87 protein-coding genes, 1 pseudogene and 1 riboswitch (1 of these 89 running past the window's edge) are annotated in these 115,343 nt (G+C 67.7%); of the genes and pseudogenes, 25 read left to right on the top strand and 63 right to left on the bottom strand.

Features of this window, described 5'->3' with window-relative positions; genetic code table 11:
- The 3 genes in view from VPH47_RS00440 to VPH47_RS00430 are tightly spaced (at most 37 nt apart) and all read right to left on the bottom strand, a layout consistent with a single transcriptional unit that may run on beyond the window.
- Positions 1-203: the 5' portion of a hypothetical protein gene (locus VPH47_RS00440; protein ID WP_368849873.1), read on the bottom strand. It extends 13 nt beyond the left edge of the window; the window shows 203 of its 216 coding nt (coding positions 1-203); it begins with the start codon at positions 201-203; the stop codon falls past the left edge of the window.
- Positions 200-853, bottom strand: coding sequence for an RNA polymerase sigma factor (locus VPH47_RS00435; RefSeq protein WP_368849872.1), 654 nt, complete (start codon positions 851-853; stop codon positions 200-202). The genes VPH47_RS00440 and VPH47_RS00435 overlap by 4 nt, the downstream gene beginning before the upstream one ends.
- Positions 854-890: 37 nt before the next feature.
- Positions 891-1,220: a hypothetical protein gene (locus VPH47_RS00430; protein ID WP_053451142.1), complete on the bottom strand. Its 330-nt coding sequence runs from the start codon at positions 1,218-1,220 to the stop codon at positions 891-893.
- Between the two features lie 167 nt (positions 1,221-1,387).
- On the opposite strand from VPH47_RS00430, the gene VPH47_RS00425 reads away from it, so the two are divergent.
- The 7 genes from VPH47_RS00425 to VPH47_RS00395 all read left to right on the top strand — a co-directional run bounded on the left by VPH47_RS00425 (position 1,388) and on the right by VPH47_RS00395 (position 9,783).
- Positions 1,388-3,757: a S9 family peptidase gene (locus VPH47_RS00425; RefSeq protein WP_125893347.1), complete on the top strand. Its 2,370-nt coding sequence runs from the start codon at positions 1,388-1,390 to the stop codon at positions 3,755-3,757.
- Complete coding sequence (locus tag VPH47_RS00420; RefSeq protein ID WP_368849871.1) at positions 3,754-4,173, top strand: NUDIX domain-containing protein; 420 nt, start codon at positions 3,754-3,756, stop codon at positions 4,171-4,173. The genes VPH47_RS00425 and VPH47_RS00420 overlap by 4 nt, the downstream gene beginning before the upstream one ends.
- A 30-nt stretch (positions 4,174-4,203) precedes the next feature.
- Complete coding sequence (locus tag VPH47_RS00415; protein WP_153854825.1) at positions 4,204-4,761, top strand: hypothetical protein; 558 nt, start codon at positions 4,204-4,206, stop codon at positions 4,759-4,761.
- A 35-nt stretch (positions 4,762-4,796) separates the two neighbouring features.
- Entirely contained in the window at positions 4,797-5,918 is a 1,122-nt protein-coding gene (locus VPH47_RS00410; protein WP_368849870.1) for a hypothetical protein, read from the top strand.
- 37 nt (positions 5,919-5,955) lie between these two features.
- On the top strand, positions 5,956-7,572 hold the full coding sequence (locus tag VPH47_RS00405) for a hypothetical protein (RefSeq protein ID WP_368849869.1): 1,617 nt from the start codon (positions 5,956-5,958) through the stop codon (positions 7,570-7,572).
- 54 nt (positions 7,573-7,626) lie between these two features.
- On the top strand, positions 7,627-8,523 hold the full coding sequence (hemF, locus tag VPH47_RS00400; protein ID WP_049446973.1) for an oxygen-dependent coproporphyrinogen oxidase: 897 nt from the start codon (positions 7,627-7,629) through the stop codon (positions 8,521-8,523).
- A gap of 96 nt (positions 8,524-8,619) precedes the next feature.
- Complete coding sequence (locus VPH47_RS00395; RefSeq protein WP_110714137.1) at positions 8,620-9,783, top strand: hypothetical protein; 1,164 nt, start codon at positions 8,620-8,622, stop codon at positions 9,781-9,783.
- A 73-nt stretch (positions 9,784-9,856) separates the two neighbouring features.
- Here VPH47_RS00395 and VPH47_RS00390 read toward each other — a convergent pair whose 3' ends face one another.
- Together VPH47_RS00390 and polA are read right to left on the bottom strand one after the other, a co-directional pair.
- Positions 9,857-10,336, bottom strand: coding sequence for a DUF421 domain-containing protein (locus VPH47_RS00390; RefSeq protein WP_110714138.1), 480 nt, complete (start codon positions 10,334-10,336; stop codon positions 9,857-9,859).
- Positions 10,337-10,704: 368 nt separating this feature from the next.
- Positions 10,705-13,479: a DNA polymerase I gene (polA, locus tag VPH47_RS00385; RefSeq protein WP_368849868.1), complete on the bottom strand. Its 2,775-nt coding sequence runs from the start codon at positions 13,477-13,479 to the stop codon at positions 10,705-10,707.
- Positions 13,480-13,578: 99 nt separating this feature from the next.
- On the opposite strand from polA, the gene VPH47_RS00380 reads away from it, so the two are divergent.
- Positions 13,579-13,863 carry a DUF2782 domain-containing protein gene (locus tag VPH47_RS00380; RefSeq protein WP_110714140.1) on the top strand — a complete coding sequence of 95 codons (285 nt, stop codon included), beginning with the start codon at positions 13,579-13,581 and terminating at the stop codon, positions 13,861-13,863.
- 77 nt (positions 13,864-13,940) lie between these two features.
- Here VPH47_RS00380 and tssA read toward each other — a convergent pair whose 3' ends face one another.
- From tssA to tssB, 25 genes are all read right to left on the bottom strand, one after another.
- Entirely contained in the window at positions 13,941-14,975 is a 1,035-nt protein-coding gene (gene tssA, locus VPH47_RS00375) for a type VI secretion system protein TssA (protein WP_368849867.1), read from the bottom strand.
- 37 nt (positions 14,976-15,012) lie between these two features.
- Complete coding sequence (locus VPH47_RS00370) at positions 15,013-22,551, bottom strand: filamentous hemagglutinin N-terminal domain-containing protein (RefSeq protein WP_368849866.1); 7,539 nt, start codon at positions 22,549-22,551, stop codon at positions 15,013-15,015.
- 9 nt (positions 22,552-22,560) lie between these two features.
- A complete protein-coding gene (locus tag VPH47_RS00365) occupies positions 22,561-24,165 on the bottom strand; it encodes a ShlB/FhaC/HecB family hemolysin secretion/activation protein (RefSeq protein WP_228756495.1) in 1,605 nt (534 codons plus the stop codon).
- Positions 24,166-24,347: 182 nt separating this feature from the next.
- A complete protein-coding gene (locus tag VPH47_RS00360) occupies positions 24,348-24,632 on the bottom strand; it encodes a hypothetical protein (RefSeq protein ID WP_153856961.1) in 285 nt (94 codons plus the stop codon).
- Positions 24,629-28,186 carry a protein kinase gene (locus VPH47_RS00355; RefSeq protein ID WP_368849865.1) on the bottom strand — a complete coding sequence of 1,186 codons (3,558 nt, stop codon included), beginning with the start codon at positions 28,184-28,186 and terminating at the stop codon, positions 24,629-24,631. The genes VPH47_RS00360 and VPH47_RS00355 overlap by 4 nt, the downstream gene beginning before the upstream one ends.
- Positions 28,187-28,191: 5 nt before the next feature.
- Positions 28,192-28,905 (bottom strand): PP2C family serine/threonine-protein phosphatase, encoded by a 714-nt coding sequence (locus VPH47_RS00350; protein ID WP_110714143.1) that lies wholly within the window; start codon positions 28,903-28,905, stop codon positions 28,192-28,194.
- Between the two features lie 5 nt (positions 28,906-28,910).
- Entirely contained in the window at positions 28,911-29,510 is a 600-nt protein-coding gene (gene tagF / locus VPH47_RS00345; RefSeq protein ID WP_368849864.1) for a type VI secretion system-associated protein TagF, read from the bottom strand.
- Positions 29,500-32,985 carry a type VI secretion system membrane subunit TssM gene (tssM, locus tag VPH47_RS00340; RefSeq protein ID WP_368849863.1) on the bottom strand — a complete coding sequence of 1,162 codons (3,486 nt, stop codon included), beginning with the start codon at positions 32,983-32,985 and terminating at the stop codon, positions 29,500-29,502. The genes tagF and tssM overlap by 11 nt, the downstream gene beginning before the upstream one ends.
- A 3-nt stretch (positions 32,986-32,988) precedes the next feature.
- On the bottom strand, positions 32,989-34,212 hold the full coding sequence (icmH, locus tag VPH47_RS00335) for a type IVB secretion system protein IcmH/DotU (protein ID WP_239496589.1): 1,224 nt from the start codon (positions 34,210-34,212) through the stop codon (positions 32,989-32,991).
- 33 nt (positions 34,213-34,245) lie between these two features.
- Positions 34,246-35,583, bottom strand: coding sequence for a type VI secretion system baseplate subunit TssK (tssK, locus tag VPH47_RS00330; protein WP_368849862.1), 1,338 nt, complete (start codon positions 35,581-35,583; stop codon positions 34,246-34,248).
- A gap of 127 nt (positions 35,584-35,710) precedes the next feature.
- A complete protein-coding gene (gene tagH, locus VPH47_RS00325) occupies positions 35,711-36,991 on the bottom strand; it encodes a type VI secretion system-associated FHA domain protein TagH (protein WP_368851556.1) in 1,281 nt (426 codons plus the stop codon).
- A gap of 64 nt (positions 36,992-37,055) precedes the next feature.
- Positions 37,056-37,598, bottom strand: coding sequence for a hypothetical protein (locus VPH47_RS00320; RefSeq protein ID WP_126928161.1), 543 nt, complete (start codon positions 37,596-37,598; stop codon positions 37,056-37,058).
- Positions 37,595-39,619 (bottom strand): type VI secretion system Vgr family protein, encoded by a 2,025-nt coding sequence (locus VPH47_RS00315; RefSeq protein ID WP_368849861.1) that lies wholly within the window; start codon positions 39,617-39,619, stop codon positions 37,595-37,597. Before VPH47_RS00315 ends, VPH47_RS00320 begins: the two co-directional genes overlap by 4 nt.
- Before the next feature lie 102 nt (positions 39,620-39,721).
- Complete coding sequence (locus VPH47_RS00310; RefSeq protein ID WP_368849860.1) at positions 39,722-42,601, bottom strand: protein kinase; 2,880 nt, start codon at positions 42,599-42,601, stop codon at positions 39,722-39,724.
- The gene (locus VPH47_RS00305) at positions 42,595-43,158 is read right to left on the bottom strand and encodes an ECF-type sigma factor (protein WP_110714151.1); all 564 of its coding nucleotides are present in this window, start codon (positions 43,156-43,158) and stop codon (positions 42,595-42,597) included. The genes VPH47_RS00310 and VPH47_RS00305 overlap by 7 nt, the downstream gene beginning before the upstream one ends.
- Positions 43,159-43,603: 445 nt before the next feature.
- Positions 43,604-43,891: a PAAR domain-containing protein gene (locus tag VPH47_RS00300; RefSeq protein WP_197591620.1), complete on the bottom strand. Its 288-nt coding sequence runs from the start codon at positions 43,889-43,891 to the stop codon at positions 43,604-43,606.
- A gap of 38 nt (positions 43,892-43,929) precedes the next feature.
- The gene (locus tag VPH47_RS00295; RefSeq protein WP_368849859.1) at positions 43,930-44,415 is read right to left on the bottom strand and encodes a hypothetical protein; all 486 of its coding nucleotides are present in this window, start codon (positions 44,413-44,415) and stop codon (positions 43,930-43,932) included.
- Positions 44,416-44,472: 57 nt separating this feature from the next.
- Positions 44,473-47,211 carry a type VI secretion system ATPase TssH gene (tssH, locus tag VPH47_RS00290; protein ID WP_368849858.1) on the bottom strand — a complete coding sequence of 913 codons (2,739 nt, stop codon included), beginning with the start codon at positions 47,209-47,211 and terminating at the stop codon, positions 44,473-44,475.
- A complete protein-coding gene (gene tssG / locus VPH47_RS00285; protein ID WP_110714157.1) occupies positions 47,208-48,275 on the bottom strand; it encodes a type VI secretion system baseplate subunit TssG in 1,068 nt (355 codons plus the stop codon). Before tssG ends, tssH begins: the two co-directional genes overlap by 4 nt.
- Positions 48,239-50,110 carry a type VI secretion system baseplate subunit TssF gene (gene tssF / locus VPH47_RS00280; RefSeq protein WP_180854147.1) on the bottom strand — a complete coding sequence of 624 codons (1,872 nt, stop codon included), beginning with the start codon at positions 50,108-50,110 and terminating at the stop codon, positions 48,239-48,241. The genes tssG and tssF overlap by 37 nt, the downstream gene beginning before the upstream one ends.
- Entirely contained in the window at positions 50,110-50,613 is a 504-nt protein-coding gene (tssE, locus tag VPH47_RS00275) for a type VI secretion system baseplate subunit TssE (RefSeq protein WP_153856971.1), read from the bottom strand. The genes tssF and tssE overlap by 1 nt, the downstream gene beginning before the upstream one ends.
- Before the next feature lie 9 nt (positions 50,614-50,622).
- Positions 50,623-51,432, bottom strand: coding sequence for a type VI secretion system accessory protein TagJ (locus tag VPH47_RS00270; protein WP_368849857.1), 810 nt, complete (start codon positions 51,430-51,432; stop codon positions 50,623-50,625).
- A gap of 3 nt (positions 51,433-51,435) precedes the next feature.
- Complete coding sequence (locus VPH47_RS00265; RefSeq protein WP_110714161.1) at positions 51,436-51,936, bottom strand: type VI secretion system tube protein Hcp; 501 nt, start codon at positions 51,934-51,936, stop codon at positions 51,436-51,438.
- 77 nt (positions 51,937-52,013) lie between these two features.
- Positions 52,014-53,510, bottom strand: coding sequence for a type VI secretion system contractile sheath large subunit (gene tssC / locus VPH47_RS00260; RefSeq protein WP_110714162.1), 1,497 nt, complete (start codon positions 53,508-53,510; stop codon positions 52,014-52,016).
- Positions 53,511-53,514: 4 nt separating this feature from the next.
- Positions 53,515-54,021, bottom strand: a complete 507-nt coding sequence (tssB, locus tag VPH47_RS00255) for a type VI secretion system contractile sheath small subunit (protein WP_110714163.1) — start codon at positions 54,019-54,021, stop codon at positions 53,515-53,517.
- Between the two features lie 328 nt (positions 54,022-54,349).
- Here tssB and VPH47_RS00250 point away from each other — a divergent pair.
- Positions 54,350-54,646, top strand: a pseudogene (locus VPH47_RS00250) (helix-turn-helix domain-containing protein); the annotation flags it as partial.
- A 152-nt stretch (positions 54,647-54,798) separates the two neighbouring features.
- On the opposite strand, the gene VPH47_RS00245 reads toward VPH47_RS00250, so the two are convergent.
- On the bottom strand, positions 54,799-55,245 hold the full coding sequence (locus VPH47_RS00245) for a universal stress protein (protein ID WP_005411629.1): 447 nt from the start codon (positions 55,243-55,245) through the stop codon (positions 54,799-54,801).
- A 183-nt stretch (positions 55,246-55,428) separates the two neighbouring features.
- On the opposite strand from VPH47_RS00245, the gene VPH47_RS00240 reads away from it, so the two are divergent.
- Positions 55,429-55,575 carry a hypothetical protein gene (locus VPH47_RS00240; protein WP_368849856.1) on the top strand — a complete coding sequence of 49 codons (147 nt, stop codon included), beginning with the start codon at positions 55,429-55,431 and terminating at the stop codon, positions 55,573-55,575.
- A gap of 79 nt (positions 55,576-55,654) precedes the next feature.
- Here VPH47_RS00240 and VPH47_RS00235 read toward each other — a convergent pair whose 3' ends face one another.
- The 9 genes from VPH47_RS00235 to VPH47_RS00195 all read right to left on the bottom strand — a co-directional run bounded on the left by VPH47_RS00235 (position 55,655) and on the right by VPH47_RS00195 (position 64,308).
- Complete coding sequence (locus VPH47_RS00235; RefSeq protein ID WP_368849855.1) at positions 55,655-56,209, bottom strand: hypothetical protein; 555 nt, start codon at positions 56,207-56,209, stop codon at positions 55,655-55,657.
- Between the two features lie 177 nt (positions 56,210-56,386).
- Positions 56,387-56,713 carry a low molecular weight protein tyrosine phosphatase family protein gene (locus VPH47_RS00230; protein WP_110714166.1) on the bottom strand — a complete coding sequence of 109 codons (327 nt, stop codon included), beginning with the start codon at positions 56,711-56,713 and terminating at the stop codon, positions 56,387-56,389.
- Positions 56,714-56,836: 123 nt separating this feature from the next.
- On the bottom strand, positions 56,837-59,029 hold the full coding sequence (gene uvrD / locus VPH47_RS00225; RefSeq protein ID WP_368849854.1) for a DNA helicase II: 2,193 nt from the start codon (positions 59,027-59,029) through the stop codon (positions 56,837-56,839).
- Positions 59,030-59,038: 9 nt separating this feature from the next.
- Positions 59,039-60,460, bottom strand: a complete 1,422-nt coding sequence (locus VPH47_RS00220; RefSeq protein ID WP_368849853.1) for an FAD/NAD(P)-binding protein — start codon at positions 60,458-60,460, stop codon at positions 59,039-59,041.
- Between the two features lie 45 nt (positions 60,461-60,505).
- A complete protein-coding gene (gene cls / locus VPH47_RS00215; RefSeq protein WP_368851555.1) occupies positions 60,506-61,924 on the bottom strand; it encodes a cardiolipin synthase in 1,419 nt (472 codons plus the stop codon).
- 261 nt (positions 61,925-62,185) lie between these two features.
- Entirely contained in the window at positions 62,186-62,353 is a 168-nt protein-coding gene (gene rpmG, locus VPH47_RS00210; protein ID WP_169411268.1) for a 50S ribosomal protein L33, read from the bottom strand.
- Positions 62,354-62,363: 10 nt separating this feature from the next.
- Entirely contained in the window at positions 62,364-62,600 is a 237-nt protein-coding gene (gene rpmB / locus VPH47_RS00205; RefSeq protein WP_005411638.1) for a 50S ribosomal protein L28, read from the bottom strand.
- 249 nt (positions 62,601-62,849) lie between these two features.
- Entirely contained in the window at positions 62,850-63,359 is a 510-nt protein-coding gene (gene dnaQ, locus VPH47_RS00200) for a DNA polymerase III subunit epsilon (protein ID WP_049446952.1), read from the bottom strand.
- 55 nt (positions 63,360-63,414) lie between these two features.
- Positions 63,415-64,308: a LysR substrate-binding domain-containing protein gene (locus VPH47_RS00195; RefSeq protein ID WP_368849852.1), complete on the bottom strand. Its 894-nt coding sequence runs from the start codon at positions 64,306-64,308 to the stop codon at positions 63,415-63,417.
- A gap of 108 nt (positions 64,309-64,416) precedes the next feature.
- Between VPH47_RS00195 and VPH47_RS00190 the strand changes: the two genes are divergently transcribed.
- The 5 genes from VPH47_RS00190 (at position 64,417) to VPH47_RS00170 (ending at position 71,112) form a co-directional block, all read left to right on the top strand.
- The gene (locus VPH47_RS00190) at positions 64,417-64,815 is read left to right on the top strand and encodes a RidA family protein (RefSeq protein WP_075675834.1); all 399 of its coding nucleotides are present in this window, start codon (positions 64,417-64,419) and stop codon (positions 64,813-64,815) included.
- Between the two features lie 232 nt (positions 64,816-65,047).
- Entirely contained in the window at positions 65,048-65,380 is a 333-nt protein-coding gene (locus VPH47_RS00185; RefSeq protein WP_153856977.1) for a hypothetical protein, read from the top strand.
- 56 nt (positions 65,381-65,436) lie between these two features.
- The gene (locus VPH47_RS00180; RefSeq protein ID WP_197611857.1) at positions 65,437-66,690 is read left to right on the top strand and encodes a TolC family protein; all 1,254 of its coding nucleotides are present in this window, start codon (positions 65,437-65,439) and stop codon (positions 66,688-66,690) included.
- Positions 66,687-67,892: an efflux RND transporter periplasmic adaptor subunit gene (locus VPH47_RS00175; RefSeq protein ID WP_014038965.1), complete on the top strand. Its 1,206-nt coding sequence runs from the start codon at positions 66,687-66,689 to the stop codon at positions 67,890-67,892. Before VPH47_RS00180 ends, VPH47_RS00175 begins: the two co-directional genes overlap by 4 nt.
- Before the next feature lie 10 nt (positions 67,893-67,902).
- Complete coding sequence (locus tag VPH47_RS00170; RefSeq protein WP_368849851.1) at positions 67,903-71,112, top strand: efflux RND transporter permease subunit; 3,210 nt, start codon at positions 67,903-67,905, stop codon at positions 71,110-71,112.
- 92 nt (positions 71,113-71,204) lie between these two features.
- Here VPH47_RS00170 and VPH47_RS00165 read toward each other — a convergent pair whose 3' ends face one another.
- The 9 genes from VPH47_RS00165 to VPH47_RS00125 form a co-directional block, all read right to left on the bottom strand.
- Positions 71,205-72,977, bottom strand: coding sequence for a DUF885 family protein (locus tag VPH47_RS00165; protein ID WP_368849850.1), 1,773 nt, complete (start codon positions 72,975-72,977; stop codon positions 71,205-71,207).
- A 166-nt stretch (positions 72,978-73,143) separates the two neighbouring features.
- Positions 73,144-73,491 (bottom strand): lipid-A-disaccharide synthase N-terminal domain-containing protein, encoded by a 348-nt coding sequence (locus VPH47_RS00160; protein ID WP_043399630.1) that lies wholly within the window; start codon positions 73,489-73,491, stop codon positions 73,144-73,146.
- Complete coding sequence (locus VPH47_RS00155; RefSeq protein ID WP_110714176.1) at positions 73,491-74,213, bottom strand: glycosyltransferase family 2 protein; 723 nt, start codon at positions 74,211-74,213, stop codon at positions 73,491-73,493. The genes VPH47_RS00160 and VPH47_RS00155 overlap by 1 nt, the downstream gene beginning before the upstream one ends.
- A gap of 89 nt (positions 74,214-74,302) precedes the next feature.
- Positions 74,303-75,268, bottom strand: coding sequence for an NAD-dependent epimerase/dehydratase family protein (locus VPH47_RS00150; RefSeq protein ID WP_368849849.1), 966 nt, complete (start codon positions 75,266-75,268; stop codon positions 74,303-74,305).
- A gap of 51 nt (positions 75,269-75,319) precedes the next feature.
- Positions 75,320-76,051, bottom strand: coding sequence for a suppressor of fused domain protein (locus tag VPH47_RS00145; protein ID WP_368849848.1), 732 nt, complete (start codon positions 76,049-76,051; stop codon positions 75,320-75,322).
- Positions 76,052-76,177: 126 nt separating this feature from the next.
- Positions 76,178-77,101 carry a ParB/RepB/Spo0J family partition protein gene (locus VPH47_RS00140; RefSeq protein ID WP_014038972.1) on the bottom strand — a complete coding sequence of 308 codons (924 nt, stop codon included), beginning with the start codon at positions 77,099-77,101 and terminating at the stop codon, positions 76,178-76,180.
- The gene (locus VPH47_RS00135; RefSeq protein ID WP_005411653.1) at positions 77,101-77,898 is read right to left on the bottom strand and encodes a ParA family protein; all 798 of its coding nucleotides are present in this window, start codon (positions 77,896-77,898) and stop codon (positions 77,101-77,103) included. Before VPH47_RS00135 ends, VPH47_RS00140 begins: the two co-directional genes overlap by 1 nt.
- Before the next feature lie 112 nt (positions 77,899-78,010).
- Positions 78,011-78,649 carry a 16S rRNA (guanine(527)-N(7))-methyltransferase RsmG gene (rsmG, locus tag VPH47_RS00130; protein ID WP_350259699.1) on the bottom strand — a complete coding sequence of 213 codons (639 nt, stop codon included), beginning with the start codon at positions 78,647-78,649 and terminating at the stop codon, positions 78,011-78,013.
- A gap of 39 nt (positions 78,650-78,688) precedes the next feature.
- Positions 78,689-79,288 carry a 4'-phosphopantetheinyl transferase superfamily protein gene (locus VPH47_RS00125; protein WP_368851554.1) on the bottom strand — a complete coding sequence of 200 codons (600 nt, stop codon included), beginning with the start codon at positions 79,286-79,288 and terminating at the stop codon, positions 78,689-78,691.
- Positions 79,289-79,372: 84 nt separating this feature from the next.
- On the opposite strand from VPH47_RS00125, the gene VPH47_RS00120 reads away from it, so the two are divergent.
- Positions 79,373-79,624 carry a GlsB/YeaQ/YmgE family stress response membrane protein gene (locus VPH47_RS00120; RefSeq protein ID WP_005411656.1) on the top strand — a complete coding sequence of 84 codons (252 nt, stop codon included), beginning with the start codon at positions 79,373-79,375 and terminating at the stop codon, positions 79,622-79,624.
- A 72-nt stretch (positions 79,625-79,696) separates the two neighbouring features.
- On the opposite strand, the gene xth is transcribed toward VPH47_RS00120, so the two are convergent.
- The 4 genes from xth to VPH47_RS00100 all read right to left on the bottom strand — a co-directional run bounded on the left by xth (position 79,697) and on the right by VPH47_RS00100 (position 85,425).
- Positions 79,697-80,464, bottom strand: a complete 768-nt coding sequence (xth, locus tag VPH47_RS00115) for an exodeoxyribonuclease III (protein ID WP_368849847.1) — start codon at positions 80,462-80,464, stop codon at positions 79,697-79,699.
- Between the two features lie 192 nt (positions 80,465-80,656).
- Positions 80,657-82,066, bottom strand: coding sequence for a coniferyl aldehyde dehydrogenase (locus tag VPH47_RS00110; RefSeq protein WP_368849846.1), 1,410 nt, complete (start codon positions 82,064-82,066; stop codon positions 80,657-80,659).
- Between the two features lie 155 nt (positions 82,067-82,221).
- Positions 82,222-83,886 carry an MFS transporter gene (locus tag VPH47_RS00105; protein ID WP_049399160.1) on the bottom strand — a complete coding sequence of 555 codons (1,665 nt, stop codon included), beginning with the start codon at positions 83,884-83,886 and terminating at the stop codon, positions 82,222-82,224.
- A gap of 111 nt (positions 83,887-83,997) precedes the next feature.
- The gene (locus tag VPH47_RS00100) at positions 83,998-85,425 is read right to left on the bottom strand and encodes a DcaP family trimeric outer membrane transporter (RefSeq protein WP_368849845.1); all 1,428 of its coding nucleotides are present in this window, start codon (positions 85,423-85,425) and stop codon (positions 83,998-84,000) included.
- Between the two features lie 245 nt (positions 85,426-85,670).
- Here VPH47_RS00100 and acs point away from each other — a divergent pair, with 245 nt between their 5' ends.
- The 3 genes from acs to VPH47_RS00085 all read left to right on the top strand — a co-directional run bounded on the left by acs (position 85,671) and on the right by VPH47_RS00085 (position 89,347).
- Positions 85,671-87,614, top strand: coding sequence for an acetate--CoA ligase (acs, locus tag VPH47_RS00095; protein WP_368849844.1), 1,944 nt, complete (start codon positions 85,671-85,673; stop codon positions 87,612-87,614).
- 80 nt (positions 87,615-87,694) lie between these two features.
- Entirely contained in the window at positions 87,695-88,360 is a 666-nt protein-coding gene (locus VPH47_RS00090) for a response regulator transcription factor (protein WP_005411662.1), read from the top strand.
- Between the two features lie 233 nt (positions 88,361-88,593).
- A riboswitch (yybP-ykoY riboswitch) is annotated at positions 88,594-88,683 on the top strand.
- A gap of 88 nt (positions 88,684-88,771) precedes the next feature.
- Positions 88,772-89,347, top strand: coding sequence for a manganese efflux pump MntP family protein (locus VPH47_RS00085; RefSeq protein ID WP_010482394.1), 576 nt, complete (start codon positions 88,772-88,774; stop codon positions 89,345-89,347).
- 89 nt (positions 89,348-89,436) lie between these two features.
- On the opposite strand, the gene VPH47_RS00080 is transcribed toward VPH47_RS00085, so the two are convergent.
- From VPH47_RS00080 to glyQ, 6 genes are all read right to left on the bottom strand, one after another.
- The gene (locus VPH47_RS00080) at positions 89,437-92,895 is read right to left on the bottom strand and encodes a NahK/ErcS family hybrid sensor histidine kinase/response regulator (RefSeq protein WP_368849843.1); all 3,459 of its coding nucleotides are present in this window, start codon (positions 92,893-92,895) and stop codon (positions 89,437-89,439) included.
- 135 nt (positions 92,896-93,030) lie between these two features.
- Positions 93,031-95,178, bottom strand: a complete 2,148-nt coding sequence (locus VPH47_RS00075) for a S46 family peptidase (RefSeq protein ID WP_368849842.1) — start codon at positions 95,176-95,178, stop codon at positions 93,031-93,033.
- A gap of 170 nt (positions 95,179-95,348) precedes the next feature.
- The gene (locus VPH47_RS00070; RefSeq protein ID WP_368849841.1) at positions 95,349-99,212 is read right to left on the bottom strand and encodes a translocation/assembly module TamB domain-containing protein; all 3,864 of its coding nucleotides are present in this window, start codon (positions 99,210-99,212) and stop codon (positions 95,349-95,351) included.
- A complete protein-coding gene (locus VPH47_RS00065) occupies positions 99,209-101,005 on the bottom strand; it encodes an autotransporter assembly complex family protein (protein WP_110714188.1) in 1,797 nt (598 codons plus the stop codon). Before VPH47_RS00065 ends, VPH47_RS00070 begins: the two co-directional genes overlap by 4 nt.
- 256 nt (positions 101,006-101,261) lie before the next feature.
- Complete coding sequence (glyS, locus tag VPH47_RS00060; RefSeq protein WP_368849840.1) at positions 101,262-103,337, bottom strand: glycine--tRNA ligase subunit beta; 2,076 nt, start codon at positions 103,335-103,337, stop codon at positions 101,262-101,264.
- A 71-nt stretch (positions 103,338-103,408) separates the two neighbouring features.
- A complete protein-coding gene (gene glyQ, locus VPH47_RS00055) occupies positions 103,409-104,320 on the bottom strand; it encodes a glycine--tRNA ligase subunit alpha (RefSeq protein ID WP_006403404.1) in 912 nt (303 codons plus the stop codon).
- An 84-nt stretch (positions 104,321-104,404) separates the two neighbouring features.
- Between glyQ and VPH47_RS00050 the strand changes: the two genes are divergently transcribed.
- The 3 genes from VPH47_RS00050 to VPH47_RS00040 are packed head-to-tail and all read left to right on the top strand — an operon-like array spanning position 104,405 to position 107,920.
- A complete protein-coding gene (locus tag VPH47_RS00050; protein ID WP_368849839.1) occupies positions 104,405-106,240 on the top strand; it encodes a GspE/PulE family protein in 1,836 nt (611 codons plus the stop codon).
- Complete coding sequence (locus VPH47_RS00045) at positions 106,212-106,958, top strand: glutamine amidotransferase (RefSeq protein ID WP_094002232.1); 747 nt, start codon at positions 106,212-106,214, stop codon at positions 106,956-106,958. Before VPH47_RS00050 ends, VPH47_RS00045 begins: the two co-directional genes overlap by 29 nt.
- Positions 106,959-107,008: 50 nt before the next feature.
- Positions 107,009-107,920 carry a BPSS1780 family membrane protein gene (locus tag VPH47_RS00040; RefSeq protein WP_110714191.1) on the top strand — a complete coding sequence of 304 codons (912 nt, stop codon included), beginning with the start codon at positions 107,009-107,011 and terminating at the stop codon, positions 107,918-107,920.
- 86 nt (positions 107,921-108,006) lie between these two features.
- On the opposite strand, the gene tatC is transcribed toward VPH47_RS00040, so the two are convergent.
- The 4 genes from tatC to VPH47_RS00020 form a co-directional block, all read right to left on the bottom strand.
- Positions 108,007-108,756 carry a twin-arginine translocase subunit TatC gene (tatC, locus tag VPH47_RS00035; protein WP_110714192.1) on the bottom strand — a complete coding sequence of 250 codons (750 nt, stop codon included), beginning with the start codon at positions 108,754-108,756 and terminating at the stop codon, positions 108,007-108,009.
- Positions 108,753-109,211: a Sec-independent protein translocase protein TatB gene (gene tatB, locus VPH47_RS00030; RefSeq protein ID WP_368849838.1), complete on the bottom strand. Its 459-nt coding sequence runs from the start codon at positions 109,209-109,211 to the stop codon at positions 108,753-108,755. Before tatB ends, tatC begins: the two co-directional genes overlap by 4 nt.
- 15 nt (positions 109,212-109,226) lie before the next feature.
- Positions 109,227-109,454 (bottom strand): Sec-independent protein translocase subunit TatA, encoded by a 228-nt coding sequence (gene tatA / locus VPH47_RS00025; protein ID WP_164162418.1) that lies wholly within the window; start codon positions 109,452-109,454, stop codon positions 109,227-109,229.
- Positions 109,455-109,529: 75 nt separating this feature from the next.
- Positions 109,530-110,423 (bottom strand): YSC84-related protein, encoded by an 894-nt coding sequence (locus VPH47_RS00020; protein WP_164162419.1) that lies wholly within the window; start codon positions 110,421-110,423, stop codon positions 109,530-109,532.
- A 165-nt stretch (positions 110,424-110,588) separates the two neighbouring features.
- Between VPH47_RS00020 and hemH the strand changes: the two genes are divergently transcribed.
- The 3 genes from hemH to VPH47_RS00005 all read left to right on the top strand — a co-directional run bounded on the left by hemH (position 110,589) and on the right by VPH47_RS00005 (position 114,798).
- Complete coding sequence (gene hemH, locus VPH47_RS00015; protein WP_164162420.1) at positions 110,589-111,551, top strand: ferrochelatase; 963 nt, start codon at positions 110,589-110,591, stop codon at positions 111,549-111,551.
- The gene (locus VPH47_RS00010) at positions 111,548-112,402 is read left to right on the top strand and encodes an alpha/beta fold hydrolase (protein ID WP_368849837.1); all 855 of its coding nucleotides are present in this window, start codon (positions 111,548-111,550) and stop codon (positions 112,400-112,402) included. Before hemH ends, VPH47_RS00010 begins: the two co-directional genes overlap by 4 nt.
- A gap of 290 nt (positions 112,403-112,692) precedes the next feature.
- Positions 112,693-114,798, top strand: a complete 2,106-nt coding sequence (locus tag VPH47_RS00005; RefSeq protein ID WP_368849836.1) for a methyl-accepting chemotaxis protein — start codon at positions 112,693-112,695, stop codon at positions 114,796-114,798.
- Positions 114,799-115,343 lie beyond the last annotated feature (545 nt).

The raw sequence follows: 115,343 nt of genomic DNA, 5'->3' as shown, positions 1-115,343 counted from the left end.
TACCAGACAGCTGCCGCCACCAACGCACCCAACAACACCACCTGCACCACCACATAGCCCACACCACCGTCGCGCGACTCAGCGGCAATGCGCTTCTGCAGCGCCTCGCTCACATCCGGTGTTTCTTCCTGCTGCGTCTGCTCACGCAACGCCTGCGCCAGCGCGCGCTTTTCCGCATCGCGAGGGTCGGTCGATGGGCTCACAGCAGCTCTCCGGCGGTGGCATGCCGCGTCAGTTCCTGCTTCAGGACCTGGCGCGCGCGGTGCAGGTGGCTCTTGATGGTACCGCGTGCCAGCCCCGTTACCTGTTCGATCTCGGCCAGATCGAAATCCTCCAGGTAATGCAGGCCGACGATCAGGCGCTGCGGTGCACTCAACCGTTCCAGCGCTGCGCCGAGCTGGCGCCCTGCCTGCAGTGTCTCGCTCAGTTCAGCCGGCCCCGGACCTTCATCGCCGACGCCCAGTTCCTCGGGTACTTCCACCGCCACCATCCATTGCGCCTCCAGCCGTCGCCGGCGCAGGTGCTGCAGCGCGGTGGTGTAAGCCACCCGCGAAACCCAGGTGCGCAGCGAGGATTCAAAGCGAAAGCGGTGCAGCTGGCGGAACACGGCCAGGAAGGTCTCCTGCAGCAGGTCGGCCACCTGATCGCGGTCGCCCACCATGCGCCCGATCACATGTGCGCAGGTGCGCTGGTGGGTCTCGACCAGCTGCGAAAACGCCGCCTGCGAGCCGTCGATGATGGCCCGCACCAGGGCCCGGTCCGCATCCAGCGGTGCGGCGGGTGCCGCCGTCGCCGCTGCTTCGTGGCGACGACGGCCCCGCAGTGCCGACAGTGCTTCGCCGAGCAGGCTCATCTGCGGGGCGCCCCCTGTGCCCGTGGCATGGGCCGGCTCAGCCCTTGCGTGCGGCAGGACGGGTGAAGTGCCAGGCCAGCAGCTGGCCGAGGCCGGCGCTGCCGACCAGCGCGGCGGCGGCACCGAAGGTCAGGTCACGCGCACCGATGACTTCCAGCAGGGCCATGGCCAACGCCAGGCAGACCAGGCTGATGCCCCAGCGCAGCGCACCCTGGCGGCGGCGTTCTTCTTCCAGCACGGCCAGCGAGCGGATCACTTCCTCCGGCACGTGCGGGGCCACCAGCTTGCTGCGCGCGCGGGCATCGGCAATGGCGTGGATCGCGTAGGCGATGCAGATGAAGAGGGTGATCGGGATCAGTTCCTGCATGGTCGGGCTCCTGTTCGGTGGATGATGCGGGTTCAGGAGAATGGATGCGCGAGGCCGGCTACCGGTTGCACCACTTTGCCAATCCCGCTGCCATGACCTGTGGCCCCTGCCCCGGGCCCTTGCGGCTGCTACGCTTGGCCGGTTTCCTCTTCTGGTGCCGTCCGCCCATGTCCCGAGTGCTGCCCCTGTCCCTCCTGCTGTCGGCCGTGCTGGCCGCACCGGCTGCGCATGCCGCGCCGACGCCGATCACCATCGAACAGGCCATGGCCGACCCGGACTGGATTGGTCCGCCGGTCGAGAAGGCCTGGTGGTCGTGGAACAGCCAGCAGGTGGAATACCAGCTCAAGCGCAACGGCAGCCCGGTGCGCGATACCTTCCGCCAGCCGGTGGCCGGTGGCGTGGCCGCACAGGTGGCCGATGACCAGCGTGGCACCCTGGACGTGGCCGAGCCGGTCTACGACCGCAGCCGCAGCCGCAGCGCCTTCGTCCGCAATGGCGACGTGTTCGTACGCGACCTGCGCAGTGGCGCGCTGACCCAGCTGACCCGCAGCAACGAGCGCGCGGGCAACGTGAACTTCGCTGCCGACAATGGCGTGATCTGGCGCGTTGGCCAGAACTGGTTCCACTGGACCGCCGCCAGCGGTGTGCAGCAGGTGGCCAGCCTGAAGGCCGAGAAGGATCCGCGTACGCCACCGAAGGCCGACGTGCTGCGCGACCAGCAGCTGCGTACGCTGGAAACCCTGCGCCGCGACCGCGACCAGCGCGAAGCACTGAAAGACCAGGACCAGCGCTGGCGCCAGGCCGATCCGACCCGCGCACCGGGCCCGGTGTACTTGGGCACCGACGTGGAGATCGCCGACAGCGTGCTGTCGCCGGACCTGACCCACCTGATCGTGGTGACCAAGCCGAAGGACTTCGATGACGGCCGCGGCGGCAAGATGCCGCTGTACGTGACCGAGTCGGGCTACGAGGAAACCGAAGACACCCGCACCCGCGTCGGCCGTAACGGCTTCGAGCCGCACACCCTGTGGTACGTGGACGTGCGCACCGGCAAGGCCGAGAAGGTTTCGCTGGCCGGCCTGCCTGGCATCAGCACCGATCCGCTGGCCGAGCTGCGCCGCAAGGCCGGCAAGGACGCGCTGAAGGGCGAGCGCAGCCTGCAGGTGATGAGCGACTTCATGGGCGGTGGCATCCGCTGGAGCCCCGATGGCCAGCAGGCCGCGGTGATGCTGCGTGCCAACGACAACAAGGACCGCTGGATCATCAGCGTCAACGCTGCCGATGGCCGCGTGCAGAACCGCCATCGCTTGACCGACAACGGCTGGATCAACTGGGGCTTCAATGATTTCGGCTGGATGGCCGATGGCCGCACGCTGTGGCTGCTGTCGGAGGAATCGGGCTTCTCGCACCTGTACACCCAGGCCGGCACCGCCAAGCCGCAGGCGCTGACCAGCGGCAAGTGGGAAACCTCGGCGCCGGTGCCGTCGGCCGATGGCAAGGGCTTCTACTTCCTGTGCAACCAGCAGGCCCCGCATGACTACGAAGTCTGCGCGGTCGACACCGGCAGCCGCCAGGTGCGCGAGCTGACCAGCCTCAACGGCGTGGAAGACTTCTCGCTGTCGCCGGACGGCCAGCAGCTGCTGGTGCGCTACTCCGGCGCCTACCTGCCGCCGCAGCTGGCCGTGCTGCCGAGCACCGGCGGCCAGGCCCGCGTGCTGACCGACACCCGCACCGCCGACTACAAGGCGCGCCAGTGGATCCAGCCGAAGCTGGTGGCAGTGCCGTCCAAGCATGGCGCCGGCGTGGTCTGGGCCAAGTACTACGAACCGGAAAACAAGGAACCGGGGAAGAAGTACCCGATCGTGATGTTCGTGCACGGCGCTGGCTACCTGCAGAACGTGCACCAGCGCTACCCGGCCTACTTCCGCGAGCAGATGTTCCACAACCTGCTGGTGCAGAAGGGCTACATCGTGCTGGACATGGATTACCGCGGCAGCGAGGGCTACGGCCGCGACTGGCGTACGGCGATCTACCGCAACATGGGCCACCCGGAACTGGAAGACTACAAGGACGGCCTGGACTGGCTGGTCGATACCCAGCAGGGTGACCGCGATCATGCCGGCATCTACGGCGGTTCCTACGGCGGCTTCATGACCTTCATGGCGCTGTTCCGCTCGCCGGGTACGTTCAAGGCCGGCGCCGCGCTGCGCCCGGTGGTCGACTGGCACCAGTACAACCATGGCTACACCAGCAACATCCTCAACACCCCGGACATCGATCCGGAGGCGTACCGCGTGTCCTCGCCGATCGAGTACGCGCAGAACCTGCAGGACAACCTGCTGATCGCCCACGGCATGATGGATGACAACGTGTTCTTCCAGGACTCGGTGAACCTCACCCAGCGCCTGATCGAACTGCACAAGGACAACTGGTCGATCGCACCGTACCCGCTGGAGCGCCATGGCTACGTCCGCGCCGATTCCTGGCTGGACCAGTACAAGCGCATCCTCAAGCTGTTCGAGCAGAACCTGAAGTGAGCAACGCCGCGGCCACGATCCACATCGTGGCCGCGGTCATCCTGGATGACCGCGGCCGGGCGCTGGTGGTGCGCAAGCACGGCGCCACCCGCTTCATCCAGCCCGGCGGCAAGCCCGAACCCGGCGAAGCGCCACTGCAGGCGCTGGCCCGCGAGCTGGACGAGGAACTCGGCGTGCAGCTGTGCACCGATGCCTCCATCACGCTGGGCACGTTCCAGGACTGGGCGGTGAACGAACCCGGCCACCGCGTGCAGGCACAGGCGTGGTGGGTGCGGGTGGACGGCACGCCACAGGCACGCGCGGAGATCGCCGAACTGGCCTGGGTGCCGCTGCAGCCACCGCACGGCCTGCCCTTGGCACCGCTGAGCGAACACCATATCCTGCCGGCCGTCGCCACCCGGGTGACGGCCCGCTGATCGCGCGGGCACCGATTGCAAGGACACCGGATGTCAGTGCCGCTCCCGCCGCCCTCGTTGCAGCCTTCGCCCTACCACGCGTGGATTCGGCCACTGGTGCAAGCCTCCTTCTGGCTGTCCGCGCTGCTGGCCGGCTATTTCGCGCTGCAGGGTCTGCTGGTGTGGCCGCTGCACGACGCTCCACTCTGGCAGCTGCTGGCGGGTGAAGCACAGCATCGGCAGATGCACAGCCTGACCTGGCTGCTGGCGCACCCGGTGGGTGCCTCGATGATCACCGCACTGCTCTGCCTGGTCTCGGCCGTGGCCAGCTGGGGGCTGCTGCGCGAGCGCCGCTGGGGCCTGTGGTGCTTCGTGGTGATGCTGCTGGTGAGCGCACTGGCCAATTTCGCGATCACCTGGTGGTTGGACGTGTTCATGCGCGACATGATCGTGCTGCTTGCCGACGAGCCGGAGATGCAGCAATCGCTGCAGCCGCGTCGCTGGATGATGACCTTCACCCTGCTGGGCACTTCGGTGCTGTTCCTGGGCCTGCAGGGCTGGCTGGCCTGGCGCCTGTTGCGGCCCGACATCCGCTCGCGCTTCCACTGAGCCCCTTCCCCTTCTCGCACGACAAGGACCGTCGCATGCGCTTGCTGACTCTTTTCCCTGCCCTGTTGCTGTTCGCCGCGCTGCCTGCCAGTGCCGATGCCCTGCGCTGCGGCGAGTACCGCAGCGTCGATGACGGCATGGCCCTGGTGTTCACCACCCCCAGCAGCGGTTACCGCGACAATGGCATCGGTGAGCCGGAACCGCTGTGGGTCGATCGCAGTGCGGCACAGACGCGCCTGGTCATGCTCGACGATGGCGTGGCGGAGCCGATCCGGATCAGCGCCGATGGGCGGCGCATCGAGGACGACGTGCTCGTGGTCTATACCCTGCGCCAGCCCAGGGCCTGCGCTGTCGAGCCCAGCGCTGTGGCCGGCAGCTGCCGCGCTGCTGGCAGTTACTGCATGGTGCAGCTGCCAACGGCCTCACCCGGCCAGGCCCGGCGCGCCTGCGACGAGGGTGTGGGCGCCGGTTGCTCGGCGCTGCTGCAGCAGAGACTCGAAAGCAACACCGCGGCAGCGACCGATGGCGCCGGCAGTGCGCACTTCGAGCGCCCGCCAGCCTGCCGCGAGCACGCCCCCACCCACGATCCTCAGGTCTGCGAAGTGCTGACCGACGATGATCTGGCTGCCGCCATGCGACGGGTTGATCAGCGCCTGGAACAGGCCGAGAAGGCACCGAAGGGACCGCCGTTGCCCCTGGCGGCGCTGCAACAGCTGCAGCAGCTGTGCCTGCAACACCGTGGTGGCCGCTTCTGCATCGAAGTAGCCGCGCAACAGTTGGACGCGCTGCAACCTGCGTTGGCGGTGCAGGCCCTGCAGGTGGTCTGCGATGCTGGACGCGTCAGTGCCTGCGAACGTACCGCACCGCTGCGTGAACTCGGCGCCGACCTGCACCTGGTGGCGCTCCAACATGTGCCGTGTGGCCGCTACCAGGCCGACGGTGGCCAGTTCGACAGTTTCGACTTCGGCGATGGCACGCAGGCCCGCCTGCACGAAGGCGCCGTCCAGCTGCAACAGAACGGCGAAACGTTCGTACTGCGCCAGCTCGGCAACGGCGACCTGCTCGGCATGGACAACCAGACGGCCTACCAGCGTTACCAGCCCGTGCCAGGCACGGCACAATGCATGCCCCCGCGCGAGGGCCGTGGTTCGCCGTAGCGCCTGGAGTTTCCCGTTCGATCGTCAAGGAGACGACATGCATTCACCCGCACCGCGCCGCCGCTGGCTGGCCTGGGCGTTGCTGCTGGCCGCGCCGATGGCCTCCGCACAGTCACTGCAATGCGGCCTGTTCAAGGCCGATGAAGGCAGCAGCACGCTGCGCATCAGCTCACCCAACCGTGGCGAGCAGAAGCACTTCGGCAGTGCGCCGTCTCCGGTCGTGTTCCAGCAGATCGACGGGAAGCTGCAACTGGTGAATCTGGAGTACGGCCTGCCCAGTGCGCTGCAGGTTCGCGATCGTGGCCGCACGGTCGAGGTGGATGGCACGGTCTACCTCCTGCAGACCCCCGCACAGTGCGCCGCAGCGGCCATACCGGCTGAAGGCAGCTGCCTGGCCGATGCGGCGGCGTGCCTGGACAACCGTCGCGAAGCGACCCCGGCCGCCCTGGAAGCGGGGTGTCGCGAGGGCGTGCCCGGCATGTGCCTGCAACTGGCTGATCGTTGGCACGAGGAGGCTAAACCCACGGTCGAGGCCGATCCCGCCCTGGCAAAGGCAGCGCTCGACGCGGCCCTGTCGGGCATCAAACTCCCCGCCGCCTGTGACGATGGCGGCTTCGAACAGGGAACCCCGGCGTGTGCGGCCGCACTCGAGGCCGACCCCGCAGTGCAGGAGCAGCTGGTCAAGGCCGCGATGACGGCCGCCATGACCGAAGCCATGGTGACGATGGCTGGCCCGGACTCACCGGTGATCATGCCTGTACAGCGACGCCAGCAACTGCTGCAACTGTGCCGGGAGACAGCGCAGGCCGGCTTCTGCGAGCGCGTGGCCGAACTGTCCTGGGAGTCGGGAGATCACCTGCAGGCGGTGCAGGCCCTGGCGGCGGCCTGCACCGCCGGCAACGAGCGCTCCGTCTGTGAGCGTCTGCCCGCACTGCAGGCGGTGGTCGCATCGCTGCGACCGCAGCCCGCGACTGCATTGCCCTGCGGCAATTACCGGTCCGACGGGGGCCTGATGGACACGCTGGACTTCGGCGATGCCGGCCTGGTCGGTGTGGGCTGGAGCAGCCATCTTCGCGCACGCGTCGAAGCGGGCGACATCCGCATCCGCCACGACCGGGGCGGCGACTTCGTGCTGCGCCCGCTGCCTGGCGGCCAACTGCTGGGCCTGGATACCTGGACCCGTTTCCAGGTGTTCGTCCCCACCGGCGAGGGCCCGACCCGGTGCAGTGCACCAAAGCAGTTCAAGGTGCTGCCACTGCCGCAGGATTGCCCGCTGGCGCTGGCCAACGAGGGCGGTGCCGAAGCCTGCTGTGCCCAGGGCAAGCTGCAGGGCTGCAACATTCTCGGCAACCGCCTTGCGCTGTCCGGGAACTGGCTGCAGGCCGCCGAGCACTACACCACGGTCTGCCGCGCCGGCGTCCGCGAGGGCTGCGAGAACCTGGTCACCACGCAGGGCAACGGTGCGGAACTGGACGCACGGGCAACCCTGGAGCAGCTGTGCAAGGCCGACCGCAGCGGCCTGCACGTGGCCTGCGACGTGCTCGGCACCCAGAACTGGGAGCTGATCACGCTGGGCGGTGCCCTGCAGAAGGCGGTTGACGAGGCGGCCGTGGACGACGCTCCGGCGCCGCGCACTTCCAACCGCAAGCGCTGAGCCCGCCAGGGCCTGTCCGCTGCGTCGGGCGGGCCCTGCGGTAAAGTACGCGCCATGAACGAATTCGAGCGCGTGCGCGCCTACCTCACCGACCTGCAGGACCGCATCTGTGCGGCGATCGAGGCCGTCGATGGCCAGGCCCGCTTCCAGGAAGACCTGTGGCAGCGGGCCGAGGGCGGTGGCGGGCGTACCCGCGTGCTGCGCGATGGCGCGGTGTTCGAGCAGGCCGGCATCGGCTTCTCCGACGTGGCCGGCAGCCGCCTGCCGCCGTCGGCCTCGGCCAACCGCCCGGAACTGGCCGGCGCCTCCTGGCGCGCTACCGGCGTGTCGCTGGTGTTCCACCCGCTCAACCCCTATGTGCCGACCACGCATGCCAACGTGCGCTTCTTCCAGGCGCAGCGCGACGGCGAAGTGGTGGCCAGCTGGTTCGGTGGTGGCTTCGACCTGACCCCGTTCTATCCGTTCGACGAAGACGTGCAGCACTGGCACCGGGTCGCACGCGACCTGTGCACCCCCTTCGGCGACGAACGCTACGCCGCGCACAAGCGCTGGTGCGACGAGTACTTCTTCCTGCGCCACCGCAACGAAACGCGCGGCGTCGGTGGCCTGTTCTTCGACGACCTGCATGGCGACTTCGAGCGCGATTTCGACTACCTGCGCGCGGTCGGCGATGGCTTCCTCGACGCCTACCTGCCGATCGTGCAGCAGCGCAAGGACACCGCCCATGGCGAGCGCGAACGCGAGTTCCAGCTGTACCGCCGTGGCCGCTACGTGGAATTCAACCTGGTCTATGACCGCGGCACGCTGTTCGGTCTGCAGAGCGGTGGCCGCAGCGAAAGCATCCTGATGAGCCTGCCGCCGCGGGTGCGTTGGGAGTACGGCTTCAGCCCGGAGGCCGGCAGCGCCGAGGCGCGCCTGGCCGATTACCTGGTGCCGCGCGACTGGCTCTGATCTTCCGGCACCGCGCCTGGGGCGTGGTGCTTTCTCCTGCCTGCGGTGCGTCCTGCACCGGGCAGGTCGTGTTCTTTCTTCTTCAAGGATGATGTCATGCCTGCTGTTGTTGCCCTCCGCCACCGCGCTGCGGGTTGGCGCTCCCTGCTGTTGCTCGCGCTGGCCTCGGCCAGCCTGCCGGCTGCCGCGCAATCGATGGCCTGCGGCACCTACAAGGACAGCGGCGGCACTATCACGCTGACCATCGAGAGCGAAGGCCACGGCTTCCTGTCCGGCCCCTACCAGGCCACCGAGGAACTGCGCATCGCCCGCCAGGAAGATGTGCTCGGCACCGGCAACCTGTCCACCGGCCGCCTGGAAAACTGGTACTTCTCGGACAACGACCGCACGATCAACACGCCCTATCGCGAGTTCACCCGTGAGCATGCTGCCGCCTGCAAGACGATGCCCGAGCCCATCGAGGGTGGCTGCGTGATGTACACCTCCGAGTGCCTGGAGGCATTGCCGGAGGCCGCGCCGGTGAAGCTGCACGCCTGGTGTGCCGAGGGCGTGGGCGCGGCCTGCACCCAGCTGCTGGAGACCTACCAGCAGCAGGCCAAGGACGCCGCGCCGGAAACGTCCGAACCGCCGATGCCCGAGATCTGCAAGGAGGAGTCACCGTCGTTCGACGCCGAGGGCTGCACCGCAGTGGCCAGGAAGATCGCTTCGGAAATGATGGGCAAGGCCCTGCTCGGCCTGCAGCATTCGGTGGATGCGCCGCTGCCGCCCGCACAGCTGGATGAGCTGACCGAGCTGTGCCGCGTGCAACAGGGCGAAACATTCTGCGCCGACGTCGCCGAAGCCTTGTGGAGCGGTGGCCGCCTGCAGCAGGCCCGCGATGCGCTGCAGCGTTCCTGTGCTCAGCGCGCGGATGCCCCGGCCTGCGGGCCTGCCAAGGACCTTGCCGTTCTTGCCAGCGCCTCCGCGTCCGCGCTCACGCCAGTGCCAGCCACCGCGATGCCCTGTGGCAGCTTTGAAGCCGAGCGCAGCGTGCTGTCGCAGCTGCGCTTCCTCGAGGGTGGCGTGGTCGAGGCCGGAGGCCGCGAACAGCCACTGCGTGCGAGCCTGCGCGAAGGCCGCATCCTCATCCATCGCGATATCGGCAGCGACTTCGTGCTGCAACTGCTGCAGAACGGCAACCTGGTCGGCATCGACAGCGGCAACCGTTTCGCCTATTACGAGCGCAAGCCTGCTGCGGGCAACGCCCGCTGCACGCCATGAACGATGCCGCGTAGCGCCGAGCCCATGTTCGGCTGAAACCCAGTGCAGCCGAGCATGGGCTCGGCTCTACAAGTCAGGTGCTCTTCCTGGGAATGATGGTGATGTGCCCGTTGATCTCCAGCAAGGCCAGCTCGACATCTTCCACGCCAAGGCAGCCCTGCTGGCGCATGGCGGCCTCGAAATCCGAGCGGGTGACCTGTTCCCGCCGCAGAACGGCGTCGAACAGGCGGCCATCGCGTGCGATCACCACCGGTTCTCCTTCTACCAGGCGTTCAACCCGCCGGCTGCGGGTACTCACCCAACCCACTCCGTAGTTGAGCAGGATCAGGGTCGCCGCCAGCAGCAGGCCGCCGCCCAGCGAGGTATCGGTGCCCAGCAGCGCGTTCTGCACCGCGTTGCCCAGCAGCACCACCAGCAGCACGTCGAACGGGGTGATCTGCCCCAGCGGGCGCTTGCCACTGAGCCGGACCATGCCCAGCACCACGACATACACCACCACCGCGCGCAGGATGAACTCCCACCACGGCATCGCCAGTGCGAACAGGTCGGGCATTGTCTTCCCCTGCGGATCGGTGGCCCAGCCTAGCATCCGGGGTCAGATCCCTTTGCCCGATGGGCAAAGGGATCTGACCCCATCCGAGGTTGTGACAGCACAAATAAAAAGCCCCGCTGACCAGGGGGAGGTCAACGGGGCCGGGGAACGGGCACTTGGGGAGGAGTCCCCGTTCCGAGATCTGCTCCAGGGGATGGGAGAGATCCACAACAGGCGTTGCGCCTGTCGAGAGTTATAGAAGCACTCCGAACACTAACGGTTCGTGAAGGGGCCCAATTTAATGAACTTCCATCAGGGCAACATTCATGATCGAGTCAGAAAGCTCCGGCGGATGAACGAATTCACGTCGTTTTCGGCCTGAAATGCACTCAGTGGGCTTCGTCCCAGTTGTTACCGACACCGGTATCGACCACCAACGGCACCCGCAGTTTGGCCGCTTGCGACATGCGCTCGACCACCTGCAAACGCAAGTCTTCAACGAAACTGCTTTCGGTTTCGAACACCAGTTCATCGTGCACCTGCAGGATCATCCGTGCCGGTGCGCCGCTGTCACGCAACCACTGGTCCACATCCACCATCGCGCGCTTGATGATGTCGGCGGCGGTGCCCTGCATCGGTGCGTTGATCGCAGCGCGCTCGGCACCGGCGCGCAAGCCCTGGTTGCGGGCATGAATGTCGTTCAGGTACAGGCGGCGGCCGAACAGGGTTTCCACGTAGCCCTGGTCGCGGGCCTGCTGGCGCATCCGCTCCATGAAGTCGCGAACGCCCGGGTAGCGACTGAAGTACAGCGCCACATAGTCCTGCGCCTGGCCGCGGTCGATGCCCAGGTTGCGGGCCAGGCCGAAGGCGCTCATGCCGTACATCAGGCCGAAGTTGATCGCCTTGGCCGCGCGGCGTTCGTTCGGGGTCACTTCCTCCAGCGTGCGGCCGAACACCTCGGCGGCGGTGGCGCGGTGCACGTCGGCGCCCTGTTCGAAGGCACGCACCAGGCCCGGGTCCTCGGACAGATGCGCCATGATCCGCAGCTCGATCTGCGAATAGTCGGCCGCCAGCAGCTGGAAGCCCTCCGGGGCGATGAACGCGCGGCGGATGCGGCGGCCATCCTCGGTGCGGATCGGGATGTTCTGCAGGTTCGGGTCCGAGGAGGACAGGCGGCCGGTGGCGGCACCGGACTGGTGGTAGCTGGTATGCACCCGGCCGGTGTCCGGGTTGACCATCTCCGGCAGCTTGTCGGTGTAGGTGCTGCGCAGCTTGGCCAGGCCCCGGTAATCCAGGATCACCCGCGGCAGCTCGTGCTGGTCGGCAATCGCCTCCAGCGCCTCTTCATTGGTGCTGGGCTGGCCCTTCGGGGTCTTCACCACCGCCGGCAGCTTCAGCTCGTCGAACAGCACCGCCTGCAGCTGCTTGGGCGAATCCAGGTTGAAGCTGCGGCCGGCCAGCTCGGTGGCCTTCTGCTGCGCGGCCAGCATGCGCGAGGACAGGTCCTGGCTCTGCCGGCGCAGTTCGTCGGTGTCGATCCGCACGCCATTGGCTTCGATCGTGGTCAGCACCGGCACCAGCGGCATCTCGATGTCGCGGTACACGCTGTCCAGCGCCGGTTCGGCCAGCAGCTGTGGCTGCAGCGCGTGGTGCAGGCGCAGGGTGACGTCGGCGTCCTCGGCCGCATAGCGGCTGGCTTCGTCGATGCCCACCTGCGAGAACGGAATCTGCTTGGCGCCCTTGCCGGCCACGTCCTCGAACTTGATGGTGCTGTAGCCCAGGTAACGCAGGGCCAGCGAATCCATGTCGTGGCGGGTGGCGGTGGAGTTGAGCACGAAGCTCTCGAGCATGGTGTCGTCGTGGTAGCCCTGCACCTCCACGCCATGGCGGCGCAGCACATGCAGGTCGTACTTGCCATGCTGGCCCAGCTTTTTCTTTGCCGGGTCCTGCAGCGCCGGGCGCAGCGCATCCAGCACCTGCTGCATCGGCAGCTGCGCCGGCGCGCCCGGGTAATCGTGGCCGACCGGAATATAGGCGGCCTTGCCCGGCTCGACCGCCAGGCTGATGCCGACCAGGCGCGCGCGCATCGCGTCCAGCGCATTGGTTTCGGTATCGAAGCTGATCAGATCGGCCTGCTGCAGGCGCTCGACCCAGGCCTGCAGCTGCTCGCTGGTCAGCACAGTCTCGTATTCACCTGGCGCGGCCAGCGCCGGATCCAGCGTGCCAGCAGCGGGGGCCTCGGCGCTGCCACGGGCGAAGCCGGCGGCGGTACCGCGCAGGCTCGGGGTAGCTTCGCTGGCCACTGCGGGCGCCGGCAGTGGTGCACCCAGTTCCTTCAGCGCCTGGGTGAAGCCATAGCGCGTGTACAGCTCGGTCAGCACCGGTACGTCCTGCTCACGCAGGGCAAGCGTGGTCGGGCTGGCGTCCAGCTCCACGTCGGTGCGGATGGTCACCAGCTCGCGGTTCAGCGGCAGGCGCTCCAGCGCGGCGCGCAGGTTCTCGCCGATCTTGCCCTTCATGGTCGGCGCGGCCGCCATCACGCCGTCCAGGTGCTGGTACTCGGCCAGCCACTTGGCGGCGGTCTTCGGACCGCATTTCTCCACGCCCGGCACGTTGTCGACGGTGTCGCCCATCAGCGCCAGCAGGTCGATGATCTGGTCGGCGCGCACGCCGAACTTGTCCATCACCGCCGCATCCGAATCCATGCGGCTGCCGGTCATGGTGTTGACCAGTTCGATGCCCGGGCGCACCAGCTGGGCGAAGTCCTTGTCGCCGGTGGAGATGGTCACCTTCAGGTCCTGCGCCAGGCCCTGCAGCGCCAGCGTGCCGATCACATCGTCGGCCTCCACGCCGGGAATGCGCAGGATGCTGATGCCCAGCGCCTCGACGATGCGGCACATCGGTTCGACCTGGCTGCGCAGCTCATCGGGCATGGGCGGGCGGTTGGCCTTGTACTGCTCGTACAGGTCGTCGCGGAAGGTCTTGCCGGGCGCATCGACCACGAACGCCACGTAGGCCGGGCGCTCCTTCAGCGTCGAGCGCAGCATGTTGACCACGCCGAACAGCGCGCCGGTGGGTTCACCCTGTGCGTTGGACAGGGGCGGCAGCGCGTGGAACGCGCGGTACAGGTAACTGGACCCGTCGATCAGGACTAATCTGCTCATGGGTCGATTCTACGCGCCCGTGCCTGCACCGCGGCGACACGGCACGTGCGCGGCGATGGGGCATAATCGAGGCTCATTCCAGGCAAAGGAACCCCACCCATGAAGACTCTGATGCTGGCCTCCCTGCTCCTGTTGGCCGGCTGCGCCAGCATGGGTGGCGCGGGCGCTCCCCCGGTCGACGTCAAGGGCGCGGATGTGTCCAAGCGCACCATGGACAACGGCGATGTCATCGAGGAATACCGCGTGTCCGGCCAGCTGCGCATGGTCAAGGTGACCCCGTCGCGCGGTGCGCCGTTCTACATGTACGACAAGAACGGCGATGGCCGCATGGACAACGACAAGGACGGCGTGTCGCCGGTGTACTGGAAGCTCTACAGCTGGTGATCTGACAGGGTCGGATCCCTTTCCGCAGGAAAGGGCTCTGCCCCATCGGGCGACGCCCGTCCACGCAGGGCGTGGGTCTATTCGGTGCGACCCACCACCCGTCCCACTTCGTCCATGCCACCCGGCGCCAGGTCACGCAGCAGGGCGAGGAAGTCGCCACCGACCAGGCGACGCGCCCGCTGCAGCAGCAGGGGTACCGGGCTGGACGGTTCGCAGCGCGCGTAGTACTCGCAGATCTCGTCCAGCCGCCGGCGCACATCGTCGGCGCTTTCGATGCGTTGGCTGCGGGTTGAGACCGGACCTGCGCTGTCGCTGTCCTGTGACGCGTCATGTTCCTCGTCGCCCACACCGGCCTGGCTGCCGCTGCGTGCCTGCCAGCGCGGTTGCAGGTAGCGATCCAGCGTGGCCAGATCGTCCAGAAGCGGTTTCAGGTCCGGAGCCGCCGGTCCCAGCTGTTCACCCAGCAACTGATCGATCGCGCGTGCCGCCTGCAGCGACTGCCGCGCAGCCTCGGTGCTGGCCGCCAGCATCTCCAGCGGGCAATCCAGGCAGCAGGCGTCGATCTCCTCCAGGCCCGGCGAAGGCGGGGACTCTGCCGCCCCCTTCAACGTGCCTTCGGCCAGACGCAGCTCACGCAGGGCGAAGCGCCCCAGCCGCGGCGACTGCACGAAGGGGAGCACGCGCAGGCGACCAAGTGCCCCCAGCGGATCGGCCAGCGCCAGCACCGCGTTGACCCGGGCAGTCGGGTCGTCATCGTCCTCCGCATCCAGCTGCGGATGCACCCCGGCCCATTGCTGCTGCAGCAGGCCCTGCACCAGGCGCAGGCCATCGGCCCAACCCGCCCAGCCCTGCTGCCGGCTCCATGCCGTGGCCAGATGCACCGCCACCCGCAGGTCGCGGGTGCGCTGCAGCAGTGCCAGCGCCTGCTCGCCGACCCGGTCCCAGTCGGGTTCTTCAGCGGCCAGCACACTGTCGCCGACGACCCGCTCGGCGCGCGCCGCCGCCGCCTGGTCCAGGGCCAGGAAGGCCGGATCGTATTCGAGGTTGTCACCACAGGCGCTGCCCTCGGGCAGTGCCGCACACAGGCGGTCGAGCAGGTCGTTGCGGTCCATCAGAGCCTCCACGGCCAGTGGCCAGGCAGGGTGGGATTCACTGCGCGCACTCCGCGTCCGGGTCACCGCTGTCACAGGCCACGGTCTGGTCGGCCGGCAGGCGGATGCCGGGCTGGACGATGCCGAACGCGCGGTACTGGGCACTCAATGCGCCCATGTCGACATAGGCAACCCGCGGCAGCACGCTGCCCTGGGTCCGCGCGCCAACGATCGCCGTGGGCAGGTTGAGGCCGCCGCCCACCACCAGCGGCAGTCCATCCGTACCGATGCCATAGAAGTACGCCGGTGGGCGGCCGATGAAGTCCACCACGTGGCTGCTGCCGGCGCTGGTCAGATAGATCGGCAAGGGCTGGGTGCCGATGCTGCCGCTGGACCACCAGTGGCTGGCACCGGCCAGCACCGGCGTGGTGCCCAGCTGGCGGATGTCACCGCCCTGCACCTTCAGGTAGAACCCACTATTGCCGGCATCGACACTGAATGCGCTGCCGTTGAGCGAGGCAAGGGCCAGGGTACCGGCGTTGGTCAGGCTGAAGCCTGCGGGCGACTGGAAATCGCCGAGGGTACCGATGGCATTGGCCACGAACAGCGAGGCGTCGCCCAGCATCGTCGGCCCGGCGGCGCGTCCGCTGAGCTGATCAGCCAGCAGGCGGCCACCAGCACCGGCACGGATCGCGCCGGACGACTGCAGGCGCAGCTGGCCCGCCTGCACACTGCCATTGAGCTGCAGATCACCACCATGCACGTCGAGCAGGCCCTGCGCGCCAGCCTGCACGTTGCCGGTCACCTGCAGCCCTTGCGTGGTCCGCAGCTCCAGGCCTTGGCTGCTGAAGTCACCGAGCGTGGCGATACGGTTGTCGCCGCGCAGGCTGGCCTTGCCGCCGGCGCTGCCCTGCAGGCGCTGTGCGGCCAGCACGCCACCGCTCTGGGTCAGCGCGCCACCGCTGCCGAGCTGCAGTTCCCCCGCAGCCAGCACGTCCTGGCCGAGCTGCAGGTCCTGGCCGCTGCGCAGGGTGATGTTGTTGCCACGCAACGCCGCCGGCAACTGCAATGCGCCGCCGGCCAGCAGCTGCAGGTCACCGCCGCCGGTATCAATGACGCCGGTGGGCAGGTTCAGCGAGCCTCCTGCCTGCAGGCGAACTGCGGCGCTGCGGTTGTCGAGCGAACCGATGCGCAGGTCGCCCGCACTGGCCAGATCGATACCCACGCCAGCCAGCGACACTACGCCACGCAGCTCGTTGCCAGCCGATCCCAATGCAATCGACGCATCACTGCGCAGGTCGGTGCTGCCATCCACGCGCAGCGTGCCGTCCTGATCGATGCCGTTGCTACCCGTGGCCTGCAGGTTGCCACCCACATGTGTCGTGCCGAAGTGCAGCTGCTGGCCCTGCAGCGTCACATTGCCGGCAACGTCGGCCGCGGACAGGGTCAGGCGTTCTGCACTGCGCGCGACCAGGCTGCCTGCCGTCACACCCTGCAGCTGCAGGGCGCCATCGCTGGCCAATGCCACCTGCTGGCCCTGCACGGCCACGGCATCACCGAAACGGTTGCCCGCCGCCTGCAGGTCGATGTCACCGCCGGCACTCAGGCGGGTCGTGCCCGCCACCTGCACGGCACCCTGCTGGCGGATGTCGCCGGCGCTGGCCAGTGACAACGTGCCGCCCGCGTTGACGCTGCCCAGCAGCAGCGTGTCGGCGGCCACGTTGATATCACCACCGGACAGGTTGAGCGCGCCACCGAAGCGGTTGCCGGCGTTGCCCAGGGCGATGCGTCCGCTGCCTGCGTTGACCTGCACCACACCCGCAGCCTGCACGCTGCCGCCCACGCCGTTGGGCGCAGCGATCTGTACGATGTCCGCATTGCTGCTGGACAGGGTCAGTGAACCACCGCTGCGCAGGTCACCACCCAGCCGCACGCCATCGCGGCCTGTCAGCGTGACGTTGTTGCCGGCCAGCAGCGCATTGGCCTGCAACACCCCGCCATCGGCGAGCAGGGCCAGGTTGCCGGTACCGGCATCGATGGCAGAGGTGGGCAGTTGCAGTCCTCCGCCCGCATGCAGGCGTATATCGGATTGCCCGGCGTTGTTCAGACGATCAATCTGCAGATCGCCCGCGGCGCGCAGATCGACACCCTTTCCGTCGAGTCCGACCGCACCTGTGAACCGGTTGTCAGCACGATCCAGCACAATGGCGCCCTGCGTGCGGATATCGCTGCGGCCGCCGACCTGGACTGCCGCCTGCTGGGAAACACCGGCGCTGCCAGCGCGTGCATCCAGATTGCCGCTGGCGGACACCCTGTTCAGCAGCAGACCGCCGCTGGTGGTGACAGCCACGTTGCCACCGTCCAGTCCCACGCTGCCGTCGAAACGATTACCGGCCTGGTCCAGGGTGATGTCCGAACCCGCCTGGAAGCGGCTGTTGCCTGCCACCTGCAGTGCAGCAGACTGGGTGATCGCTCCGGTGCTGTTCACCTGCAGTGTTCCCTGCACGGAGGTGGTCCCGAGCCGCACGCCGTTACCCGCCAGCACGGCATCGCGCGCAGCCTGCAGCTGCTGGATATCCAGTGCCGTGCTGCTGGACAGGGTGATGTCACGGCCCTGTACCTGCAGTGCGCTGCCCAGTTGATTGCCGGTTCCGTCCAGCACGATATCGGTGCTGGCTGTCAGCTGGCTGTTGTTGCCGATCGCCAGGCTCCCACTTCCCTGGCGGATCGCACCCGCGTGTGCGGTCGCCAACAGCGTGCCGCCGATGGTGGCTCCATCCAGCAGCAAGGAGGCCCCTTCGATCGTGGCATTGCCCGCGATGCCGGCGGCGCCCAGGCTCAAGTAGCCACCGCTGCGCGCGATCAGGCTGTCCGCCGTCACCCCCTGCAGCTGCAGGGGGTCGGTGCTGGCCAACGCCACCTGCCGGCCCTGCACCGCCACGGCATCACCGAAACGGTTGCCCGCCGCCTGCAGGTCGATGTCACCGCCGGCACTCAGGCGGGTCGTGCCCGCCACCTGCACGGCACCCTGCTGGCGGATGTCGCCGGCGCTGGCCAGTGACAACGTGCCGCCCGCGTTGACGCTGCCCAGCAGCAGCGTGTCGGCGGCCACGTTGATATCACCACCGGACAGGTTGAGCGCGCCACCGAAGCGGTTGCCGGCGTTGCCCAGGGCGATGCGTCCGCTGCCTGCATTGACCTGCACCATACCCGCAGCCTGCACGCTGCCGCCCACGCCGTTGGGCGCAGCGATCTGCACGATGTCCGCATTGCTGCTGGACAGGGTCAGTGAACCACCGCTGCGCAGGTCACCGCCCAGCCGCACGCCATCGCGGCCTGTCAGCGTGACGTTGTTGCCGGCCAGCAGCGCATTGGCCTGCAACACCCCGCCATCGGCGAGCAGGGTCAGGTTGCCGGTACCGGCATCGATGGCAGAGGTGGGCAGTTGCAGGCCTCCGCCCGCATGCAGGCGTACATCGGATTGCCCGGCGTTGTTCAGACGATCAATCTGCAGATCGCCCGCGGCGCGCAGATCGACACCCTTTCCGTCGAGTCCGACCGCACCTGTGAACCGGTTGTCGGCTCGGTCCAGCGCGATGGCACCCTGCGTGAGGATGTCGCTGCGGCCGCCGACCTGGACTGCCGCCTGCTGGGAAACACCGGCGCTGCCAGCGCGTGCATCCAGGTTTCCTGACACCGATACGGCGTCGAACAGCAGGCCACCGCTGGTGCCGAGGGCAACATTGGCCCCCTGCAGGGCGACGCTGCCGTCGAAACGATTGCCGGCCTGGTCCAGGGTGATGTCCGAACCCGCCTGGAAGCGGCTGTTGCCCGCCACCTGCAGCGCAGCAGACTGGGTGATCGCTCCGGTGCTGTTCACCTGCAGTGTTCCCTGCACGGAGGTGGTCCCGAGCCGCACGCCGTTACCCGCCAGCACGGCATCGCGCGCCGCCTGCAGCTGCTGGACGTCCAGTGCCGTGCTGCTGGACAGGGCGATGTCACGGCCCTGTACCTGCAGTGCGCTGCCCAGTTGATTGCCGGTTCCGCCCAGCACGATATCGGTGCTGGCCGTCAGCTGGCTGTTGTTGCCGATCGCCAGGCTCCCACTTCCCTGGCGGATGTCGCCGGCGCTCGCGGTAGCCAGCAGGGCTCCGCCAATGCTCACCTGGTCGAACAGCAGGGACGTACCGTCAAGGACCGCAGCGCCGGCAACATTGGCATTGGCCAACGACAGCGCCCCCGCACTGCCCGCATCCAGTGCCGCAGCCGTCACCCCATCCAGTGCCAGGCCCGGCTGCGCGCGGATCCGCACCTGGTTGCCGCTCAACGCGACCTTGCCGGCAAAGGTGTTGGCCGTTGTATCCAGCATCAGGTTGCCACGGCTGCCGGCACTGAAGCTGGCATCGCCGCCGACAGTGAGCGTACCGCCCTGGGTGAACCCGGTGGTGCTGCTGACGTCAAGCCGGCCACTGGTGCGGATCGCCTGCGCGATCACGCTTGCCCCCTTGAGTTCGAGATTGGCCAGCCCCGCGCCGGGCGTGGTACCCGCACCGGACTGCAGTTCAAGCGCGCCGTGCGCGTTGAGCGCCAGGCTGCTGCGGCCATCGCTGCTGCCGTCGATACGACCCGCCAGCAGGTTGCCGTTGTTGCTGCGAACGCTGAACAACCGGGGGGTGTTCGAAACCAGGTTGACGTTGCCCAACCGGATCGCGCCGTCGGCCGTGATGTTGCCGCCGAGCTGGAGCGGACCCGCACCACTGATGTCGAGACTGGCGAGCGCCTGATTGCCGCCCACGTCATCGGCAAACACCACGTTGAGCCCGCGTGCGAGCGTCAGTGCGTACCCACCATCGATGCGCCCCCGGAAGTTGATCTGGCCAAGCTGGCTGTCCAGCACGCTGTCGCGGGTCAGTACCACATTGCCCTGGAAGTACTGCAGGCCGATGCTCCTGCCGCTGGCGGGAAGCTGCACGACATCCGCCGTCGCCAACAGGCTGTCCACATCGAAATCGGAGAAGGCCAGCGTGCCCGCAGCGGAGATGTAGCTGCCGCGACCCTTCAGTGACACCTCACCGCCAAACCGGTTGACCGGCTGGCCCAAGCCGTTCACCCTGTCGAGGTTGATGGGACCGCCGGCGTCGATGCGGGTGGTACCCCCGATGTTCAGCGCGCTGCCGCTGGCCTGCTGCAGTCCGCCAGTGAGATGCAGCCCGAGGCTGCCCTGCAGCGAAGTACTACCCAGCAGCAGGTCGCCTGCGCGAAGTTCGGCGTTCCCGCCCTGCAGCGCGACTTCACCGCTGAAGCGGTTGCCTGCATCAGTCAGTGTGATGTCTCCCTGGCTGCTGAACCGGGACAGGCCGTCGACCTGGTAACTGCCGGTCTGGAGCAGATTGAGCCGGGAGTCGATGCCGAGGTTGCCCTTGCTGACGATGCCGCGACCGCTGAAGATCAGTCCGCTGATGTCGACATCGGCGGCACTGATGTTGCCGTTGACCTGGATCCGGTTGCCGGTGCTGATCGTCAGGTTGTAGCCACTGCCGATGTTGCTGGAAATGCCATCGGTGGTGATGACGCCATCATTGGTGCTGACCAGCTGCGTGTTGCCGTCCAGCCGGATGTCGCCCTGCAGCAGCATCTCGCGTCTGCTGGCAATGCGACTGCCCAGGGTGATGGTATCGGCACTGGCGTACAGGCGATCCACCGGTCCGGTGGCGCCCACTGCGCCGGCGAGCGTGAGCTGGCGCGCGCTCAGGCTCAGATCGCCACCGTCACCGTCGACCGCCCCGCCCAGCGTCATGTTTCCGCCCAGCGAAGTCAGGCGGCGCGATCCGTATACCTGCAACGGACCGGTGAACGCGAGCATGCCAAGGGTGGTGACGTCGCCGGACAAGCGCGCACCGCTGCCGGTGGCGACATTCAATCCCTGCAATGCAGTACTGCCACCAATGGCGCCCAGGAAGGTGGTCACTCCGCTGGCGGCGACACCCAGGTAGTAGCTGCCATCAACCGTGCCGTCGAACCGGATCGTTCCGCCCTGCAGCGTCGAGTTGCCCTGGAGTGTCACTGCGGACCGATAGGCCTGGTCACCGGACGTGGTGATCGTACCGCTCAGGCCAAGGCTGCCGCCCTGCACATCCAGGCTGCGCGCATCGATATCGCCCAGGTTCAGTGCACCGATGCCGACCAGACTGACATCGGCTCCTTTCGCGCTGACCCGGTTGCCGAAACTGTTGCCGGCATGGGTCAGGGTGATGTTGCCCGTAGCTGCGTCGAGCGTGGTATTGCCACCTACCGACAGCGCCCCGCTGTTCGCCAGGCTGGTCGAGGTGGCCAGGGTCAGGTCGGTACCGACATGGCCGCCAACGCGGCTGATGGCATTGCTCGCCTGTCCCAGGGTCACTCGGCCCTGCGTGTCCAGTTGCAGCGCGCCCTCCAGCGAACCCGCGGTCTGGGTGATGTTGTTCGCGTCGATTCCGATCGAGTCTGCCTTGATCGAGCCTGACAGCACCACGTCGCCGTTGATGCCGCCATTCAAGTTCACGGTCGTGGCGTCGATGCTGCCGCCGGTCATCTGGATGGCGACCGGCCCCCCCATGACAGCCGATCCCACCGTTGACATCGCGTTGGCCGTGATGATGGCATCGTTGATCGCCACCGGTGCGGAACTGCGGATGGTGAGGCTGCCGTCAGCGCCATCAATCGCATTGGCGATGATCGTGCCACCCGCGTTGATGCCGGTGGAGGAAAGACCAGGTCCCATCAGCGCCGTCATGCTGATGTTGCGTGCACTGAGGGTACCGACGTTGCTGATACCGGTTCCTGCCATGCCACTCGCTGCGGTGGTGACGAACGCCAGGCTTGGCATGCCGGCCGATGACACGCCGGTCACCGCGGTGACCGCACTGGCCGCCGCCAGATCGATATTGCCGAGCGGTGCCGCGATGTAGCCGTTGTTGAACACCGAACCGCCGACCAGGCTGATGCCTCCGGCCGTCGCCGTCAGCGTGCCTCCCAGGTTGCTGACCGCGGCATTGGTCCCTGTGCCGCCCAATTCGAAACTGGGCGGCAACACACCACCATCCAGCGGAATCCCCTGTGCGCCGGGCATCAAGGTGCTGGCCAGCAACCCACCCACGTTGACGCTGGCAGTGCCGGTGAACGTAATGCCCGCCGGATTGAGCAGGAATACCTGCCCGTTGGACAGCAGCTGGCCGCTGATGATGCTGGCGGACGGGCCGGTAACCAGATTGATCGCCGTCGACCTCGAGCCCGCCTGATCGAATCTGACCGTGTTGCCGGAGCCGATGCTGAAGCTGCTCCACTGGAACAACGCAGCCTGGCTCTGCTGGGTGACCGTCATGGTGTTGCCATTGACGTTGATGATTCCCGAGCCCGACGTAATGGTGCCGTTCTGTGGCAGGGTCTGCGCCGTGGCCTGCAGGCTGCCGGTCAGCAGCAGCGCCGCGGTCAGGGGTGCCAGCCACAAGGCGGCGCGTGATCGCCCCGGGACACAGCGACGCGGCCCGCGCGCGAACTCCGCAGCAACCTGTACCTGGCCCAGCGAAGGATTGAAGACGAGTCGGTAGATACGGTTCATGGTCGCTCCTCAGAAGGTCAGGCCAAGCCGCGCATACACGCGGACATCGCGGCCGTCACCCGGTCGCAGGGCGCTGGTCGGCTTGGCCGCCGCCACGCGCAGTTCGAGGTTCTTCCACTGGCGCAGGCGGAAGGTCGCGCCCATTCCCACCGATGCCAGATCGGCCGGTGCCTCCAGCCCATCGACATCGAACACGCGCGCCTGGTCGGCGAATACGTCCAGCTCCAGTACTTCGCGCCACGGCACCCCGCGGAACGGCGAGGCGACGTCGCCGAAACCCGGCGCATCGACGTGGTACTCCAGCGCTCCGTACCAGCCACGATCGCCCAGCGTCTCGCCCTGCGCATACCCCCGTACGCTGTCGTTGCCACCCACCTGGAACTGCTCCAGCGCCGGCAGCGAGTTGTTGCTGTACTGGCCATTGAACTTGAACAACAGGCGCTGGCTGCGGCTGAGGTACTGCAGCCGCAGCAGGCCCAGGCGCACCACGTTGAACCGGCTGTCGCGGGTCGGGTTGATCGCATCGAAGTCGGCCGAGCGATCGCGCAGCGACTGGCGCACGCTCAACTGTGCCAGGTTGATGCCATGCCAGCGCGCATCGTTATGGCGCAGGCTGGCGCCCACCTCGGCCACGTCGTACTTCTGCTTGGACAGCACCAGGCCCAGCGCTTCAAAGCGCGAGCTCTCGCGGATGTAGCGCGCCGAGCTGGTCACCTGCAGGTCGGGGCGGTTGATGAACTTCCAGTCGGCGCCGGCATAGGCCTGCGAGGCCGGGCCCTTGAGCTTGAAACCGCGCAGGATGCCGTCGTCCACTTCCAGCTCGCTGCGGTTGGCGCCGGCCAGCACCGACAGTCCCTGCACCGCCTGCAACGGTACGCTGTAGGACAGCGCGCCGGCGCGGCTGGCCTGCGGATCGAACGCATAGGTTCCACTGGCCGCGAATACATCGCCCAGGCCCAGCGGGCTGTTCCAGGTAACGCCCAGCTGGGCGCGCCCGCGCCCGGTCAACTCGGTACCGTGATTGTCCACGCTGGTACTGACCTCGTACGGCCGGCCGCTTTCACGCGCGACCAGTACCAGATCGGTTTCACCAACGTTCTCACCGGGCTGCAGTACCGAAGATACCGATACCCCGGGCAGGTCACGTGCATACAGCAGAGCGCTGTCGATGTCGGCCTGGCGCAGCGGCTGCCCGCGCAGGCGCTCGGCCACGTTGCTGAGCGTATGGGTGCGGTAACGCTGGTTGCCCTGCACCACTACCTTGCCGATGCGCCCTTCCAGCACGCGTACTTCAATGCGGCCTTCAGCGTCGGGTTTCTGCGGTGGCAGGTAGGCGACGCTGACCAGGAAGCCCGCCTTGCGATAGGCCGCAGTGACCGCATCGGCCGCCCCCTGGAGCTGCGCAAAGTCCATCGCGACCGCATCTGCGCCATGCGCCAGGCGGGCAAAGTAGGCATCCAGCACGGCCTGCACCTGCGCAGGCGTGATGCCACGCTGCGGATGCTCACCAACGTCGCTGGCACGGAAGCCGCGCACCTGCAGGGTCTGGTTGCCGGTGCGCGCGGCCATGTCGGGCAGCGCGGTGGCCGGCCCCCCTTCGACCTGCTGGGCCATCGCCGCGACTGGCAGGGCTGCCGACAGCAGCAACGCAAACGACGAACGCTTCAATGGCATGGCTCTGTCCTCCGATGACAATGGATGCCGGGGCGTCGCGTCCTCTGTACGGCCCCTCCCCGGGCGGCACAGACAAAGAAAGATCCGGGCACGGCGACGCGCCCCTGGCGTCCAGGTGGCCATCAGCCAACTGCCAAGACATAGATGCACAGCAACAACCCCATCGTCAGCATGACATACAAAATGAGAACCAGCGCACTTCGTGAGCGACCGTTCGTCGGACCCGGCGAGACCCCGGCAACAGGGTCCGCAGGCCGGTGCCTCTGGGTCTGCAGGCAGCGTTCACGCACGCCCTGCAGCACCCGACGGCGCCGAGCGCGGTATTCCTGCAGGTCGATCTGGCCGCGCTGGTGGGCATCGGCCAACGACTGCAGGCTGCGGTTGGCGTGCTCTTCCCAGCCGCTCACTTCAGCTCCCTCAATACCCGGAAGCCGACATCCGGCTGCGCCGCACCCGCCAGCGCGCGGTGTGCCTGCACCGTGCAGTCCGACCAGAAGCTGGCGTAGCTGCCACCACGTACGCTGCCATTGCTGGTCCATTCCCAGACGTTGCCGGTCAGGTTGACCAGGCCCCACGGATTCGGCTCGCGGCCACGTACGCCCACCGGCACACCGCTGCCAGCGCTGGCACTGGGCGGAATGCAGTTGCTGTCCGGCGCCTGCCGCCATTGTTGCTGCGCCTGCGCGGCGTGCAGCCACTCGGCATCGCTCGGCAGGCGGTAGCGCCAGCCGCCGCTGGCGCGGGTCAGCCAACGCGCGTAGCCCTGCGCCTGGGCGAGGCTGAGATTGCGTGCGGGCCATCGCCCCTGCTCGCCGGATGCCGGCTGCACACTGCAACGACCACTGGCCCGGCAGTACCGGTTGAAGTCATCCACCGCGATCTCCCCGCGCGAAAGCGCATACGCAGGCCCGCCCGACACCCCGGGCACCACCACCAGCATCGGCCCACGGGCATCGGCCAGCGCGTCGTAGCAGGGCTGTGCACGCCCGGCCAGACCTGCACAGGGATCGGGGCCGTCGGGCACCGGTGGCAACGGCGCATCATCCGCATCGGCCGCCGCGGCGACGGCAGCGCTGACCGGCGTTGCCGCAGGCGGACGCGGTGCATTGCGCGCTGCATGCGTGCCGCCGGTGGCAGTTGCCGCTGAGGCCGGTGGCGGTTGTGCGGCCACGATCGCGCCCTTCTCTCCCTGCAGCAGCGATTGCAGCGAATCGCCCTTGAGACGCCCGTGCGTGCGCAGCGCTTTTTCCAACCGCTCCATCGCCTGCGGATCACGGCGGTACTGTGCATCGAGTTGCTGGCGCAGCCGCTCGCGCTCGCTGTCCTTCGTCGATGCCTGCGTGCTGGCGGCCAGTACCGCCGCCACCACGTCCAGGCGTGCACGTGCCGCCTGCAGTACGGGACGCGCGCCCATCACCTGCAGCGCGTGTGCCAGCAGTGCGTCAGCGGCTGCCGGATCACCCTGGGCGAGCCGCAGCACCGCCTGGTCCTGGGTAGCCTGGTCCAGCAGTGCGGGCGCCTGCTCACGCACGAACGGGGCATCGGGCTGCACCACATGCAGCTGCTGCCAGGTGCGTTGTGCCTTGTCCAGGTCTCCAGCGGCGATCGCGCGCCGCAGCGATTCACTCTGCGCAGCCAATGCAGCATCACTGCGGCTATCGGCCAGCGACTGCTGCAGTGTCTGCTGGCGCTGCTGCAGCTGACTGGCAGCCGCCGCCAACGCGGCCGTGTCCGGTGCCTGGCGACGCGCGAAGTCGAGCAGCACAAGGTCATCCGGTAGTTGTGTCGGTTCCCGGTGTCCTCCCAGGATGGCAGCCACGGCGGTGGCCAGCGCGTTCTGCGCCGCAGGCAGTTCGGCGCCGGCATCGCGCCGGATCACCTGCAGTGCGGCCGCAACATCGGTCTGCCAGGCGGCATCGGCGCTGGGGTTGGCCAGGCGTTGCTGCAGGCGCTCCCGCGCCTGCGCGACTGTGGCGGGCAGCGCGGTCACCTGCAGATCCGGCTGCGATGCCACCCGCAGCTGGGCCGCCTGCAGACGCAACCCCAGCGCATCAGGGAAGCTGCGCTGCGCCTGCTGCAGCCGTGATTCCGCCTGCGCGGTGTCACCCTGTCCCAACGCACTGGCGATGGCCTGTTCATAGGCCTGTTCCAGCGCAGGATCACGCAGCAGCGGATTGCGCGGATCGATCGCGGCGATTGCTGCCAATGCTCCTGACAGGCTGCCGCTGCCATGGCCGAACAGATCCCCCTCGGCAATGTGCCGCTGGCGCTGGGTGTCGAGCGTGTTGAGTGCCTGGTCTCGCTCGGCCTGCAGGCGCTCGCGCCGCGCATCGAGCGTGGGTGAGTACAGTCGCAGGCGATCGCGCAACGCGAACACTTCCTGCGTCCCCGGGTAGTCGTAGCGGCCGGCGGAGGGCGCCCACAGCGCATCCAGGCGCCGCAGCAGGAAGCCTTCGATCAGTCCCGGGTGGTCCAGCAGCAGTTTGGCACGCTGTTCGTGATCGAGACTGGAAAGACCTTCCCAGGCCTGCGCGGCATCTTCATAGCGCTGCGGATCGTCGGCTCCCAACCGCGAACTCACTTCGGCGAGGCGCTGCTCGTGCACATGGCGGTTGACCAGTACACCGGCGCCGGCCAGCACCACCACCGCCGCAGAGGCATAGCCCACCCGCGGCAGCACGCGTTCACGCCAGCTGCGCGGACGCAGGCCTTCAAGCAGCGCATCGACGTTGGCCAGCCGCTTGTCCGCAGGCAAGGCCACCGCCGCACAGAGGGCACGGTACGGGCGCCGCCCAAGGCCACGCAGCGCGGGCGGGCGCCGACCCTCCCGCAGTGCCACTTCGGCGCTGGCCTTGTCGTAGGGATGGCGGCCACCGAGCAGTTCGAAGCAGACGCAACCGAGCGCATAGACATCGTCGGCCGGTGTCGGCGGCTGGCCACGCAGCATCTCCAGGCTGGCGTACGCCGGTGTCAGCGCCCCCAGCGAGGCGGCGTCGAACACGGTCTGTTCGCCCGCCACATCCACCGCATGCTTGCCGGCGCGGGCAATGCCGAAGTCGAATACCTTCGGTACACCTTGCGCGGTGACCATCACGTTGCCGGGCTTGAAGTCGGAATGGACGATGCCCGAGGCGTGCGCGCGGCGCAGTGCGCCGGCCATGCCCTCGATCAGCGGCCAGGCACGGGCCATCGGCATGCCATCAAAGGCCTGCTCGCGGATCAGCGTACGCAGGTCCTGGCCATCGACGTACTCCATCGTCATGAACACGATGGCGCCATCCTTGTCGAAGTCATACACGCGCACGATGTTGTCGTGCCCCAGCTGCTGCGAGCGTCGCGCTTCGCGCTGCAGCGCCACCAGCGCATCGGGGTGGCGACGGAACTCATCGCTGAGCACCTTCACCGCCAGCCAGGGGTCGCGATCGCGTGCCTCCACCTTGCGCGCATCGCGGGCCAGGTACACCACCCCCATGCCGCCGCGGCCCAGTTCGCGTTCCAGCTGGAAGCGTCCCTTCAGCAGGCTGCCAACCGTCACTGTCTGGCCCGCGGCTGCCGCAACCTGCTGCCATGCCGAGAGGCTCGAACTCTGCGACGCGGTACCGCTGGTGCGACCCTCGGCAGCCGCATCCGTGCGCGCGACATCCTCGCCGGGCTGCACACGTGTCATCTCGTCCGGCACGGCGCTGCGTGCGGGCTTGACCACGGTGGCATCGTCATCGCGCGACAGCGTGCTGCCACTGGCATCGCGCAGATCCTGCAGACGCTGCAGCAGGGTGTTCATCGACACCTCATCGATCGCCTGCTGCTGGCGCATGCGCCACAGCGTGTCCACGCCGTTGCGATAGTCGGCATCGGCCACGTGGTCATGCCGGGCCAGCGCCCGCAGCAGTGCGGGCAGGTCCAGCGCTCCCCTGCTGAAGGCGGTTACCAGTTCAACCACGGAGGTCGTGTCCTCTTGCACGTCGTTCACTCCTGCCTGCACACGATGACCGCCGACACGTTGTCGCGGGCGGCGCGTCCCAGGGCCAGTTCGAACAGCCGCGCCAGCAGCACGCGTGGCTCGCGCTGGCGACGGCACTCCATATCAAGCTCGGCATCAGGGATTTCCTTGTTGACCCCGTCGCTGCACAGCAGGAACGGTGTGCCCGCGGCATGGCTGGCAACGATCCAATCGATCAGCAGGCCCTCCTGCGCGCCGACAGCCCGGGTCAGCGTGCCAGGCGCGGCCACCGCAGCAGAGCCGGCGAACTGGGTGGCGTCGTCCTTGATGCCGTGCACATGGTCACGGGTAAGCTGGCGCAGGCAGCCGTCTTCCATGCCATAGGCGCGGCTGTCCCCCACCCAGCCGCACAGCATGAAATCGCGGTCCTGCACCAGCACCACCACGGTCGAGCCGATCAGGTCCACACGCAGGTCATGCGCGCGTCGCAGCAGCTCCTGGTTGACCTGCTGCAGCGTGTCCTCGATGGCCTCGATGAAATCGACCACGTCCTCCTGCCGTGGCAGGCGCGACAACCGCTCGACGATCAGGCCACTGGCGAAATCACCAGCCGCGTGGCCACCCAGGCCATCGGCAACCACCCAAAGACCAACGTCGTCACGCAGCAGGATCGCGTCCTCGTTGAGCCGCCGTACCTTTCCGGTGTCGGTGTGGCCGGCCGATGCATAGCGGGTACCCATGGCATTCATGGCGCACGCTCTTCGAGGATGCACGGGGCATCGACCGCGGGCGGCAGTACACCGCCAACAGGCAGGCCCGGCAGCGCGCTGGGGGCATGCGCGTCGCGCCACCACAGGCTGCCACGCTGCGCCCAGCACGTCTGCCACGCGACAGGGCCGGCCTGTCCCGGCCATGCCGGTGGCAGTTCGTGACAGGCGCTGTCCAACGCATCCGGCAGCTGCAGCGCGCCCTGCCTCACCTGCGCCTGCAGCGCGTGCAGCGCGTCGAACCAGCACGCACAGGGAAGCTGCGGAGCCTGCATCGGGTCCTCAGTGGTCAGCGGCAACGCCAGCAGCAAGGGGAAGGCCCGGCCCACCCGATCACGCGATGGCGCCACCACGCCCGCCCAGCCCTGCACGTCGCAGAGCCCGGCGGCCAGAGCGAACGACCAGCCGTTGCCAGCCGTCCCTGCCACCTGGGGATGACGGGACAACTGCAGGCTGGCATGCGCATCCCAGGCCTGCACGAGCGCATCGGACAGGCGGCGCCGCGCGAAATCGCCGATACCAGGCAACTTGCCGTGGAAGCCAACCACCGGCGCCAGCGACGATGCATCAGCTGCCACAGCGGAACCGTGCCAGGTCGGCGTCATTGAACGGATGGCGCAGGTTGCGGGCCTGCAGCGGCAGCGCCGTGGAGTGGCCACCGATGTCCAGATGCAGCACGTAGCGCAGATCCGAGCGCGCCTCCAGCATGCCCGCCTGCAACGCGCGGAACAGTGCCCAGTCGCCCTGGAACTGCAGCGCGCCCAGTGGCGTGCCGGCTGCGTCGAACGCCGCTACCGAAACATGGCCGGGAGTCGGGCCCGGCCATCGCACCGGCAGGCTGGCTACGGCGCCGGCGGTATAGTCCAGCGTCTGTCCCTCGATATCGATCTGCAGCCGTGCCACGCCTTCATCCAGCTGCGGTGCCAGCAGGGTGAACTCGACCAGCGGCTGTTCGCCGCCACGGAAGTATTTCTGGCGGATCGCATCGGCCAGCTGCATGCGCGCCGGCAGCGCCGGGTCACTGCCGGGGGGGGCATCCTCTTTCCACCGCCAGGTGGGCGTACGCGTATCGAGCAGCGGCGCCAGGGTCTGCCGGAACAGGCCATCAAAACGCCCGCCGTTGCCGAACAGTTCGGCGAAATTCTGCAGCGGCGTGTCCTCGCTGGCACTGCGATCGAATGGATAGCGGTGACCGGTGAATTCACCACAGACCTGGCCCACGCTGGTGGCGACACGCTCGTCGAGCACGGCCTGGTCCTGCGCGCCGATGGCTGCGGCGCTCTGGCCGGTCAGCGCCAGCAACCAGGTCGAAACGGGTGGGGGCAGCTGCGCGGCCTGCTGCCTGGCCTGCTGCAGTCGGGTATCAACCGAGCCCGCCGCAGGGGGCGCCAGCAACCGCTCGCCCAGTTGCGCGAAGCTGGCCAGGGCCTGGTCAAGCGGCGTCGCGCCGGGAGCGCCCGCACACAGTTGGGCCAGTGCGGCGAAGTGATCGCTGATCGCTGCTCCGGCAGGGCGTGCGGCCGCCTCCCCCACGGCCGGTGCCAGTGCAGCCTGCAGCGCAGCGCCGCCGGCCCCTGCCCTGGCCAGCGCCGCCGCACCTACCTTGGCCTTCGCGGCATCTGCCGTTGCACGGGCCGCATTGCCGGCGGGCACACGCAGCAGATCCTGGGTCTGATCGCGCAGCAGCACCAGCAGCAGGCGCAGCGGCGAGGTCGGGCCTGCAATGCGTGCCAGCTGGGCGGAAGCCTCCGTATCATCAGCACCGGGTCGCAACTGCAGGTCGGCCAGCAGTTCATCCCAGGCCCGGATGTAGTCACGCTCATAGTGACGCAGGACCTGCTGTACCAGCCGCGCCCGCGCCAAGGCGTCGATCCGTTGTGGGCCAAGCACCCAGTCATCGGCAACGAAGCGCGCAACGGCGTCGTCCACGCCTTCGCGGGCAAGCTGGGCAAACACGGGTTGCGTGTAAAGCGCCGGCCACGGCGACGACAACGGCACGCCACTACGCCGCTCGAACGCGTCGGCCTGCAGGCCCAGCGCCTTGTCCAGGCGCAGCGTGGCAGGCTGGGCACGGGCCTGCAGGCTCAGATCGCTGTAGACCAGCGTCGCCAGCTCCGCTGCACGCAGGCTGGCGCGCGCCTGTTCCACGCGCACCGGATCAGGACGGATCGCGCGCAGCTGCCCCTTCGCAGCCAGCAATGCCGACAGCTGCGTGTCATAGGCGTCGGCCAGCACCGTGTCGCCGCCGAAACGGTGCCGTGCGTCGAGCCCGGCCAGCAGGCCGAGCTGCGTCGGCTGCAGGCGCGCAGGCTCGCCCAGCATCAGGTAGCCCTTCAGGTAGTAGTAAAGGCGCTGCGGATCGGACGCGCTGTCGCCAAGACCCTCGCGCAGCTGCGCGGCCACACCAGGCAACAGCGTCGCGTTGAGTTCACGCAGGTAGGCCTCACGCAACGTCCGCTGCACGGCATCCCCCTGGTACAGGCCCCAGCGCATGCGCCACGGCACCGGCTGCGTGGGGGCAGCAGCCGCCACCGCAGTGGCACTTGCCTGGCCTCGCTGCACCGCCCGCTCCAGATAGCCGCGCAGGTCGGTCGCTGCGCCCGGATCCGGCGTCTGCGGGCGCTGCTGCATCGCCTGCCGCGCCTGCAGCAGGTAGTCACGGTTGCCCTGGTAGCTGGCTGCCATCGCCGCCAGCCCTCCTGCAGACACCACCAGCACGGCAGCCTGGGCGGCCCAGTGCCAGCGCCGACGACGGCGCTGGGCCTGCGGCTGGAAGCCGGCCAGTCCGTGCTCGGGCAGCACCACTTCGCGCAGCAGCCGCTCGACGAAGAAGGTCCGTGGTGCAGCCGAAGGCGCAGGCGCGCGTGCTGCATCCAGTCCGAAGCTGCGTGCCACTGCACCGAGCATGCGGTCGATCGGCGTGCCTTCCTGCGTACCTGAAGTGAAGTACACCCCCCGCAGCAAGGGTGCGGGTGCGTAGGCATGCCCTGCGAAGGCGGACTCGATGAACTGTCGCGCGCTCTCGCCCAGAGCGGCGAACTGCGGCGGGAACGCGAGCAGCGCCGCCCGGCGGCCACGTTCGCGCTCATCGTGCAGGCGTTGCAGTACCCGCGCATTGAGCCGGTCCAGCAGTCGCGCATAGGCATCGGCGAAACTGCGCGCCGCGCTGCCATCGAGCGTCTTCTGCAACGGGAAGGTAGTGCCCCAGACCTGGCTGCGCTGGTCTGCACCCAGGTCGTCGAAGAACTCGCCGAACCCCGCCAGCAGATCGCACTTGGTCAGCACCAGGTAGACCGGCACCTGCAGCTGCAGGTGCTCGGCCAACTCATCCAGGCGCTGCCGGATCGCACGTGCATGCTGCTCGCGCTCGCCTGCATCAAGCTGCAGCAGATCGGACAGGCTCATGCTGACCACGACGCCATTCAATGGGCGCGCGCGACGGTGGCGACGCAGCAGCTGCAGGAAGTCCCGCCACCCCGCCGCGTCCACCGTACGGTCCGAATCCTGGGTGGTATATCGGCCAGCGGTATCGAGGAACACGGCCTGATCGGTGAACCACCAGTCGCACTGGCGGGTGCCGCCCACCCCGCGCACCGCATCGTTGCCAAGTCGTGCGGCCAGCGGGAACTGCAGGCCGGAATTCTGCAGCAGTGTGGTCTTGCCCGATCCAGGCGGGCCGATCAGCAGGTACCACGGCAGCTGGCCGATGCCCCCCCCACGGCGCCGGCGCAGCAGGGCCAACGCCTCCTCGAAGCGGCGCTCAAGCTGGCTGCGCTCGCTGGCGAGGCGTTGCGCCGGGTCATCCCCCTGGCGCAGCGCTTCGCCCATGCGCTGCTCGCGGCGGCGCCTGCGCCAGCGGCGCACCAGCACGATCCCCATCACCGTCAGCACCAGTACCAGCAGCACCAGCAGCCGCGCCATCACGCCCGCCAGCGGTACGCGTCCGGCAATCGCGACCCAGGGGCCGCCGAACCACACCAGCAGTGCCAGCAGCAACACGCCGGCGGCAACCACCCAGTTCACCCGGCGCAGCGCGCCCATGATTGCCTGCATGGTTCAGTCCCCCGGCTGGAACAGGATGTCGACACGGCGATTGCGTGCACGGTTGGCCGGCAACTGCGGCGGCGTCGCCAGTGGTTGCGAATCGCCCGCGCCGACGGTCTCGATCCGGGCGTGGTCGCGCAAGCCGGCGCCCAGCACATCGGCCACCGCCCGCGCGCGTGCAGCCGACAGGGCGTAGTTGTCCTTCCACAGCGCCGACCGCACGGGTTGGTCATCGGTATGGCCCACTACCACCACCCGACCCCGCAGTGGATCGATCGCACGCGCGATGGCGGCCAACAGCGGCCGCTGCGCGGCCTCCAGCTCGATACCTCCCGAACTGAACATGGCCGCAGCGTTCAGTCGTATGCGGGCACTGCCGTCAGCGGCTTCGTCCACGCTGAGAAGGCCGGCACGCTCCTCCGCTGCCAATCGCTGCTTCAGGCCCAGCGCCGGTACCTGCACGGCTGCGTTCGGTACATGGCTGACCTGCAGGCCCATCCGCGCCGCTTCGGCATTGATGGGTGCCGCCAGTGCATTCAAGCGCGCGTTCGCCCACAGGAACGCCACCAGCAGCACGCTGGCTGCAACCGCCACGCTGACCCACAGCGGCAGATGCCAACGGCCACGCCAGGTCCGCTCGGCCACGCCCTGCCAGCGCGGCGAAAGCTCTTCCGGCGGTGCGCCACGCTGACTGCGGATGCGGCGATACAGATCGTCCTGGATCGCCGACAGGCGCAGGCTGCCATCGGCCTCGATCTGGTAGCGGCCAGCGAATCCCATTGCCAGGCACAGGTACAACAGCTCCAGCAGTTCCAGATGCCGGCCCGGATCCTGCAGCAGCCGTTCAAGGATCACGAAGAACTTGGCGCCACCATAGGATTCACCGTGGAAGGCGGTCAGCAGGGTGCGCTGGGCCCATCCGCTGCGTTCGCCCCACGGCGCGTTGAGCACGGCTTCGTCGACCACCGCACACAGCACGTAGCGTGCGGTCATCACCACATCGGCCGGATAGCGCGCTTCGCGCAGCCGTGTCTCCAGACGCCGGACCTGCAGCTCGGCCTGTTCCCGCAGGCGCGCAAGGTCAGGAACCTGCGCACTGTGGCGCAGCTGTACCGCCAGCAGCAGCAGCGGCGTTGCCGCCTGCACCAGCGGGTTGAGGCTGTCACCCAGGAACTCGCTGATCTCCGCGCGCGAATCCGGTGAATCGGCAGGCGGGTTGCCGGGCCGATCCTGCATCAGCGGATTGCGCATGTCCCGTGCGTTCATCGGCTACCCCCGGATCGCCCACAGCTGCACACCCAGACCGGGAAACTCGTTGCCCAGATGCAGGGCCAGGCCACCGGCGCCACGCAGCGCTCGCCACAAGGGCGACTGCGTTTCGAACTCGAAGTAGACGTGGCCGGCGTGGTAGGGAATCTGCCGCGGTGCCACCGCCATCGGTGCCAGCCCGATGCCCGGCAACTGCAGATTGACCAGATCACGGATCTGCTCGACGGGACCAATCTTGGCGGTCGACGGCAGGCGCCGCCGCAGTTCCTCGCTGGGCAGGTCCGCGCGCACCGCGAGCACGAACTGGGCATTGTCCAGCAGGCCGGGATCAGGGATCACCGCCACCCATACCCCGAACTTGCGTTCCTGTACCGGGATCGCCAGTGCAGTCTGTTCCAGCACCGCGCTGAGGCTGCCACGCAGGGCCGCAATGATCGGTTCGAAGCTCTCGCGCAGCGCTTCGTGACGGTAAGGGGCGAACACCGGCGGGCGTTTCCTGGCTGCGGTGAACGTGCTCAGCTCGCCGGCCAGCGCCAGCAGCGCGCGATACAGTGCTTCCGGATGCAGCTGTGGCTGTGCCGCCCAGTGCGACAGCACCGGTTGCCAGCGATTGACCACCTGCAGCAGCAGGAAGTCGGCGATCTCCGCAGCGCCACCGCGATCAGTGACCGCTACCCGCGCCGCCAGCGCCTCACCGCGCTGATGCAACAGACCCAGCAGTTCGACCAGGAAGGTTGCCAGTCGCGGCGACGACGCACTGGACGCCACGCTGGGAATGAAGGCCTCATCGAGCACCACGCGGCGATCCGCCCGGGTTTCCACCACGTGCGCCACCGCGATCCGGGCCAATCCTTCCTGCGGTTGCGATTCGGGCAGCAGGCGCGCGTTGAGGCTGCCCACCTCCATCAGCACGCGCTCCTCCACGCTTCCGGATGCATCCAGCGCTTCACTTTCGCGCACCCGGTAGCGGTACAGCTGATCACCGGGTGATTCAGGACGTCCCACATCCACCTGCGATGCCAGGCGCAACGGCAGGGTCAGGTAGATCGTCTGGTCGCGACCGTTGGGATCGAGGTCGAGTGCGGCCGGCAGTGGGTCATCGGCTGGCATCGCGAACGGCGTGCCATCGGGGAACACCCCGCGCGCACGACGCAGGCCGAGCTTGCCGACCGCCAGCAGGTCACTCTCCAGTTCCAGTTCGGTGAAACCCCAGGCGCGTGACGGCGGCTGCGCGACGCGCAGGTCGACGTAGCGCTCCAGGTAGCGCTCCTGTTGCTGCAGGTGCTGTGGCCGCAGGAACAGCCCCTCGCTCCATACGACCTTGTTGTTCTGGGTCATCCGTGCGGCTCACAGGTGGCGGCGGGACACGGCGCATGCGTGGGCGATGCGCGAACACGCCACGACCCCATGCGCCAGCTGCCCGCGATTGTCGGCAGCAACACCGGTGTCGGCCCGACAATTCGTCTCAGCCCGGGCGTGGACCACCACTGCTGCGACTGCTGCGATAGCGAGCCAGCTGCGTTTCATAGGCCCGCGCGAACTCATCGCCGAACAAGCGGCGGAAGCAGTCGTCCGGATCCTTGACCATGCGCTGGAAGTTCTCGCGATAGCGGTCCCAGTAGCGTCCCTTGCCGGCGAACGCCAGACGGCGACCGTTGCCATCGGCCTCCTGCTCGATCCGGTCGGGACTGAAGTGGAACAGCATTGCCTCGTAAGCGGCGCGCATGCCAGCCAGCATGGCCATCTGGTGGCAGCGGATGTCATCGAAGGCATCATCGAACGCCGCAGCGCCGCTGAGGAACGCACCACCGGCGGGCGCCGACAGCTTCTGCATCGCCTCCTGCGTGGTGGCGGCGAACTTCAGTGGATTGTTCTCCGAACGCTGGATCACGGTGACCGGAAGGCGGAAGGTGTTCTTGATTTCCGCACGGGCGCGCAGCACGTCCATCACCCCTTCCACCACGATCGCAAACACCCGGTCCAGATCTTCCGGCATCGCTGCCCCCGGCGTGCGGGCGGGGGCAGCGGCGGGCGCCGATGGCGCTGCCGCACTGAAGTCTCCCTGGGTCAGATCCCAGTCGTCGGGCAACTGCTGCGTCGCCTGTACCGGTGCGGGCGGACGGAAGTGATCGTGGCTGGCGGCGGCGTGGTGCCAGCCATCGGCGTCACTGCGCGGCGGTGCGGGCGCTGCTGCACTGGCGGGCAGCAGACGCAACGGATCCAGTTCGTCCTGCGGCGCCAGTGCCAGGTCCGCCACCATGGCATCCGGTGCTGCGGAGGCCCCTCCCGCCGCGCGTCCCCACAGCACGTCAAACGGATCCTCCAACACAGGCACGGCTGCACCCTCGTGCCGTGGCAGCGCGGCCACCACCACCTGGGTCAGGTCGGGATTGCCGGCGTCTGCGCCCGGCAGCGGCATCGACGATGGCCCCACGCTCTGCAGGCGGACATCGATCTCGAAACTGTCCAGCTGCAAGCGGTCACCGTCGCCAAGTGCAGCCGGCTCGCCACGCACCAGCGCCTGGCCGTTGAGCAGCAGCCCGTTGGTGCTGCAGTCTTCGATGAAGTACATGCCGTTGAGGAAGCGCACCACCGCGTGGGTGCGCGATACACCCGAGGCAGGCAGCACCCAGTCACACTCGTCGGAACGGCCCAGGCTGCCCCCACCCTGCATGAAGACCTTCTGTGCCGCGGGCCCGAACTGCGCGGCCTGGCGGCCACTGACGGTCAGGATCAGATTGTGGATGGCATTCACAGCGGCGGTGCTCCGTCAGCAACGTCAACGTAGGCGTCATGGGTGGAACAGCGGTTCATCGCGCCGCGTCCAGCAGCGCCAGAGCCTGCTCGGCATAGCCACGCCTGCGTTGCTGGAAGGCCTGCGGCTGCTCGGCGGCAAGCAGGCCCAGCGCTGCGACGGCGGCGCACGCCACCAGATGGTCCGGCGGCACCACCACCACCGGTTGCCCTGCCGGTGCCAGACTGCCTTCGGCCCAGCCGGCACTGGCTGCCAGCCAGGCACCCACGCTGCGGTAGCCACCGGCATTGGCGAACTCGAAGGCAGCACGGCGGTTACCTTCACTGGGCTCGCGCAACCAGCGCTCGGCCAGCATGGCCCCCGCACGTGCTTCCGGCGCCAGCGTTTCACCACGTGCGCACTGGCACAGCCAGGCCACCACGTAGCGCTTGGGCAACAGGCGCGCGGCCAGCTGCAACGCGGCCTGCACGTAGCCGGCCTGCAGCAGCACCTGTACTGCCTGGGCCGGCGGCAGCCCGGGCGCCAGCACCGCACAGGCCTGCGCGTCGATCTGCATGTCCGCACAGGCCTGCGCGACCGTATCCATGTGCATGCTCATCCGATCGTCACCAACGCGGCGGCCAGCTTGGCCAATGCGTCACCGGACAGGGTCAGCATCGGTGCCTTGACCTCGGCCATCGCCCCACCCTGCACCTGCAGGGTGGCGTCGGAGTGCATCTTCAGGCTCGCCCCCGCACCGATATCCATGCTGGCGCCCGCCTTGATGCGGACTTCCACGCCTCCTTCGATCTCTACCGTGCTGTTGCCACCGATGCGCACGTTAACGCCCTCGACCGCGATGTCACCGGCGCTGTTCATCACGATGCGCGAGGCGCCGGTGACCAGCTCGATCTCCTGCCCAGCCTCCAGCCGGAAGCGTTGGCCGACGTGGATCCGCGCATGGGTGCCCACGTCCAGCGAGTCTTCATTGTCGACCTTGATGCTGCGGTCGTGGCGGATCGTGGCACGCTGGTCATGCTCGACGGTGAGGGTCTGGTCGTTGCCGATGGTGGCCTGCTGGTCATGGCCGACCTTCAGGGTGCGGTCATGCTCGGCCTCCACATGCAAGTCGCGTTGCGCGTGCAGGCGCAACTCCTCGGCGCCCTTGCGGTCCTCGAAGCAGATCTCGTTGTAGTCATCCGCGCCCCCATCGGGATGGCTGCGGCTGCGGATGCCCGAGCGCGTCCGCTGTTCCGGCAACGCATAGGGCGGCACGTGGTCCGCATTGAAGACGCTGCCGACAATGAGAGGCCGGTCAGGGTCGCCCTCGAGGAACGCGACCAGTACTTCCTGGCCGACCCGCGGCAGGCACTGCGCCCCCCACCCCTTGCCCGCCCAGGACGTCGCCACGCGTACCGGGCACGAAACGCGACCATGGCTGCGGGCCGCGCGGCTCCAGTGGAAATGCACGTTCACCCGTCCCTGCGCATCCACGGCAATGTCCTCGTCGTTGTCGCCAGCCACGATGGCGCTCTGCAGGCCGGCAATGCGCGGCCACCGCGTGTCGGCCAGCGAACGGTACGGCACGCGACTGTCGAGTACCTGCAACCGGCACTGCAGTGATGGACCCGCACTGGCCGTTACCGAACCGGGAGCCGCCTCGATGACGTCAAGCTCGCTGGCCACCACCAGGTACTGCCGGTTGCAGCCGGTCTGCGGACAGCCTTCGAGTTCGAACAGATGGCCGGCACCCAGGTTCCAGGCGCGGGTGCGGCCATGCCACTGCGCACGTGCGGCCTGCTCGGCTTCAACGCGCACCTGTGCCCGCTGCCGGCCCTGTTCCGCGCTCTGCTGCCGGCCATGGCCGCGGTAGATGGAACGCGTACCGGCACCGTCATCGCGATCGGCCTGCGCCTCTCCCAGCAGCACCGCGCGCGGCTTCGCCGGATCGAACTCATCCAGCTGCCAGTGCGTCGGGCGCAGCTGGTGCTGCTGCTGCCAGTCGGCCATGCCCGGTGCTCCCAGCGCCGGCGGCTCGCGCTCGGCCTGCCAGGGCAGGCGCTCGAACGGTGCCACGGTGGCATGGGCGCCCAGGCCATCGGCAAGCACCAGCGTGTGGCGATCTGCAGCGTGCTCGAAGTAGTAGTAGAGGCCTTCCTGCTGCAACAGCCGATGGATGAAGTCCAGGCTCGGCTCATCGTACTGGACACAATAATCGCGCACGACAGGATGGCCCCCCAACTGCAGCCGCACATCGGTGCAACCGATCTCCGACAGCAGCGTGCGCACGATGTCTGCCACTGATTGCCCGGAGAATATGCGGCTGTCGTGCTGCTGGCCAAGCAGCCACAGACGCGGCACCAGGGTGACTTCGATCGCGGTGAAGCGTTCATCGCCAACCTCGCGCTGCCCCAGCAGGGCGACGGCCGCGACGATGCCATGCAGATGGCGGCTGCCATTGTCATGCACCAGGCTGATGCCGAACGGGGTGCCAAGCAGGCGGGAGGGATCCGGCGGATCTCCACTGCACAGTGCCGACAGCACATAGCGGTAGGGTTGGCCGAGCGACTCGCGGCCCTGAAGCTGCTGGAAGCGCAGTCGTCCGCCCAGGTCCGACTGCAGGGAGATCGTGCGCGCCATGCCCGTCCACGGTGGAGAAGATTCGTCCGGCCCGCGCGGGTGCTGGCCGGATCCGCGACCGGATGCTCCCACGCGTTGCCGGTGCGCAACCGGCATTTCGTCTCACCGGCCGAGGCTGCCCGGCTCCCCCGGTTCCTTCAGCGCCCTCAGTGCTTCGTCGCGCACGCTGCGCTGCGATGTATTGAGCGTTGCCGGGTCCCGTGCGATCACCGGATCGAGATAGTGCCGTTCGATGTCGGCCATCGCCTCGGTGGCATGCATGCGCTTGAGCACGGCGTAGAGCCGCGACGCGCTCTCCGTCGTATGCGCGTCGAGCACGCCGCGGCTGGACGCGCGCAGTTCCAATGCCTTGGCATGGGCATCGCGCGCGGCCGGCAAGCGGCCGGCACGGTTCTCGACCCGCCCCACCACGTCCCAGGTCGCCGAGATCAGGCGGTAGTCGTCCGGCATCAGCCGTTGGTTGCCTTCCAGCGCGGCATACGCCGCCTCGCGCGCCTCATCGTAGTGATCGGTCCTGGCCAGCATGCTGGCCAGCCCGCCCAGGGTGAACAGCGTGTCCGGATGCATCCGCCCAAGCGTGCGCGTGCGCTGCTGCAGCAGTTCACGCTGCAGCTGCACGGCACGCTCGAAGCGCTGCGGATCATCCTGCTTGGCCAGCACCCGGATCAGCTCCGCCTTGGTCTGCAGGGCATCCGGGTGGTCGGGCCCCAGCACGCGCTGCTGCTCGCCCAGCAGGTGCTCCATGAAGGCCTGGGTCTGGGTGAACGCCGGCTCGGCCTGTGCCAGGCGCACCATGTTGAAACCCTGCAGGGCCGCCGCCGCAAGCGTGTCGGGATGCTCGGAGCCGAGGCTGCGCTCGCGCCGCTGGCGCACTTCGCTGGCCAGCGCCAACGAGTTTTCGTACTCGTTGAACGTATTCTGCAGGCGCGCCAGCATCAGCATCGCCGCCAGCGTGCGCGGTGCGTTGTCACCAAAACGCGCGCGGAACCGGGGCAGCAGGGGCTCCAGCCGCGCCAGGGCCTCTTCGCGGCGGGTCAGCTCGCTGAGCGTGGTCACCATGCCCAGCTCCAGTTCCAACAGCGCGGGGGCGTCCTTCTCAAGCCGCGGCGTCCACGCCGTGACCAGGGCCTGCTGCCGCTGCAGCGCCTTCCCCAGTTCTCCCTGCCCCGCCATCACCTGCGCCTGCTGCGCGCCCACCCGCAGCCACAGCGGATTGTCCGGCGCCAGCTCCGGCCGCTGGAGTGACAGGGCTTCGTCCAGCAGGCCGCGCGCCTCGACCAGGTTGCCGCGGCGATACAGCGCATCGGCCAGATCAGCCAGCGCCGATACCAGGCGCAGGCCGCCTGCATGCTGCTCGCGCTGCACCGACAGCACCGACTGCAGCTCGCGCACCGCTGCCGGGTAACGGCCGATCGAAATCAGCACACGGGCCAGCGACTGGCGCAGGTCCGCAGACAGGGATGGATCATCGGCAAAGTCCTGCTGCAGGCGATCCAGTGCATGGGCCACCACGTAGCGCTCCAGCAGGTCACGGGCGATGTCCGAGGCCGGAACCTTGGCCCGCAGTGCTTCCAGATCCAGCGGCGCGTCAGCTGAATCCTGCAACGCCCGCTGCATCGCCTCGCCGTTGGCCGCGGCCATCGCATGCCCCATCGCATCGACGTCCACGCTCTGCAGCATCTCCTGCTGGAATTCGACCATGCGCTCCAGTTGCTGCTGGCGGTGACTGGCCACGGCCTGTTGGCTACGCGCCTGCTGCAGCGCCCACAGCGATGCCGCCAGGCCAACCACCACGCAGCCCAGGGTCAAGGCCGCCAGGACCACCGGCAACCGATGCCGCTGCAGGAACTTGCGGGCCACCAGCAACCGCTGCTGGCGTGACACCAACGGCGGAATGTTGCGACACCAGCGGTCGAGGTCGGCCAGCAGTGCCGATACACCGTCATAGCGCCCCGAGCGCTGCGGGTCGGTGGCACGACGCACGATGGCATCCAGGCCTTCCTCCAGAGCCCGCCGCAGTTCACGCCGGCTGCACTGGCAGGACGCAGCCATCCCGGCCTGCGCCTCGACCGTCAGAGCGAGGAACACTGCCAACGGCGACAGCGGCTCCGGCATCCGTGCCGGTGGCCGTTGCCCGCACAGCAGCTCATGCAGCATCGCGCCCAGCGAGTACACGTCACTGCGCGCGTCGATATCGATCTCCAGGCCTGTCTGCTCCGGGCTCATGTAGCCCGGCGTGCCGCCGGACCAGCGATCGGTATCGTCATGGCTGCCGGCAATGGCGATGCCGAAGTCGATGATCTTCGGCTGCGGTGCGCCATCCACGGCACCCACCAGCACATTGCTCGGCTTCAGGTCGCGATGGATCACACCCTTCTGGTGTGCATGCTGCACGCCCTGGCAGACCTGCATCATCAGCCGCACCCGCAGGTCCAGCGGTGCGCGACGCTGGGCGCACCAGCGGTCGATGCCCTCGCCGTCGATGTACTCCATCACCAGGTAGGGACGTTCGTTCTCATGCATCCCCGCGTCATAGATCTGCGCGATGGCGGGGTGATGCATCTGTGCCTGCATCTGGCATTCGAACTCGAAGAACGCTCGGCTTTTCTCATCCAGCCCCGGGTTGGCCATCATCTTGATGGCCACCTGCTGCCGATAGGCGCCGTCGGCACGATGGCCAAGGTAGACCCGGCCCATGCCACCCGTGCCGATCATCGCGTCTACCGCCCACGGGCCGCAGCGGGTACCCGGTGGCAGGATCGGGGGCGGTTCGCGGCCGATCTCGGAGACCGCCTGGCGCAGCGGCACCCGCAGGCGCACCGTAGCTTCGGCCTCCACCGCCAGCATCGCCTCCAGTTCGCGACGCAATGGCGGGTCATGTCCGACCTCCGCCTGTACGAACGCCGCACGCGCCGCGCCGCTCAGTGCGCTGGCCCGGTGGAAGAGACTTTCCAACTGGCGCCAGCGCTCCAGGCTCAGCATGACGACAACCGTGCGGCCAACCAGACGCGCACGAAACGCAGATCGCGCTCAGCGGTGGGAATGGAAATGTCCAGCAGATTCGCGGTTTCAGCCACGGTCAGCCCGACCAGTTCGGTCATCGCGAACGCACGCGCCTTGCGGGCATCCAGCCTGGCCAGCTCATCGAACGCCTCGGCGATGCTGAGCAGGTCCACCGGCTGCACGCCGGGATCGACCAGCTTCACCGTCAGCGTGACCTGCTGCCCGCGTCGCTTGCCACGATCGCGCATGCGCGCAAGGTCCACCAGAAGGTGGCGCATCTGCAACGATGCCACTGCATAGAAATGCCCGCGCGATGCGAAGCCATGCTCGCGTGCCGACAGCCGCATCCAGGCCTCGTTGACCAGCTCGGTGGGCTGGAAACCATCGGCCACGCCACGTGCCAGGCTGCGCACCGCGATCTGGTGCAGTTCGTCGTAGACCAGTCGCGCCAGCGTATCGCTGGCCGGTGCTTCGCCGTCCTGCCAGCGCGCAAGCAGGTGGGTGATGCCCTCGGCGGGCGGCAGCGTGTCATTCATGGCAATCCCTCGCTCGACGCCGGACGCGCCGCCATGCAGGGATGCATGGCGAAACGCTGCCCGCCCGCAACGAAGAGACGTCGCGCTGGCCGCTGGGGCGACAGTATCGGGAGGGCGGTCATCCGGGACGTAGCCGCGGATCCCCAGGCGCGGCGCGGTCGATCCTACGCGAGCAAAGCGTGTAGAAATAGTCAGGACGTGACGCATATAGGCTGAATTCTCCGACCGTGTGAAGGAGTATCAGGCGGCGATTCGTCTCACTTGAACGCGATGACGGAGATTTGGATCGACCTAAAGTGGTCACGCATCACAGAAGCCAGCGGTACGGGCGATCTCCATATGTCCCGGCGATCGTTGCATCGTCTGACCGGGATTGACCCGAAGCCTTTGGGAAATGTCCGCAGATGTCCTGGTGGTGGCCTTCGTGCACCAGGTACTGGCGTGCTCAGCCCACCAGTACCGTGAAGCACCCGATTACGATCACACCGCCATGCGCGGTGCTGTCACCCAGGCGCGCCGCCGGTTGGCCCTTGATGAACACCTTCACCGAGCCTTTGATGATGCTGTCGGGCGGACCGACGCAGATGCACAGATCACCCACCCGTGCGGCAGGCAGGCCACCTATCAGCACGGTTGGCGCACCGGGTGCCGTGATCGGGCCACCGACGTGGGGAACCACCCCGGTGACCATCGGGCAGGTGTGGAGATCGGTGAGGCGGGCGGCGGGTTGCATCCGGGAATACCTCCATGATTGTTCCCATATTGTTGGTATCAGGGATGGAACAACCTCCTGTAGTGCTTCACTCCAAGTGTCGTCATGAAGTGACGGGCGAATTTCTGGCAGTTGTTATGGAAGAGCTGGTAGGTCCCTCCGCAGACGCCTATTGCCTGGTTGTAAGCTGCCAGCAGTTGTACGTTGGTTACGGTGCTTGGATTCGGCGCATAACTGGTGCTGATGTTGTATCCACTTGAAGATGGTGCCGCTCCGGGCCCGCCTATCACCGCCGCTGTACCCTGGTTGTCGAACAGGCCAAAGTGGAATAGATCAACACCGTTCGGATCCTGGATCTGGATGTGACTGTGATGTACCGCAGAGCCTGGGGCCGTCGGCTTCCATACATGCAGTGCACGATAGTTCCCCGGTGCCAGCCCAGTGAGCTGACCGGCAATGTTGAACACGCCGGCAGCGACGTTGTTGCTGTCCTGGCTGCTCTCGCTTGGTGTCTGCGCGCTCGTTGATCCGATTACTCCACACATCGTTGTTCTCCTCGATCGTCGGGAATCTGCTGATGCTCAGATGTGAGCTATCAGCGGTCATGAAAATTGATAGTGGAACGCGCAATCCACGCCATGCACCGCCACGCGGGCTGGATTCCCGTCGTCTGCCCCCCGCAGGAGGAACTCCCGACTGATCGCCGGCAACATCGAATTGGTCAATATCGCGTCGATCATCCGCCCACCCGATTCGCCTTCGGTGCAACGGCTCACCACCAGTTCCACCACCGAGTCGTCGTACTCGAACGGAATGCGATAGCGTGCCTCCACCCGCTTCTTGATGCGGTTCAGCTGCAGCCGCACGATGCGACCCAGCATGTCCGCGCTCAGCGGGTAGTACGGAATCGCCACCAGCCGCCCCAGCAGCGCCGGCGGAAACACCTTCAGCAGTGGCGCGCGCAATGCCTTGGCCATGCTTTCCGGGTCGGGAACCAGTTCCGGATCGGCGCACAGGCTGGCGATCAGTTCGGTGCCGGCGTTGCTGGTCAGCAGGATCAGCGTGTTGCGGAAGTCGATGCGGCGGCCTTCGCCGTCTTCCATCCAGCCCTTGTCGAACACCTGGAAGAACAGTTCGTGCACGTCCGGGTGCGCCTTCTCCACCTCGTCCAGCAGCACCACCGAGTACGGCTTGCGGCGCACTGCTTCGGTCAGCACACCACCCTCGCCATAACCCACATAGCCCGGCGGCGCCCCCTTCAGTGACGACACCGTATGTGCTTCCTGGTACTCGCTCATGTTGATGGTGATCAGGTTCTGCTCGCCGCCGTACAGCGCCTCGGCCAGCGCCAGCGCGGTTTCGGTCTTGCCCACGCCAGAGGTGCCCGCCAGCAGGAACACGCCGATCGGCTTGTCCGGGTTGTCCAGGCCTGCGCGGCTGGTCTGGATGCGCTTGGCGATCATCTCCATCGCATGGTCCTGGCCGATCACGCGTTGGCCAAGCAACTCCGGCAGTCGCAGAACGGTGTCGATCTCGTTGCGTGCCATGCGCCCGACCGGAATGCCGGTCCAGTCGGCCACCACCGCCGCCACCGCCTGGTGATCGACCGTCGGCAGGATCAGCGGTGCCTCGCCCTGCAGTGCCGCCAGTTCGGCCTGTACCAGCTGCAGTCGTGCCAGCAGCACATCACGGTCGCGTGCCTGCACCGGTACCGAGGCCACCACGGCATCGCCATCGGCCTGTGCCGCCGCCGCTTCCAGTGCGCTGCCGGTACCTTCCACGGGCACGTTGCCGCTGCGCAGCTGTGCACGCAGGTCCAGCAGTTCATCGACCAGCGCTTTCTCGGCCTGCCAGCGCTGCTCCAGCCCGGACAGGCGCTGCTCCTCGTCGGCCAGTGCCTGCGCGCAGGTCGCGCCGCGCTCGGCCACCACGATGCCGATCGCGGATTCGCGGTCGATGATCGCCTGCTCGGTCTGCAGCGATTCAATCCGCCTGCGGCTGTCGTCCACCTCCGCTGGCACTGCGTGCAGGCTGACCGCCACGCGTGCGCACGCGGTATCGAGCAGGCTGACCGACTTGTCCGGCAGCTGCCGCGCCGGGATGTAGCGATGGCTCAGCCTGACCGCAGCTTCCAGCGCTTCATCCAGGATCTGCACCTGGTGGTGCTTCTCCATCATGCTGGCCACGCCGCGCATCATCCGCACCGCACGCGCCTCGTCCGGCTCCTCCACCTGCACCGCCTGGAAACGCCGGGTCAGCGCAGGGTCCTTCTCGATGTACTTCTTGTACTCGGCCCAGGTGGTGGCGCCCACCGTGCGCAGCGTGCCGCGCGCCAATGCCGGCTTCAGCAGGTTGGCCGCATCGCCGGTGCCGGCCGCGCCCCCGGCACCCACCAGCGTGTGGGTCTCGTCCACGAACAGGATGATCGGCGCCGGGCTGGCCTGCACTTCGTCGATCACCGCACGCAGGCGCTGCTCGAATTCACCCTTCATGCTGGCGCCAGCCTGCAGCAGGCCAACGTCCAGCGCGCGCAGCTGCACATCCTTCAGTGCAGGGGGCACGTCGCCGCGCGCGATACGCTGGGCGAGGCCCTCGACCACGGCGGTCTTGCCGACCCCGGCTTCGCCGACCAGGATCGGGTTGTTCTGCCGCCGCCGCATCAGGATGTCGACCACCTGGCGGATCTCATCATCGCGGCCGATGATCGGATCGAGCTTGCCATCGCGGGCCTGCGCGGTCAGGTCGCTGGTGAACCGCGCCAGCGCTTCCTGCTTGCCCATCGCAGCGGGTGCGATGGCACCGCTGGCGTCACCCGGTGCGGCGGCATTGCCCAGCGCGAAGCCATCGGTCGGTCGCTGCCCCTCTTCCGGCGAGCCCGCGATGATGCCGGCCAGGCCCTCGCTCAGCGCTTCCGGCCTGAGCTTGTCGAACTCGCGCGAGATCGCCGACAGCCCGCTACGCAGGCTGCGGCTGGAGAGCATGCCCAGCAACAGGTACGCACTGCGCACCTGCGCTTCGCCGAAACCCAGCGACGCCTGGATCCAGGCGCGTTCGACCGCCTCCTCCACCGCGCTGGACAGATCGGTGACACCCCCCGCTCCGCGCGGCAGGCGCTCCAGCGCATCGGTGACGTCACGCGCCAGCCGCGCCGGGTCCAGCTGCGCATGGCGCACGATGCGGTGCAGGTCCGAATCCTGCAGCTGCAACAGCTGGTGCAACCAATGCACCAGCTCCACGTTGGGGTTGCCGCGCAGCTTGCAGAACACGGTGGCACTTTCGATGGCACGGTAGGCAAGCGGGTTGAGCTTGCCGAACAGCGCACTGCGGCGGATCTCGGTCATGGCAGGGGTCCAGGTCGGTCGGTGAAGGCCATCGCGGCGCGCGGATGCACGACCACGTCGTCGGCGTCGGCCACGCTCCAGGCGCGTCGACCCAGCCAGGTGTCCAGGCCAAGGCGCCCACTGCGCGCCAGGCGCAGCGTCGGCACCTGGTCGGCGCGCAGCAGCAGCTGCACGTCCCAGGCCTGGGTGTCGCCGCTGTGGCTGCGTATCAGGGCCGCCAGGCGTGGCAGCTGCGTGCCACCCGGCAACCAGTGGCGGAAGCTGGCCAGGTCAAGCGGGCCGATGCGCAGGCGGAAACGATGCTGGCACCCGCGCACCTGCGCGCCCAGCACCGCACTGTGGCCCAGCCGGTTGCTGCGCACCCCCAGGTGCAGCTGCGCGTCCTCGGGCAGGCGCATCCATTCGGCGATGAAGCCGATCACCTGCGCGGGCACCTGCAACGCCGCTTCTGTCAACGCACGCAGGCCCCCGGCATTGCGCGCCATCGGCAGCAGGTGCCCGGCGTGATGGCGGCGGAAGTCATCGTCCAGCGCATCACGGCGCTGCAGTGCGGGGGATGCGATGCCGACCAACGCCCCCAGGTACAGGCGGAAGCGGTCGTCCTCTGGCCGGTCGGCCTGTACCACGGGTTGTGCATCGGCCCAGGCGCGGTAGAACACGCTCATGAGCCGGTGATGGAACAGGTCGGCGAACGCCACCAGGCTGTCATCGCGTGCGCTGCGCTGCCGCTGCAGTGCGTACTCGGTCAGGTGCAGTGGCAGGGGACCATTCGGTCCGAACAGGCCGAAGCCGAACATGCGCAACTGCGGTGGGCACGTGCGGGTTGCCGGAACCACCGCATCGACATCCCGGGGAGCGAAGGCCAGGCTCGGTGCCTGCCGCAGCCGCAGCGGATCCTCCTCCGGGCGTGTCGAGCACCCCCAGCGCGGCAGGTGCGGGTGCGTCCGTTCCAGCAGGCGCAGCGCGGTGAACGCCTCGAACGCGTGCGGTGCCGCGGCCAGCGCCTGCAGCAGCGCAGCGCGCGCGTCTACAGCGCCAGCAGCGCGCCCGGTCTGGCCGTCCATCGGGCCACCTCATTGCGTTCAACGGTGCGCAGCACGGTTTCGGTGAAGGCATTGATCGAAACGTAGCGTGCGAAGAACTGGCGCATCACTGCCGCCAGCAGATAGGCTCCGGTTCCTTCGAAAGCAGCATCCTCGCAGGTCAGGGTGATCTCCAGCCCACGGCCGAAGGTGATCGGGCCGGGCACCGGGATGCGGCGTACGATCGAACGCGCTGAGACGCCCCGCAGTCCCTCCAGCTGGCGCTGCGCGCCGGCGTCGTGTGGATCGCAGTACAGCGCCAGCATTTCGCGCAACGCATCGGTACCGCGTGCGTCGCCGTCCTCGAACAGCGACAGGTAGTTCAGCTGCAGGTGGCTGAGCAGTTTCCAGGCACTTTCGCCGCCGTCGCCGGCCGGCCGTGGACGGGTCGGTCCGGCCACGCAGCGGATCGCGGTGACCGGTGCACCATCGTCCAGGCTGAAGTCGGTGCGTCCCTTGCCCACCGGCATCTGCAACGGCAGGTCACGGTTGCTGCACAGCAGCTGCAGCCCCAGCTGGCGCAGCCGGCTGGGGAAGGGTCGATCGGCAGCATCGACCAGGCTGATGAATACCTCGCTGCCCACGTAGCTGGAGCGTGCGCCCTGCCGCCGCTGGCGAGCCGACAGCTGGCGCGGCTCGCGACGCAGCGTGTAGTACGCGCCTTGCGGATCGTGCCAGGTACGTGCCTGGCTGCCATAGAACGGTGCAAAGCGCTGCTCGGGCGACTGGCCGTCACCGTAGCCGTCCACGGCGGTGACGCTATGCACTTCCAGGTCCAGCGGCCGGGTACGGTCGGGCAGCACATGGTATTCGTGGCGTCCGGGCGACAGATGCACGCGGTCGGCCGCCTGCGGAAACAGGTTGATGGCCGGCGTGCAGTACAGGCGGACGTTGTCCACGCCCAGCGCATTGTGCAGGCCGGGCTCACTGCGATCGAACAGGATCACGACCTCCAGCTGGTTGCCGGTGGCGCGCTGCAACACCGGCTTCAGCCCGGTCAGTTCGACGAACAGGAACCGCTCCGGGCAGGCGAAATACTCCTGCAGCAGCCGGTAGCCACTGAACGAACGCCCGTCATACGGCAGCAATGCCTGCGTGTCGTCGAAACCGACCGGCTGCAGGGCTTCAGCGGGCTGCCAGTGGGCCGGACCTCCCGCACGCAGCCAGCAGCCACACGCGTTGCCCATCAGCTGCTCATACAGCCGCCGTGGCAGGCCATCGGTGCCGGCCAGGAACAACGGCAGGCGATCCAGCGACAACGTCGCCAGCGGTACGCCCGCCTGTGCCTGCAGGCGCAGGCGCAGCCCCGCACGCGCCGCGCTGTCGGTAGGAATTGCGACCTCCGCCGCCGCCAATGCCGCCGGATTCTCGAAATAGCGCGCTTCCACCAGCTGCAATGGCCACAGCGTCACCTCATGCGCGGTACGGTATTCACAGGCCGTGCGCTCGCCGGCCACTGGCGTGGCAACGAGGCGGCTGTGGCGGGGCACACGGTGGCCCGCGGCCAGCTTGGCGTCCTTCAGGTCCGGCTGCAGCTGCACGACCGCCATGGAAGGGACCGGCGCCAGGAAGTGCGGATACACCATCTCCAGCAGGTGCTGGGTGAACACCGGGAACTGCGCATCCAGCTTCACCTGCACGCGAGCGGCAAGGAAGGCAAAGCCTTCCAGCAGGCGCTCGACATAGGGATCGGCACACTCCATGCCATCCATGCCCAGGCGCCCGGCGATCTTCGGAAACTCGCGGGCGAACTCCGCGCCCATGCCACGGATGTGCTGCAGCTCGCGGTTGTAGTGGCGGAGCAGGCGCGGATCCATCAGGCATTGCCCTCGACCAGGTCCATGCGGCCGGTCTCCAGGTCCACTTCGGTCTTCAGGTAGAGATTCAGCGGGATCGGCTGCGCCCACATTTCCGAGCGGATGTCGAACACCAGCGAGCGCCGGTCCATCCGTTGCGCGTTGGCCTGGACGGTCACCTGCAGCGTGTGTGCGATCAGGCGCGGCTCGAAGGCGAGGATGGCCTCGCGCAGCCGCCGCTGCAGCGTCGCGACATCCAGTCCGGCCAGCTCCAGCCCGGTCAGGTCCGGAATGCCATAGTTGAGCACCGAACCGGCGACGTCGGTCATGTCCTCCAGGCGCGTGCTGGCCGCCAGGTGCACGCTGTTGAGCAGCCACGACAGATCGCGCATCACGCACTCGCGCAGTCGGCTGGCAGAGATCACCCGCTGTTCGCGGCTTTCGTCGCGCTGCAGCGGTGCATCGTCGGTCAACCGGTCCAGCAGGGACGGCTGCAGGCGCTCGGTGGTGGTCAGCTCGGCCATCGGCGCATCTCAGTCCGCACGCTGCAGCCGCAGCTGCCGTATCTGCAGCAGGGGATGGTCACCGCTGTCGGTGGCCAGCATGCGTTGGCCACTGCCGATGCCGTGCTCGTCCCATTCACTGCGCCGGGCCAGCTGCAGGCCGCTGTCATCGCCGGCTTCGCTGCCCGGGTAACGTACCGGCAAGAACGCACGCAGCGCAGTGCCCTGGCGCAGGTGCAGTTCGGCCGGTGCCCAGACCAGGTCACGCAGGTCTTCGGGAGGATCGATGCGCAGTTCAGCCAGGCCATCCAGCGGCAGCCACGCATAGCCGCTGGGGGTGATCACTTCCAGGCAGGGACCGAAACGCGGGTCGGCATCGGCGATCCACTCGAACGGCTCGCCATCACAGTCACCCGCGACTGCCGGTGCCTGCGAGAACGCCTGTTCGCGCAGATCAATGGCTGCGTCGATGTGGCCCTGCTGCTGCAGCTGCACGGCCTGCAGCAGCGGCGCCAGCCAGGGCTGCGGCGTGCCCAGTACGGGCGGCAGGCGCGTGCCGGCGAATACCTCGGCACGCACCTGCTCGGCACACAGCAGGGCGTGGCCGGCACTGCCCAGCAGCGACAGGCTGGCATCCAGCTGCACGGCCGCCTGCAGCTGGGCCTCGGCCCGTTGCCACTGGCCGAGCACGGCCAGCAGCTGGAACAGGAAGACACGTTCAGCGGCGGCGGTCGGTGCGGCACGCACACGTTCGCGCTGCGCCTGCAGCGCGCCGCCCAGGTCACCGGCCCGCAGCAGGTCCACGGCCGGTGCGGTATCGGTGGTGGGCGGCACGTTCATGCATCAGCCCTTGGCCACGGCCTGCATGTCGTAGGTGAAGGTCTTGGCCGCGCCGTCGGCGGTGCCGTCGGGCTTCTGCGGCTGGAACCCGTACTGGAACTTGCCGAAGTGCAGGGTGACGTTCTCGGTCAGGCGGTCCTCGCCACCGGAGCCGCCGGTGGATACCGAAGTGATCAGCACGCCGTTGGACAGGTGCAGGGTCACATAGTCGGTCTGCTCGCCGGTGGCGTTGGTCACGTACAACCACGCCTCCTCGAGGCGTGCACCGGTGCTGGCAGCCTGCAGCAGCGCGTTGGAGCTTTTGTCTACGTACTTGGTGATGGAGATGTCCTGGACGTGTGCCTTGCCACCGGAGCTGACCCCGCCGCTGTGCAGGTCGCCGCTGTTGCTGACGCCCCACGACCAGGCCAGTACCGGAATCTCGTTCTTGTGCTTGGCGTGGGTCGAGCCACCTTCGATGGTGACGCTGCCACCCTGGAACTTCAGATGCATGTCGAATGCCATGGAACTGCTCCTTCAATCGGCTGTCGAATCGGTTCGCCGGCCAGGGCCTGGCCGGCGCGGGAAGGGGAACGGGAAGATCAGGCCTTGGCCTGTGACGGCAGGCGCGAAACCAGCCGCAGCGAAACGGTCAGTCCTTCCAGCTGGTAGTGCGGTTTCAGGAAGAACTTGGAGGTGTAATAGCCGGGCGCACCTTCCACCTCCTCCACCACCACCTCGGCGGCGGCGAGCGGATGGCTGGCCTTGTACTCCTCGCTGGAGTTGGCCGGATCACCGTCGACGTAGTTGAGAATCCAGTTGCCCAGCCATTTCTGCATCTGCTCGCGGCTGGAGAACGAACCGATCTTGTCGCGCACGATGCACTTGAGGTAATGCGCGAAGCGGTTGCAGGCGAACATGTACGGCAGCCGGGCCGCCAGCGCCGCGTTGGCGGTGGCGTCGGGGTTGTCGTACTCGGCAGGCTTGTTCAACGACTGCGCGCTGATGAAGGCTGCCATGTCGGAATTCTTGCGATGCACCAGGGGCATCAGCCCCAACTTGTCCAGCTCGGCGGAGCGGCGGTCGGTGATCGCCACCTCGGTCGGGCACTTCATGTCCACGCCGCCATCGTCGGTCGGGAAGGTATGGGTGGGCAGGCCTTCCACCGCGCCACCGGACTCGATGCCGCGGATCCTGGAGCACCAGCCGTACTGCTTGAACGAGCGGTTGATGTTGACCGCCATGGCATAGGCCGCGTTCTGCCAGGTGTAACGGCTCGAATCGGCACCGGAAGTGTCTTCCTCGAAATCGAACTCGTCCACCGGATCGGTGGCGGCGCCGTAGGGCAGGCGCGCCAGCGTGCGCGGCATCGCCAGCCCGATGTACTTGGAATCTTCCGAGTCGCGCAGCGAACGCCAGGCCGCGTAGTCGGGGGTGGTGAAGATCTTGGCCAGATCGCGCGGGTTGGCCAGTTCATCCCAGCCATCCATGCCCAGCAGGCGCGGTGCCGCCGCCGACAGGAAAGGTGCATGCGCGGCCGACGCCACCTGGGCCATGCCGGCCAGCAGCTCGACATCCTGCGGGCTCTGGTCGAAGTAGTAATCGCCCACCAGGCAGCCATAGGGCTCGCCGCCCAGCTGGCCGTACTCGTGTTCATAGACCTTCTTGAAGATCGGGCTCTGGTCCCAGGCGGTGCCCTTGTAGCGCTTCAGGGTCTTGCCCAGTTCCTTCTTCGATACATTGAAGACCCGGATCTTCAGCTGGGTATCGGTCTCGGTGTTGTTGACCAGGTAGTGCAGGCCGCGCCAGGCGCCTTCCAGCTGCTGGAAGTCCGGATGGTGCAGGATCTGGTTGAGCTGTGCAGTCAGCGTGCGGTCGATCTCGGCGATGTAGGCCTTGATCGTCTGCGAGACATCGTCGCTGACGATGTCCGCGCGGCTGAGCACCTGTTCGGCCAGCGTGCGCACCGCCGATTCCACTTCCTGCTGTGCGCGGTCGCTCTTCGGCCGGAACTGCTTGTTCAGCAGTTCGGCGAAGCCGCCCGATTCCAGTGCGGTGCCGGTATCGCTGCCGGCTTCGATCAGCTGTTCGGTCGACATGGCGTTACTCCCCGTCCTTGCCATCGCTGTTCGGCGCGGCGACCAGTGCCTGCAGCAGCGCCGGGTCACGGATCGCCTGCGCGATCAATGCCTCCGCACCGGCCTTGCCGTCCATGTAGGTATCCAGGTTCGCCAGCTGTGCACGCGCCTGCAGCAGCTTGGCCAACGGCTCGACGCGGCGCGCCACGGCGGCCGGCGAGAAGTCGTCCATGCTCTCGAAGGTGATGTCCACGCTCAGGCTGCCTTCGCCGGTCAGCGTGTTCGGCACGCTGAAGGCCACCCGCGGCTTCATCGACTGCAGCCGGCTGTCGAAGTTGTCGACATCGATCTCCAGCGCCTTGCGCTCTTCCAGTGACGGCAGTTCGCCGGCATTGGCGCCGGACAGGTCGGACATCACGCCCATCACGAAGGGCAGCTGTACTTTCTTCTGCGCCCCGTAGACCTCAACGTCGTACTCGATCTGCACCCGCGGTGCCCGATTGCGGGCAATGAACTTCTGGCTGTTCGCCATGGCCTGGCCTCCGATGGAAACGGGTCGTGCCGGGCGCCCGCGGGCGTCGGCCTCGATGCCGGGCAAGTCTGGGAGACCGCCGCGCAGGCCTCCCGACAATTCGTCTCAGCGTGGTCGTCGGGGTTCGCGGCAGGCCGATGATGGGTTTTCAGCGCAACTGTCGGTATCGACAGGACAGGCCCAGGGGATGGGCCGTGAAGACGCTGCCATGACACTCCAGCACTGCCCCTCGCTGGTCGGCGCACTTGCTGCCGACCTTGGTACCGCTGCCCTTGCTTCACTGCCGTCGGCGTCGACGGCGCCGCCGTCCGACCCGCGACTGCGGCGGATCCTCGATTTCATCGATGCGCACCTGGGTGAGTGTGAACTGGACGAGCGCATGATCCGCGATGCCTTCGCGCTCTCGCGGCCCACGCTGTACCGGTTGTTCCAGGCCTTGGGCGGGGTCGCCCGCTACATCCGCGAACGGCGCCTGTGGCTGGCCCACCGCCACCTCGACCGTGACCCCTGCTGCAGCGTCACCTGGCTGCTGTATGAGGTGGGCTTCGCCTCGGAACGCCAGTTCCAGCGGGCCTTCCAGGCCCGCTATGGGATGTCGCCGGCGCAGTGGCGCCGCGCCTGCCGCGTCCAGCCAACGCGGCTTTCATGAGAACGCTGGCCGCATCCACGCCCTGCATGGATGTCCGCTTGTGCAGCCCCAAAAAGATGACACCGGCGCGCATCCTGCGGCCGGCGTCGGGTCCCCTCCCCGGGAACGCTTGAATCAGCGGGTATGGATCAGCGGATGACCAGCACCGGCAGGGTGCTGCGCGCCAGCACTTCCGCGGTCTGGCTGCCCAGCAGCACACGGGTCACGCCACGGCGGCCGTGCGACGTCATCACGATCAGGTCACTGTTGCGCTCACCCGCCGTCTCGATGATGCCGTCGGCCGCATAGCGGTCCAGCACATGCACCGGATTGGCGGTGATGCCCTGCTCGGCGGCCTTGGCCAGCGCCGGCTGCAGCACTTTCTGCGCGCCTTCCTCGCGGTCGGCCTTGTACTCAGGGCTGTTCATGTAGCCCACGCTCCAGCCCATGGCGTCGTACATGCCGACGGCCCATGGCTCGGAAACAGTCACGATATCGACCTCGGCATTGAGGTCCTTGGCCAGCTCCAGGCCCTTGGCCAGGCCCTTGTCGGCCAGCTCGGATCCGTCGGTGGCAATCAGGATGCGCTTGTACATGGTGGGGCTCCGTAGCGATCTGCCAGATGGGAACGACACCATTGCACACCGGATGTGCAGGCCGTGCCTTGAGCAGGATCAATCCGGCGCCGTGCAGCGGCGTGTGCGCACCGCCCGCTTGCACACCCCCTGACCGCAGCGCATGCTGGACCCGCGGCACCGCGCCGCCCTGGGAGAACGCCCATGCAGGACAGCGAGCCGACACCACGAAGCCCCCTCAGGATCATCCTGTGGAGCCTCATCGCCGCCTTCGTGCTGTTCTACGGCGGCTATCATCTGGGCAAGGATCTTGCCCAGCGCGACAACGCCCGGCAGTCAGCCGGCCGATAATGCTCTTCTGTAGAGCCGAGCCCATGCTCGGCTTCGGGTGCATGAGCCGAGCATGGGCTCGGCTCTACAACAACGTCGCTCAGGCGATCTGCACCACGCGCGCGTTCTGGCACAGCGGGTAGCTGGCCACGAATTCAGCGATCGCATCACGCATCGCCTCGAACGATTCGCCGTACATGTACAGCGCGGTCTCGGTCGGGCCCTGCCACCAGCTGCAGATCTCGCCCAGGCCGTCGATGCTCTCCGACAGCTGTTCGAACACGTGGTTGGAATCGCACTGTTCGTAGACGTCGTCCGGCAGGTTCAGGCCATCCAGGTAGATGCCCAGGCCTTCGGTCACGCCGAAGCTGCGGTCGGCTTCACCCGCACCCTGCAGCTGCGAACCCTTTGGTGCACCCAGCTGCTCCAGCAGATCGATCAACTTCGGCACGCCGGCCGCATCGACCAGCGCCACTTCGATATCGCCGTACTCGACCTCGCCCAGGTCGGACATCGCGGTGCCGCCGCCAGTCAGCTCACCTACCTGCGCCGCCTGCAGCAGCGCATCGAGCGGATCCTCGAACAGTTCGTGGCGATGCTCCGGCTGCAGCCGGGCGTTCAGCTTCACGGTGACGTGCAGCGTGGGTTCGGTCATGGAGGCGTTCCTGGAAGATGTGGCTTCTATTGTAGAGCCGAAGGTAGCGGCAGGAGCCGCTGCCAACGTCGCTTGCGACGGCCCGAAGGGTGCCGGTCAGGACGACCGGCATAGCCATGCTCGGCTGTTCTTCCAGCCAGAAGCAGCCGAGCATGGGCTCGGCTCTACAACAGCCCGTCAACGCAGGAACGGCGCCACCTTGCGCTTCAGCAACTCCACCAGCACCGGGTCCATGTAGTCGTAGTCGTCAGGGATATCCAGGCAGATCACCCGCTTGCCCTTCAGCCATGCCTTGTAGCGGCTGGACAACCGGTTGCGATGCGCCTTCTCCATCACAAACACCAGATCGGCCCACTGCAGCAGCTCGGGGCTGAGCACTTCCTCGGCATCGGCCAACAACCCGGCTGAGGCGGTCTCGATGCCCGGCCAATCGGCGAATACCTGCTCGGCCGTCGGGCTACGCAGGCGGTTCTGGCTGCAGAGGAAGAGCACGTTGCGGGTCATGCCCGCAGCCTAATCGGGGTCGGATCCCTTTTCCAACGGGAAAGGGCTCTGACCCCAACCACGTGCATTCCGCGATGGGGTCAGAGCCCTCCCTGTGGGAGGGATCCGACCCCTCGACGGTGATCAGATCACCGTCAGGTTGGCGTAGGCCATCACCAGCCACTTGCTGCCGGCGTCGGCGAACTCGACCTGCACGCGGGCGTGTGCGCCGTTGCCTTCGTAGTCGGTCACCATGCCTTCGCCGAACTTGGGATGGGTGACCAGTGCGCCGAGCTTGATCGGCGGTGCCTCGATCGAGGCATGGCCGATCACCCGGCTGGCACCCATAGAGGCCGGCCGCGAGACCTGCACCTTCGGCCGCACTTCGTGCAGCAGCTCGCGCGGAATCTCGCGCAGGAAGCGCGATGGCAGGCTGTAGTTGTCCTGGCCGTGGATGCGGCGCGATTCGGCGTAGCTCAGCACCAGTTTCTGGCGCGCGCGGGTGATGCCGACGTAGGCCAGGCGGCGCTCTTCTTCCAGCCGCCCGCTTTCCTCCAGCGAACGTGCGCTGGGGAACAGGCCTTCTTCCAGACCGGCCAGGAACACCAGCGGGAACTCCAGGCCCTTGGCCGAGTGCAGGGTCATCAGCTGCACGCCGTCCTCGCCCGCCTGCGCCTGGCCCTCGCCGGCCTCCAGCGCGGCATAGGCCAGGAACGCGACCAGCTCGTCCATGTCCTCGCCCACTTCCTCGATGTCGTCGGCGCGGCGCACGAAGCGCGAGGCCACCGAGACCAGTTCGTCGAGGTTGTCGGTGCGCGATTCCGAGTCCAGCGCGTTGCGGCTTTCCTTGCTCCAGTGCTCGCGCAGCTGCGAGCGGGCCAGCACGTGGTCCACGCGCTCGGCCAGGGTCATGTGCAGGGTCTGCGCCTGCAGCTCGTTGACCAGCACCAGGAAGCCGGCCAGCGCATTGCGCGCACGTGCGGCCAGCGCGCTGCCCTGGGTGACCAGCATGGTCGCTTCCCACAGCGAAATACCCTGCGCGCGCGCCTCGCGGCGCACTTCGTCCAGCGTGCGGTCGCCGATACCACGCGTCGGCGTGTTGACCGCGCGCTCGAACGCCGCGTCATCGTTGCGGTTGGACAGCAGGCGCAGGTAGGCCAGCGCGTCCTTGATTTCGGCACGCTCGAAGAAGCGCATGCCGCCGTACACGCGGTACGGCACCTGTTCGCTCAGCAGCGCTTCTTCCAGCGCGCGCGACTGCGCGTTGCTGCGGTAGAGCACGGCCACTTCGGTGTAGCTGCCACCGTCACGCACCCATTGGCGAGCACGCTCGACGATGTAGCGCGCCTCGTCCATCTCGTTGTACGCGGCGTACAGGTCGATCGGCTCGCCGTCGCCGCTGTCGGTCCACAGCTGCTTGCCGATGCGGTCCGGGTTGTGCGCGATCACCGCGTTGGCGGCGCCGAGGATGTTGGCGGTGGAGCGGTAGTTCTGTTCCAGGCGGATGGTCTGCGCGCCCGGGAAGTCGCGCAGGAAGCCCTGCACGTTCTCGACCTTGGCACCGCGCCAGCCGTAGATGGCCTGGTCATCGTCGCCGACCACGAACACGTGGCCGGAATCGCCGGCCAGCACGCGCACGAAGGCGTACTGGATGGCATTGGTGTCCTGGAACTCGTCCACCAGGATTTCGCGGAAGCGGGCGCGGTAATGCGCCAGCAGGGCCGGGTTGTCGCGCAGCAGTTCGTGCGCGCGCAGCAGCAGCTCGGCGAAGTCGACCAGGCCGGCGCGGTCGCAGCGTGCCTGGTACTCGATGTAGGCCTGGCGCATGGTTTCCAGCCAGGCGTCGTGCGGCTCGGGCTGGATGTGCTGCGGGCGGCGGCCTTCGTCCTTCTGCGCGTTGATCCACCACGCGATCTGCTTGGCCGGGTACTTGCCGTCGTCCAGTTCCAGCGCCTGCACCACGCGCTTGACCAGCCGCAGCTGGTCGTCCGAATCCATCACCTGGAAGCCTTCCGGCAGCTTCGCGTCCTGCCAGTGCAGGCGCAGCAGGCGGTTGGCCAGGCCGTGGAAGGTGCCGATCCACATGCCGCGGCTGCCATTGGGCAGCTGTGCGTCGATGCGGTGGCGCATTTCGCCGGCCGCCTTGTTGGTGAAGGTCACCGCGAAAATGCCGTGGGTCGGCACGCCATCGACTTCATGCAGCCAGGCGATGCGGTGGGTGAGTACGCGGGTCTTGCCGGAACCGGCACCGGCCAGCACCAGGTGGTGGCCGGGGGGAGCGGAGACGGCTTCGCGCTGGGCCGGGTTCAGGCCATCAAGCAGGTGGGAGACATCCATGCCCCCATTTTACGGCATCGCCGTCGCGGCTCCTGCGACCACCTGGGTTGCCAGTGCGTGCGCCTGCTGACGCAGTTCAGGCACCGCCAGGCTTTCCCACAGGCTGCCGATGCGCAGGCTGCCGAGCACGCCCAGCCGTGCCTGCGGCTGGCCACCGGCGGCACACAGGCGATCGCCCGGCACCGTGCTGTCCAGGCCCAGCCCGTGCGGGCCGGGGCGCGCCAGCCCATCGGCCTGCAGTTGCTGCAGCAACGGATTGCGCAGCGCGCTGGCACGGGTTTCCACGCCGGTGGCGTTGATCACCCCGCTGATCGTCCACTGCTGTTCATTGCCCGAGGCATCGCGGCCGGACAACCGCAGGGCATCGCCTTCGCGCCAGACGCGCTGCAGGCGGGACCGATGGATACACAGTTGGCCGCTGTCCTGCAGTGTCTGCAGCTGCGCATCCACCTCTTCGGCGATGCGGTGGCGATGCACGTCCCAATAGCGCACCACATGGCGCAGGAAGCGGCGCTGGTCGGCCTCATCGAGGCTGCACCACAACGCCTGCCCGTGCGGGCGGATGCGGTCCATCACGCCCTGCCACGGCAGGCCATCGGCCTGCGCCTGGCGTGCGAACCCGCGCAATGCGTGCAGGCGCTGGCGCAGGTTCATCGGCAGCAACGTGGCCGGGTCGAAGCTGGGCAGGCCACCATGCGCGTGCGGCAACGGCAGCAGGCCATGGCGCGAGATCACATGCAGCGGGCCGGTGTGGCCGGCAGCGACCAGCGCCAGCACGGTGTCGGCCATGCTCAGGCCGGAACCGACAATGGCCACGGCCTGCTCACCGGCCAGGGTGCGTACGCCGTCGTAGTCCCAGGCCTCGATCACGTCATCCGCAGGCAGCGCATCAGCACCGGCCACCGGCAGCGGGCGCATGCTGTTGCCGGTAGCCAGCACCGCCTGTGCGGCGTGCAGCGTCTGGCCATCGCCCAGCTGCAGCCGGTAACCGTGGTCATCCGGCTGCAGGCCCAGCACCGGCTGCGCGATCACCTGCAGCTGCGCCGGGCTGGCCGCGGCGGCGTCCTGCAGGCGCTGCTGCAGGTAGGCAGCAAAGAAGTGGCGGCACACGTAACGCTCGCCCAGCACCTCGCGCGCCTCGCCCGGGTAGGCGTTGGCGGCCATCAGGTAGTCGAGGAAATCGCCGGGCTGGTCGGCAAACGCACTCATCTTCGCCGCCGGCACGTTCAGCAGATGCTCCGGCCACGGCGTGGCATAGGCGATGCCCTGGGCCAGCTGCGAGGCCGGCTCGAAAATGGCCAGCGCCAGCGGCGCCTTGGCCTGGCGCAGTACCTGGATCGCCACCAGCACCCCGGCCGCACCACCACCGATGATTGCCAGGTCCAGTTCGCCAATACGCGGTGAATCAGTCATGTGCCGATTGTAGGCCATCGGCGATGACAGGCCGGATTGCCGAAATGGGCGGCCGGCCTTGCCTTACATCAACGCATCGGCCAGCCGTGCGATGCCTTCGCGGCTACGCCGCCATGTGGGGCGGCTGCGCCACTGCAGCAGGTCCAGCTGCCGCGACTCACGCAGATAGCCGTCCTCGATCGCGCACAACTGCTTCACCAGCGCGCAGTCGTAGCAGATCAGGCCGATCTCGGCATTCAGCGCGAACGAGCGGATATCCATGTTGATCGAGCCCAGCACGGCGATGTCCTCGTCCACGCTCATGTGCTTGGCGTGCAGGAACTGCGGTTCGTACAGGGCGATGCGCACGCCACAGCGCAGCAGCTCGTCGTAGTACGCCTCCTGCGCCCACGAGGTCAGCCGCTGGTTGTTGCTGGCCGACAGGATCAGCTGCACGTCCACGCCGGACAGCGCCGCGATGCGCAGCGCGCTCAGCGTGGCTTCGTCGGGCACGAAGTACGGGGTGACCATCACCAGCCGGCGCCGTGCGAGGTGGATCAGCGCCGCCACCGCATCGCGTGCGTTGCTGTACGGATAGGCAGGGCCGCTGGGCAACAGCTGGGTGGCGATGTCATCGCTGCACTCGGGCACATCGGCGATCACGTCCAGGCGCTGACCGGTTTCCATGTACCAGTCGCTGGCGAACACCGCTTCCAGGTGCGCCACCGCCGGGCCACGCACGCGCGCCACCAGTTCGCGGTTCGGGTGGCCGGGCACGAACCCGGGGCCGGCCAGGTTCTGCGAACCGACATACGCCACTTCGTTGTCGATCACCGCGATCTTGCGGTGGTTGCGCAGGTCCATGCGCCCGCTGCGCCGCCAGCGCAGGCCACCGGGCAGCATCGCGCGCACTTCGATGTCGCGCGCTTCCAGGCGCTTGCGATAGGCGCGCAGGCCGCGCTTGGCACCCACCGCGTCGAGCAGCACGCGGCACTGCACGCCACGCGCGGCGGCACGCTGCAGCGCCTCGACCACCGCCTCGCCCACCGCGTCATCGAACATCAGGTAGTACAGCAGGTGCACGCGGTCTTCGGCCTGGTCGATGTCGGCGATCAGCGTGTGCAGCGATTCGTCGTAGTCGGTCAGCAGGTCCACCGCGTTGCCGTGCACCGGCATGAAGTCGCCCTGGCGCTGCACCAGCGGCACGATCTCGGCGCTGGCGGTGTCCGGCTGCGGGGCCCAGCGCAGGCGATGCTGCAGCGCCTGTTCCTCGCGGATCACCTGCGAGGCCTCGGCCTGGCGGCGGATGCGCTCGCGCGACAGCCACGGGTGGCCGAACAGCAGGTACAGCGGCAGGCCCAGCAGCGGCACGAAGCCGACCAGCAGCAGCCAGCTGCGCGCCGCCCCCGGCGTGGTGCGGGTGGGGATCCAGCACAGCGCGACCAGCCGGATCAGCCAGTCGATCAGCAGCAGGTAGGAACCCAGCAACCACTCGAACAGCATCGCGTCGCCCGTCGGGAGGTGATGGGCCATTCTGCCCACCGGCCCTTGTAGAGTCGAGCCGCGCTCGACTGCCTTGAACCAACGTGTCGACCAAGGTCGACACCTACCGGGGGCGGGATAAGTATGCCAACCAAGGTTGGCACCTACCGGGGGTCGAAGGAGTGGGCCGGCCAACGGTCGGCCCCCACCATCTGGATGCCAGACATGAAAAAACCCGCCACAAGGGCGGGTTTCTTCGCGGGGACCAGCAATCCTTGCGGATTACTTGATCTTGCCTTCCTTGTACAGGACGTGCTTGCGCACGACCGGATCGTACTTCAGGAATTCCATCTTCCCCGGGGTGTTCTTCTTGTTCTTGTCGGTCGTGTAGAAGTGGCCGGTACCGGCCGAGGAAATCATACGGACCTTATCGCGCTTGCCTGCCATGATGCTTTACTCCTCAGACCTTTTCGCCGCGCGCACGCAGCTCAGCCAGAACGGAATCAATGCCGTTCTTGTCGATGGTGCGCAGTGCATGCGCGGAAACACGAAGCTTGACCCAGCGGTTCTCGCTGGCCACCCAGAAACGGCGCTCGTGCAGATTCGGCAGGAAACGACGACGGGTCTTGTTGTTGGCGTGCGAGACGTTGTTACCTGTCTGCACTCGCTTGCCGGAAACCTGGCATACGCGGGACATTGCGCACCTCGATAGTAGTAGTTGTCAGCCCGTAGCCCGGGAGACGGCGGCCTCGATGGTTGCCCACCACACGTCAAGAGAATCAAAGGGTTACGCTGGCGTTGGGCGGCCGGGGACGTGTTCCCGGGGGCGCCGCCCGGCAGAAAACCGGACACAGCGAGCCGCGCATTATGCACGGGTTCAAGCACTTGCGCAAGTTACCCACAGGCTGGGGCTGAACGCGACGGCCGCCGGTAGTGCCGGGCCAGTTCAACGCAGATGCGGAATCACCTGGGCCAGCAGATGGGCATCCTTCAACGCGCCGTGCAGGCCGCGGTTGCCGGGAATGCGCAGGCGCTGCAGCACATCATCCAGCTTGTTGCCCTGGCCCGGCCAGCGCCCGCGCGCCAGCTTCAGGCTGCAGGTGATGCGGCAATGCTGGGCCAGGCTGGCGGGGATGCCGGCCAGGCGCAGCTCGTTGTCCAGGAAGCCCACATCGAAGGTGGCATTGTGCGCGACCATTTCGCTGCCGCGCAGGAAGTCCAGCAGTTCGGCGGCCTTGCTGGAGAACAGTGGCTTGCCCACCAGCATCGCATCGCTGATGCCATGCACGCGCTGTGCGCCCCAATCGACCTTGCGCTGCGGCTGCAGGTAGGTGTGGAACTGGCGGCCGGTCAGCTGGCCATCGATCAGTTCGACGGCACCGATTTCGATCACCCGGTGCCCCAGGCGGTGGGAGATGCCGGTGGTTTCGGTATCCAGTGCGACGATGCGGCTCATCAGGGTGTGCGTTCTCCGGTACGTGCAGCCGGATTTTCGCACGCGACCGATGCACTCACCCCAACGCTTCCACCACCCAATCGATGAACACCCGCAGCCGCTGGCTCATGTGCCGGTTCGGCGGGAACATCACATGCATCGGCATGGGCGGCAGCTGCCAGTCCGGCAGCACCGGCAGCAGCTCGCCACGCGCCACGTGCGGTTCGGCCATGTAGCTGGGCAACGCCACCACGCCCAGCCCCGCCAACGCCGCGGCCAGATAGGCGTTGCCGTCGTCGAAGCCGACCGTGTAGCGGCCCTGCACCTCGACGCGCTCATCGCCGCGCTGTGCGCTGAACACCCGCGCCCGGCCACTGCGCGGGCTGAGGAAGCCGACCATGTGGTGATCGGGCCCTTCCAGCGCGCGCGGATCGGCTGGCAGCCCGAAACGCTGCACATAGCCGGGGCTGGCGTGGAAACCGATCGGCAGCGCAGCCAACGGCCGCGCCACCAGTGCCGGATCGGCCGGGGTGCCGCCGCGGATCACGCAGTCGACGTTGTCGGCGATGACATCGACCTCGCGGTCACTCACGCCGATGTCCAGCTGGATCTCCGGGTAGCGCGCCTGGAAATCCGGCAACGCCGGCACCAGCCGCAAGCGCGCGTACGGCCCGGGCACATCGACCCGCAGGCGTCCGCGCGGCTGGGTGGCCGCGTCGCCCAGCCCGGCCTCCACCTCTTCCAGCTCGGCCAGCAGGCGGGCGATGCGCGGGTAATAGGCCGCGCCATCGGCGGTGACGCTGACCCGGCGCGTGGTGCGGTTGAGCAGGCGCAGCCGCAGGTGCGCCTCCAGCTGCTGCACCAGCTGGGTGGCCGTGGTGCGGCTGATCTGCAGGGTCTGCGCGGCGCGGGTGAAGCTGCCGGTTTCCACCACCCGGGCAAAGGCCCGCATCGCCTCGAAACGGTCCATGGCTGGCCATGATTGTTTGGGATTGGCAATCAATCTAGGCCGATCATCGCGGTTTATCCAGACAGCGCTGGCGGGGAGGATGACGTTCTCTCCCACGGGATCTTCCCCATGTCACAGCGCGATGTCGTTTTCCCCGCCGGTCGCCAAGCCCTGTACGAGCGCAACCGCTACTCGCCGGCGATCCGATCCAACGGCTTCCTGTTCGTTTCCGGCCAGGTCGGCAGCCGCGAAGACGGCTCGCCCGAGCCGGATTTCGAAACCCAGGTGCGCCGCGCCTTCGAGAATCTCAACGCGGTGCTGGCTGCCGCCGGCTGCACCTTCGATGACGTGGTCGACGTGACCGTGTTCCTGGTCGACCCCGAGAAGAACTTCGAGAAGGCGTGGGCGATCGTGCCCGAGTACTGGGGCGAGGCGCCGCATCCGACCCTGACCGGTATCGGCGTGACCTGGCTGTATGGGTTCCAGTTCGAGATCAAGGTGATCGCGAAGCTGCCTGCAGACCGGTAGTGCCGGCCGCTGGCCGGCAATGTGTCGGGGGTCGAAAAGCGTGTCGACCAAGGTCGACACCTACCAGAGCACATGTGCGCGGCGCACCCGAACGATGTGCTGGGGTCAGAGCCCTTTCCGGAGGAAAGGGATCCAACCCCAGCCCGACGCACCTGAACGGGAGGCTCCGACGGATTCCCGAGGTGGCCATTGATATTGTATCCGGCGAAAACCGCTTGCTAGCCTCCCCTCCATGCGCCGGATCTCCCGCCACCTTCGCTCGTACCTGCTGATGCTGCTGATGGCGGCATTCGTGGTCGTGCCGGTGGCCGACGCGCTGGCCTGCACGGTGGAACCGCACGCCAGCACGGTGCATGTGGAGTCCGCTCCGGATGCCGATGGCGATGCCGACGGCAAGCACGTCGGTGCCTGTGGCCACAACCACTGCCACCACTCCAACCTGAGCCTTCCGGCCAGCACCCTCGCCGCCTTCGGTGCGCCACTGCCGGCGCGCTGGATGAATGCCGGCGACGCGGCGACCTATGCGGTCGCCCAGGATGAATTGACGCGTCCTCCCCGGGCGTGAGTTGAGCGCGTCCCGCGATTGCGGGCTCCCGTTTCACTCACAACCGGAATCCCCCTATGTCGATCCTGACACCTCGGTCGCCGCGCGCGGCCGGGCTGGTCGTCGCTGTGCTGCTGGGCCTGGCCCCGGCGGCATCGGTGATGGCGCAAGCCGCCCCTTCCTACGACACCCTGCTTGAACGCCTGGACCAGCTGCCGGGTACCCGCGTCGGTACGGCGCTGGCCGAGGCCGCCGACGCGCGCGCCGACCAGGCCCGTGCGTTGCCCAACCCTTCCCTCTCCTACTCCGCAGAGAACGCCTGGGGCACCGGCTCCTATGGCGGCATGGGCAAGGCCGATACCGTGCTCACCCTGTCCCAGCCGCTGGAGGTCTGGGGCCAGCGTGGCGCGCGTGTCCGTGCCGCCCGTGCCGAGGCACAGGCCGCCAACCTGCGTGGTGCCCAGAGCCGCAGCGACGTGGCCAGCCAGCTGGCGGTGGTCTACGCACAGGCGGAAAGTGCACTGCGCCGCTACTCCCTGGCCGAGGAGGCGCTGACCCTTACCCGCGATGACGCCAACGCGGTCAACGCGATGGTCAAGCAGGGCCGCGAGCCACAGCTGCGCGCGGTGCAGGCGCAGAGCGAAGTGGCCAATGCCAGCGCTGCGCTGGATGAAGCGCAGGCGTTCCGCGACGCCGCGCTGGCCCGCCTGGCCGGTGCCGCGCTGCTGGATGCGCCGGTGCAGTCGATCGACAACAGCCTGCTCGACCGTGCCCCGCCGCTGCCGCGTGGCGCCACCGACGTGGCGCTGGCGGTGCGCATCGCCGAAGCCGAAGCCGATGCAGCCGGCAAGCTGGTCGACGTGGAGCGCAAGCGCGCCCTGCCGGATCTGAGCGTCACCGCCGCGCAGACCCGCTTCCGCGAAGGCGGCGAGCGTGCCTACAACCTCGGGGTCAGCCTCAGCATCCCGCTGTTCGACCGCAACCGCGGTGGCATCCGCGCCGCCAATGCCGACCAGCGCGCGGCCGAGGCCCGCCTGGACCAGCAGCGCCGCGACAGCGAGGCCGAGCGCCTGTCTGCCGTGGCCGGGCTGAAGGCGGCCGGCAGCCGTACCCGCGCCGCCGATGAAAGCGTGGTCGCCGCCGAAGAGGCGTATCGCCTCGCACGCGTCGGCTTCGACGCCGGACGCATCTCGCAGCTGGAACTGCGCAGCACGCGCAGCGCCCTCATCGCCGCCCGCGGCACCGCCGTGGATGCGCGCCTGTCGCGCGTCGGCGCCGAAATCGATCTTGCCCGCCTTGAAGGGCGCGCACCTTTTGTGGAGGCCAAATGACTCTCTCCCGTACTTTCCCGCTGATCGGCGGCGTGCTGCTGACCGTCCTGCTGGCCGGCTGCGCCGGCAATGCGCAGACGCCTGCCAATGAAGACCCCGCTGCGGCCAAGGCCGGCACCGACGATGGCCACGGCCATGCCGCCGACAGCAAGGAGGCCAAGGCGGAAACCGCCAAGGCCCCCGCCGACGCCGATGAAGGCGTGGTGCAGCTGACCCCGGAACAGATCAAGGCGTCCGGTATCGAGGTGGTCGCCATCGGCCGCGGTGGCGGTGGCTCCACGCGCCTGTCCGGCCGGGTCGAGCCGTCGGTGGGCGCACGCGCGTCGGTGGCGTCCACGGTGACCGGCCGCGTCGAGCGCGTGCTGGTCGCGCCGGGCACCGCAGTGAAGCAGAACCAGGCGCTGGCGATCGTGGTCAGCGGTGAGGCCGCGGTGTTCCGCGCCAATGCGCTGGCTGCATCGGCCGAAGCCGAGGCCGCGCGCCTGGCCTATGGCCGCGACAAGGCGCTGGTCGACCAGGGTGTGGTCGCCCGCCAGGAACTGGAGGCCTCGCGCGCCCGCTCGCTGGCGGCACAGGCCCAGGCCGCTGCCGCGCAGGCCCAGGCCGCCGCCAACGGTGCGCCCGATGCCAGCGGCCGCGTGCGCATCACCAGCCCGGTGGCCGGCATCGTCGGCAACGTGCAGGTCACCCCGGGCGGCGTGGTCGCTGCCGGCAGCGCGGTAGCCGATGTCGCCGATCCGGCGATGAACGAACTGGTGTTCACCGCGCCGCCCGCGCTGGCCGCACAGGTCACGCCCGGCATGAAGCTGGAAGTGAGCGTGCCGGGTGGCAGCTTCACCGCCACCGTCACCGGTTCGGCCGCTGATGTGCGCCAGCAGGGCGGCGTCGCGGTGATCCGCGCTACGCCGGTGGACGCTTCGCTGCCGCCGGCCGGTTCGCCGGTATCGGCGGTGGTGGTCACCGAAGGCCAGGACGGTTCGCTCAGCGTGCCCGCCGATGCGGTGCAGAACGTCGATGGCGGCAGCGCGGTGTTCGTTGCCGTCGACGGCGGCTTCAAGGCGCAGCCGGTGCTGGCCGGGCGCCGTGCCGGCGACCGCATCGAGATCCTCGGTGGGCTGACCGGCAACGAGCGCATCGTCGGTGCCAACGCCTTCCTGCTCAAGGCCGAACTGGCCAAGGGCGAAGCCGAGCACGGCCACTGAGGAGGCGACCATGTTCAAGCTGATCATTGAAACAGCGGTGCGCCACCGCTGGCTGGTGGTGTTCATGGCGGCGCTGATCGCTGCCGTGGGCCTGTTCCAGCTGGGCAAGCTGCCGATCGACGCGGTGCCGGACATCACCAATCGCCAGGTGCAGATCAACACGGTGGCACCGGCACTGACCCCGGAGCAGATCGAGCGGCAGGTGACCTATCCGCTGGAAACCGCGCTGGCCGGCATTCCCGGCCTGACCACCACGCGTTCGCTGTCGCGCAATGGCTTCTCGCAGGTCACCGCGATCTTCACCGATGCGACCGACATCTACTTCGCCCGCCAGCAGGTGGCCGAACGCATGCGCGAGGCATCCGAAGACCTGCCCGATGGCGCGTCGCCGATGCTGTCGCCGGTCACCACCGGCCTCGGTGAAGTGCTGATGTGGACCGTGGACTTCACCACGTTCGATCCGGCCAGGCTGGCCAAGCCCGGTGAAGCCGGCTGGCAGGCCGGCGAGGTCTACCGCACGCCGGAAGGCAACCTGCTGCGCACGCCGGAAGAACGTGCCACCTACCTGCGCACCGTGCAGGACTGGATCATCGCGCCGCAGATGCGTTCCAGCCCGGGGCTGGCCGGCGTCGATACGGTCGGCGGCTACGTCAAGGAATACGGCGTGCATCCGGACAGCGCCCGACTGGCCGCGCACGGCCTCGGCCTGGCCGATCTGGTCACCGCATTGCAGCGCTCCAACGTGCAGGCCGGTGCCGGTTTCGTGCAGCGTGCCGGCGAAGGCCTGGTGGTGCGTGCCGATGGCCTGGCACTGACCACCGATGACCTGGCACAGGCCCCGGTGGCCACCCGCAATGGCGTGGTGGTGCGCGTGGCCGATGTGGCCGAGGTCGAGCTGAGCCGCGCGCCACGCCTGGGTGCGGCCAGCCGCAACGGCCATGAAGCCGTGCTGGGCACCGCGCTGATGATCGCCGGCGGCAACAGCCGCACCGTGGCCCAGGCCGCGGCCGCGCGCCTGGAACAGGTGAACAAGTCGCTGCCGGCCGACATCGTGGCAGCACCGGTGCTGGACCGCAGCGTGCTGGTCAATTCCACCATCAAGACCGTGGCCAAGAACCTCACCGAGGGCGCGCTGCTGGTGGTGGTGGTGCTGTTCCTGCTGCTGGGTAACCTGCGTGCAGCGACGATCACCGCGCTGGTGATTCCGCTGTCGTTCCTGTTCGCAGTCATCGGCATGAACCGCTTCGGCATCAGCGGCAACCTGATGAGCCTGGGTGCACTGGACTTCGGCATCCTGGTGGACGGTGCGGTGATCGTGGTCGAGTCGACGCTGCTGATGCTGGGCCAGCGCCGCGCCGAACTGGGCCGTGCGTTGACCGCGATGGAACGCCTGCGCGTGGCCGCCGATTCGGCGATGAAGATGGCGCGCCCGGCGGCCTTTGGCCAGCTGATCATCCTGCTGGTGTTCGCGCCGATCCTTACCCTGGAAGGCGTGGAGGGCAAGACGTTCCACCCGATGGCGGCCACGTTCATGCTGGCCCTGATCGGTGCCTTCATCTTCTCCTTCACCTTCGTGCCGGCGATGGCCGCACTGCTGGTGCGCGAGCCGAAGGTCAAGGACGGCGATACACATGCTGACGATGGCGAGCACGAAACCAAGCTGATCCGCGTGCTGCGCGCGCGCATCGAGCCGGTGGTGCGCAAGGCCGTGGCGCATCCGCGCACGGTGCTGGCCGGTGCGATGATGATGGTGGTGGTGGGCATCGGTTCGTTCTCGCTGCTGGGCCGCGAGTTCATGCCGACGCTGGACGAAGGCAACGTGGCGATGCAGGCCCTGCGCGTGCCGTCGACCTCGCTGGAGCAGTCGCTGGCGATGCAGCTGGCACTGGAAAAGGCAATTGCCAAGCAGCCGGAAGTAGAAACCGTGTTCTCGCGCACCGGTACCGCCGAGGCAGCGATCGACCCGATGCCGACCAACATCTCCGACAGCGTGATCGTGCTCAAGCCACGCAAGGACTGGCCGGATCCGAAGCTGGGCAAGGACGCGCTGGTGGCACGCTTCGAAACGCTGGCCGGGCAGCAGCTGGGCAACAGCTTCGAGTTCAGCCAGCCGATCGAACTGCGCTTCAACGAACTGATCTCCGGCGTGCGTACCGACCTTGCGGTGATGATCTTCGGCGATGACTTCAGCCAGCTGCAGAAGGTGGCCGACCAGGTGGCGCTGAAGCTGCGTGCGGTGGAGGGCGCGGCCGACGTGCGGGTGGAGCAGATCTCCGGCCTGCCCACGCTCAATGTGGCCATCGACCACGTGGCGGCGGCGCAGTACGGCCTGACTGCCGCGGACGTGAGTGATGCGCTGTCCACCGGCATTGGTGGCACGGCGGCCGGCAAGATCTTCGAAGGTGACCGCCGCTTCAACGTGGTGGTGCGCCTGGACGATGCCTCGCGCAACGATCCGGACCAGTTGGCGTCGTTGCCGATTGCTACGCCATCGGGGCTGGTGATTCCGCTGTCGTCGGTCGCGCGCATCACGGTCAGCGAAGGGCCGAACCAGATCAGCCGCAACAACGGCAGCCGCCGCGTGGTGGTGCAGGCAAACGTGCGCGGCCGCGACCTGGGCGGTTTCGTCGGCGAAGCGCAGGCCGCAGTGGCCGACGTGGCACTGCCGCCGGGCGCCTACCTGACCTGGGGTGGCCAGTTCGAGAACCTGCAGCGCGCGGAAAAGCGGCTGGCGACGGTGGTACCGGTGGTATTCCTGCTGATCGGCAGCCTGCTGTTCATGGCCCTGCGCAGCGGCAAGGAAGCCATTCTGGTGTTCAGCTGCGTGCCGTTGGCGCTGGTCGGCGGCATCCTCGCGCTGCTGCTGCGTGGCATGCCGTTCTCGGTGTCGGCGGCGGTCGGCTTCATCGCCGTGTCCGGCGTGGCCACCTTGAACGGCCTGGTGCTGATGCAGGCGATCCGCGAGCGCCTGGATGCCGGTGACCTGCCGCTGCAGGCGGCGATCAACGGTGCATCGAGCCGCATCCGCGCGGTGTTGACCACGGCGCTGGTGGCGATCGTCGGCTTCATTCCGATGGCGATCGCCAGTGGTTCCGGTGCGGAGGTGCAGAAGCCGCTGGCGACGGTGGTGATCGGTGGCCTGATCACCGCCACCGTGCTGACCCTGCTGGTGCTGCCGACCTTCGCGGCACGGGTGGCCAAGCCGCGGGCGGTCGGCTGAGGTTGGGGGTCGGAGCCCTTTCCACAGGAAAGGGCTCCGACCCCGTGACCGGGTCGGATTGCCGGCCAGCGGCCGGCACTACCTTGGAACTGTCAGGCCTTCTTGCGTTCGGCGATGTAGGCCTGGATCTGCTGTTCCAGCACCGGCAGCGGCACCGAGCCCTGCTTGAGCAGAGTGTCGTGGAAGCCCTTGATGTCGAACTTGTCGCCCAGCTCCTTCTCGGCCTGCGCGCGCAGGCGCACGATGGCGATTTCGCCCAGCTTGTAGCTCAGCGCCTGGCCCGGCCAGGAAATGTAGCGGTCCACTTCGGTGGTCACTTCATGCTCGCTCAGCGCGGTGTGGTCACGCAGGTAGGCCAGCGCCTGCTCGCGGCTCCAGCCCTTGCTGTGCACGCCGGTATCGATCACCAGGCGTGCAGCGCGCCACATTTCGTAGGTCAGGCGGCCGAAATCCTCGTACGGGGTTTCGTAGATGCCCATCTCCACGCCCAGCTTCTCGCAGTACAGCGCCCAGCCTTCGCCGTAGGCGGAGATGTAGGCGTTGCGGCGGAACTCGGGCAGGTTCTTCTGCTCGGCGGCAATGGCACCCTGCAGCGCGTGGCCCGGATCGGATTCATGCAGGGTCAGCGCCGGCAGGTTGTACAGCGGGCGCGACGGCAGGTTGTAGGTGTTGAGCCAGTAGGTGCCCATGCCACCACGGCCGGCGGTCCAGAACGGCGCGATGTCCGGCGGCACCGGCACAATGGTGAAGCGCGCGCGCGGCAGCGTCATGTACTTGCCGAGCTGGCCATCGGCCCGCTTGGAGATCCACGCCGCGCGCGACAGCAGCTCTTCCGGGGTCTTGGCGTAGAACTGCGGATCGGTGCGCAGGAAGGTCAGGAACTCGGCGAAGCTGCCCTTGAACCTCACCTGCTTGATGATGTCGTTCATTTCCTTCTGGATGCGCGCGACTTCACCCAGGCCGATGCGGTGGATCTCGTCCGGCGACAGGTCCAGCGTGGTGTATTCGTGGATCTGCTGCTTGTAGTACGCCTTGCCGCCCGGCATCGCTTCGGCGGCCAGGGTGGTGCGCGCCTGCGGCACGTACTCGCTGACGAAGAAGGTGCGCAGCTGCTGGAACGCAGGCACCACCTTGCCACTGATTGCTTCGCGTGCCTGCGCCTGCAGCCTGGCCTGCTCGGCGGTCGGGATGCTGTTGGGCAGCTTCTTGAACGGTGCGTACAGCGGCGACTCGGTGGGATCCATCAGCTCGGCGACGGTGGCGATGGACACCTCGCGGCCATCGAGCACGGCACGCGGCACGCTGAAGCCACGCTTCAGGCCGGCGCGCATGTTCTCGGTCTGCTGCCCGAAGTAGCGCGGCACATCGTTCAGGCGGGCGATGTAGTTCTGGTAGTCCTGCGCGGTCTTCATCTCGCGCCGGGCCATGAAGGACAGGTTGGACCAGAACGAGGAGTCGGCGTTGAACGGCATCTCGTAGCCGCGCAGGCGCACGTCTTCGGCCAGGTTGAACACCTGGTCGCGGTAAATCGCGTAGTTGACCTGGTTGTCGGCCGACAGGGTCTTCGGGTCGATCTTCTTCAGCGCGGCCAGGGTCTCGTCCCACACCTTCAGGCGTGCCTGCTGCGCCGCCGGGCCGACGTCGGGCATGCGGGTGGCATTGGCCGGGGCATCCTCGTCCTCGCTGGCCTCGCCGCCGCCATCCTGGCGCCACTTCCATTCCTTCTCGTACACCGCACGGAAGGCGGCGTCGGCAGGCGATTCGGTGGCCACGCTGGCCGGTGCGGCGGTGGCGGGCGGCGCGGCCAGGGCCACGGCGGGGGCGGACAGGGCGATCAGCAGGGCAACGGCAAGACGGGTTTTCACGAGCACAGGTTCCCGGGAAGGCAGACCCCGATCATGGCACCGCCCACGGCCCATGGCATGGGACGAAGGTCCTGCCTGCACCGTGCCCGGTAGCTGCCGACCTTGGTCGGCCCCCCAAACCCAGCGCCGACCAAGGTCGGCACCTACCGGATGGGGCCCCGAAGGCCTAGTGGCTGGCCTTGTCCCGCTTCCAGCCCCGGTGCTTGATGTCCAGCTGCAGGCTGTACAGCGCGGTGAACGCCGGGAACAGGTTCTGCAGCACGCCCACCGAGTCCTGCTTGGCCGAGAACAGGAAGTAGCTCAGCGTCATCAGGCTGCCGACCACGCTCATGTACCAGAACAGGCGCGGGATCACCGGCTTGCCGGCGCGCTTGGAGGCGATGAACTGGACCAGCCAGCGGCCACCAAACATCAGCGCGCCGGTATAGCCGATCAGCTTCCAGCCGGTCACATGCAGGCCGGTCCAGTACAGCCAGGTCAGCGGCTGGTCGAGCCAGTGCAGCTCCAGGCCCATCACCGCTCTTCCACCGCGGTGCGCTTGCTGCGGGTGATCAGCCAGGCCACGCCGCGCAGGTCACGGATGCCGACCAGCGCGCGGCCGAGGTTGTTGTACTTGGAGACGCCGGCGGTACGGTGGCGGTGGTTGACCGGCACGCTGGTGGTCTTCCAGCCGGCACGCTGCATCAGCGCCGGCAGGTAGCGATGCATGTGGTCGAAGTACGGCAGGTCGAGGAATGCACTGCGCTCGAACAGCTTGATGCCGCAGCCGGTGTCGGGCGTATCGTCGCGCAGCATGCGTGCACGGATGGCGTTGGCCCAGCGGCTGGCCCAGCGCTTGCTGCCGCTGTCCTGGCGGTTGACGCGCCAACCGGCGAACAGCTTCACCTGTGCTTCGGCGGCATCGCGCGCAACCAGCAGCTTGGGAATGTCCGCCGGATCGTTCTGGCCATCGCCATCCAGGGTGGCGATCCACGGTGCACGCGCGTGCTTGACCCCGGTGCGCACCGCCGTGCTCTGCCCGCTCTGGTTCACGTGGTGCAAGACCCGCAGTTCCGGCGTGGTCGCCTTCAGGCCCTGCAGCACCGCCAGGGTGTCATCGCGCGAGTGATCATCGATGTAGACGATCTCGAACGGCAGCCGGCCGCGCAGCGCAGCGGTGATTTCGGCGACCAGCGGGGCGACATTGTCGCGCTCGTTGAACACGGGGACGACAACGGAAAGCTCGGGTTGGCTCATAAGGCACTCGGCCAAGGGGGGACAAAGACCGCGCATTCTCCGAAACCGAGGTTATCCGAAGATGAACCCGGCCGCGTGAGGATTGCGGCTCAGGCGCGGTCGCCAAAATACTCGCGGCACCACTGCACGACAGGCGGCAGCCCTTCTTCGATCGGGGTCACCGCGTCGAAGCCGAAGGCGTCATGGGCGCGCCGGGTATCGGCCATCGTGCGCACCATGTCGCCGGGCTGCATGGGCTTGTAGACCTTCTGCGCGGGGCGGCCGGCGGCCTGCTCGATCACGCTGATGAAGCGCTCCAGCTCGACCGGCGTATGGTTGCCGAGGTTGAACACCCGGTGCGGCACCGGACCGTCGGCCGGATGCGCGAGGGCGCCGAGGATACCCGACACGATGTCGGAAACATGTGTGAAATCGCGTTGCATGCGGCCTTCGTTGAACACGTCGATCGGCCGCCCGGCCAGCACCGCACGCGAGAACAGCAGCGGCGCCATGTCCGGCCGGCCCCACGGGCCATACACGGTGAAGAAACGCAGGCCGGTGGCGTGCAGGCCGTACAGCTGCGCGTAGGTGTAGGCCATCAGCTCGTTGGCCGCCTTGGTGGCCGCGTACAGCGAGCGCGGCTGGTCCACGCGCTGGTCTTCGGAGAACGGCGGGGTGGCCGAATCACCGTAGACCGAGCTGCTCGACGCATACACCAGGTGCTGCACGCCACGGTGGCGGCACAGCTCGAGGATGTTGACGAAGCCGATCAGGTTGCTGTCGACATAGGCATGCGGGTTTTCCAGCGAATAACGCACGCCGGCCTGTGCGGCCAGGTGGATCACCGCAGTCGGCTGCACTTCATCGAACAGCGCCGCCAGGCCTTCGCGATCGGTCAGGTCCAGCGTGCGCAGGTCCAGCGCCGGGCACAGCGCGGCCACGCGGTCGCGCTTGATCTGCGGGTCGTAGTAGTCGTTGAAGTTGTCCAGGCCGACCACCGGCTGGCCCGCCTCCAGCAGCGCGCGGGCGGTGTAGGCACCGATGAAGCCGGCAGCGCCGGTGAGCAGGATGGTCATTGCAATTGCCTGGAAATCAATGAGTACAGGTGCAGAGGATACGCTGTGGGCTCAGAACAGCCCGAATCGCTTCCTGGCCACGTTGGTGCGGCCAGGCTCGATCACGTCCTGGATGTTCTTCGCATCGAAGCGGTCGAGCAGCGCCTCGGCGCCCTTTTTCAGCTTCAGGTCCATCTCTTCCGGGTACAGCGGCATGAGCGTCATGAAGGCGATGGTCCTGCCATCCTCCAGCACCAGCTCGGCGAAATCTTCCGGGGTGGTCACCGGCGGCAGCACGATGGCACCGTCGAAGCCCACGCCCGGCGCGTAGGGTTCGCTGGGATGCCCGTTGGGAATGGTGTGGCCGAAGCCCAGCCAGGTGTCGTACTCGTGCGGCAGCCGCGCCATGCCCTTCAGCAGGCGCACCGGCCAGTAGTTGCGCTCGTCCTCGAAGGCGTCCTGCGAGATCGGCCAGTCGGCCGGCAGGGTCACCATCAGTTCCATGTAGTGCGGCACGTCCGCATCCACCTCGGCGGGCACGGTCATCGGCAGATCGCTCATGCCGGAGGTCACCAGCCGCAGATACGGGAACTGATCATTGGCCGGCACCACGTGCACGTCGATGTGCACCAGGTCGGAGATGATCTCGTGGAAGACACCGGACACCGGGCCCAGATGACGCTCGATGTGCGCGCCGATCGCCTCGATGTGTTCTTCGCCCTGCGCCGGCGTGAAGTCCTTCTGGCGGCTGTGCACCAGGATCGGGCTGCCGCCCGGGCTGACGTCGTCGAATGCGTTGCTCATGTCCTGCTCCCTGGATGAGGCCACGGGCCGGAAGGCAGTACATCCCACGGCGCGCGCGGCGGTACGTTCCCTGTCATTCGCGGGACACGGCAGGAACGGGCCGCGCCCCCTGTCACTGCGCCGGGCTCAGCCCTGGCGCGTACGCAGCTTTTCCAGCACGCCGTCCAAGGTATCCAGGTCGGTGTAGTGGATGATCAGCTTGCCCTTGCCGCCGCGACCATGGTTGATCGCCACCTTGGCCCCCAGGGCTTCGGACAGCTCGGTTTCCAGCGAGGCGATGTCGGCCTGCTGCACCTTCGGCGCGGCCACCGGGCGGTTGCTCGGCACCTTGCCGGCGGCGAAGGCCTGCGCACGGCGCTCGACCTCACGCACCGACCAGCCTTCATCGGCTGCTTCCTGCGCCAGCTTGCCGGCCAGCTCGGGAGCCAGGGTCAGCAGCGCACGGGCGTGGCCCATTTCCAAGCGACGAGTTTCCAGCAGCAGGCGGATCGCCACCGGCAGCTCCAGCAGGCGCAGCAGGTTGGACACCGCCGCGCGCGAGCGGCCGACGGCCTCGGCGGCCTCGGCATGGGTCAGGGTGAACTCGCTGATCAGGCGCTGCAGCGCCTCGGCTTCTTCCAGCGGGTTGAGGTCTTCGCGCTGGATGTTCTCGATCAGCGCCATCGCGATGACGGTGCGGTCTTCCAGCTCGCGCACCACCACCGGCACTTCGTCCAGGCCGGCCAGCTGCGATGCGCGCCAGCGGCGTTCGCCGGCAACGATTTCGTAGTTGCCCGCCGGCAGCTGGCGCACCAGGATCGGCTGGATCACGCCCTGCGACTTGATCGAGTCGGCCAGCTCGGAGAGCTTGCCCTCGTCCATCTCGCGACGCGGCTGGTACTTGCCCGGCTGCAGCTGGCCCACGGCCAGCTTGCGCAGCACTTCACCCGGCAGCGGCTCGATCACCGCGGTGGTGGCCTGCACCTGGCTGACCGCACCCTTGGGACCCAGCAGGGCATCCAGGCCACGGCCGAGGCCTCGCTTCTTGGCTGCCGGCTTGCTGCTGGTCATCAGACGGTCTCCACGGCCTTGGCGGCCTTGTTGCGTTCGTTGTTGCGGCGGATGATCTCGCCGGCCAGGCCCAGGTAGGCCACGCCACCGCGCGAGGCGCGGTCGTAGCCGACGATGCTCTGGCCATGACTGGGCGCCTCGGCCAGGCGCACGTTGCGCGGCACGATGGTGCGGAACACGCGGTCGCCGAAGTGCTCGGTGAGCTCGGCCGAGACCGCGTTGGCCAGGTTGTTGCGCACATCGAACATGGTGCGCAGCACGCCTTCGATCTCCAGCGCCGGGTTCAGGCTGGTGCGCAGCGCCTCGATGGTCTCCACCAGCGCGCTCAGGCCTTCCAGCGCGTAGTACTCGCACTGCATCGGCACGATCACCGAGTCGGCGGCGGCCAGCGCGTTGAGCGTCAGCAGCGACAGCGCCGGCGGGCAGTCGATCAGGATGTAGTCGTACTCGTCGCGGATCGGCGCCAGCGCGCGCTTCAGGCGCTGCTCGCGCTCGCTCTGGCCCATCAACTGGATCTCGGCGGCGGTCAGGTCGATGTTGCCGGGCAGCAGGTCGTAGCCCTCGGCAGTCTGCACGCGCACATCGGCGGCGCTGTTCTCGCCGAGCAGCAGGTCACAGGTGGAGGCGGCCAGCTCTCGTTTGTCCACGCCACTGCCCATGGTCGCGTTGCCCTGCGAATCCAGGTCGACCAACAGCACGCGCTTGGGTGCGTTGGCCAGGGAAGCGGCCAGGTTGACGGCGGTCGTGGTCTTGCCGACGCCACCCTTCTGGTTGGCGATGGCGATGATGCGGGCCATGCGGGTGTGCCTCGTCGACGTATGCTGGGACCGGTCATTATGCGTACAACCGGCCCCTTGCGGAAATCGTGAATCGCCAACCCGTTGTTCCACAAGGGGCTGGCGGCGGGAATCAGGGGCCTGTAACAGTGACCAGGTGGCGTTCGCCGGCCAGGCCGGGCACGCTCAGCGGGGTCACCTCGCGCACCTGCCAGCCGTCCGGCAGCTCCGCGATCTCTTCATGCGGGTAGACGCCCTTCATGGCCAGCAGCACGCCGCCGGGGCGCAGCAGGTGGCCACCGACGCGGACGATCCCGGCCAGGGTGTCCATCGCACGCGCGGTCAGCTGGTCGTAGCGGCCGGCCTCGTCCAGCGCCTCGGCGCGCGATTCGGCCACGCGGGCGTTGCCCAGGCCGAGCTGGCGCACGGCCTCGCGCATGAAGCGCGCCTTCTTGCCGTTGCTTTCCACCAGGGTGACCTGCAGGCCCGGGCAGGCGATCGCCAGCGGGATGCCGGGCAACCCGGGGCCGGTGCCGAGGTCGGCCAGGCTGCCATCGGCCACGAACGGCTGCATGGCCAGCGAATCGAGCAGGTGGCGGGTGACCATCTCCTGCGGATCGCGGATGGCGGTGAGGTTGTAGGTGCCGTTCCAGCGGTGCAGCAGGGCCAGGTAGCGCAGCAGCGGCGGCGCCAGCGCGGCGTCCAGGCCCATGCTGGCCAGGCCCTGTTCCAGCGTGGCAGCCACGCTGGCGGGAAGTGGGTGTTCGCTCATGTCGACATTATCGCCGGTTTTGCGCGCTGATTCCCCGCTTCAGTGTGGATACCAGGCCAATGCCGCACGGAACTGGCCAGTGGCCTGCCATTCGTGCAGGTGCCAGCGCGCGGCCTCGCCCAGTTCCGGGTCGCACCAGCGCAGGTGCAGGGCGCCATCGGCCCCCGGCGCCAGCTGCAGGCGGTGCAGGCCGAACGAGATGCCCTGCCCGTGCGCCTTCAGCATCGCTTCCTTGGCACACCACACGCGGAAGAACCAGTGCTCGCGCCCGGCCTCGTCCAGGCTTTCCAGCCAGGCCACCTCCTCGGGGTGGAAGAAGCGCTGCACGATCTCCAGCAGGCGGGCCCGCGGCCGCAGCAGCTCCAGGTCCACGCCCAGCCGCACGCCCTCGCCCAGCGCCACCAGCAGCACCTCGCCGCTGTGGCTCCAGCCGGTGCCGTAGTGGGCCAGCGCACCGCTCAGCTCCGGCCGGCCCTTGTCATCACGGACCAGCGGCAGCGTCTCCGGGTCGGCACCCAGCGCCTGCGCCAGCACCTGTCGCGCCTGCGGCTCGCCGCGGTGGCCCGGCACATGTGGGCGCCGCCAGACCATCACCGGACCGAAGCGCCACGGGCCATCGAGGGTGGCTGGCAGGCTCATCCGCACGCGCCCATCACGCAATTCCACGACGAGTTCACGGCCGTGCGCGTCAACTGGTCACAGTTCCCCACCGGAGGTTCGATCATGGGCATCATCATCTGGCTGATCGTCGGCGGCATCGTAGGCTGGCTGGCCAGCATCATCATGAAGCGCGATGCCCAGCAGGGCATCATCCTCAACATCGTGGTCGGCATCGTCGGCGCGCTGATTTCCGGCTGGCTGTTCGGCGGCGGCATCAACGAAGCGATCACCATCCGCACCTTCCTGTTCTCGCTGATCGGCGCGGTGATCCTGCTAGCGATCGTCAACCTGTTCACCCGCAAGAGCATACGGTGATCTGAGGATAGTGCCGGCCGCTGGCCGGCAGATGTTTCAGAACGGGCCCGGCAATCGCCGGGCCCCGTTCGTTCAACCCAACTGCACCCATGCCGGCGCGTGGTCACTCGGGCGTTCCCAGGTGCGCGGCTCACGATCAATGCCCGAGGCGACCGCGCTACCCTTCAGCGCATCGGAGACCAGGGTCAGATCGATGCGCAGGCCCAGGTTGCGGCGGAAGCCAGCGGCACGGTAATCCCACCAGCTGAAGGTGCCCGCCTCGTCATTGTGCAGGCGGAAGCCATCGTGCAGGCCCAGCTGCAGCAGCTTGTTGAGCGCGCCGCGCTCGGCAGTGGAGGTCAGGATGTGGTTTTCGTTCCACACCTCCGGGTCGTGCACATCGCGCGCGTCCGGGGCGATGTTGAAGTCACCCATCACGATCAGCTTCGGGTGGCGCTGCAGTTCCTGCGCGATCCAGGCATGCACCGCTTCCAGCCAGCGCAGCTTGTAGTCGTACTTGTCGGTGCCGATGTCCTGGCCGTTGACCACGTACAGGTTGATCACCCGCAGGTCGCCGAAGGTACCGGCGATGACGCGCTTCTGCTCGTCCTCGAAGCCAGGAATGCCGATCTGCACGTCCTGCGCCGGCTCACGCGACAGCAGCGCCACGCCGTTGTAGGTCTTCTGGCCGGCGAACACGCTGCGGTAGCCCGCGGCGATCAGCGCCGAATCGGGAAACTTGTGGTCCTCCAGCTTGGTTTCCTGGATACCGACGAGGTCCGGGCCGAACTCCTTGAGCCACTGCTCCAGGTGCGGCAGGCGGACATTGAGCGAATTGACGTTCCACGAGGCGATCTTCATGGGGGCATTCTACCCGGCCCAGGTTTGGTAGACGCCAACCTTGGTTGGCGCATGGGGTTCACGCGTGCCAACCAAGGTTGGCACCCACCGGAAGGGGCCGCGCTGGTTGGCACCTACCGGTAGTGCCGGCCGCTGGCCGGCAACCCCATGAACCGTCGGCAAGACCCTGCAGTTGCCGGCCAGCGGCCGGCACTACCGCAAGAGGAACTTCAACAACCCCGCAATCTTCGAATACGGCGGCCGCAGCCGGTCACTGGCGGCCCAGCGCGACTGCCACAGAACCGGCAGCCGCTTGCTCATCGCATCGAACCCGGCCCGGCCGTGGTACGCGCCCATGCCGCTGGCCCCCACCCCACCGAACGGCAGGCCATCGGCCGCGAAGTGCAGCAGCGTGTCATTCACCGTCACCCCACCGGCCACCACCTGGCCGAGGATGCGCTCCACCGTCGCCGTGTCGTGGCTGAAGGGATACAGCGCCAGCGGGCGGTCTCGGGACAGCACGTCGGCCAGCGCCGTCTCCAGGTCCGGGTAGGCGCGCACCGGCAGGATAGGCCCGAAGATCTCCTCGCGCATCAGGTCCAGGTCGTCCGGCGGGTCCAGCACCACGGTCGGCACCAGCAGACGCTCGCGGTCGGCGCGCGCCTCATCCACCTGCGCCAACGCAATCACCGGCACGCCGCGTTCGCGCGCCTGCGCCAGATAGCCCTGCAGGCGCCGGTACTGGCCTTCGTTGATGATGCGCGTGTAGTCGTCGGCGCTGCTGAAATCGCCGTAGCGCTCGCGTACCTGCTGCTGCAACGCCTGCACGAACTCGCGCTGGCGCGCGGTGTCGATCAGCACGTAATCCGGCGCGATGCAGGTCTGCCCTGCGTTGAACCACTTGCCGGTGGCCAGCCGCGCAGCGGCCTTTTCCAGCGGAAAATCGCGGCAGACGATGGCCGGCGACTTGCCGCCCAGCTCCAGCGTGACCGGCACCAGATGCTCGGCCGCGGCCGCCATCACCTTGCGGCCAACCGCCGTCGAGCCGGTGAACAGCAGATGGTCCAGCGGCAGCGAGGACACCGCTGCGGCCACATCCGCCCCACCCTGCACCACCGCCACGCGATCGGGCGGGAACACACTGGCCAGCAGATCGGCCAGGAACGCACTGGTGTGCGGCGTGTGTTCCGAGGGCTTGAGTAACACGTGGTTGCCGGCGGCGATGGCGGTGGCCAGCGGCACCAGCGCCAGCGTGACCGGGTAGTTCCAGGGCGAGATCACCCCGACCACGCCCAGCGGTGTCGGCCGCAGCTGCGCGCGCGCTGGCCACAGCCGCCAGCCGGCGCCCACCCGCTGCGGCTTCGACCAGCGGCGCAGGTGACGGCGCAGGTGGTCGATGGCCGACAGCACGCTCATGCCATCGGCCAGCTTCGATTCGACGTGGGCGCGATGGCCGAAGTCCTCGGCGATGGCCTGGGCCATTTCGTCCAGACGCGGCTTCAACGCCTCGCGCAGGCGGCGCAGGTCGGCTTCGCGCTGGTCCAGCGAAGGGCGCTGCGACTGCCATGCGCTGCGCAGGGTGTGCAGGATGGCGGGGAGGTCTGCCGGCGTGGTGGTGGTCATGGGCCGACTATACGGGGTGCAGCACGTCTCGATGGGGTCAGATCCCTTTCGCAGGCGAAAGGGATCTGACCCCAAAAACAGGGAAACAAAAAGGCCGCGGTCTGCACCGCGGCCCCTGAAACCCGGTGGGTGCCGACCGTTGGTCGGCACGCCGGTTATTTGGTGATATCCACGTCCTTGGTCTCGCGCAGGAACAGGCCACCGATCACCACCGACATCAGCGCGATGATGATGGGGTACCACAGGCCGTAGTACAGGTTGCCGGTACCGGCTACCAGCGCGAACGAGATCGCCGGCAGGAAGCCACCGAACCAGCCGTTGCCGATGTGGTACGGCAGCGACATCGAGGTGTAGCGGATGCGGGTCGGGAACAGTTCGACCAGGTAGGCGGCAATCGGGCCGTAGACCATGGTCACGTACAGCACCAGCAGCCACAGCATGAAGATGGTGCCGGCGATGTTGATGCGGGCGCCATCGGCCTTGGCCGGGTAGCCGGCGGTGGTCAGGGCGGTCTTCAGTTCCGCACCGAACGCATCGGCCTTGGCCTTGCCGTCTTCCTTGGTCAGGCCAGCGGCTTCATACGAAGTGACGCTGGCACTGCCCACGTTCACCATCGCCAGCGAACCGGCGGCGGCGGGCTGCACGTCGTACGGCACACCGGCCTTGGTCAGCGCGGCGGTGGCCACGTCGCAGGAGCTGGTGAACTTGCGCAGGCCAACCGGATCGAACTGGAACGAGCAGGTGGCCGGATCGGCCACGACCAGGGCCGGCGAGCTGCTGCGGGCTTCTTCGATGGCCGGATTGGCGAAGTGGGTCAGGCCCTTGAAGATCGGGATGTAGGTAACAGCCGCCAGCAGGCAGCCGGCCAGGATGATCTTCTTGCGGCCGATGCGATCGGACAGCCAGCCGAAGAAGATGAAGAACGGCACGCCCAGCGCCAGCGCGGCCGCGATCAGCAGGTAGGAGGTGGTGGCGTCGACTTTCAGCATGCTGCTGAGGAAGAACAGCGCGTAGAACTGGCCGCCGTACCAGACCACGGCCTGGCCGGCTGCAGCGCCGAGCAGGACCAGCAGCATCAGCTTCAGGTTGCCGCCCTTCAGACTGTCACGGAACGGCGTCTTGGAACCCTTGCCCTCGGACTTCATCTGCTGGAACAGCGGCGACTCGCTCAGCTGCAGGCGGATCCACACGGAAACGCCCAGCAGCAGGATCGAGACCAGGAACGGAATACGCCAGCCCCAGGCTTCGAAGGCTTCGTTGCCGAGGAAGTAGCGGCAGGCCAGGATGATCAGCAGCGACATGAACAGGCCGAGCGTGGCGGTGCACTGGATGAAGCTGGTGTACAGGCCGCGCTTGTCGTCCGGCGCATGCTCGGCCACGTAGGTGGCGGCACCACCGTACTCGCCGCCCATCGCCAGGCCCTGGGCCAGGCGCAGGATGATCAGGATCACCGGTGCGGCGAAACCGATCGAAGCGTAGTTGGGCAGCACGCCGACCAGGAAGGTCGAGATGCCCATGATCAGGATGGTGACCAGGAAGGTGTACTTGCGGCCGATGCGGTCGCCGAGGCTGCCGAAGAAGGCCGCGCCGAACGGACGCACGAAGAAGCCGGCAGCGAACGCCAGCAGGGCGAAGATCATGCCCGTGGTTTCATTGACGCCACTGAAGAACTGCTTGGCGATGATGGCGGCGAGCGAGCCATACAGGAAGAAGTCATACCACTCGAAGACCGTACCGAGGCTCGAGGCGAAGATGACTTTCTTGTGGCCCTTGGTCAGGGTGCCCGCCGCATTGTGCGGGCTTGATGCAGTGCTGGACATGGGACGTTTTCCCTCTGTAGATGCTGGCCTTGGCCGGCATTCAATCTCGGTGGGTGCCGACCTTGGTCGGCACTCAATCTCGGTAGGTGCCGGCCGCTGGCCGGCACGCTCTTAGAAGCTGTACTTCGTGGTGAACTGCAATCGGGTGATGTCACCCTTGTTGCCGTTCTCCACCTCGCGACGGCCGTACATCAGCTCCGCACCGATATCGACCTTGGGCAGCGGCGAATAGAAGATGTTGCCGCGGATGCTCTGCACGCTCTTGGTCACCAGCGGGCCGAGGATGCTGTCGTTGTCGTAGTCGCTGCGCGCGTAGATCAGGTTGGTGCGCAGCTTCGGCGAGAACGCATGCCGCCAGCCCACGTAGCCGGCCAGCACGCCGGTCGGGTTGAGCTCGTCGCGGGCCACGTCGTAGGCGCTGTCGGCAGTGATGCCCAGGCCGATGTAGCGGGCGATGCCTTCGCCGCCGGTCAGCTGGTAGTGCAGCGAATCGCTGTCGCCCATCACCCACTTGCCGCCCAGGGTCAGGCCGCCGGCCACCTTGTCGGCCTTGGCGCCGGTGGCCTGGTTGTCGACCTTCAGCTGACGGACGATGCCGCCGACACCGAAGGTGCCCCAGTCGCCCTTCCAGCCATAGCGCATGGTCAGATCAGGCAGGCTGCCACGGTCGGAGTTGGCGCTGGTGTTGGTCCAGGCGCCGGTGACCGGGTTGCGGGTACCGGTGAGCGTGGTGGTTTCCGGGTTTTCCAGCGCGACGCTGAAGCCGCCCTGGGTGTAGCGCACCTGGGCCTGGCGCACGAAGATCACGCCGTCGGTGGAGCCGACGAAGTCGACCGCTTCGGGCAGTGCGGCCGCGTCCATGAAGTTGGACCAGGTCTGGCCGGCCATCCAGTTGTTCCAGTACATGTAGGCGTGGCGCAGGGTCACACCGTAGGTATTGGTGGCGGTCTGGTTGCCCAGCGAGTTGCCGAAGAAGTCCATCTCGAAGAACGCACCGGCCTTGTTGCCCGATTCGCTCACATTGTCGATGCCCAGGTTGAAGCGCGAGAACTTGGCGTGGGCGTTGAAGTCGGTACCCGAACGCTTGCCGCTGCCGCCGGCGCCTTCCACCGGGGTCTGGCCCGGCAGGTACAGCGAGCGGCCGGTGGCGTCGTCGGCCAGCTGGCCATCGCTGGTCTGGGTGGCGAGGAAATCGGCCTTGATGAAGCCGCCGATCTTGACCGTGGTGCCCGGCGCGGCGCCCGGGGTGATGGTGGTGACCTGGATCGGCTGCTTGCCTGCCGGCACCGAGGCGACCGGCTTCTGCTCGGCCTGCACCGTGCGGACTTCGGTCACCGCCTGCTGGGTCTGGCTGATCTGGGTCTGTTGTTGTTGCTGCGAAGACAGCAGCAGCTGGACCTGGCGTTCCAGTTCGGCAACGCGTGCTTCCAGCGCTTTCTCTTTGGCGGTCTCAGCGAACGCCATGCCCGGTGCGACCAGGGCGACCAACAGGCAGGCCGCCAAAGGTTTGCGCACGGCTTTCAACGTACGGTGGCTCATGTTGCCCTCTCTCCCAAGTGGCAAGGTGATGCCGCGCGTGGGGCACGGTCGAGCCGAGACTGCGGGGCGATTATGTATAGCGGCTATTCGCCATTGGTCGAACCCGGCCCTGCTGGGCGCTCACTTTCGACCATGGTCTAACCAGAGTGGTGACGCGGCCGGGGGTGGATGGGGCAAACTGAAGGGGATCGGTCGCTGCGATGCTGCGACCGCACATACAAAGTCAACGTGCAAGTGAGGGTGCCATGGCTGATATCTACCCCGTCGATCCGCAGTTCGCCGCCAAGGCACGCATCGACAAGACGTCGTACGAACAGCAGTACCAGGCTTCGGTGACCGACCCGGATGGTTTCTGGGGCAAGGCCGCCGAGCGCCTGCAATGGATGCGCAAGCCGACGAAGATCAAGAACGTCAGCTACGACCTGTCCGACTTCCACATCAAGTGGTTCGAGGATGGCGAGCTCAATGCCAGCGTGAACTGCCTGGACCGCCAGCTCGAGACGCGCGGCGACAAGACCGCCCTGCTGTTCGAGCCGGATGGCCCGGATGCACCCGCCCAGCACGTGACCTATCGCGAGCTGTACGAGCGCACCTGCCGCCTCGGCAATGCGCTGCGCAACCTCGGGGTCAAGAAGGGCGACCGGGTCACCATCTACCTGCCGATGATCGTCGACGCCGCGGTGGCCATGCTGGCCTGCGCGCGCATCGGTGCGATCCACTCGGTGGTGTTCGGTGGCTTCGCACCGAACTCGATCGCCGACCGCGTCAGTGACTGCCAGAGCAAGCTGATCATCACCGCCGACGAAGGCCTGCGCGGTGGCCGCAGGATTCCGTTGAAGGCCAACGTCGATGCAGCGCTGAAGCTGCCCGGCACCAACACCGTGGAAACCGTGCTGGTGGTGCGCCATACCGGCGGCGCGGTCGACATGCAGGCCCCGCGCGACCGCTGGTTCCACGATGTGGTGGACAGCCAGCCGGCCACCTGCGAGCCGGAACGCATGAACGCGGAGGACCCGCTGTTCATCCTCTACACCTCCGGTTCCACCGGCAAGCCGAAGGGCGTGCTGCACACCACCGGCGGCTACCTGCTGTACGCGGCCTACACCCATGAAGCGGTGTTCGACCTGGGCGAGGACGACGTCTACTGGTGCACCGCCGACGTCGGCTGGGTCACCGGCCACAGCTACATCGTGTACGGCCCGCTGGCCAACGGCGCGACCTCGCTGATGTTCGAAGGCGTGCCGAACTACCCGGACACCTCGCGCTTCTGGAACGTCATCGACAAGCACAAGGTGACCATCTTCTACACCGCCCCGACCGCCATCCGTGCACTGATGCGCGAAGGCGAGGAGCCGGTGAAGAAGACCTCGCGCGCGTCGCTGCGCCTGCTCGGCAGCGTCGGCGAGCCGATCAACCCGGAAGCCTGGCGCTGGTACTACGAAGTGGTCGGCGACAGCCGCTGCCCGATCGTCGATACCTGGTGGCAGACCGAGACCGGCGGCATCCTGATCTCGCCGCTGGCCGGCGCGATGGACCTCAAGCCGGGCTCGGCCACCCTGCCCTTCTTCGGCGTGCAGCCGGCGCTGGTCAATGCCGATGGCGAGATTCAGGACGGCCCGACCGAGGGCAACCTGATCATCCGCGATTCCTGGCCGGGCCAGATGCGCACGGTGTACGGCGACCACCAGCGCTTCATCGATACGTATTTCCGCACCTACCCGGGCAGCTACTTCACCGGCGACGGTTGCCGCCGCGACGAAGACGGCTACTACTGGATCACCGGCCGCGTCGACGACGTGATCAACGTGTCCGGCCACCGCATCGGCACCGCCGAAGTGGAAAGCGCGCTGGTCTCGCACCCGAAGGTGGCCGAAGCGGCGGTGGTCGGCTTCCCGCACGACGTGAAGGGCCAGGGCATCTACGCCTACGTCACCCTGGTGGCCGAAGAAGCACCGAGCGACGAACTGCAGAAGGAACTGGTCGCCTGGGTGCGCAAGGAGATCGGCCCGATCGCCACGCCGGACCACCTGCAGTGGGCGCCGGGCCTGCCCAAGACCCGTTCGGGCAAGATCATGCGCCGCATCCTGCGCAAGATCGCCGAGAACGCGCCGGACCAGCTCGGCGACACCTCGACCCTGGCCGACCCGTCGGTGGTGGCGTCGCTGGTGGACGAGCGCAAGGTACGCTGACGTACGACCCGGGGTCAGATCCCTTTCCGCCAGGAAAGGGCTCTGGCCCCATAGAGTTTCCCCCACGGTTCCCCCCGACCATGACCACCCTCCTGATTGCCGATGACCACCCGCTGTTCCGCGAAGCCCTGCGTGGGGCGGTGCAGCGGGTCATCCCCGGCGTGCAGCTGTTCGAGGCCGACAGCGTGGAAGCGCTGTATGCGCTGGCCGACCAGCACAACGACGCCGACCTGGTCCTGATGGACCTCAACATGCCCGGTGCGCAGGGTTTCAACGCGCTGGTGCACATGCGCTCGCTGCACCCGCACCTGCCGGTGGTGGTGGTATCCGCACGCGAAGAAGCCACGGTGATGCGCCGCGCGCTCGACCACGGCGCGCTGGGCTTCATTCCGAAGTCTGCGGATTCGGACACCATCGGCCACGCACTGGGCACCATCCTTGATGGTGAGACCTGGGCGCCGCCGGAAGCGCACAACGTGCCGCCGACCGAGCGCGAGGAACGCGAAGTCGGCCAGCGCCTGCGCGAACTGACCCCGCAGCAGTTCCGCGTGCTGCAGATGCTCGGCGCCGGCCGCTTGAACAAGCAGATCGCCTACGACCTCAACGTCTCCGAAGCGACGATCAAGGCCCACGTCACCGCCATCCTGCGCAAGCTCGGCGTGACCAACCGCACTCAGGCCGTGCTGATGGCCGGCAAGCTGGCCATCGACGACGACGCCATCGTGCTGCCGCCAGAAGAAGACTGAAGGTAGTGCCGGCCGCTGGCCGGCAATCCCCTGAAACGCGCGACATCATCTGAAACCGCACTGGTAGGTGCCAAGCTTGCTTGGCACGCTCTCGGCGTTGCGCATGCCGGCCAGCGGCCGGCACTACCAGGCACCGCTGCGCTCTCGATATAGCCATCGCTATACAAACCAGCCCTGCCTGCGCGTTTCGCTGGAAATGCGCCACGCGCGGATCGCGGTGCTAAGCTTCGCGTCCCCTTGGGGAGTAGCCGGATTCCTTCGCAGGAATCGTCCACGTCAACATACTCGGCCAGTGCGCCGTGGCGTGGACAACCATGATGGTTGGCGAGACCAGCGGCCCGCGCGCGCAACGTCAGGTTGGGCGCGAGCGCAGGCCGTGCGTCCGTCCTAGCCCGACCTCAGCCACCGCCCATGTCCCCCATTTCGATCCTCCTGATCGGCTTTGCCATGTCCACCGATGCCTTCGCCGCTGCCATCGGCAAAGGTGCGGCCATGCGCAAGCCGGTCTTCCGCGACGCACTGCGTGCCGGCATCATCTTCGGCGTCATCGAGGCGATCACGCCCATCATCGGCTGGCTGCTCGGTCGGGCCGCCCTGCAGTACGTCGAAGCCTTCGACCACTGGATCGCGTTCGGCCTGCTCGGCGCGCTGGGCATCCACATGATCTACAACGGCCTGCGCCCGGACAGTGCCGAGGAAGACGAAGACCCCTCGCAGCACCACGGCTTCTGGAAGCTGGCGCTGACCGGTTTCGCCACCAGCATCGACGCGATGGCGGTGGGCATCGGCCTGGCCTTCATGGACGTGCATATCGGCGTGATGGCTGCGGTGATCGGCCTGTGCACGCTGACCATGGTCACCGTCGGCATCATGCTCGGCCGCGTACTGGGCAGCATGGTCGGCAAGCGTGCGGAGATCATCGGTGGCGTGATCCTGGTGATCATCGGCGCGACGATCCTGTACGAACACCTGCACGGCGTGGGGTAACTTGCCGGAGGCGAGCGATTGCGTGGTTGCCGGCCAGCGGCCGGCACTACCAGACGGCATATCCACGCATGGCGTGGATCTACTGCCAATCAGGCATCGCTATTGCCGGCATCGCGCAGCGCGCCCAGGAAGGCGCGCAGCGAGGCCGGCTTGATCGGCTTGGTCAGCACGCGGTAACCCCGTTCGCGCGCCATCCGCTTCAGCTCGTCGCGGCCATCGGCGGTCAACAGTGCGCCGGGCAGCGGGTAACCGGCCGCCTCGCGCAGCGCCACCAGCGCGTCCAGGCCATCCATGCGGTCGTGCAGGTGGTAATCCACCAGCATCACCTGCGGGCGCTCGGCGATCTTTTCCAGCGCCTGGTCAACGGTGGCGGCAGTGATCACCTGCACCTGCCAACGGCCCAGCAGTGCGCGCATGCCGTCGAGGATCTCCTCGTCGTTGTCCACGCACAGCACGCGCAGGCCAGCCAGCGAATCGCTGCGTACCGGTGCGGCCACCGCCTGTACCGGCGTGGCCAGCTCGGTATAACCCGGCAATGGCGCCACCCGCGGCAGGATGATCGAGAACATCGAGCCCTTGCCGACCCGGCTGCGTGCGTTCAACCGATGGTCAAGCAGGCGCGAGATGCGCTGGCAGATCGACAGCCCCAGTCCCAGCCCCTGCTCACCCCAGTCGAACGGCTGCTGGTAGCGGTGGAATTCATCGAAGATCTGCCGCATGTGGTGCTCGGGAATACCAGGACCGGTATCCCAGACCTGCAGCTCCACTTCGTCGCCGCGCTGGCGCACGGCCAGCACGATGCGGCCCTGGCGGGTGTAACGCAGCGCATTGGCCAGGAAGTTCTGCAGCACGCGGCGCAGCAGGCGGCGGTCACTGCGCACCCACGCCGGGCGCGCGAACAGGTCCAGGCGTAGGCCACGACCAGCGGCGACCGGGGTGTACTGCGCGGCCAGTTCGCGCATCAACGCGCTCACGTCGAACTCGCCGATCACCGGGTGCAGGCCACCGGCATCCAGACGCGATACATCCAGCAGGCCATCGAGCAGTTCTTCGGCCGCGCGCAGCGACGCGTCCACGCGCTCGGCCAGATGCTTCTGCTCATCGCTCACGTGATCACTGTCGCGCAGTGCCGAAGCGAACAGGCGCGCTGCGTTCAGCGGCTGCAGCACGTCGTGGCTGATCGCTGCCAGGAAACGGGTCTTCGACTGCTGCGCGACCTCGGCCTCATGCGAGCGTTCGGCCACGCGCTGTTCCAGCGTCTCGTTGGCTTCCAGCAGCGCTTTTTCCGCGTGCTTGTAGTCGGTGATGTCGTTGTAGCTGGTCACGTAGCCGCCACCTGGCAGCGCCTGGCCGCGCATCTCGATCACCTTGCCATCGCTGCGGGTGCGCTCGAACACGTGCGGTGAACCGGCGCGCATGTAGCCGATGCGGCGATTGATCTGCACCTCGATATCGCCCTCGCCCAGCTCGCCGCGCTCGGCGTTGTAGCGGATCAGGTCGGCCACCGGGCGGCCCACGTAGAGCATGCCGTCGGGGTAGCCGAACATGTCCTGGTAACGTCGGTTCCACGCGGTCAGGCGCATGTCCGGGTCGACCACGCTGACCCCGGCGCTGATGTTCTCCAGCGTGGTCGACAGGATCTCGCGGTTGAAACGCAGCTCCTGCCCCGCTTCGTCCAGCACCGCCACCACTTCACCCAGATCCATGCCCGAGCCACGCAACAGGCTGGTCAGCAACAGGCGTGCCGACGCCGCACCGATCGACGCGGCCAACAGGCGCTCGGTGAACTGCACCCACGGCCGGTCCGCAGGCGCCGAGGATTGCAGCTCGCGGCCCAGCGACTGCGCCTGCTCGAAGAACGAACGCCGCGCATGGCGCTCGCCAACCACGCGCGAGGCCAGTGCCAGCAGGTCACCCACGTGCACGTGACCAGGCCAGCCACCGGCCACCGACGGGCGCTCGGCATACGGGTCGAGGAAGGGTGTGGCGCGCAGCCGCTCGTCGACGCCGGGCCGCCAGCGCGCGGACACCAGCATCATCGTCGCTGCATTGACCAGCAGCGACCAGAACGTGCCGTGGGTCAGCGGGTCCCAGCCGGTCATGCCGAACAGCTGCTGCGGCCGCAGCCACTCGATGCCGAACGGGCCGTGCTGTACCCAGGCGGCATCGACCCAGCCGGCCATGGTCATCGCCGGCAGCAGCAGGGTGTACAGCCAGGTGGCGAAACCGAGCAGCATGCCCGTCTCGACGCCACGACGGCTGGCGCCACGCCAGTACAGGCCGCCGATCAGGCCGGGCGCAAACTGCGCCACCGCTGCGAACGCCATCAGGCCATACGAGGCCAGCGTGCTGTCGTTGCTGCTGGTGCGGTAGTAGCTGTAGGCCATCAGCGCCAGCAGCAGGATCGCCAGGCGGCGGATCCACAGCACGCGCGAGGCGACGTCGGCGGCCTCCTGGTGGTCACCGCTCCGGCGCAGCAGCACCGGCATCACCAGGTCGTTGCTGACCATGGTGGCCAGCGCGATCGACGACACGATCACCATGCCGGTGGCCGCCGAGAAGCCGCCCACATAGGCGATCAGCGCCAGCGCGTTGCGGCCCTCGGCCAGCGGCAGGGCCAGCACCATCGAGTCGTCGGCGACGCTGCCACCGGTGCCGAACAGGGTCACGCCGGCGGTGGCGATCGGCAGCACCATGCCCGAGATCAGCACCAGGTAGCCGCCGAACATCCAGCGCGCGCGCCGCACATCGCGCACGTCACCGCACTCGACCACGGCCACGTGGAACTGGCGCGGCAGGCAGATGATGGCGAGGAAGCTGAGCAGGGTCTGCGAGATGAAGCCCACCGGCGGCAGGCCGGTGAACAGCGTATGCACCGATTCAACCACCGCGTCGGTGCGGTTGCTCAGCCACAGGTAGGCGAACACGCCCACGGCCAGCATCGCCAGCAGCTTGATCACCGATTCGAAGGCGATCGCCAGCATCATGCCGTGATGGTGTTCGGTGGCATCGACCTGGCGGGTACCGAACAGGGTGGCGAACAACGCCATCAGCAGCGCCACGTACAGCGCGGGATCGGTGAAGAAGCCAGTGGGGCCGGTGTTGCCAGTCAGTACCTGCAGGCTCATCGCCACTGCTTTGTACTGCAGGGCCAGGTACGGAATGATGCCGATCAGCGCGATGATCGCCACCAGCGCCGCCAGCCGCCGCGAGCGGCCGAAGCGCGATGAGATGAAGTCGGCGATGGACACCACGTTCTGGCTGCGTGCGATCAGCGCCAGGCGCTCGATGATGCGCCAGCCGAACAACAGCAGCAGCAACGGACCGATATAGATGGGCAGGTAGCCCACGCCGTTGCGCACGGCGGTGCCGACCGCGCCGTAGAAGGTCCACGACGAGCAGTACACGGCCAGTGCCAGGCTGTAGACCACCGGCCGCAGCCACGGCCGGTCGGGGTACATCGGCCGACGGTCACCCCACCACGCCACGCCGAACAGCAGCGCGGCATAGGCAACCGAGACCAGCAGCAGGATCCAGCTGGAGACCACGCGCGCGTTTCCGTCGGAGGAACCCGCAGTGTAGGCCAGGCATGGCCGGGTGTACGGGCTCGTTGGGGTCAACCACCCCCACCAGGGTGGGGGCTTCCGCGGTGCGGGCCACGACCGTTGGTCGTGGCCGGCTTCTTACTGGGCCGGCACGCCCATTTCCTTCAGCAGTTCCGGCGCCGGGTAGACCTTGGCCAGCAGCCAGCGCAGGTAGCGCATGTCCACGTGCACGGCGCGCTTGTAGCGCGGGTCGAACCACCAGCTGGCGCTGACCGATTCCCAGTTGCTGTCGAAGTTCAGGCCGATCAGTTCGCCCTTGGCGTTGAGCACCGGCGAGCCGGAGTTGCCGCCGGTGGTATCCAGGTTGGTCAGGAAGTTGACCGTCTGGGTCTTCAGCGCCGGGTCGGCGGTGCTGCCGAAGTCACCCTTGGCGATCGCGGCCAGCAGCGGCTTGGGCGCATCGAACGGATAGGCGTTGGTGTTCTTCTCGACGATGCCGGCCACGGTGGTCACCGGCGAGTAGGTCACGCCGTCGCGCGGATGCAGCGCCTCGACCTTGCCGTAGCTGATGCGCAGGGTGCGGTTGGCATCCGGGTACACCGCGCGGCCCTGCTTGGCACGCCAGGCGAACAAAGCCTGCATGTAGGCCGGGCGCAGGCGCAGCTGCTCGCCTTCGCGGGTCTTGCTTTCGTTCTCGATGCGCAGCTGCGCGGCCACCAGCGGGCCGGCCACGGTGATCAGCGGATCGGCGGCCAGCGCCTTGCCTTCGCGCGCAGCAGCGAAACGGGACAGGCGCTGTGCCTCCTCACCCAGCTGGGTGCCGGCGTACAGGGTATCCAGCGCCGCTGCCAGCTGCTCCGGGGTACGACCGAAGGCCGTGTCGAACTCGGCCACGCGCTGCGCGTCCGGCAGCTTCTGGTAGCGGGTCAGCAGGGTGGTCAGCAGCGCCTTCTCGACTTCCGGTGCGTAACGGCGCTGGACCTGCTTGAGCACGCCTTCGATCATCGCCTGGTCGCGCTGCTGGAAACCGCTCTCGCGCTGCGCGTCCGGCTTGGCCGATTCGATGCGCAGGCGTTCCAGCAGCAGCGCCGAGCGCAGCAGCTGGCTCTGTGCGGCCATCTGGTCCAGCAGCAGGTCACGCTCGCCCACCGCCGCGCCCTGCGACAGGTTGGTCAGCAGCGCCTTGATATCGCCCTGGTACTTGCGGTCGGTGGCAGCCAGCATCGCCGTCTCGTCGGCGGCACGCTGGGCCTTGGCGTCGCTGCGCAGCAGGCCTTCCAGCTCACCCGCGGCGCGCTTGCGGTTGTTCTTCAGCGACTGCAGCTGCGAAGCGTAGCGGGTGCGCGCCTGCGCGTCCTTGGCACTGGCGGCCTCGATGGTGTCGATCATCTGCTGGAACACCGATACGCGGCGCGGCAGCACGGTATCGATCTGGCCAGCGAATTCGGCCGCGGTACGGTGGCGGTAGGTGATGCCCGGGTAACCGGCCAGCATCGCGTAGTCACCTTCCTTCGGGCCTTCCACCGACATCTGCAGGTGCGCCGGCGCCTGGTAGGGCACGTTGTCCTTGCTGTACGCGGCCGGCTTGCCGTCCTTGCCGACATAGGCGCGCAGCAGGGTGAAGTCGCCGGTGTGGCGCGGCCACATGAAGTTGTCGATTTCATCGCCATAGTTGCCGATCGCACGCGGCGGCGCGTACACCAGGCGCACGTCGCTCAGTTCCAGTTGGGCGATACGGTAGAAATCGGTGCCGTAGTACATGTTGGCCACCGAGCAGCGCACGCTGCCGTCCTTCTCGCACTCGGCCACGATCTGCTTGCTGGCCGCATCCACGGCATCGAAGTAGGCACGGCCGGTCTTGCCACGCGCCTGCGCCAGCACCTGGTCGGTCACCTTGTCGAAGCCGACGGTGACCAGTACGCGGAAGTCCGGGTTGACCGGGCGCTCGTCGGCGCGGTCCCTGGCGATGAAGCCACCGTTGATCAGGTCGTGCTCGGGCGAGCTGTTGTACTGGATCACGCCCATCGCCACGTGGTGGTTGGTCAGCAGCAGGCCGTCGCTGGACACGAACGAGCCGGTGCCACCACCGGCACGCACCACCGCGCTCAGCGGCGGCGCAGTGACGTTGGCCAGGTCGGCCGGATTGCCCTTGAAGCCTGCGGCCTGCAGCGGCTTGGCCAGTTCCGGCAGCTGGGTCGGCATCCACATGCCTTCATCGGCGTGGGCACCGGCGGCGAGGGTCAGGCCCAGGGCCAGGGCGGTGGGAAGGGCTTTGCGTGGTGACATGAGGCAATCCGGTACGACAGAACAGCCCGGGACCATAGCCGCTGGGGCCGGATGGGGCAACGGCCGATGGTTGGGCCGACGTGCACGGTAGTGCCGGCCGCTGGCCGGCAACCCCCGCAACTCCGGAGATACGGTGCAGTTGCCGGCCAGCGGCCGGCACTATCGCATCGTTACTTCTCCCGCCGCCAGTTGATCGAACCGCGGTTTTCCACCGTGCTCGATTCCACTTCCACGTCGAAGCCGCGACGCAGCAGGTACTTCAGCGTGATCACCGAACCGGCACCGACCAGCGACACGCCGTAACCGACGTACAGCTTGGGCGAGATGTACTTGCCGACACCGATCACCGAGCCACCCAGCGCGCGCGACTGGCTTACGCCGGCATCGTCCAGGCCCAGCTTGGCGCCCAGCTGCGAGGCCAGCAGGCCACTGCCTGCAGAGAGTGCCGCCGAGGCCGCGTTGACCTGCTGGGTCTGGTCGCTGCTGGCACCGGTCAGGCTGCGTCCCAGCACCAGGTAGGCCAGCGCTTCGGACTGCGACATCGCCGGATCGGACCACACATCGGCACGCGGCTGCTGCGCACGTCCGGTGACGTCGATGCCGGCGGTGACATCACCGACCCGGCGCTCGGCACGGATGTTGACGCGCGGGTCGGACACCGCGTTGTAGTTCCAGGTGAGGTTGCCACGGGTGATGGTCAGGTCCTGCCCATACGCCTTGTAGCGGCCGCTCACTTCCAGCCCACCATTGGCGGTCATCTCGCGGCCGGGCTTGGCCCAGACCTGCATCTTGCCGGTCAGCGCGCCCTTCAGCCCGAAGCCGGTCATCTTCACCTTGTCGCCGAGGCTGACCACCAGATCCATGTCCAGCGGCGAGGTGCGTGACTCTTCCGGGTCGGCCGGATCGAGCACCACCACGTCTTCAGACACCGAGGTGCCGCGGTCCAGCCGCTCGATGTCGATGTCCGCTTCGGGCACGTGCACGGTACCGCGCAGCTCCATCGCCGCCTTGGCCAGGGTGAAGTCGAGGTTGGGATTGGCGACGATGCGCAGTTCACTGGTGTTGGACAGCAGCACGTTCTCGCCGTGGATCTTCAGCTGCAGCGGCTGTGCATCACCGAACCACGACAGGCCACCGTCGACATACAGCGTGCCCTGGCCCGAGTTGGCCTGCGCGGTGATCTTGGCCGAACCGTCGGGCTGGGCGACGAAGCTGCCCTTGCCCTGATCGAAAGTGAGGCCGAGCGCGGGGAATTCGCCCTTGAAGTTGCTCAGCTGCGCATCACCGCCCAGCGACGGCTGGCCACGCGTGCCGCGCAGGCTGACGTGGCCTTCGATCAGGCCGGTGGGGCGCACGATGTCCGGCGAGAACAGCTCCAGCCAGTACAGCCGCGACATGTTGAGGTAGAGCTCGCCGTTCAACGGCGCGCTGGCTTCCCAGCCGGTCTGCATCTTCGCATCAACGAAGCCGTTGCCCTGGAAGCCCATGCCCAGGTAGCCCTTGATGCTGGCCGGGGTCATGTCGAGCTTCAGCGAGAACTGGTCATAGCGCACCAGTTCGCCACGGGTGGTATCGCCCACGGTGTTGCGGCTCTCGCCCAGGCGCACGCCGCCTTCCTTCGAGCGCACTTCCACGTGGCCTTCCCAGGCGTTGCCGCGCGGGCGGATCTGCGCGTCCAGGCTGACATCGCCGCGCAGGTAGATGCGACGACCGGACTGCGGCGGCAACCATGGCTGCACCAGCGCCAGCGGCAGCGCATCACTGCGTACCACCAGGCCCTCGCGTGGCCAGTTGGCCTGTGCACACAGTGCACCGCTGCTGGCGGCGGCCAGGCAGGCTTCGCCCAGCGTGTAGCTGCTGCCATTGATCGCGAACGCCGCCGGCGCACGCAGCGACCAGGCATCGCCCTTCACCGGTGCGATGCGCAGCGCGGCCAGCTCGCCACGCCATTGCGTGCCTTGTTGGCGGACACTGCCCTGCAGCTCGACCGCCCCCATCTCGTTGCGGGCCTGCGCCGCCAGGCGCAGGTTGGACACACTGCCCTGTGCATCCACGTTCAAGCGTTCCAGCAGCATGCCGGCATTGACCTGCTGGCCCTGCACCGCCAGCGTGCCGCTGTCGCCGCGCCACGGCAGGTGACCCTTGATGCTCACGCTCTCGGCGCCGTAGCCGTCCCAGTTGAGATTGTTGCCGACCAGGTCGGCGGTGATGTCCGGCGCATCGCGCGGGCCCTTCACCTGCACCTGGCCACGCAGGCCACCATCGGCGCCCGGCAACAGGTCGCTCAACTGCAGCGGCTCGAAGCGCGCATCGATGTCGAGGCGGTCACCGACCTTGCCTGAAGCGGTCACCCGGCTGCTGCCCAGCGACAGTTTCAGGTCGCCCTGGCCCTGCTCGCCCTGCAGCGCGAACTTGCCCTGTGCGTCGAGGTTGCGCTGGCGCAGCACGCCTTTCAGCGACGGCAGGTCAACCGTGGCTTCCAGCGTACCGGCGGTGCCAGGCGCGGCATTGGCCGGCGGCGGCAGCTGGCGTCCCTTGGAGGCCAGGTTGCCGGACAGGCGACCGTTCCAGCCTGGCACGAAATAGCCGGGGTCGAAGTCCTTCAGCGTGGCCTTGGCGTCCCAGTCCAGCTGCGGCGCCCAGGCCACCTGGCCTTCCACCTGCAGCTGGCCACCCGGGGTCTGCGCCTGCAGCTGGTGGATCGACGCGGCCTGGTCGTTGCCGCGCACGTCGAAGCGCAGCTGCGCCTTCTGCGCGTCACGCTCGACCTCGGCGCGGCCGATCGCGGCCCAGGCCTTCAGGGTACCGGCGAGGCCGAAGCGCGCTTCCTTCAGGGTCACCGGCACCGGTGCGCTGCCGGCGGTGTTCGGATCGGGCGCCGGCACGTAGGTCAGGTCATGGGCGACCACCGAGAAGTTGAGCTTCTGCTGGTCTTCCTGGCTGAAATCGGCCGTGCCCTCCAGGCGGGCTTCGCCACCGAGGCCCTTCACCAGCAGCGGCGAGACCTTCAGGACCTGGTCCTGCAACGACACCACCGACGGTGCCAGTTCCAGTTCGTGATCGCCCTGCTTCACCTTGCCACGCAGGTTGGCGTTGCCGCCCTTGCCGGCGGCGGTGAAGTCCAGCGCCAGCGGTGCGATCGCCGAGCTGGCCAACGCCGGTGACAGCAGCGCCAGGTCCAGTTCGTCGCTGCGCACCGTGGCGCTCCAGGTCGGGTCGGTACGGCCATCGAACACCAGCATCGCGTGCAGCGGCTTCGGCGCACGCCCGGCCACCGCCACTTCCATGTGCGACAGGTCACCGCGTGCCACCAGCCCCACCGTCGCTGCGGTACGGCCACGCGGGGCCGGCAACACTGCGGTGACGGTCACGTCGGTGTCGTAGTCCTTGGCCGGGATGTAGCGGCCCTGGGCGGTGAAATTGCCCATGTCGCTGTCCACGACCAGTTTGTGCGCCTGGAACTCGCCGTTGGCGATCTCGATGCCACCACGCACACGGCTGATGTCGATCACCGGCTCGTTGGCCTGGCTGATGCGGAAGCCGTCGATGGCAATGGCATCGGCCTGGATCGCCAGCGGCATTTCGATCTGCGGCAGCGAATCGGGCCACGACGGCAGCTTGAACGGCTCGTCACTCTTGGCCAGGTTCAACGTCGCGTTGGTCAGCTCCAGCTTGTCCAGCAGCAGCTTGCGGCCCAGCAGCGGGCGCAGGTCCGGCTCCAGATGGGCACGCTCGGCGTGGAAATGGATGTCGTCGTAGCGGAAGTCGACGTTGTACAGGGTCAGCGGACCGGCCACCGGGCCGTCCACCTTGTCCCAGGTGAAGCTGGCGCCCACGGGCAGCCGCGCCACCACCTGTGCCAGCAGCACATCGCGGCCGGCCACGGTCTGCAGCAGCCAGTACACCGCCAGCAGGGCCAGCAGCACCAGACCGATCACGCCGGCGCCGGACCATGCCCAGAAGCGGCGGCGACGATAGAAGCGCACCCGCGGCGGCGGCGTGTTCTGGGTCGGAGTCGGTGCGGGCGTGCTCACAGGTCCGCTCCGATGTTCAGGTACAGCTGGAACTGCGAATCCGGGTTGTTCAGGCCATGCGCCACGTCGATGCGCACCGGGCCCACCGGCGATTTCCAGCGCACGCCGAAGCCAACGCCGGTATGCAGGTCGATGGTGTTGTCGAAGGCACTGCCGGTATCGACGAAGACCGCCGCGCCCCAGGGACCGCCATTGAAATAGTGCTCGTACTCGGCCGAGCCGATCACCAGGTTCTTGGCACCGAGCGCGTACTTGTCCGGTGCCGGGGTCCGCGGACCGACTTCGCGGTAGGCATAGCCACGGATGCTGCGGTCACCGCCGGCGAAGTAGCGCAGGCTGGGCGGCATTGCCACCAGATCGCTGGTCCAGGTGGTGCCGCCTTCGCCACGCAGGATCAGGCGGTTGCTTTCGCCCACCGGGATGTACCAGCGCAGCACGGCATTGGCCTGCACGAAACTGGTGTCCGAGCCGGCACCTTCGACGCCGGCACGCATCGTCGCGGTACCGCTGATGCCCTTGCGCGGGAACATCTCGTCATCGACGTTGACGTAGTCGGCAACCATCTGCGGGTAGACCAGCGTCGAGGTGTTGTACACCGCACTGGTGAACTCGGTGCCTGAGGCATAGCGCCAGCGCTCGCGCAGCGCATTGATGGAGGCGATCGCGGTCCAGTGCTCGTTGATCTCGCCGCTGCGGCTGGCAATCAGCTTGAAGTTGCGCAGGTCGATGTAGTCGGTCTGCTCGTCGTACGCGCTGGCGGCGAAGGTGTACCAGCCATCGAGCCAGTTGAACGCCGGGATACGGTAGCTGGTGACCAGGCTCTTGCGCTTCTGCGCATAGTCCAGCTGCGTGTTCATCTTGTGGCCGCGGTTGTTCAGGAACCGCCGCTCGATGCCCCCGCGCACACCCGGGCCGCTTTCGCTGCCGTAGCTCAGACCGGCGGTATAGATCGTGCGCTTGGCGCGGGTCAGCTTCACGTCCACCGGCACGTCGCCGTTCTCGTCGGCCTCGTCCGGGCGCGGCTGGATGTCGATCACGCTGAAATAGTCCAGCTTGGTCAACGACTGCCGCAGGCGGTCCAGCTTGCCCTCGTGGTAGTAGCTGCCCTGGTCCCAGTACACCAGCGGATCGAACAGCTTGTCGACGAAGTAATCCTGTTCGAAGCGCACCGGGCCCATGTTGTAGCGGCGGCCGCTATCCCAGGTCAGGTCGATATCGGCGGCATTGTCGGCGCGGGTGATCTGCACCTGGCGCTGGGTGTAGTCGGCGTCGAAGTAGCCGCGCTCGGCCAGGCGGCGGGTAATGGTGATCTTGCTGGCTTCGTACTGGGTATGCACGAAGCGCTGGCCCTTGCGCGGTTTGAACGCGGCCAGGTCGTCCTGCAGGTACTGGTCGTACATCGCCGGGCCGGTGATGTCGATGTGCTCGCGGCGCACGGTGACCGGGGTGCCCTTGTCGACGTGGATCAGCACGCGGACATGCTCGTCCTCGCGCGGCGCCTCGACCTTGATCACCGGGTTGTAGTACCCGAACGGTTCCAGTGCCTGGCGGGTCTGCCGCTCGGCCTGGGACAGCAGGTACTCCAGGCGCGATTCGCCCTGTTCCTTGCCGATCGTGTCGTACAGCGACAGCGATTCCTGGATGTTCTCGATGATTGCGGCGTCGTCGCCCTTGTCCAATCCCTTGATGTCCACCTTGTCGATGGTGCCGCGCGCGTGGACCACGGAGGTGGCGGCCAGCGACAGGACCATCAGCGGCAGGGCGTATTTCTTTGGCTGCATGCGGCACAGCATACCGACCGAAGGTGACGATGCGAAATGCATCACGTCATTGGGGATCGGTTGTTAAGTGGCGGTCAAAATACGCGCCTTTGTGGCGATCATCGCAATCGAAGGCGAGGTTGCCGGCATCGTGCGCGATGCCGGCAATGACCCCGATGGACATCCGCCAGCGGTGATCCGGTAGTGCCGGCCGCTGGCCGGCAACCCACAGATCGATCCGATGCGCGGTGGCAATGCCGGCCAGCGGCCGGCACTACCGGTACGGGCATCAGCTCGACAGATGCTCGATCGCCGCGACCTTGCCCAGGCGCTCGCCCAGCATGGTCAGCAGCGCCAGGCGGTTGCCGCGCAGCGCCGGATCTTCCGCATTGACCATCACGCCGTCGAAGAACGCGTCGACCTGCGGTCGCAGGCGGGCCAGGCGGGCCAGCACAGCCACGTAGTCCTTGTGCTGCAGGCTGGCGCCGGTGTCGTCGATGGCCGCGGTGACGGCTTCAGCCAGCGCGCGCTCGGCGTCTTCCTGCAGCAGCGCCGGGTCGATCTGGGCCGGAATGTCGCCTTCGGCCTTGCGGAGGATGTTGCGGATACGCTTGTTGGCCGCAGCAAGCGCCTCGGCTTCCGGCAGCGCGGCGAAGGTGCCGATCGCATCCAGGCGGCGGTCGAAGTCGTACAGCGAAGCCGGCTTCAGCTCGGCCACCGCGTTGAAGTGCGTGGCCGGCACGCCCTTGTCGCTGTAGTAGCCCTTCAGGCGGTCGAGGATGAAGTCGTACAGCTCACCGATGTCGGCCTGCACGTTGCGCGCGGCCAGGCCGGCGTTGGCGCTGGTCAGCAGCGCGCGCAGGTCCAGCTCATAGCCGCTTTCGATGATCGTGCGGGCCAGGCCCAGCGCATTGCGGCGCAGGGCGAACGGGTCCTTGTTGCCGGTCGGCTTCAGGCCTGCGGCGAAACCGCCGGCCAGCGTGTCCACGCGTTCAGCAATGGCCAGCACCTTGCCCAGCGGCGACAGCGCGATGTCGTCACCGCCGAAGCGCGGCTGGTAGGCCTCGTCGATGGCCAGCGCCACTTCTTCCGGTTCGCCACCGGCCACGGCGTAGTGGCGGCCGGCGATGCCCTGCAGCTCCGGGAACTCGTTGACCATGCGCGACTGCAGGTCGTTCTTGGCCAGTTCGGCGGCACGCCTGGCCTGCCCGGCGTCGGCACCCACCTGCGGTGCGATCACTTCGGCCAGGGCGGCCACGCGCGCCACCTTGTCGGCCACGCTGCCCAGCTTGGCCTGGTAGGTCACCGTCTTCAGGCCGTCGCCCATCGACACCAGGCCCTGCTTCAGGTCCTCGTCGAAGAAGAACTTGGCATCGGCGAAGCGCGGGCGGATCACGCGCTCGTAGCCCTTGGCCACTTCGGCCACGTCCTTCGATTCGATGTTGGCGATGCCGATGAACTTCTCGGTCAGGGTGCCAGCGGCATCCAGCACCGGGAAGAACTTCTGGTTGATCTCCATCGTCTCGATCAGCGCTTCCTGCGGCACCGCCAGGAACGCACGTTCGAAGCTGCACAGCACCGCCGACGGCCACTCGACCAAGTTCACCACCTGTTCCAGGTTGTCGTCGGTGATGCGGGCGCTGCCACCGACCCTGGCCGCAGCGGCCTCGACCTCGGCGACGATGCGCGCGCGACGCTCGCTCGGGTCGACCAGCACGAACGCGGCGCGCAGGGCTTCAACATAGTCCTGCGGCTGTGCCAGCGACACGGCCTGGTCGTGGTGGAAACGATGGCCACGGCTGACGCGGCCGGCCTGCAGGCCGAACAGTTCGGCCTCGACCACGTTGGCACCGTGCAGCAGCACCAGCCAATGCGCCGGGCGCGCGAAGCCCCAGGCATGGTCGCCCCAGCGCATCGGCTTGGGAATCGGCATCGCCGCGATCGCCTCGCGCAGGATCTCCGGCAGCAGGCTGGCGGTGCTCGCGCCCGGGGTCACCGCGCGGTGCACGAAGCGCTCACCCTTGTTGTCGGTGGTCTTCTCCAGCGTGGTCCAGTCGATCCCGGCCTTGGCGGCGAAGCCCTGCAGGGCCTTGGTCGGCTGGCCTTCGGCGTCCAGCGCGATGTTCAGGTACGGGCCCAGCACTTCGCTGTGCTGTTCCGGCTGTTCCAGGCCGACGCCCGGCAGCAGCACGGCCAGGCGGCGCGGGGTCGACAGTGGACGCGCATCGCCCAGCTCCAGTGCGACGCCGCGCTTGCGCAGGCCGTCGACAACGCCATCGAAGAACGCCTGGGCGAGGCCCGGCAACGCCTTGACCGGCAGCTCCTCGGTGCCCAGTTCGATCAGCAGGGGGGACAGTTGGCTCATCGTTTCAATCCTGTGGTGGGGGCGCAGCGCGCGACGCGTCCGGCGCCCCGGAGTAAGGGGGAGAGCGGCCGTCAGGCCTTCTTCGCGCCCGGGAAGCCCAGCTTCTCGCGCTGCTCGTAGTACGCCTTGGCCACCGCCTGGGCCAGCGCGCGCACGCGCAGGATGTAGCGCTGGCGCTCGGTCACGCTGATCGCGCGGCGTGCATCGAGCAGGTTGAAGGTGTGGCTGGCCTTCATCACCTGCTCGTAGGCCGGCAGCGGCAGGTTCACTTCCACCAGCTTCTGCGCTTCGCGTTCGCAGGCGTCGAAACGGTGGAACATCTCTTCCACGTCGGCGTATTCGAAGTTGTAGGTGCTCTGCTCCACCTCGTTCTGGTGGTAGACGTCGCCGTAGGTCACCGGCTGGCCGTCCGGGCCGTAGGTCCAGACCAGGTCGTAGACGTTGTCGCAGTTCTGCAGGTACATGCACAGGCGCTCGAGACCGTAGGTGATCTCGCCCAGCACCGGGCGGCACTCCAGGCCACCGGCCTGCTGGAAGTAGGTGAACTGGGTCACTTCCATGCCGTTGAGCCAGACTTCCCAGCCCAGGCCCCAGGCGCCCAGCGTCGGCGATTCCCAGTTGTCCTCGACGAAACGCAGGTCGTGCACCAGCGGATCGATGCCCAGTGCCTTCAGCGAATCCAGGTACAGCTGCTGGATGTTGTCCGGCGCCGGCTTCATCGCCACCTGGTACTGGTAGTAGCGCTGCAGGCGGTTCGGGTTCTCGCCGTAGCGGCCGTCGGTCGGGCGGCGCGAGGGCTGCACGTAGGCCGCGTTCCAGCTTTCCGGACCGATCGCACGCAGGAAGGTGGCCGGGTGGAAGGTACCGGCGCCCACCTCCAGGTCGAGCGGCTGGATGAGCACGCAGCCCTGCTGGGCCCAGAACTGGTTCAGGGTCTGGATCAGGCCCTGGAAGGTGATCGGAACGGTCGGGGTCGCGGACATGCGGACGATTCTTGGCCGGCAAAGGGGGTGCGCTAGTATAACGGCCGACCTGCGGGGCATTCCGTACCCGGGAGGAGCAGGCAGATGGAACATCGGCTGCCGGTCGGCACGCCCGGCGAAGCGGGCGGCGTCGCGCTGCCCTGGGGACGGCTGCATTTCGAGCAGATTGCCGCAGCCCTGATTGCCGATGGCCTGGTGGCCGAGCAGGACCGCGAGCGCATGCGCTTTTCCGCGCAGGGCGCGCGCAACGCCAGTGAAGTGCACCCGCTGGTGCTGCTGTCCAACCTCAAGCTGGCCGCCAGCGGCGGTGGCGAACTGACCCTGGAGCGCCTCACCGAATGGCTGGCGCAGCGCACCGGCAGCCGCTACCTGCGCATCGACCCGACCCGGGTCGACGTCGCCGCGGTCACCGCGCTGGTCTCCCATGCCTACGCGCGCCGGCATCGCTTCCTGCCGCTGGCAGTGGATGCCGAGCGCGTGCTGGTGGCCACCAGCGAGCCGCTGGTACAGGAATGGCGCCGCGACCTGCAGCACCTGACCCGGCGCCGCATCGAACTGGCGGTGGTCAATCCGCTCGACCTGCACCGCTACACCATGGAGTTCTACGGGGTGACCCGCTCGGTGCGCGGCGCCCGGGGTGACGTGCGCGGCGAAGCCAACACCACCCTGCCCAGCTTCGAGCAGTTGGTGGAGCTGGGCCGCACCGGCGACGTCAATGCCGACGACCAGCACATCGTGCATATCGTCGACTGGCTGCTGCAGTACGCCTATGAACAGCGCGCTTCGGACATCCACCTGGAGCCGCGCCGCGAGATGGGACGCATGCGCTTCCGCATCGACGGCGTGCTGCACAAGGTGTTCGAGGTGCCGCCGGCGGTGATGACCGCCGTGGTCAGCCGCATCAAGGTGCTCGGCCGCATGGACCTGGCCGAGCGCCGGCGCCCGCAGGATGGCCGCATCAAGACCCGTTCGCCGGGCGGCCGCGAGGTCGAGATGCGCCTGTCGACCATGCCCACCGCCTTCGGCGAGAAGTGCGTGATGCGCATCTTCGACCCGGATGCCGCCTTCAAGAGCATCGACCAGCTCGGTTTCAGCCCGCAGGAGGCGGCGGGCTGGAATGCACTGGTCGAGCGCCCGCACGGCATCGTGCTGGTCACCGGCCCGACCGGCTCGGGCAAGACCACCACCCTGTACTCCACGCTGAAGCGGCTGGCCACACCGGACGTGAACGTGTGCACGGTGGAGGACCCGATCGAGATGATCGCGCCCGAGTTCAACCAGATGCAGGTGCAGACCAACATCGACCTGGACTTCGCCAGCGGCGTGCGCACCCTGCTGCGGCAGGACCCGGACATCATCATGATCGGCGAGATCCGCGACCTGGAAACCGCGCAGATGGCGGTGCAGGCCTCGCTGACCGGCCATCTGGTGCTGTCCACCCTGCATACCAACGACGCGCCCTCGGCGGTCACCCGCCTGCTCGACCTCGGCGTGCCGCACTACCTGCTGGCCAGCACACTCAACGGCATCCTCGCCCAGCGCCTGGTGCGCACGCTGTGCCCGCACTGCAAGCAGCCACACAGCCTCGGCGCCGCCGATTGGGCGGTGCTGGCTGATAGCCATGCCGCATATCCAGATGCCGCCACGCCCTGTCGGCCGGTCGGTTGCCTGGAGTGCCGGCGCACCGGATTCCTCGGCCGCATCGGCCTGTATGAGTTGCTGCCATTGGGCTCGCGGCTGCGCGGGCAGATCCGCGCCGACATGGATCTGGCCGGTTTCACCCGTGCCGCGCGGGCTGAAGGGCTGCGAACCCTGCGTCAGGCCGGGCTTGAAAAGGTGGCGCAGGGGCTGACTACAATCGAGGAAGTCCTGTCAGTCCTGCCGCCCCCGGATGAACCCAGCCCCGTTCCTGATCCTTGAAACCGGCCGCCCGGTACCGTCGCTGCGCCGCTACGGGCGCTTCCCGCACTGGATCCGCGTCGCCGCCGGGCTGGAAGAGCACGAGACGGTGGTGGTCGATGTCGAACACGGGGATGCCCTGCCCGACCCGCATGGCTTCGCTGGCGTGCTGGTGACCGGCTCGGCCGCCTTCGTCACCGACCACGCCGAATGGAGTGAGCGCAGCGCCGCATGGCTGCGCCAGACCGCGCACGACGACCTGCCCGTGTTCGGCATCTGCTACGGCCACCAGCTGCTGGCGCACGCGCTGGGTGGCGAGGTGGCCTACAACCCGGCTGGCCGCGAGTCCGGCACGATCGAGCTGGAACTGCAGCCGCAAGCCGCGCAGGACCCGCTGTTCCAGGGCCTGCCGCAGCATTTCGCCGCCCATGCCACCCACCTGCAGACCGTGCTGCGCGCGCCGGAAGGTGCCGAAGTGCTGGCACGTTCGCCGCTGGACGGCTGCCACGCCTTCCGCTGGGGCCGCCAGGCGTGGGGCGTACAGTTCCATCCGGAATTCGCCACCCACCACATGCGCGGCTACGTGCGCGCCCGCGCCGACTGCATCGGCCGCCACGGCGGCTGCGCCCGCAGCATCGAGCGCGCGGTCAGCGCCGCACCGCTGGCCCGCCAGCTGTTGCGCCGCTTCGTCCGCCAGGCGCGGCTGTCTTCAGCCCAGCCGGTGGCAAAACAGGGATAATCGGCGGCACGGGCAGCCGCCCGGCCCCCTCCTGTCCTTCCCGGATGTCCATGAAAGAGATTCGCAAGCTGCCGGCCTCGGCGGGCGCCCAGTGGTTGCTGGATACGTTCTCCCTGTACCGGCGTGCGCCGCTGCAGCTGGCCCGGATCGGCCTGACCTGGCTGCTGGTGAGCTGGGTGGTGACCCTGCTGTCGACCTTGATTCCCGGCGCCGCCGGCATGGCCGTGCAGCTGATGACCCTGGCCATTTCGCCGATCATGTTCGGCGGCATGCTGTACGCCGTGGGCGAGATCGACGAAGGCCGCCCGGGCCTGGCCTCGCACCTGCTGCAGCCGATCCGCGACCACCGCGTCAGCCACCTGCTGGTGCCGCTGGCGATCCAGGTGCTGGCGGTCCTGCTGCTGGGCGCGCTGTTGTTCATGATGATCGGCCGCGAGGGCTTCACCGCCTTCAGCGAGGTCATGACCAAGATGGAAGAGATCAGCCGCAGTGGCCAGCAGATCAAGCCGGATGATGCGGCCGCGCTGGTCGCCAACCTGCCGGCCAAGCGCATCGCGCTGTGGATGCTGCTGGTGTTCCTGAGCGCGGTGGCGCTGTCGCTGGCGATGTTCACCCAGCCGGCGCTGGTGGTGTTCGACAAGCAGAGCGGCATGCATGCGCTGCGCCTGAGCCTGCAGGGCTGCATCGAGAACATCGGCGCGATGTTCGTGTTCGCCGTACTCGGCCTGATCGCCGCGTTCTGCATGTACATCCTGTTCGTGATCGTGATCCAGATCGCGATGCTGATCGGTGGCCCGCTGGCCGCCGCCTTCATCGCCCAGCTGGTGCTGACCACGGTGCTGATGCCGCTGTATGTCGGCGCGGTCTACGCCGCATGGAAGCAGATGTTCGTGCACCGCGGCAGCCGCGCCGCACCGCCGATCCCGACCACGCCGACCTCGAGCGACGTGTTCCACGCCTGACGGAAAAAGGGGACGGAGGGGATTAAGTCGTTAGCTGCACACACTGGGCATGAACGACTTAATCCCCTCCGTCCCCTTTTTTCCTTTCAGGCGGCGGGTTTCTTCACTACCGACGACGGCACCAGCCAGCGTGCGGCGTGGATGCCCAGCTCGTAGAGCAGGCACATCGGGATCGCCAGCATCAGCTGCGAGACCACGTCCGGTGGGGTCAGCACTGCGGCCACCACGAAGATGCCGACGATTGCGTAACCGCGGCCTTCCTTGAACTGCTGCGGCGTCACCCAGCCCAGCAGCACCAGGATCACCATTGCCACCGGCAGTTCGAAGCTGCCGCCGAAGGCAAAGAAGATCGCCAGCACGAAATCCAGGTAGGCATTCGCATCCGGGGTGATCGCGATCACGTCCGGGCTGAAGGTGGTGAGGAAGTGGAACACCGCCGGCAGCACCAGGAAGTAGGCAAAGGCACAGCCGGTGTAGAACAGCAGCACCGAGGACACCAGCAACGGCACCGCCAGGCGCTTCTCGCGCGCATACAGGCCGGGCGCGACGAAGGCCCACAGCTGGTACAGCAGCCACGGCACCGCCACGAACAGGGCCACGAAGAAAGTCAGCTTCAGCGGTGCGAAGAAGGCACCGGCCGGATTGGTGGCGATCATCGTCTGCCCGTTCGGCAGCTGCGAGACCAGCGGTTCGGCCAGTGCGTTGTAGAGCTTCTGGGTAAACGGCAGCAGGCCCAGCAACACCACGCCCAGTCCCAGCAATGCGCGTACCAGGCGGCCACGCAGTTCCACCAGATGCTCAACCAGCGAGCTTTCGCCGAAATCCTGTTCACTCATGGCTGGCGCTCCGTGCTCTGCGGCGGCGTCGCACCGGCTTCAGGGGGTGTTGCCGGCGCCGGCTCGGGAGCAGCGCTCTGCGGTACGGGCACATCGGCGTCGGGCGCGGTGCTCATGTGCGGCGGAAGATCCGCGGGCGCCGGCGCGCGTACTTCCTGCACCAGGTCATCACCCTGCTGCTGCGCCTGCTGGGCTTCGCGACGGATCGCTTCGCCGCTGGCACGCAGCTGGTTCTCGGTGTCCTGCATGCCCTGGCGCACGTCCTGCATCTGCCGTTTGATCTCCTCGGCCTGCAGTTCGCGTTCCAGTTCCTGTTTCACCGAATCCCACTGATTGCGGGCGCGTCGCACCCACAGGCCGGCGAAGCGGGCCGCCTTGGGCAGGCGCTCGGGACCGAGCACCACCAGGGCGACCACCGCGATCACCAGCAGTTCGCTGAAGCCGATATCAAACACCGCGACCGCTCCGGATCAGCGAGGGGTGCGGTCGTGCTCGTCCTGCGCGGCGCGCGAGGCGTCCTGGCTGCGCGACTCGTCGCCCAGCTGCGCGTTCGGCTTGTCCTCGTCGCGCATGCCCTTCTTGAATTCCTTGACCGCCGAACCGAGATCCTTGGCGCCACTGGTCAGGCGCTTGGTGCCGAACACCAGCAGGACGATGGCCAGCACGACCAACCAATGCCAGATGCTGAAACTGCCCATAAAGACGCTCGTTACGTTAGTGATCAGGCTGTCGAGCATAGCGCACCGGGTGTTAGCCGGCGCGCGTGACGAAAGTCAGTTTCCGCCCAGCGTTTCCGTGCGGATCTCGCCGTCGTTGACCGGCTGGAAGCCCTGCTGCTGCGGCGGCGGGTTCTGCGGCACGTTCTGCAGCGGCGCCGTGGTAGCTTCAGCCGGGGCGGCCGGCGCTGCCTGAACAGGCGCCGGAGCTGCCGCCGGGGCCGCTGCCGGGCGCGGCGCGTTGCCACCGTTGCCGTTGCGGTTGTTGCGGGCGGCGTAGGTGGCCTCTTCCAGGCGGTCGCGGAACGCGACCACATCCATCGACGGCGAACCGGCGGCACGGCCTTCAAAGATCATGCGCGGCGTAGTGTTGCTGCCGTAGGCGTCAAGGTTGGCGGCATCATCGATCTGCAGCACCGCACCATCGAGGGCGACGCCCGCAAACAGGCCGCGCGCGCGCGACCAGGACCAGATCTCGGCCTTCAGCTGGCCGTCGGTGGCGGCAGCAGCATTGCGGCCGACCGGACCGGCGGCAACGCCTGCGTCGGCGCCCAGCGTGAACTTGCCGTTGACCAGGTTGTCCAGGCTGCGGTCGTTGCGGAACACCAGAACTACGTCGGAAGACTGCACGCCGGCCTGGAAACCGATGCTGCCACCGGTCAGCTTGACGAATACCGGGCTGGACCACGCGCCATTGGGCATGCGCACCGACATCAGGCCGTGGCCACGACGACCGCCAATGACCAGACCGGCCTTGATCGTGTCGGGAATGACGATGACCGCGCGGCCTTCGTCGAGCAACTTGTCCGGAATGCCCTGTTCAGGGATTTCCTGGATTTCAGCCAGCACGCGCACGGCATTGCGCGCACGCTGGTCTTCCTGCGGTCCGGCCATGGCCTGGCTGGACAGCAGGCTGGCGGCGATCAGCAGGGCTTGGATCGGGCGACGCATGGCAGGCTCCAGAAGTCAGTCCATAGGAAGATATAGCAAGTGACTGAAATTAGTAGTGTTGTCATGAATCGCCAATGAGCGCTCCCTGCTCACATAGATGCCCGCTATGCCTGCAATCCGAACCCTGCATCCCGGCGCGGCACCGGATCGGCGACAATGCACCCCATGCTCGACGCACCCGATACCGCCGTGCTGGCGGTCAACCTAGGCACGCCCGAAACGCCGACGGCTCCCGCCGTACGCCGTTACCTGGCTGAATTCCTGTCCGACCCCCGCGTGGTCTCGATCCCGGCACTGCTGTGGCAACCGCTGCTGCGCGGGCTGATCCTGCCGCTGCGCAGCAGCCGTTCGGCGGCCAAGTATGCGCAGGTCTGGCTGCCCGACGGCTCACCGCTGATGGTGCATACGCGTCAGCTGGCGCAGGCCATGCAGGCCCTGCTGCCGACCCTGAAAGTGCGCCACGCGATGCGCTACGGCAAGCCGGCCCTGGCCAGCGAGCTCGACCGCCTGGCCGCCGAAGGCGCGCGCCGCATCGTGGTGCTGCCGCTGTATCCGCAGTACTCGACCACCACCACCGCCTCGGTTGAAGACCGTGTTGATGCCTGGCAGCGCCGCAATCCCGGCGTCACCGTCAGCCTGGTGCGCGACTATTCGGTCGACCCGGGCTGGGTCGAGGCCGCGGCCGGTTCCATCCAGCGTTACTGGGAACAGCACGGTCGTGGCCAGAAACTGATGTTCTCCTTCCATGGCATTCCGCAGCGCCTGGCTGATGGGGGCGATCCGTATCCGCAGCGCTGCGAAGCCAGCGCACAGGCCATCGCCAACGCGCTGGGCCTGGGCAGGGACGAGTGGCAGATGGGCTACCAGTCGCGCTTCGGCCGCGAGCGCTGGCTGCAGCCGTATGCCGAGCCGAGCCTGTGGGCGCTGGCCGAATCCGGCGTGAAGCAGATCGACGTGGTCTGCCCCGGCTTCGCCACCGACTGTCTGGAAACGCTGGAAGAAGTGGCACTGGGCTTCACCGAAACGCTGGCCGAGCGCGGCGCGACGATGCGTTACATCCCCTGCCTCAACGCCGAGCCGGAGCACGCACGTGCGCTTGCACGGCTGGCCGTGGCCTCGCTGGCATGAGTCTGCAACCGTTTGAGCTGGAGGTCGCTGGCGCGCGCGTCGCCGGTCTGCGCAACCACGGTGATGGCCCGCGCGTGCTGGCCCTGCATGGCTGGCTCGACAACGCGGCCAGCTTCGTGCCGCTGGCGCCGCACCTGTCGTCGTTGCAGCTGGTAGCCATCGACCTGCCCGGCCACGGTCACAGCGCACATCTGCCGGCCGGTGCCAGCTACACCACGGCCGCCGCCATCTGCCACGTACTCGATGTGGCCGATGCACTGGGCTGGGACCGTTTCAGCCTGCTCGGCCATTCAATGGGCGCCGGCATCGCCAGCCTCACCGCCTCGGTCAGTGATCGCGTCGAGCGCCTGGTGGCGATCGAAGCACTCGGCGGCCTGCGTGGTCCCGAGAAAGAAACCGCCAACCGCCTGCGCGAGCATGTGAATGCCACGCGCGCACTGGCACGCAAGCAGCTGCGCGTGTTTCCCGATCTGGCCGCACCCATCCGTGCGCGGATGATGACCAACCAGCTCAGCGAAGGCTGCGCACGCCTGCTGGTCGAGCGTGGCGTGGAACCGGTTGAAGGCGGCTACCGCTGGTGCAGCGATCCACGCCTGATGCTGCCCACCGCGATCCGCCTCAGTGAAGGCCAGATCGACAACCTGCTGCAGGCCATCGCCTGCCCGACACAGGTGATCTATGCCACGCCGGCGCAGTCCTATTATCCCGAGCCGATGCGCAGCGATCGCCTGCAGCACCTGCGTGATGGACGGCTGGCGGTGTTTCCCGGCAATCATCACCTGCACATGGAAGACCCGCAACAGATCGCGGGCGTGATCCTGCACTTCTTCAGCAACGGCAACGCGGGCTGAGCAAAGGTATCCGCGCGCTTCACTCCGCGCGTTTGCGGCCGATACATCAGTTGCGGGCCCCTGCGTCCGCAGCACGCAGGTCCGGTCGGACCTGCGGCGTGTGTCTGATCCTGCAAGGAAGTCCGCATGCCTGCTCCATTGCACCGTCACCCACAGGATGTGGTCACGGTGCCCCGTCTCCGCGACGTTGATTGCGTCGCATTCCCCGAATTCCCGGTCCCTGCCCTGGCCACGCGCTCATGCGTGCGCCACCGCGTGGCCGCTGTCGTCTGCTGATCCAGGAGTCGCCGATGTCCGCTGCATCCTCCCGTCCCCCCGATACCGTTCGCCTGCCGCATCTGCAGCAGCTCGCTCACCGCGCTGACCGTCGACTGCTGATCGGCAGTGCGGCGTTGGCTATGGCTGGCCTGGTGCTGGCCCTGCGTGGGCCCCACGTACCGGGCACCGCGTTGGCGGCGGCCGCCGTGCTGCCCGCCCTCTGGCTCGCCGGTCCACAGGCGGGCCGCAGCATCGCCCGCAACGGCCTGGCGTTGCTGCTGTCGCTGCAGTTGGCATTGCTGTGCGCGATCGTCGGCCTGTCGCCAGCGTTGCCGATCGCGTTGCTGCTGGGCGTGCTGCTCAGCCACCGCGATCGCCTGCCGGTATGGCTGGCAGGTGGTGTTGGCACCCTCGCCCTGCTGGTACCGCTGCTGCACGGCGCAGCCGTGGGACCGACGTTGCTGCAGGCCGGCCTGTTCGCCAGCCTGACCGTGTTCCTCGGCCAGGTCGCGCTGCGCCTGCGCCAGCAGACCGAGGCGCTTGGCCACGGCCCACGCCGCCTGGCGGCACTGGCGCGCGATATCGCTACGGGCACCGATCTGAGCGCACATGCAGATACCGCGGCCTATGCACCCGGTTCGCTGGCCCATGCGCTGGCCGATACCGCCCGCCACGTACAGGCGCAGCGTGGGCGCGAGGCTGAAGCGCATGCCGAGAATGCGCAGATCCGCCAGGCGCTCGATGCCTCGCGCACCGCGATGATGATTGCCGACAACGACCACGTGATCCGTTACGTGAACCGCTCGGTGGTGGCCCTGCTGCGCAACCAGCAGGCAACACTGCGCCAGGCCTTCCCCGACTTCGATGCCGAGCGCCTGGTCGGCAGCAGCATCCACCGCTTCCACGCCAACCCGGACCGCATCCGCGCGATCCTCAACGGCCTGCAGGTCACCCACAACGGCAAGGTGCAGATCGGTCCGGTGCACTTCGCGCAGGTGGTCACGCCGGTGTTCGATGCGCAGGGCCTGCGCCTCGGTTTCGCCGTGGAATGGCATGACCGGACGCATGAACTGTCGCTTGAGAACGCAGTGGCCGGCATTGTTGCCGCCGCTGCCGCCGGCGATCTCGACCAGCGTCTGCAGGCGAGCGAAGGTGCGAGCTTCCTGGATGGACTGACCGGTGGCATCAACCAGCTGCTGGATACGCTGGGCGGCACTGTCGACGAGGTGCGGCAGATGCTTTCCGCCTTGGCCAATGGCGATCTGGACCGGCGCATGCACGGCGAGTATCACGGCGCCTTCGCCGCGATCCAGCGCGATGCGAATGCCACGGCCGGCCAGCTGGCGCGCATGGTCGGGCGCATCCAGCAATGTGCGGCCTCGATCAGTACCGCGGCCAGCGAGATCGCCGCCGGCAATGGCGCACTGTCTGAACGCAGTGAACGCCAGGCCGCGCATCTGCAGGAGACTGCTGCATCGATGGAGGAGCTGACATCCACCGTGCGCCAGAACGCCGCTCATGCCCGTCAGGCCAGTGAGCTGGCGGCGTCTACGCAGAGCGCGGCGAGTGACGGCAACACCGCCATGCAGCGCGTGGTCGATACCATGCAGGCAATTGAAGGTGCATCGAAGCGCATCGGCGATATCACCGGCGTGATCGACGGCATCGCCTTCCAGACCAATATCCTGGCGTTGAACGCAGCGGTGGAAGCCGCCCGCGCCGGCGAGCAGGGCCGTGGCTTCGCCGTGGTGGCCAGCGAAGTGCGCGTTCTGGCGCAGCGGTCAGCCGCCGCCGCGCAGGAGATCAAGAAGCTGATCGACGAAGCCGGACGCCAGGTCGGTGAAGGCGCACAGCTGGTGGCCGACGCTGGTCTGCGCATGCAGGGCATTGCCGGTGGTGTGGAGAACGTCAGTCACCTGATGCGTGAGATCTCGGCGGCTTCGCAGGAGCAGTCGATCGGTATCGAGCAGATCAACCAGACCGTGGTGCAGATGGACCAGGCCACGCAGCAGAACGCGGCATTGGTGGAAGAAGCAACCGCAGCAGCACGCGAGCTGCAGAGCCAGGCCTGGACATTGACCGAAGCGGTCTCGGTCTTCCGCCAGCAGGAACCGCACGAGGTCTCGCGGGCCGCCTGATCCGGGCCTTCAATTCGATCCTGATCAGAACGGCGCCCGCAGGGCGCCGTTTTTTTGCCTGCTTTTGCGTGATGGGTCAGAAAAAGACCGCTTCCAGGCCTTCCGTGGGGCGGTGCCAACCTTGGCTGGCACCGCATCCACGCACGGCATGGATCTGCGGGTAGTGCCGGCCGCTGGCCGGCAACCACGGCGGCGTGCACTGTCTGGGGCCGCTGCAGGGGTTGGCACCGCTCTTCGCAGGGACAGCCCATCCACGCACGGCGTGGATCTACTGTGGGTCCGCATGCCCTCGGTAGACGCCAACCTTGGTTGGCGCTGTGGCTGCCCGCGGAGAATATCCACACACGGCGTGAATCTACCGGGTTGTTGGTGTGCAGCCATGGGGGTGCCGGCCGACGGCCGGCACGACCCGCATTTCCTGCGCACAAAGAAAAACCCCGCTGCGTGAGCAGCGGGGTTTTGGGTGTAAACCCTGGCGATGACCTACTCTCGCATGGCTTGAGCCACACTACCATCGGCGCAGCTGCGTTTCACTTCCGAGTTCG

The organism is Stenotrophomonas sp. WED208, from assembly GCF_040984485.1.
GTDB classification, from domain to species: domain Bacteria; phylum Pseudomonadota; class Gammaproteobacteria; order Xanthomonadales; family Xanthomonadaceae; genus Stenotrophomonas; species Stenotrophomonas riyadhensis.
Note: the sequence above shows the minus strand (reverse complement) of the source record. Positions and strands in the feature narration are given on the sequence as shown.

Bases quoted from the DNA above. Each gene is read 5' to 3' on its own strand.
- VPH47_RS00435 (WP_368849872.1), bottom strand. From the start codon at position 853: ATGAGCCTGCTCGGCGAAGCACTGTCGGCACTGCGGGGCCGTCGTCGC.
- VPH47_RS00430 (WP_053451142.1), bottom strand. From the start codon at position 1,220: ATGCAGGAACTGATCCCGATCACCCTCTTCATCTGCATCGCCTACGCG.
- VPH47_RS00425 (WP_125893347.1), top strand. From the start codon at position 1,388: ATGTCCCGAGTGCTGCCCCTGTCCCTCCTGCTGTCGGCCGTGCTGGCC.
- VPH47_RS00415 (WP_153854825.1), top strand. From the start codon at position 4,204: ATGTCAGTGCCGCTCCCGCCGCCCTCGTTGCAGCCTTCGCCCTACCAC.
- VPH47_RS00410 (WP_368849870.1), top strand. From the start codon at position 4,797: ATGCGCTTGCTGACTCTTTTCCCTGCCCTGTTGCTGTTCGCCGCGCTG.
- VPH47_RS00405 (WP_368849869.1), top strand. From the start codon at position 5,956: ATGCATTCACCCGCACCGCGCCGCCGCTGGCTGGCCTGGGCGTTGCTG.
- hemF (WP_049446973.1), top strand. From the start codon at position 7,627: ATGAACGAATTCGAGCGCGTGCGCGCCTACCTCACCGACCTGCAGGAC.
- VPH47_RS00395 (WP_110714137.1), top strand. From the start codon at position 8,620: ATGCCTGCTGTTGTTGCCCTCCGCCACCGCGCTGCGGGTTGGCGCTCC.
- VPH47_RS00390 (WP_110714138.1), bottom strand. From the start codon at position 10,336: ATGCCCGACCTGTTCGCACTGGCGATGCCGTGGTGGGAGTTCATCCTG.
- polA (WP_368849868.1), bottom strand. From the start codon at position 13,479: ATGAGCAGATTAGTCCTGATCGACGGGTCCAGTTACCTGTACCGCGCG.
- VPH47_RS00380 (WP_110714140.1), top strand. From the start codon at position 13,579: ATGAAGACTCTGATGCTGGCCTCCCTGCTCCTGTTGGCCGGCTGCGCC.
- tssA (WP_368849867.1), bottom strand. From the start codon at position 14,975: ATGGACCGCAACGACCTGCTCGACCGCCTGTGTGCGGCACTGCCCGAG.
- VPH47_RS00370 (WP_368849866.1), bottom strand. From the start codon at position 22,551: ATGAACCGTATCTACCGACTCGTCTTCAATCCTTCGCTGGGCCAGGTA.
- VPH47_RS00365 (WP_228756495.1), bottom strand. From the start codon at position 24,165: ATGGCCCAGCAGGTCGAAGGGGGGCCGGCCACCGCGCTGCCCGACATG.
- VPH47_RS00350 (WP_110714143.1), bottom strand. From the start codon at position 28,905: ATGGGTACCCGCTATGCATCGGCCGGCCACACCGACACCGGAAAGGTA.
- tssM (WP_368849863.1), bottom strand. From the start codon at position 32,985: ATGCAGGCAATCATGGGCGCGCTGCGCCGGGTGAACTGGGTGGTTGCC.
- icmH (WP_239496589.1), bottom strand. From the start codon at position 34,212: ATGCAGGATCGGCCCGGCAACCCGCCTGCCGATTCACCGGATTCGCGC.
- tssK (WP_368849862.1), bottom strand. From the start codon at position 35,583: ATGACCCAGAACAACAAGGTCGTATGGAGCGAGGGGCTGTTCCTGCGG.
- VPH47_RS00320 (WP_126928161.1), bottom strand. From the start codon at position 37,598: ATGAGCATGCACATGGATACGGTCGCGCAGGCCTGTGCGGACATGCAG.
- VPH47_RS00315 (WP_368849861.1), bottom strand. From the start codon at position 39,619: ATGGCGCGCACGATCTCCCTGCAGTCGGACCTGGGCGGACGACTGCGC.
- VPH47_RS00310 (WP_368849860.1), bottom strand. From the start codon at position 42,601: ATGCTGAGCCTGGAGCGCTGGCGCCAGTTGGAAAGTCTCTTCCACCGG.
- VPH47_RS00305 (WP_110714151.1), bottom strand. From the start codon at position 43,158: ATGAATGACACGCTGCCGCCCGCCGAGGGCATCACCCACCTGCTTGCG.
- VPH47_RS00300 (WP_197591620.1), bottom strand. From the start codon at position 43,891: ATGCAACCCGCCGCCCGCCTCACCGATCTCCACACCTGCCCGATGGTC.
- VPH47_RS00295 (WP_368849859.1), bottom strand. From the start codon at position 44,415: ATGTGTGGAGTAATCGGATCAACGAGCGCGCAGACACCAAGCGAGAGC.
- tssH (WP_368849858.1), bottom strand. From the start codon at position 47,211: ATGACCGAGATCCGCCGCAGTGCGCTGTTCGGCAAGCTCAACCCGCTT.
- tssG (WP_110714157.1), bottom strand. From the start codon at position 48,275: ATGGACGGCCAGACCGGGCGCGCTGCTGGCGCTGTAGACGCGCGCGCT.
- tssF (WP_180854147.1), bottom strand. From the start codon at position 50,110: ATGGATCCGCGCCTGCTCCGCCACTACAACCGCGAGCTGCAGCACATC.
- tssE (WP_153856971.1), bottom strand. From the start codon at position 50,613: ATGGCCGAGCTGACCACCACCGAGCGCCTGCAGCCGTCCCTGCTGGAC.
- VPH47_RS00270 (WP_368849857.1), bottom strand. From the start codon at position 51,432: ATGAACGTGCCGCCCACCACCGATACCGCACCGGCCGTGGACCTGCTG.
- VPH47_RS00265 (WP_110714161.1), bottom strand. From the start codon at position 51,936: ATGGCATTCGACATGCATCTGAAGTTCCAGGGTGGCAGCGTCACCATC.
- tssC (WP_110714162.1), bottom strand. From the start codon at position 53,510: ATGTCGACCGAACAGCTGATCGAAGCCGGCAGCGATACCGGCACCGCA.
- tssB (WP_110714163.1), bottom strand. From the start codon at position 54,021: ATGGCGAACAGCCAGAAGTTCATTGCCCGCAATCGGGCACCGCGGGTG.
- VPH47_RS00245 (WP_005411629.1), bottom strand. From the start codon at position 55,245: ATGTACAAGCGCATCCTGATTGCCACCGACGGATCCGAGCTGGCCGAC.
- VPH47_RS00240 (WP_368849856.1), top strand. From the start codon at position 55,429: ATGCAGGACAGCGAGCCGACACCACGAAGCCCCCTCAGGATCATCCTG.
- VPH47_RS00235 (WP_368849855.1), bottom strand. From the start codon at position 56,209: ATGACCGAACCCACGCTGCACGTCACCGTGAAGCTGAACGCCCGGCTG.
- VPH47_RS00230 (WP_110714166.1), bottom strand. From the start codon at position 56,713: ATGACCCGCAACGTGCTCTTCCTCTGCAGCCAGAACCGCCTGCGTAGC.
- uvrD (WP_368849854.1), bottom strand. From the start codon at position 59,029: ATGGATGTCTCCCACCTGCTTGATGGCCTGAACCCGGCCCAGCGCGAA.
- VPH47_RS00220 (WP_368849853.1), bottom strand. From the start codon at position 60,460: ATGGCCTACAATCGGCACATGACTGATTCACCGCGTATTGGCGAACTG.
- cls (WP_368851555.1), bottom strand. From the start codon at position 61,924: ATGCTGTTCGAGTGGTTGCTGGGTTCCTACCTGCTGCTGATCGACTGG.
- rpmB (WP_005411638.1), bottom strand. From the start codon at position 62,600: ATGTCCCGCGTATGCCAGGTTTCCGGCAAGCGAGTGCAGACAGGTAAC.
- dnaQ (WP_049446952.1), bottom strand. From the start codon at position 63,359: ATGAGCCGCATCGTCGCACTGGATACCGAAACCACCGGCATCTCCCAC.
- VPH47_RS00195 (WP_368849852.1), bottom strand. From the start codon at position 64,308: ATGGACCGTTTCGAGGCGATGCGGGCCTTTGCCCGGGTGGTGGAAACC.
- VPH47_RS00190 (WP_075675834.1), top strand. From the start codon at position 64,417: ATGTCACAGCGCGATGTCGTTTTCCCCGCCGGTCGCCAAGCCCTGTAC.
- VPH47_RS00185 (WP_153856977.1), top strand. From the start codon at position 65,048: ATGCGCCGGATCTCCCGCCACCTTCGCTCGTACCTGCTGATGCTGCTG.
- VPH47_RS00180 (WP_197611857.1), top strand. From the start codon at position 65,437: ATGTCGATCCTGACACCTCGGTCGCCGCGCGCGGCCGGGCTGGTCGTC.
- VPH47_RS00175 (WP_014038965.1), top strand. From the start codon at position 66,687: ATGACTCTCTCCCGTACTTTCCCGCTGATCGGCGGCGTGCTGCTGACC.
- VPH47_RS00170 (WP_368849851.1), top strand. From the start codon at position 67,903: ATGTTCAAGCTGATCATTGAAACAGCGGTGCGCCACCGCTGGCTGGTG.
- VPH47_RS00160 (WP_043399630.1), bottom strand. From the start codon at position 73,491: ATGGGCCTGGAGCTGCACTGGCTCGACCAGCCGCTGACCTGGCTGTAC.
- VPH47_RS00155 (WP_110714176.1), bottom strand. From the start codon at position 74,213: ATGAGCCAACCCGAGCTTTCCGTTGTCGTCCCCGTGTTCAACGAGCGC.
- VPH47_RS00150 (WP_368849849.1), bottom strand. From the start codon at position 75,268: ATGACCATCCTGCTCACCGGCGCTGCCGGCTTCATCGGTGCCTACACC.
- VPH47_RS00145 (WP_368849848.1), bottom strand. From the start codon at position 76,051: ATGAGCAACGCATTCGACGACGTCAGCCCGGGCGGCAGCCCGATCCTG.
- VPH47_RS00140 (WP_014038972.1), bottom strand. From the start codon at position 77,101: ATGACCAGCAGCAAGCCGGCAGCCAAGAAGCGAGGCCTCGGCCGTGGC.
- VPH47_RS00135 (WP_005411653.1), bottom strand. From the start codon at position 77,898: ATGGCCCGCATCATCGCCATCGCCAACCAGAAGGGTGGCGTCGGCAAG.
- rsmG (WP_350259699.1), bottom strand. From the start codon at position 78,649: ATGAGCGAACACCCACTTCCCGCCAGCGTGGCTGCCACGCTGGAACAG.
- VPH47_RS00125 (WP_368851554.1), bottom strand. From the start codon at position 79,288: ATGAGCCTGCCAGCCACCCTCGATGGCCCGTGGCGCTTCGGTCCGGTG.
- VPH47_RS00120 (WP_005411656.1), top strand. From the start codon at position 79,373: ATGGGCATCATCATCTGGCTGATCGTCGGCGGCATCGTAGGCTGGCTG.
- xth (WP_368849847.1), bottom strand. From the start codon at position 80,464: ATGAAGATCGCCTCGTGGAACGTCAATTCGCTCAATGTCCGCCTGCCG.
- VPH47_RS00110 (WP_368849846.1), bottom strand. From the start codon at position 82,066: ATGACCACCACCACGCCGGCAGACCTCCCCGCCATCCTGCACACCCTG.
- VPH47_RS00105 (WP_049399160.1), bottom strand. From the start codon at position 83,886: ATGTCCAGCACTGCATCAAGCCCGCACAATGCGGCGGGCACCCTGACC.
- VPH47_RS00100 (WP_368849845.1), bottom strand. From the start codon at position 85,425: ATGAGCCACCGTACGTTGAAAGCCGTGCGCAAACCTTTGGCGGCCTGC.
- acs (WP_368849844.1), top strand. From the start codon at position 85,671: ATGGCTGATATCTACCCCGTCGATCCGCAGTTCGCCGCCAAGGCACGC.
- VPH47_RS00090 (WP_005411662.1), top strand. From the start codon at position 87,695: ATGACCACCCTCCTGATTGCCGATGACCACCCGCTGTTCCGCGAAGCC.
- VPH47_RS00085 (WP_010482394.1), top strand. From the start codon at position 88,772: ATGTCCCCCATTTCGATCCTCCTGATCGGCTTTGCCATGTCCACCGAT.
- VPH47_RS00075 (WP_368849842.1), bottom strand. From the start codon at position 95,178: ATGTCACCACGCAAAGCCCTTCCCACCGCCCTGGCCCTGGGCCTGACC.
- VPH47_RS00065 (WP_110714188.1), bottom strand. From the start codon at position 101,005: ATGCTGTGCCGCATGCAGCCAAAGAAATACGCCCTGCCGCTGATGGTC.
- glyS (WP_368849840.1), bottom strand. From the start codon at position 103,337: ATGAGCCAACTGTCCCCCCTGCTGATCGAACTGGGCACCGAGGAGCTG.
- glyQ (WP_006403404.1), bottom strand. From the start codon at position 104,320: ATGTCCGCGACCCCGACCGTTCCGATCACCTTCCAGGGCCTGATCCAG.
- VPH47_RS00050 (WP_368849839.1), top strand. From the start codon at position 104,405: ATGGAACATCGGCTGCCGGTCGGCACGCCCGGCGAAGCGGGCGGCGTC.
- VPH47_RS00045 (WP_094002232.1), top strand. From the start codon at position 106,212: ATGAACCCAGCCCCGTTCCTGATCCTTGAAACCGGCCGCCCGGTACCG.
- VPH47_RS00040 (WP_110714191.1), top strand. From the start codon at position 107,009: ATGAAAGAGATTCGCAAGCTGCCGGCCTCGGCGGGCGCCCAGTGGTTG.
- tatC (WP_110714192.1), bottom strand. From the start codon at position 108,756: ATGAGTGAACAGGATTTCGGCGAAAGCTCGCTGGTTGAGCATCTGGTG.
- tatA (WP_164162418.1), bottom strand. From the start codon at position 109,454: ATGGGCAGTTTCAGCATCTGGCATTGGTTGGTCGTGCTGGCCATCGTC.
- VPH47_RS00020 (WP_164162419.1), bottom strand. From the start codon at position 110,423: ATGCGTCGCCCGATCCAAGCCCTGCTGATCGCCGCCAGCCTGCTGTCC.
- hemH (WP_164162420.1), top strand. From the start codon at position 110,589: ATGCTCGACGCACCCGATACCGCCGTGCTGGCGGTCAACCTAGGCACG.
- VPH47_RS00010 (WP_368849837.1), top strand. From the start codon at position 111,548: ATGAGTCTGCAACCGTTTGAGCTGGAGGTCGCTGGCGCGCGCGTCGCC.
- VPH47_RS00005 (WP_368849836.1), top strand. From the start codon at position 112,693: ATGTCCGCTGCATCCTCCCGTCCCCCCGATACCGTTCGCCTGCCGCAT.